General features: G+C 65.8%; 116 protein-coding genes, 1 pseudogene and 1 riboswitch (1 of these 118 running past the window's edge). Of the genes and pseudogenes, 57 read left to right on the plus strand and 60 right to left on the minus strand.

From position 1 onward, the window contains the following. The 11 genes from AB0L63_RS13500 to AB0L63_RS13550 form a co-directional block, all read right to left on the minus strand. Positions 1-281: serine hydrolase domain-containing protein (locus AB0L63_RS13500; RefSeq protein ID WP_364499248.1), on the minus strand; the 281-nt coding region annotated here is incomplete at its 3' end. A 201-nt stretch (positions 282-482) separates the two neighbouring features. Then, positions 483-1235 (minus strand): ABC transporter permease, encoded by a 753-nt coding sequence (locus AB0L63_RS13505; protein WP_364499251.1) that lies wholly within the window; start codon positions 1233-1235, stop codon positions 483-485. Continuing rightward, positions 1235-1957 carry an ABC transporter ATP-binding protein gene (locus AB0L63_RS13510; protein ID WP_364499254.1) on the minus strand — a complete coding sequence of 241 codons (723 nt, stop codon included), beginning with the start codon at positions 1955-1957 and terminating at the stop codon, positions 1235-1237. Before AB0L63_RS13510 ends, AB0L63_RS13505 begins: the two co-directional genes overlap by 1 nt. After that, positions 1957-2526, minus strand: coding sequence for a helix-turn-helix domain-containing protein (locus tag AB0L63_RS13515; protein WP_364499257.1), 570 nt, complete (start codon positions 2524-2526; stop codon positions 1957-1959). The genes AB0L63_RS13510 and AB0L63_RS13515 overlap by 1 nt, the downstream gene beginning before the upstream one ends. Before the next feature lie 148 nt (positions 2527-2674). Next, on the minus strand, positions 2675-3028 hold the full coding sequence (locus AB0L63_RS13520) for a hypothetical protein (RefSeq protein WP_364499260.1): 354 nt from the start codon (positions 3026-3028) through the stop codon (positions 2675-2677). A gap of 236 nt (positions 3029-3264) precedes the next feature. Continuing rightward, positions 3265-4110, minus strand: coding sequence for an ESX secretion-associated protein EspG (locus AB0L63_RS13525; RefSeq protein ID WP_364499263.1), 846 nt, complete (start codon positions 4108-4110; stop codon positions 3265-3267). Between the two features lie 451 nt (positions 4111-4561). Next, positions 4562-5875, minus strand: coding sequence for a hypothetical protein (locus tag AB0L63_RS13530; protein ID WP_364499266.1), 1314 nt, complete (start codon positions 5873-5875; stop codon positions 4562-4564). Next, positions 5872-6249: a hypothetical protein gene (locus tag AB0L63_RS13535; RefSeq protein WP_364499269.1), complete on the minus strand. Its 378-nt coding sequence runs from the start codon at positions 6247-6249 to the stop codon at positions 5872-5874. The genes AB0L63_RS13530 and AB0L63_RS13535 overlap by 4 nt, the downstream gene beginning before the upstream one ends. 10 nt (positions 6250-6259) lie before the next feature. Beyond that, a complete protein-coding gene (locus tag AB0L63_RS13540) occupies positions 6260-6853 on the minus strand; it encodes a DUF3558 domain-containing protein (protein ID WP_364499272.1) in 594 nt (197 codons plus the stop codon). 164 nt (positions 6854-7017) lie between these two features. Continuing rightward, complete coding sequence (locus AB0L63_RS13545) at positions 7018-7236, minus strand: DUF397 domain-containing protein (protein ID WP_364499275.1); 219 nt, start codon at positions 7234-7236, stop codon at positions 7018-7020. Continuing rightward, a complete protein-coding gene (locus AB0L63_RS13550; protein WP_364499278.1) occupies positions 7233-8114 on the minus strand; it encodes a helix-turn-helix transcriptional regulator in 882 nt (293 codons plus the stop codon). Before AB0L63_RS13550 ends, AB0L63_RS13545 begins: the two co-directional genes overlap by 4 nt. A gap of 492 nt (positions 8115-8606) precedes the next feature. Between AB0L63_RS13550 and AB0L63_RS13555 the strand changes: the two genes are divergently transcribed. Then, positions 8607-9038: a DUF4254 domain-containing protein gene (locus AB0L63_RS13555; protein WP_364499281.1), complete on the plus strand. Its 432-nt coding sequence runs from the start codon at positions 8607-8609 to the stop codon at positions 9036-9038. Between the two features lie 343 nt (positions 9039-9381). On the opposite strand, the gene AB0L63_RS13560 is transcribed toward AB0L63_RS13555, so the two are convergent. Together AB0L63_RS13560 and AB0L63_RS13565 are read right to left on the minus strand one after the other, a co-directional pair. Next, positions 9382-9882, minus strand: coding sequence for a DUF6636 domain-containing protein (locus tag AB0L63_RS13560; protein WP_364499284.1), 501 nt, complete (start codon positions 9880-9882; stop codon positions 9382-9384). A 77-nt stretch (positions 9883-9959) separates the two neighbouring features. Beyond that, on the minus strand, positions 9960-11468 hold the full coding sequence (locus tag AB0L63_RS13565; protein WP_364500171.1) for an MFS transporter: 1509 nt from the start codon (positions 11466-11468) through the stop codon (positions 9960-9962). A 162-nt stretch (positions 11469-11630) separates the two neighbouring features. Between AB0L63_RS13565 and AB0L63_RS13570 the strand changes: the two genes are divergently transcribed. Beyond that, positions 11631-12650, plus strand: coding sequence for an AsnC family transcriptional regulator (locus AB0L63_RS13570; protein WP_364499287.1), 1020 nt, complete (start codon positions 11631-11633; stop codon positions 12648-12650). A 283-nt stretch (positions 12651-12933) separates the two neighbouring features. On the opposite strand, the gene AB0L63_RS13575 is transcribed toward AB0L63_RS13570, so the two are convergent. The 3 genes from AB0L63_RS13575 to AB0L63_RS13585 all read right to left on the minus strand — a co-directional run bounded on the left by AB0L63_RS13575 (position 12934) and on the right by AB0L63_RS13585 (position 16556). Beyond that, complete coding sequence (locus AB0L63_RS13575) at positions 12934-13701, minus strand: hypothetical protein (protein WP_364499290.1); 768 nt, start codon at positions 13699-13701, stop codon at positions 12934-12936. Between the two features lie 286 nt (positions 13702-13987). Then, complete coding sequence (locus tag AB0L63_RS13580; protein ID WP_364499292.1) at positions 13988-14686, minus strand: VOC family protein; 699 nt, start codon at positions 14684-14686, stop codon at positions 13988-13990. Positions 14687-14924: 238 nt separating this feature from the next. After that, complete coding sequence (locus AB0L63_RS13585; protein WP_364499295.1) at positions 14925-16556, minus strand: protein kinase; 1632 nt, start codon at positions 16554-16556, stop codon at positions 14925-14927. Between AB0L63_RS13585 and AB0L63_RS13590 the strand changes: the two genes are divergently transcribed. Then, the gene (locus tag AB0L63_RS13590; protein ID WP_364499299.1) at positions 16548-16802 is read left to right on the plus strand and encodes a hypothetical protein; all 255 of its coding nucleotides are present in this window, start codon (positions 16548-16550) and stop codon (positions 16800-16802) included. The genes AB0L63_RS13585 and AB0L63_RS13590 overlap by 9 nt on opposite strands. Before the next feature lie 119 nt (positions 16803-16921). Here the strand turns inward: AB0L63_RS13590 and AB0L63_RS13595 are convergent, their stop codons facing one another. From AB0L63_RS13595 to AB0L63_RS13605, 3 genes are all read right to left on the minus strand, one after another. Beyond that, positions 16922-17080, minus strand: a complete 159-nt coding sequence (locus AB0L63_RS13595; protein WP_364499302.1) for a hypothetical protein — start codon at positions 17078-17080, stop codon at positions 16922-16924. After that, positions 17077-18072 carry a BtrH N-terminal domain-containing protein gene (locus AB0L63_RS13600; protein ID WP_364499305.1) on the minus strand — a complete coding sequence of 332 codons (996 nt, stop codon included), beginning with the start codon at positions 18070-18072 and terminating at the stop codon, positions 17077-17079. Before AB0L63_RS13600 ends, AB0L63_RS13595 begins: the two co-directional genes overlap by 4 nt. Positions 18073-18586: 514 nt before the next feature. Next, complete coding sequence (locus AB0L63_RS13605) at positions 18587-19081, minus strand: hypothetical protein (protein WP_364499308.1); 495 nt, start codon at positions 19079-19081, stop codon at positions 18587-18589. A 383-nt stretch (positions 19082-19464) separates the two neighbouring features. On the opposite strand from AB0L63_RS13605, the gene AB0L63_RS13610 reads away from it, so the two are divergent. Beyond that, entirely contained in the window at positions 19465-19704 is a 240-nt protein-coding gene (locus AB0L63_RS13610) for a hypothetical protein (RefSeq protein WP_364499312.1), read from the plus strand. Between the two features lie 275 nt (positions 19705-19979). Here AB0L63_RS13610 and AB0L63_RS13615 read toward each other — a convergent pair whose 3' ends face one another. The 8 genes from AB0L63_RS13615 to AB0L63_RS13650 all read right to left on the minus strand — a co-directional run bounded on the left by AB0L63_RS13615 (position 19980) and on the right by AB0L63_RS13650 (position 27986). Beyond that, a complete protein-coding gene (locus AB0L63_RS13615) occupies positions 19980-20624 on the minus strand; it encodes a response regulator transcription factor (protein ID WP_364499315.1) in 645 nt (214 codons plus the stop codon). Next, entirely contained in the window at positions 20621-21739 is a 1119-nt protein-coding gene (locus AB0L63_RS13620; RefSeq protein ID WP_364499317.1) for a sensor histidine kinase, read from the minus strand. The genes AB0L63_RS13615 and AB0L63_RS13620 overlap by 4 nt, the downstream gene beginning before the upstream one ends. A 95-nt stretch (positions 21740-21834) precedes the next feature. Beyond that, on the minus strand, positions 21835-24003 hold the full coding sequence (locus AB0L63_RS13625) for an MMPL family transporter (protein WP_364499320.1): 2169 nt from the start codon (positions 24001-24003) through the stop codon (positions 21835-21837). Positions 24004-24211: 208 nt separating this feature from the next. Further along, a complete protein-coding gene (locus AB0L63_RS13630) occupies positions 24212-25015 on the minus strand; it encodes an alpha/beta hydrolase (protein ID WP_364499323.1) in 804 nt (267 codons plus the stop codon). A gap of 26 nt (positions 25016-25041) precedes the next feature. Then, complete coding sequence (locus tag AB0L63_RS13635) at positions 25042-25662, minus strand: dihydrofolate reductase family protein (protein WP_364499326.1); 621 nt, start codon at positions 25660-25662, stop codon at positions 25042-25044. Between the two features lie 98 nt (positions 25663-25760). Then, entirely contained in the window at positions 25761-27275 is a 1515-nt protein-coding gene (locus AB0L63_RS13640; protein ID WP_364499329.1) for a sigma-70 family RNA polymerase sigma factor, read from the minus strand. Then, positions 27272-27610 (minus strand): YciI family protein, encoded by a 339-nt coding sequence (locus AB0L63_RS13645; RefSeq protein ID WP_364499332.1) that lies wholly within the window; start codon positions 27608-27610, stop codon positions 27272-27274. Before AB0L63_RS13645 ends, AB0L63_RS13640 begins: the two co-directional genes overlap by 4 nt. Positions 27611-27617: 7 nt before the next feature. Then, positions 27618-27986, minus strand: a complete 369-nt coding sequence (locus tag AB0L63_RS13650; protein WP_364499335.1) for a YciI family protein — start codon at positions 27984-27986, stop codon at positions 27618-27620. Between the two features lie 178 nt (positions 27987-28164). Between AB0L63_RS13650 and AB0L63_RS13655 the strand changes: the two genes are divergently transcribed. Then, entirely contained in the window at positions 28165-29061 is an 897-nt protein-coding gene (locus AB0L63_RS13655; protein ID WP_364499338.1) for a TIGR03619 family F420-dependent LLM class oxidoreductase, read from the plus strand. A 184-nt stretch (positions 29062-29245) separates the two neighbouring features. Here AB0L63_RS13655 and AB0L63_RS13660 read toward each other — a convergent pair whose 3' ends face one another. Continuing rightward, a complete protein-coding gene (locus tag AB0L63_RS13660; protein WP_364499341.1) occupies positions 29246-29512 on the minus strand; it encodes a hypothetical protein in 267 nt (88 codons plus the stop codon). Between the two features lie 51 nt (positions 29513-29563). On the opposite strand from AB0L63_RS13660, the gene AB0L63_RS13665 reads away from it, so the two are divergent. Further along, positions 29564-29704: an Rv1535 domain-containing protein gene (locus AB0L63_RS13665; protein ID WP_364500174.1), complete on the plus strand. Its 141-nt coding sequence runs from the start codon at positions 29564-29566 to the stop codon at positions 29702-29704. Between the two features lie 50 nt (positions 29705-29754). Here AB0L63_RS13665 and AB0L63_RS13670 read toward each other — a convergent pair. The 3 genes and pseudogenes from AB0L63_RS13670 to AB0L63_RS13680 form a co-directional block, all read right to left on the minus strand. Beyond that, positions 29755-33879 (minus strand): annotated as a pseudogene (locus AB0L63_RS13670) (cation-translocating P-type ATPase); the annotation flags it as partial. 135 nt (positions 33880-34014) lie between these two features. Next, complete coding sequence (locus AB0L63_RS13675) at positions 34015-34443, minus strand: hypothetical protein (RefSeq protein WP_364499343.1); 429 nt, start codon at positions 34441-34443, stop codon at positions 34015-34017. Positions 34444-35098: 655 nt separating this feature from the next. Further along, positions 35099-35590: an inorganic diphosphatase gene (locus tag AB0L63_RS13680; RefSeq protein WP_364499346.1), complete on the minus strand. Its 492-nt coding sequence runs from the start codon at positions 35588-35590 to the stop codon at positions 35099-35101. A 213-nt stretch (positions 35591-35803) separates the two neighbouring features. Here AB0L63_RS13680 and dacB point away from each other — a divergent pair, with 213 nt between their 5' ends. The 5 genes from dacB to AB0L63_RS13705 all read left to right on the plus strand — a co-directional run bounded on the left by dacB (position 35804) and on the right by AB0L63_RS13705 (position 40775). Beyond that, positions 35804-37243, plus strand: a complete 1440-nt coding sequence (gene dacB / locus AB0L63_RS13685; protein WP_364500177.1) for a D-alanyl-D-alanine carboxypeptidase/D-alanyl-D-alanine-endopeptidase — start codon at positions 35804-35806, stop codon at positions 37241-37243. A 13-nt stretch (positions 37244-37256) separates the two neighbouring features. Beyond that, positions 37257-38372 (plus strand): zinc-dependent metalloprotease, encoded by a 1116-nt coding sequence (locus AB0L63_RS13690; RefSeq protein ID WP_364499348.1) that lies wholly within the window; start codon positions 37257-37259, stop codon positions 38370-38372. A gap of 251 nt (positions 38373-38623) precedes the next feature. Then, on the plus strand, positions 38624-39718 hold the full coding sequence (gene tilS, locus AB0L63_RS13695) for a tRNA lysidine(34) synthetase TilS (RefSeq protein WP_364499351.1): 1095 nt from the start codon (positions 38624-38626) through the stop codon (positions 39716-39718). Positions 39719-39773: 55 nt separating this feature from the next. Then, positions 39774-40331 carry a hypoxanthine phosphoribosyltransferase gene (gene hpt, locus AB0L63_RS13700; protein ID WP_364499354.1) on the plus strand — a complete coding sequence of 186 codons (558 nt, stop codon included), beginning with the start codon at positions 39774-39776 and terminating at the stop codon, positions 40329-40331. A gap of 159 nt (positions 40332-40490) precedes the next feature. Next, positions 40491-40775 (plus strand): hypothetical protein, encoded by a 285-nt coding sequence (locus tag AB0L63_RS13705; RefSeq protein WP_364499356.1) that lies wholly within the window; start codon positions 40491-40493, stop codon positions 40773-40775. 54 nt (positions 40776-40829) lie between these two features. Here AB0L63_RS13705 and AB0L63_RS13710 read toward each other — a convergent pair whose 3' ends face one another. The 3 genes from AB0L63_RS13710 to AB0L63_RS13720 all read right to left on the minus strand — a co-directional run bounded on the left by AB0L63_RS13710 (position 40830) and on the right by AB0L63_RS13720 (position 44673). After that, positions 40830-41561 (minus strand): cyclase family protein, encoded by a 732-nt coding sequence (locus AB0L63_RS13710; protein WP_364499359.1) that lies wholly within the window; start codon positions 41559-41561, stop codon positions 40830-40832. Continuing rightward, positions 41558-41857 (minus strand): hypothetical protein, encoded by a 300-nt coding sequence (locus tag AB0L63_RS13715; protein ID WP_364499361.1) that lies wholly within the window; start codon positions 41855-41857, stop codon positions 41558-41560. The genes AB0L63_RS13710 and AB0L63_RS13715 overlap by 4 nt, the downstream gene beginning before the upstream one ends. Positions 41858-42036: 179 nt before the next feature. Next, the gene (locus AB0L63_RS13720; protein WP_364499363.1) at positions 42037-44673 is read right to left on the minus strand and encodes a serine/threonine-protein kinase; all 2637 of its coding nucleotides are present in this window, start codon (positions 44671-44673) and stop codon (positions 42037-42039) included. A gap of 484 nt (positions 44674-45157) precedes the next feature. On the opposite strand from AB0L63_RS13720, the gene AB0L63_RS13725 reads away from it, so the two are divergent. Then, complete coding sequence (locus AB0L63_RS13725) at positions 45158-46516, plus strand: amidase family protein (protein WP_364500180.1); 1359 nt, start codon at positions 45158-45160, stop codon at positions 46514-46516. A gap of 109 nt (positions 46517-46625) precedes the next feature. On the opposite strand, the gene AB0L63_RS13730 is transcribed toward AB0L63_RS13725, so the two are convergent. Together AB0L63_RS13730 and AB0L63_RS13735 are read right to left on the minus strand one after the other, a co-directional pair. Further along, positions 46626-47513 (minus strand): LysR substrate-binding domain-containing protein, encoded by an 888-nt coding sequence (locus tag AB0L63_RS13730; protein WP_364499365.1) that lies wholly within the window; start codon positions 47511-47513, stop codon positions 46626-46628. Positions 47514-48020: 507 nt separating this feature from the next. Further along, a complete protein-coding gene (locus AB0L63_RS13735) occupies positions 48021-49544 on the minus strand; it encodes an aldehyde dehydrogenase family protein (RefSeq protein ID WP_364500183.1) in 1524 nt (507 codons plus the stop codon). A 295-nt stretch (positions 49545-49839) separates the two neighbouring features. On the opposite strand from AB0L63_RS13735, the gene AB0L63_RS13740 reads away from it, so the two are divergent. Then, complete coding sequence (locus AB0L63_RS13740; RefSeq protein ID WP_364499368.1) at positions 49840-51132, plus strand: helix-turn-helix domain-containing protein; 1293 nt, start codon at positions 49840-49842, stop codon at positions 51130-51132. 11 nt (positions 51133-51143) lie between these two features. Here the strand turns inward: AB0L63_RS13740 and AB0L63_RS13745 are convergent, their stop codons facing one another. Beyond that, the gene (locus tag AB0L63_RS13745; protein WP_364499371.1) at positions 51144-51404 is read right to left on the minus strand and encodes a DUF2277 domain-containing protein; all 261 of its coding nucleotides are present in this window, start codon (positions 51402-51404) and stop codon (positions 51144-51146) included. Between the two features lie 372 nt (positions 51405-51776). On the opposite strand from AB0L63_RS13745, the gene AB0L63_RS13750 reads away from it, so the two are divergent. Further along, positions 51777-52610, plus strand: a complete 834-nt coding sequence (locus tag AB0L63_RS13750) for a DUF1266 domain-containing protein (RefSeq protein ID WP_364499374.1) — start codon at positions 51777-51779, stop codon at positions 52608-52610. On the opposite strand, the gene AB0L63_RS13755 is transcribed toward AB0L63_RS13750, so the two are convergent. Further along, entirely contained in the window at positions 52590-53537 is a 948-nt protein-coding gene (locus AB0L63_RS13755; protein WP_364499377.1) for a hypothetical protein, read from the minus strand. The two genes, AB0L63_RS13750 and AB0L63_RS13755, sit on opposite strands and share 21 nt — an antisense overlap. 354 nt (positions 53538-53891) lie before the next feature. Here AB0L63_RS13755 and ftsH point away from each other — a divergent pair, with 354 nt between their 5' ends. The 20 genes from ftsH (at position 53892) to AB0L63_RS13855 (ending at position 74417) form a co-directional block, all read left to right on the plus strand. Next, positions 53892-56273, plus strand: coding sequence for an ATP-dependent zinc metalloprotease FtsH (ftsH, locus tag AB0L63_RS13760; protein WP_364499380.1), 2382 nt, complete (start codon positions 53892-53894; stop codon positions 56271-56273). A 196-nt stretch (positions 56274-56469) separates the two neighbouring features. After that, the gene (folE, locus tag AB0L63_RS13765; protein ID WP_364500186.1) at positions 56470-57060 is read left to right on the plus strand and encodes a GTP cyclohydrolase I FolE; all 591 of its coding nucleotides are present in this window, start codon (positions 56470-56472) and stop codon (positions 57058-57060) included. Between the two features lie 116 nt (positions 57061-57176). Continuing rightward, positions 57177-58004, plus strand: a complete 828-nt coding sequence (gene folP / locus AB0L63_RS13770) for a dihydropteroate synthase (RefSeq protein WP_364500189.1) — start codon at positions 57177-57179, stop codon at positions 58002-58004. Next, positions 58001-58417 (plus strand): dihydroneopterin aldolase, encoded by a 417-nt coding sequence (gene folB / locus AB0L63_RS13775; RefSeq protein WP_364499383.1) that lies wholly within the window; start codon positions 58001-58003, stop codon positions 58415-58417. The genes folP and folB overlap by 4 nt, the downstream gene beginning before the upstream one ends. Then, positions 58414-58947: a 2-amino-4-hydroxy-6-hydroxymethyldihydropteridine diphosphokinase gene (gene folK, locus AB0L63_RS13780; RefSeq protein ID WP_364499386.1), complete on the plus strand. Its 534-nt coding sequence runs from the start codon at positions 58414-58416 to the stop codon at positions 58945-58947. The genes folB and folK overlap by 4 nt, the downstream gene beginning before the upstream one ends. A 2-nt stretch (positions 58948-58949) precedes the next feature. Continuing rightward, positions 58950-59420 (plus strand): DUF3180 domain-containing protein, encoded by a 471-nt coding sequence (locus AB0L63_RS13785; protein ID WP_364500192.1) that lies wholly within the window; start codon positions 58950-58952, stop codon positions 59418-59420. A 127-nt stretch (positions 59421-59547) separates the two neighbouring features. Beyond that, on the plus strand, positions 59548-60546 hold the full coding sequence (locus tag AB0L63_RS13790) for a DUF6779 domain-containing protein (protein ID WP_364499389.1): 999 nt from the start codon (positions 59548-59550) through the stop codon (positions 60544-60546). 294 nt (positions 60547-60840) lie between these two features. Then, positions 60841-61785 carry a DUF2520 domain-containing protein gene (locus AB0L63_RS13795; RefSeq protein ID WP_364499392.1) on the plus strand — a complete coding sequence of 315 codons (945 nt, stop codon included), beginning with the start codon at positions 60841-60843 and terminating at the stop codon, positions 61783-61785. Beyond that, positions 61782-62960, plus strand: a complete 1179-nt coding sequence (gene panC / locus AB0L63_RS13800; RefSeq protein ID WP_364499395.1) for a pantoate--beta-alanine ligase — start codon at positions 61782-61784, stop codon at positions 62958-62960. The genes AB0L63_RS13795 and panC overlap by 4 nt, the downstream gene beginning before the upstream one ends. Before the next feature lie 14 nt (positions 62961-62974). Continuing rightward, complete coding sequence (panD, locus tag AB0L63_RS13805) at positions 62975-63463, plus strand: aspartate 1-decarboxylase (protein WP_364499398.1); 489 nt, start codon at positions 62975-62977, stop codon at positions 63461-63463. A gap of 4 nt (positions 63464-63467) precedes the next feature. Then, the gene (locus tag AB0L63_RS13810) at positions 63468-64262 is read left to right on the plus strand and encodes a type III pantothenate kinase (RefSeq protein WP_364499401.1); all 795 of its coding nucleotides are present in this window, start codon (positions 63468-63470) and stop codon (positions 64260-64262) included. 179 nt (positions 64263-64441) lie between these two features. Then, on the plus strand, positions 64442-65074 hold the full coding sequence (locus tag AB0L63_RS13815; protein WP_364499404.1) for a cysteine dioxygenase family protein: 633 nt from the start codon (positions 64442-64444) through the stop codon (positions 65072-65074). An 8-nt stretch (positions 65075-65082) separates the two neighbouring features. Next, the gene (locus AB0L63_RS13820) at positions 65083-65505 is read left to right on the plus strand and encodes a rhodanese-like domain-containing protein (RefSeq protein ID WP_364500195.1); all 423 of its coding nucleotides are present in this window, start codon (positions 65083-65085) and stop codon (positions 65503-65505) included. A gap of 308 nt (positions 65506-65813) precedes the next feature. Beyond that, entirely contained in the window at positions 65814-67280 is a 1467-nt protein-coding gene (gene lysS, locus AB0L63_RS13825; RefSeq protein ID WP_364500198.1) for a lysine--tRNA ligase, read from the plus strand. A gap of 115 nt (positions 67281-67395) precedes the next feature. Then, positions 67396-67755 (plus strand): Lsr2 family protein, encoded by a 360-nt coding sequence (locus tag AB0L63_RS13830; protein WP_364499407.1) that lies wholly within the window; start codon positions 67396-67398, stop codon positions 67753-67755. 251 nt (positions 67756-68006) lie between these two features. After that, on the plus strand, positions 68007-68567 hold the full coding sequence (locus tag AB0L63_RS13835) for an FHA domain-containing protein (protein ID WP_364500201.1): 561 nt from the start codon (positions 68007-68009) through the stop codon (positions 68565-68567). Positions 68568-68704: 137 nt separating this feature from the next. After that, positions 68705-69373, plus strand: coding sequence for an anthrone oxygenase family protein (locus AB0L63_RS13840; RefSeq protein ID WP_364499410.1), 669 nt, complete (start codon positions 68705-68707; stop codon positions 69371-69373). Positions 69374-69896: 523 nt separating this feature from the next. Beyond that, positions 69897-70835, plus strand: a complete 939-nt coding sequence (locus tag AB0L63_RS13845) for an alpha/beta fold hydrolase (RefSeq protein WP_364500204.1) — start codon at positions 69897-69899, stop codon at positions 70833-70835. Between the two features lie 248 nt (positions 70836-71083). Further along, positions 71084-73642 carry an ATP-dependent Clp protease ATP-binding subunit gene (locus AB0L63_RS13850; RefSeq protein ID WP_364499413.1) on the plus strand — a complete coding sequence of 853 codons (2559 nt, stop codon included), beginning with the start codon at positions 71084-71086 and terminating at the stop codon, positions 73640-73642. Positions 73643-73769: 127 nt separating this feature from the next. Beyond that, on the plus strand, positions 73770-74417 hold the full coding sequence (locus AB0L63_RS13855; RefSeq protein WP_364499415.1) for a vWA domain-containing protein: 648 nt from the start codon (positions 73770-73772) through the stop codon (positions 74415-74417). A 105-nt stretch (positions 74418-74522) separates the two neighbouring features. Here the strand turns inward: AB0L63_RS13855 and AB0L63_RS13860 are convergent, their stop codons facing one another. The 4 genes from AB0L63_RS13860 to AB0L63_RS13875 all read right to left on the minus strand — a co-directional run bounded on the left by AB0L63_RS13860 (position 74523) and on the right by AB0L63_RS13875 (position 77339). Next, a complete protein-coding gene (locus AB0L63_RS13860) occupies positions 74523-74810 on the minus strand; it encodes a hypothetical protein (RefSeq protein ID WP_364499418.1) in 288 nt (95 codons plus the stop codon). 129 nt (positions 74811-74939) lie between these two features. Beyond that, positions 74940-75380, minus strand: coding sequence for an OsmC family peroxiredoxin (locus tag AB0L63_RS13865; RefSeq protein WP_364499421.1), 441 nt, complete (start codon positions 75378-75380; stop codon positions 74940-74942). 196 nt (positions 75381-75576) lie between these two features. After that, positions 75577-76440, minus strand: coding sequence for an ABC transporter permease (locus tag AB0L63_RS13870; protein WP_364499424.1), 864 nt, complete (start codon positions 76438-76440; stop codon positions 75577-75579). Next, entirely contained in the window at positions 76437-77339 is a 903-nt protein-coding gene (locus AB0L63_RS13875) for an ABC transporter ATP-binding protein (RefSeq protein ID WP_364499426.1), read from the minus strand. The genes AB0L63_RS13870 and AB0L63_RS13875 overlap by 4 nt, the downstream gene beginning before the upstream one ends. A 245-nt stretch (positions 77340-77584) precedes the next feature. Here AB0L63_RS13875 and AB0L63_RS13880 point away from each other — a divergent pair, with 245 nt between their 5' ends. Both AB0L63_RS13880 and AB0L63_RS13885 read left to right on the plus strand, forming a co-directional pair. Then, on the plus strand, positions 77585-78886 hold the full coding sequence (locus AB0L63_RS13880) for a histidine kinase (RefSeq protein WP_364499428.1): 1302 nt from the start codon (positions 77585-77587) through the stop codon (positions 78884-78886). Further along, complete coding sequence (locus AB0L63_RS13885; RefSeq protein WP_364499431.1) at positions 78883-79590, plus strand: response regulator transcription factor; 708 nt, start codon at positions 78883-78885, stop codon at positions 79588-79590. Before AB0L63_RS13880 ends, AB0L63_RS13885 begins: the two co-directional genes overlap by 4 nt. Positions 79591-79644: 54 nt before the next feature. Here AB0L63_RS13885 and AB0L63_RS13890 read toward each other — a convergent pair whose 3' ends face one another. The 4 genes from AB0L63_RS13890 to mhuD all read right to left on the minus strand — a co-directional run bounded on the left by AB0L63_RS13890 (position 79645) and on the right by mhuD (position 81689). Then, positions 79645-80118: a hypothetical protein gene (locus tag AB0L63_RS13890; RefSeq protein WP_364499433.1), complete on the minus strand. Its 474-nt coding sequence runs from the start codon at positions 80116-80118 to the stop codon at positions 79645-79647. 36 nt (positions 80119-80154) lie between these two features. Continuing rightward, positions 80155-80943, minus strand: coding sequence for a CbtA family protein (locus AB0L63_RS13895; RefSeq protein WP_364499436.1), 789 nt, complete (start codon positions 80941-80943; stop codon positions 80155-80157). Further along, complete coding sequence (locus AB0L63_RS13900) at positions 80934-81128, minus strand: CbtB-domain containing protein (RefSeq protein ID WP_040686176.1); 195 nt, start codon at positions 81126-81128, stop codon at positions 80934-80936. Before AB0L63_RS13900 ends, AB0L63_RS13895 begins: the two co-directional genes overlap by 10 nt. A 30-nt stretch (positions 81129-81158) precedes the next feature. Continuing rightward, positions 81159-81310, minus strand: a riboswitch (cobalamin riboswitch). Positions 81311-81374: 64 nt separating this feature from the next. Further along, a complete protein-coding gene (mhuD, locus tag AB0L63_RS13905; protein WP_040686177.1) occupies positions 81375-81689 on the minus strand; it encodes a mycobilin-forming heme oxygenase MhuD in 315 nt (104 codons plus the stop codon). 130 nt (positions 81690-81819) lie between these two features. Here mhuD and AB0L63_RS13910 point away from each other — a divergent pair, with 130 nt between their 5' ends. Then, positions 81820-82569, plus strand: coding sequence for an alpha/beta hydrolase (locus AB0L63_RS13910; protein ID WP_364499439.1), 750 nt, complete (start codon positions 81820-81822; stop codon positions 82567-82569). 147 nt (positions 82570-82716) lie between these two features. Here AB0L63_RS13910 and AB0L63_RS13915 read toward each other — a convergent pair whose 3' ends face one another. Next, positions 82717-83580 carry an A/G-specific adenine glycosylase gene (locus AB0L63_RS13915; protein WP_364499441.1) on the minus strand — a complete coding sequence of 288 codons (864 nt, stop codon included), beginning with the start codon at positions 83578-83580 and terminating at the stop codon, positions 82717-82719. A gap of 168 nt (positions 83581-83748) precedes the next feature. On the opposite strand from AB0L63_RS13915, the gene AB0L63_RS13920 reads away from it, so the two are divergent. Then, a complete protein-coding gene (locus AB0L63_RS13920) occupies positions 83749-84372 on the plus strand; it encodes a carbonic anhydrase (protein WP_364499444.1) in 624 nt (207 codons plus the stop codon). Positions 84373-84492: 120 nt separating this feature from the next. Then, a complete protein-coding gene (locus AB0L63_RS13925) occupies positions 84493-85170 on the plus strand; it encodes a hypothetical protein (protein ID WP_364499446.1) in 678 nt (225 codons plus the stop codon). A 199-nt stretch (positions 85171-85369) separates the two neighbouring features. On the opposite strand, the gene radA is transcribed toward AB0L63_RS13925, so the two are convergent. Further along, positions 85370-86776 (minus strand): DNA repair protein RadA, encoded by a 1407-nt coding sequence (gene radA, locus AB0L63_RS13930; protein ID WP_364499449.1) that lies wholly within the window; start codon positions 86774-86776, stop codon positions 85370-85372. Between the two features lie 179 nt (positions 86777-86955). Continuing rightward, positions 86956-87666 (minus strand): hypothetical protein, encoded by a 711-nt coding sequence (locus AB0L63_RS13935; protein WP_364499451.1) that lies wholly within the window; start codon positions 87664-87666, stop codon positions 86956-86958. A 453-nt stretch (positions 87667-88119) separates the two neighbouring features. On the opposite strand from AB0L63_RS13935, the gene carD reads away from it, so the two are divergent. From carD to AB0L63_RS13965, 6 genes are all read left to right on the plus strand, one after another. Then, positions 88120-88608 carry an RNA polymerase-binding transcription factor CarD gene (carD, locus tag AB0L63_RS13940; RefSeq protein WP_011206964.1) on the plus strand — a complete coding sequence of 163 codons (489 nt, stop codon included), beginning with the start codon at positions 88120-88122 and terminating at the stop codon, positions 88606-88608. A 2-nt stretch (positions 88609-88610) separates the two neighbouring features. Next, entirely contained in the window at positions 88611-89315 is a 705-nt protein-coding gene (ispD, locus tag AB0L63_RS13945) for a 2-C-methyl-D-erythritol 4-phosphate cytidylyltransferase (RefSeq protein WP_364499454.1), read from the plus strand. Positions 89316-89397: 82 nt separating this feature from the next. Continuing rightward, positions 89398-89865 carry a 2-C-methyl-D-erythritol 2,4-cyclodiphosphate synthase gene (ispF, locus tag AB0L63_RS13950; RefSeq protein WP_364500207.1) on the plus strand — a complete coding sequence of 156 codons (468 nt, stop codon included), beginning with the start codon at positions 89398-89400 and terminating at the stop codon, positions 89863-89865. 64 nt (positions 89866-89929) lie between these two features. Further along, complete coding sequence (gene cysS, locus AB0L63_RS13955; protein WP_364499456.1) at positions 89930-91357, plus strand: cysteine--tRNA ligase; 1428 nt, start codon at positions 89930-89932, stop codon at positions 91355-91357. Beyond that, the gene (gene rlmB / locus AB0L63_RS13960; RefSeq protein ID WP_364499459.1) at positions 91357-92334 is read left to right on the plus strand and encodes a 23S rRNA (guanosine(2251)-2'-O)-methyltransferase RlmB; all 978 of its coding nucleotides are present in this window, start codon (positions 91357-91359) and stop codon (positions 92332-92334) included. The genes cysS and rlmB overlap by 1 nt, the downstream gene beginning before the upstream one ends. A gap of 146 nt (positions 92335-92480) precedes the next feature. Continuing rightward, positions 92481-92759, plus strand: coding sequence for a DUF4190 domain-containing protein (locus AB0L63_RS13965; RefSeq protein WP_364499462.1), 279 nt, complete (start codon positions 92481-92483; stop codon positions 92757-92759). Between the two features lie 12 nt (positions 92760-92771). Here the strand turns inward: AB0L63_RS13965 and AB0L63_RS13970 are convergent, their stop codons facing one another. From AB0L63_RS13970 to kstR, 7 genes are all read right to left on the minus strand, one after another. After that, on the minus strand, positions 92772-93581 hold the full coding sequence (locus AB0L63_RS13970) for an enoyl-CoA hydratase-related protein (protein ID WP_364499465.1): 810 nt from the start codon (positions 93579-93581) through the stop codon (positions 92772-92774). A 126-nt stretch (positions 93582-93707) separates the two neighbouring features. After that, the gene (locus AB0L63_RS13975) at positions 93708-94880 is read right to left on the minus strand and encodes an acyl-CoA dehydrogenase family protein (protein ID WP_364499467.1); all 1173 of its coding nucleotides are present in this window, start codon (positions 94878-94880) and stop codon (positions 93708-93710) included. 510 nt (positions 94881-95390) lie between these two features. Beyond that, on the minus strand, positions 95391-96260 hold the full coding sequence (locus AB0L63_RS13980; RefSeq protein ID WP_364499469.1) for a metal ABC transporter permease: 870 nt from the start codon (positions 96258-96260) through the stop codon (positions 95391-95393). Next, the gene (locus AB0L63_RS13985) at positions 96257-97159 is read right to left on the minus strand and encodes an ATP-binding cassette domain-containing protein (RefSeq protein WP_364500210.1); all 903 of its coding nucleotides are present in this window, start codon (positions 97157-97159) and stop codon (positions 96257-96259) included. Before AB0L63_RS13985 ends, AB0L63_RS13980 begins: the two co-directional genes overlap by 4 nt. Before the next feature lie 53 nt (positions 97160-97212). Further along, positions 97213-98094: a zinc ABC transporter substrate-binding protein gene (locus tag AB0L63_RS13990; protein WP_364499472.1), complete on the minus strand. Its 882-nt coding sequence runs from the start codon at positions 98092-98094 to the stop codon at positions 97213-97215. A gap of 192 nt (positions 98095-98286) precedes the next feature. Beyond that, entirely contained in the window at positions 98287-100857 is a 2571-nt protein-coding gene (gene otsB / locus AB0L63_RS13995; RefSeq protein ID WP_364499475.1) for a trehalose-phosphatase, read from the minus strand. Between the two features lie 276 nt (positions 100858-101133). Further along, a complete protein-coding gene (kstR, locus tag AB0L63_RS14000; protein WP_364499478.1) occupies positions 101134-101793 on the minus strand; it encodes a cholesterol catabolism transcriptional regulator KstR in 660 nt (219 codons plus the stop codon). A 147-nt stretch (positions 101794-101940) separates the two neighbouring features. Here kstR and AB0L63_RS14005 point away from each other — a divergent pair, with 147 nt between their 5' ends. The 6 genes from AB0L63_RS14005 to AB0L63_RS14030 all read left to right on the plus strand — a co-directional run bounded on the left by AB0L63_RS14005 (position 101941) and on the right by AB0L63_RS14030 (position 109151). Further along, the gene (locus AB0L63_RS14005; protein WP_364499481.1) at positions 101941-104190 is read left to right on the plus strand and encodes an acyl-CoA dehydrogenase; all 2250 of its coding nucleotides are present in this window, start codon (positions 101941-101943) and stop codon (positions 104188-104190) included. Positions 104191-104215: 25 nt separating this feature from the next. Continuing rightward, positions 104216-105280 carry an acyl-CoA dehydrogenase family protein gene (locus AB0L63_RS14010; protein ID WP_364499484.1) on the plus strand — a complete coding sequence of 355 codons (1065 nt, stop codon included), beginning with the start codon at positions 104216-104218 and terminating at the stop codon, positions 105278-105280. Further along, positions 105265-106503 carry an acyl-CoA dehydrogenase family protein gene (locus AB0L63_RS14015; RefSeq protein ID WP_364499486.1) on the plus strand — a complete coding sequence of 413 codons (1239 nt, stop codon included), beginning with the start codon at positions 105265-105267 and terminating at the stop codon, positions 106501-106503. Before AB0L63_RS14010 ends, AB0L63_RS14015 begins: the two co-directional genes overlap by 16 nt. 62 nt (positions 106504-106565) lie before the next feature. Then, on the plus strand, positions 106566-107483 hold the full coding sequence (locus AB0L63_RS14020; protein ID WP_364500214.1) for an OB-fold domain-containing protein: 918 nt from the start codon (positions 106566-106568) through the stop codon (positions 107481-107483). Positions 107484-107556: 73 nt separating this feature from the next. After that, entirely contained in the window at positions 107557-107967 is a 411-nt protein-coding gene (locus AB0L63_RS14025; RefSeq protein ID WP_364499489.1) for a MaoC family dehydratase, read from the plus strand. Then, positions 107967-109151 (plus strand): lipid-transfer protein, encoded by a 1185-nt coding sequence (locus AB0L63_RS14030; RefSeq protein ID WP_364499492.1) that lies wholly within the window; start codon positions 107967-107969, stop codon positions 109149-109151. Before AB0L63_RS14025 ends, AB0L63_RS14030 begins: the two co-directional genes overlap by 1 nt. Before the next feature lie 94 nt (positions 109152-109245). Here the strand turns inward: AB0L63_RS14030 and AB0L63_RS14035 are convergent, their stop codons facing one another. The 3 genes from AB0L63_RS14035 to AB0L63_RS14045 all read right to left on the minus strand — a co-directional run bounded on the left by AB0L63_RS14035 (position 109246) and on the right by AB0L63_RS14045 (position 110358). Next, positions 109246-109683: a PIN domain-containing protein gene (locus AB0L63_RS14035; RefSeq protein ID WP_364499495.1), complete on the minus strand. Its 438-nt coding sequence runs from the start codon at positions 109681-109683 to the stop codon at positions 109246-109248. After that, the gene (locus tag AB0L63_RS14040; protein ID WP_364499498.1) at positions 109680-109892 is read right to left on the minus strand and encodes a hypothetical protein; all 213 of its coding nucleotides are present in this window, start codon (positions 109890-109892) and stop codon (positions 109680-109682) included. Before AB0L63_RS14040 ends, AB0L63_RS14035 begins: the two co-directional genes overlap by 4 nt. A 286-nt stretch (positions 109893-110178) precedes the next feature. Then, positions 110179-110358 carry a hypothetical protein gene (locus tag AB0L63_RS14045; protein ID WP_364499501.1) on the minus strand — a complete coding sequence of 60 codons (180 nt, stop codon included), beginning with the start codon at positions 110356-110358 and terminating at the stop codon, positions 110179-110181. Positions 110359-110519: 161 nt separating this feature from the next. Between AB0L63_RS14045 and AB0L63_RS14050 the strand changes: the two genes are divergently transcribed. Continuing rightward, a complete protein-coding gene (locus AB0L63_RS14050; protein WP_364499504.1) occupies positions 110520-110960 on the plus strand; it encodes an NUDIX domain-containing protein in 441 nt (146 codons plus the stop codon). Between the two features lie 9 nt (positions 110961-110969). Here AB0L63_RS14050 and AB0L63_RS14055 read toward each other — a convergent pair whose 3' ends face one another. After that, positions 110970-111548, minus strand: coding sequence for a TetR family transcriptional regulator (locus AB0L63_RS14055; RefSeq protein ID WP_364499507.1), 579 nt, complete (start codon positions 111546-111548; stop codon positions 110970-110972). A 63-nt stretch (positions 111549-111611) separates the two neighbouring features. On the opposite strand from AB0L63_RS14055, the gene zapE reads away from it, so the two are divergent. From zapE to AB0L63_RS14080, 5 genes are all read left to right on the plus strand, one after another. Further along, positions 111612-112568 carry a cell division protein ZapE gene (gene zapE, locus AB0L63_RS14060; RefSeq protein ID WP_364499509.1) on the plus strand — a complete coding sequence of 319 codons (957 nt, stop codon included), beginning with the start codon at positions 111612-111614 and terminating at the stop codon, positions 112566-112568. Between the two features lie 157 nt (positions 112569-112725). Then, positions 112726-113643 carry a DUF4129 domain-containing protein gene (locus AB0L63_RS14065; protein ID WP_364499512.1) on the plus strand — a complete coding sequence of 306 codons (918 nt, stop codon included), beginning with the start codon at positions 112726-112728 and terminating at the stop codon, positions 113641-113643. Further along, complete coding sequence (locus AB0L63_RS14070; protein ID WP_364499514.1) at positions 113640-114134, plus strand: hypothetical protein; 495 nt, start codon at positions 113640-113642, stop codon at positions 114132-114134. The genes AB0L63_RS14065 and AB0L63_RS14070 overlap by 4 nt, the downstream gene beginning before the upstream one ends. Before the next feature lie 141 nt (positions 114135-114275). Continuing rightward, complete coding sequence (locus AB0L63_RS14075) at positions 114276-115238, plus strand: MoxR family ATPase (RefSeq protein WP_364499517.1); 963 nt, start codon at positions 114276-114278, stop codon at positions 115236-115238. Positions 115239-115254: 16 nt separating this feature from the next. Then, on the plus strand, positions 115255-115343 hold the 5' portion of the coding sequence (locus tag AB0L63_RS14080; RefSeq protein ID WP_364499520.1) for a DUF58 domain-containing protein. Its footprint extends 1294 nt past the window's final position; 89 of the gene's 1383 nt are visible here — the first part of the coding sequence; its start codon is at positions 115255-115257; its stop codon lies off the right edge, out of view.

Genomic DNA, 115343 nt, shown 5'->3' on the forward strand with positions numbered 1-115343 from the left:
CCGTCGGTCGTCTGATCGAGTTGCTGGGGCAGCTTCGGCTCACCGACTTCCGGGGCGAAATCGGCGAGGCCGCTGGTGTGCTGGAGCAGTTGGTGCACGGTGATCCGGTTGCCGTCATTGCCGTTGCCCTGCACCACACCCGGCAGGTACCGCTCGATCGGAGCGTCGAGATCGACGGTGCCCTCCGCGACGAGTCGCAGGACGACCGTGGCGACGAAGGTCTTGGTGATGCTGCCGATTCGAATATGGGCGCGCTCGGCGTAGGGCGCCGCTACCCCCACAGTCGTACCGCCACGGTTTCCGGACGGCCGCACCCGCAGCTTTGACGGACGGGGTGTTCGACGGCATTCAGCTCTTTGCGGCGATCCAGCCCGGTGCCATGACTGACGCGAGGTGTCCTCGCTGCGGCCGGCCGTTCGGACCGGCCCCGCAGACAACGTCGCGTGTTCGGGGCCCTGTTGGGCACGCGACGATCGTTCGATTCAGCGGTCGAGCTGTAGTCGTGCCCAGCTCGCGCAAGTGAGAGCGGCGAAGGTGAGGGCTAGGGCGAGTGTCAGGGCGAGTTGGAGGACGGTGACGGTAGTACCGTTGCTCATTGCCCAGAGCGCGGGGGCGGCCAACGGCATCCAGCCACCGGCTCCGGCCAGTGCCCCGACCTGCGCGACGACGACGAGCCCGATCCCGCAGCCGACACCGGCCAGCAGGGAGCGTGCCGACGTCGCGATCCAGCCGGTCGGTGCGGCGATCGCCCCGGTCAGCACTCCCAGCACGCACTGTCGGCCCAGTCCGGCCCAGGCGTGGGCGTTGGGGATGCCGTAGCCGAGCAGGATTCCCAAGATGAGCACGCCGAGAGCCAGGATGAGGTTCACAGCGATGACCCAGGCCGCATATACGGTGAGTTTGGCGAGTGCGATCCGGCCTCGGCCTACCGGCAGGGCGAACAGCCCGGTGATCGTGCCGTCGGCAAACTCTCGGCCGAATATCCAGGTCAGCACGACGCCGCAGCCGAGGAGCCCGCCCACGGCGGTGACCTGCGCGGCGGAGGAGAGCAGACCGGGCCAGTCCAGGGACGCGGCGCGCCCGGCCTTTGCGATGAGATCGGGATTCCCGCTCCGCAACGCCACGGTGATCCCGCCGAGCACCGCGAGCGTGCCCGCGATCAGCGCAAGACTGGCGATCACTCCGACTCGGGAACGAGTGAGTTTGAGGGCTTCGACATGGATCGCCGCGTTCATCAAACCGGCTCTCCCGCCGCGGCGCGTTGTTCGTCGTCGGCGCGGATCCGTTCGAAAAAGGCGCGCTCGAGGTCGCTGCCGGCCGTGTCGAGCTCACCGATCAGACGACCGGCGTTCGTCAGCAGGATGCGGTCGGCGATCCGGGCCACCTCGTCCAGGTGGTGACTGCTGACCAGGATCGCGGCCCCGTCACGCGCCCGCGCAGTGAGGTCGTCACGCAGCACGATCACCGACGCCGGATCGAGCGAATTGCTGGGCTCATCGAGCACAATCAGCCGCGGGTGATGCTGCAGCGCCGCCGCGAGGCCGGTGCGCTGACGGTTACCGAGGGACAGGTGCCGGACGCGGCGATCCGCGACCGGGGCGAGCTGCCACAGGGCGACGGCTTCCTGGACACACCGCGGATCACTGCCGCGCAGCAGACACGCGATCCGCAGGTTCTGGCGCACCGTCAACTCGGGATACGCCAACGGCACCTCGATGAGCGCCCCGACCTGTGCCCACTGCGCTGAGGGAAGTTCGCGTAGCGGGTGACCGAACAACCGCACGACGCCCTGCTGCGGGCGCAGCATCCCCAGGGCCAGGCGCATCAGCGTCGTCTTACCCGCCCCGTTCAATCCCACCAGAGCCACAATCTCGCCCGCGGCGACCGCAAAGTTGAGGTTGTGGACGCCGGCACCGCCACGGAAGCGCAGGCTGACGTTGTCGAAGGCAAGTACCATCACGCGCCTCCCAGCACGCTTAACGCGCGGTTCAGCGCATCCTCGAGAGCGGTTCGATCCGACCGCGCCCACTCCAGAAGTGCCACGCTCAGACCTGCAATGACGGCGGTCGCGGCAACCCGCGCTTCCTCGACGGCCACACCACGATCTGCCAGCGCATCGGTCAGTGCCGTGATAGTCGCACCGCTGCTGCGCTCCGCCGCGCCGCGCAAGGTCGCGGCCTCGGCGACGATCCGCAACCGGGTACGTAACGCTGCCGTGCCCTGCGCGTCGACTCCACTCCACGTCTGCCGGATGCCCTCGACCAGAGCGCGCATGGCTGGCTCGGCGGTGGGACGTGACCGCACGGCATCTGCGATCAACGGGTCATACGGGTCCGCCAGCAGTAGCGCTTCCTTCGTGGGGAAGTGTCGAAATAAGGTCATTTCACTCACCCCGGCACGCTCGGCGATCTGTGCCGTGGCGGTCGCGTCATAACCCTGCTCAGCGAACAGCTCCAGTGCGGCACGCGTCAGCATGTCATGCGTTCGCTCCCAGCGCCCCATAGCCGTAATGTTAGTAACTAACATTACGGAATTCAAGCGGAGGTGACCAAAGGGCGTCCGCGACCGAACACAGCAGCGCAGACTCGTCGAGGTCGAGGTCGACACGGAATTCGCCCGTCACAGATTGACTGGAATCAGCAGCTCCCACTGCCACTCATCTTTGGTATTCCGATCACGCTGTCCGTTGCCAGTGCAACCGGGCTGTGACGTCGTTACCAGCGGGTGCGCTGAGCGCGAGCTCTGTGCGATCGGCCGAGAGATCGACGTTGCGGGCAAGGATGCTGCCCGCGCCGAATGGCGTGGTGCCGACTCCGACGTGATGGATCACGGTGTCTGCGTCGACGGTGACTGTTCCGGCGTAGGCGCCCGGGAGCAGGCCGTCCGGTTGCTGGTCGGGAACCTGCAGAATTACCCATACCTGACCATCTGCGGTGTAGCGCAGCATTCCGGATACGTTGGGCTGGTCAAGGATTCGAACCCCGGTGGTTCCGGTGATCTCGATCCGGTGCAGGGTCCACGTTCCCACCAAATCAACGAAGCGCACGGCTGGTCCTCTCGGTTGATGAGGTCTATCTGTGAGAAGACTGCCAGGACGGAGAGACCGGGTCGATTACCTCGCAGCTACTCCGGACCGCCCAGTGGTGCGTCCGAGAACTCAGGTGCGCGGGCTCTCGACCGCGATTGTGACGGCTGCTAGTGGCCCACTGACGAGCATCTTCGCCAACTGCTTCTGGACTTCGCCACTCTCTCGATGAGATGAGGTCAGTGGCGGGTGCGGAGGTATTCGTCGTGTTCGCGGTCTTCGTGGTGGTAGCGCTGGGTGAGGGTGGTGAGGCGGTGGATTTCGGCGGCCATGGCATGGGATTCGATGGGTTTGGCGATGATGGGGTCGCCGGTTTTCACGTAGTAGCGGCCGTCGGGGTAGTCCATCCACCAGAAGCCGCGGGTGGGGGTGGGGCGGGCGTCGAGGGCGGGGCCGGGGCAGATGGATATCTCACCGAAGGCGGAGCGGGGGCGCTGGAAGATGCGGTCCAGTTGGTCGATGGGGCCGAAGTCATGGGCGCGACGGATGTGGCGGTCGCGGTCGGCGGTGATTTCCGCGCGGCGGATTTCCAGCGGTGGGTGGGTGCCGGGTCCGCACGTGGGTAACGCGACCACCGCGAACCGGGCGACTTGTTCTGCGGCGCAATAGGTTACGACAACATCGCCGCCGGTGTCCGGATTCTGGCCGGGGAATTGGTGCAGGGCGGCACCGGCCTGAGCACGGACCGCGCCGTGGAACCGGTAGGTCTGCGATAGGTCGGCACCGCCGAAACCCTTCGACTCGACACGGACGTCCGGCTCGAGCAGTACCTCGATCGCACGTTCGAGCTCGGGCGAATACTTGGCGAGCAGGGAACTGACCGCGGCCTCCCGCTGGCGCTTCAGTTCATCGAAGTCGGCGATTTCGGTGCGATGGTGCAGCGGATAGGGCAGCCGGTCGCGACCGTATGCGGCCCAAAGCATTTCGAACTCGAGTCCGCTGAGCCTGTGCCTATCCACTCCATCGTCGCTGCCGATTGCGGTCCCACTGTCCATACCTACTGCGCCGCCTTCACCGATTACCATTTCCTGCGCTTATCCACTCTGTCGGCCCCGCCGACCGTCCTCACTCGGGGTGCTGCCGTGCACCGATTCGGTTGCCGCGCATGTTGCCTGAGTTGGGCTGCTGGTGTGCATTGATTCGCGCGCTACGTGTGTTGTCTCGGTTGGGATGCTGACGCGCACGGACGAACGTGCCGCGCATATTGCCTGAGTTGGGTTGCTGTCTCGCATCGATTCGCGCGCGGCGTGTGTTGCGCCGCGCGGGTTGCTGCCGTGCACGGAATCGCGTGCTGCGCGCGTTGTCTCGCTCGGATTGCTGCCACGCATGGACTCATGCACGGCGCATGTTGTCTCGGTTGGGATGCTGGTGCACATCGATTTGCGCGGCGCGCATGTCATTGCCTCGCGAATTCGTACGTGACGTGCGAATTGGGTTGCTAGGGAGCGACTTTGGGGTAATCGGGTGGGCACGGCGTTAGTAGCCGGTCGCACTGTCGGGGTCGGCGCCGATTACCGGGGGGACGGTCTTGGATCGGGAGTCCAGGCCGGTGAGTTCTTGGCCGTGTTCGGCGGTGATGAGGTAGTCGGGGATGCCCTTCTTGCGTTCGTCGTCGTTGGTCTTGTTCTGGCCGGGGGCACCCATGCCGGACATGCCGGAGCGGGCAGCTGTTCCGGCGCTCTGGCGGGCGGTGTTCGTGGCGGCCGTGGTTGTTGCGGTCCCAGGTGCGCCGGAGATGGTGCGGCCGGGGCTGCCCTGGGTGGTGCCGGGGATGCCGGTGGTTGGGCGGCCGGTGGTAGTCGGGCGGCCGGTGGTGGTTCCGATGCCGGGGCTGTTGAGGCCCGGGGTGGATAGGCCCGGGGTGGACGTGCTCGGCGTCGCGGTGGTGGGGGAAGCGGATTGTGTTGTCGCAGTGGTGCTCTGGGGGGTGGTGCTGGCGGCGGTGGTTGCATCCGGTGACGTCGCCGACGGGTTCGTGGATTGCTCGGTGCCCGTCGGCTGACCCGAACCCTGGTCGCCCGAGCCGCCCGAGCCGCCCGAGCCGTCGCCATCGGGGCCGGAGGTTCCGCCGCCATCCGAACCCGAAAGTCCCTGTGAGCCAACGGAATCACGCCCCGGTGGGACGGAGCCGGGGCCATCGATGATCGTCGGCGCGGTGGGCATGTAGGGGACGCCGGCATCGGTTTGCCCCGCGACCTGGCCGTAGACAGTGCGCAGGATTCTGCGCCCCTCTTGCTCGGCCTCGGTGCTGGTGTATTCGCCGGTCTTCATGATGCCGTCTTTGGGCAGTGTCTTCCCGGCGATATCCGGGCGTTCGGTCAGACCCGGCATCAATGCCTGGGTCTGCTCCAGGCCGGTCTTCATTTCCGCGAGCTTGAGACTGGTCAGCGTGGCCGCCTGTGCCAGCGGAATGGACTTGTCGTAGTAGTTGTTCACCGCTGTCACGGCGGCCTGGGCTGCGGCACCGGTCCATCCGGTGTGGCCGTGCTGGCCGGTGATGGTGCGTTCGAATTCGCGCTGGAAGAGATGGATGGTGCCGGTCAGCTCCAGGCCGATGTTCGCCCACGCGCTGACCGCGTCATCGACGAGTTTCGGCTTCATCGCCGAGACCGCGGTCTGCATTTGTTCGAGGGTGAGATGGTCGTAGCTGTCGGGGGTAGTGATGTGCGCTGGCTGTATCTCGCCGTCGAAACCGTTGTAGCCCGACTCGGTTTTGTAGATCCAGTCGCGGTCCCGGTTCCACTGCTCCTGCGCCTCGATGACCCGGCGCTGGTAGTCCTCGTAAGTCATTGTGGAGTCACCTGCGCAAATTGGGAGGCGTGGTCTTGGTCTTGGGCTACGAAGTTCGCAATCGCCTGCGCCACAACCTGCTTCACTGTTTCGACAGAGTCGATGTGCTGTTTGATCACCGCGTCTAGTGACCGATCGGTCCCGGTAGCGGTTTCAGAGAACTTCTTCTCCAGAATCTTGCCGGAGTTGAACGAGCCGAACCCCGAAATGTCGCCAATGACACCGATCTTGTCGAGCACCGCATTCAGCCGGTCAAGGTGGTCATCGCAGACCTTGTCCAAGCCTTTCCCAACTTCGGGGTCTAGTGATAGCTCGCCTGCGTTAGCCTTATCAAGGAGTTTTGTCCATTCGTAGGGATCTACGCCGTTGATCATTCCCCCTCCTTCAGCGTTGCGGTAGGTAGTCGGTCAAGGCATCGCTCAGGCGGCGAACCTCGCTGCACGGTTCCGTGGCACCGGAACCAGCAGATCCATACCTGTTCTGCACTTTGAAGGTGGCTATGCCATACGGCATCTCGACACTGATGTAGCAAACAAGGTCGCGCACAGCTCCGGTATTGCGATACTGAACAGCCGGGCGGGAACCGACTGTCGTGGACGTGAAATCCACATAGTCAGTGCGTTGCCTGACCTCATCCACTTTGTGCTCCGACGACATGATCGTAAAGCTGTACGTCTTCGGCCCCGACAGCCAGCTGCATACCTTCCAGCCTGCGAAGTCGACTCCAGCGACGGTGTTGTCCTTGCTGGCGGTGTTCAGTCCGAGCGCTGAGATCGCGGAATCGGGTATGTCGCAGGGGTTCCAGATCGCTGCTTCGGGGTCTTTCGACGTCGTGGCGGTTGCCGTCGTACTTGCCGATGCGCTCGTCCTGCTCGGCGTCGGAGCGCTATCGCCTGAGTTGGTATTGCATCCAGCAACTGCCAGCGCAGCGCCGAGGATCAGTGCCGCAGCACGCGGCGTCTTCGCTGTACCGACCATCTGCGAACCCCTTCGCTGCCACCCGTCCCGAGGGTCCACACGCATCCCCCGCTGACCCGCAACCCTACCGGCTAGCGCGGAACACCGGCAATGAGATCCGGGTAATGATCAGACACTGAAAGCCTCCCGCACTCACATCGTGCGGGAGGCTTCGTATCGGTCACTCAGGACTGGTTGAACTGCCCATCGGCGACGGCGGTGGTAAAGGCATCCCACTCACCGCCGCCGAACACCAGCGCCGGGCCGTCCGGATTCTTGGAATCCCGCACACCGACAGTGCCGCAGGAAAGGAATGCGACCTCGACACAGTCCTTTGCAGCCGAGCTGCGGGTGCTCTTGAACCAGCGTGCTTTTGACAGGTCGGTGTCGTGCTTGTCGGTCACGTGGCGTACTCCCTTGCTAGCTGCCGAAGAAGACTTCGGCTCGCTGTCTCATCCAGCGCTGCGCGCCGGATCGCTTCATGAGCCACATGGTAGCGCTCGACGTCGTCCTGCTGTTCCAGATACAAATCGCCAGTGAGGTTTTCGAGATACACAATCGATGGCTCGATTGGTTGTCTCGTTGTGTCCATCCCGAACTCGATTACGGTGAACAGCCCAACCGGGTCGCCCAGCGGGATGCCTGCTGAGAACGGCAGAACCTGGAGTGTGATGTTCGGCAGCGTCGACATGTCGGCAAGGTGTCGCATCTGCGCCGCCATGACTCTACGATTGCCGACCACACGGCGGAGTGCACACTCGAGCAGGACGATTATCAACTCGGTTGGTTTGCGTTTACGAGTGAGGATTCGCTGCCGCCGCTGTTTCAGCTCGACGCGCCGCTCGATTTCTTCGGTCGAAGCCTGTGGGAAACCCCGTCGCAGCATCGCGCGCGAGTAGTCCGGCGCTTGCAGCAACCCCAACACAACACCTGGTGCATATGAAGTCAATCGCCGTGCCGCGGCCTCCAACCCCACATAGACATCGAAGTCTTCCGGGATCAACTTCCCGTACTCATGCCACCAACACTTCCCCGATGCCTGCTGCGCCAACCCCAGCAGCCCTGCCGTAACCACCTCTTCGGCGTCGTATACCGCGCACAGCTGTCGAATATCGAGCAGCCGTATCCGACTCGACTGCCCGGTCTCCAACCGCTGCAAGGTCGTTGTACCGCGTTCGATCAGTTGCGCCGCCGCGGGCATGGTCAGCCCGGCCTGTAAGCGCAGGTCACGCAGATGGCGTCCCAGTTGTCGTCGTGGCACTGTACTTCCAGAGTCCGTCATGGCCCCCTACCTCAGTTTTTCGGAAACGAGTGTGATGAGTACGCGGATGTACCGATCCGCGGACACGGAACTTGTCCTCGCCTTTCGGCGCGATTCGATTGCAGACCCCATGTAGACGCTGACTCCTCCGCCTGTCGCGTGCTGTGCTGTTGCCGCGCCCGGCCGGAGAGCCGTAGGAAACTAGAGAAACCTATTGGATCACAACGGATTGCCGCTTATCCGTAAATTCGGCCGGACGCACCGAATTCATCGACAGAATCGAGGCAATCCGATGGATCACCGGGGATGGCAGTGCATCCCGAGGTTCGGCCGGGCGCATCCGAAGGCACCGAGGCGAATCGGGAATCCCATGGGCCACTTCGCGATCGTCCATGCGATCCGCCCGCGCATTCCGAGATTTGGCCGGGCGCATCAGAGCGCACTGAGGCGAATCGGGAATCTCGTGGCCCATAGCGTGATTGCCGATGTGGTCCGGCCGCGTGCGCACCGAGGATGTCCTTGCTGATCGAACCGTTGCCGACGAAGGGGGAGGTGTTGCGCGCCTGCCGTGGCGTCGAGCACGCCGGGCACCCGCTCCTACACGCCGCCTATGAACTCACCGGCCTGCACGAAAGTCGGCTCGCCGACGGTTGTCGGGTCGATGACATCGATTGCGGGAGAGCGAAATTAGTGCGCCAGATCAATCATTGGGTCCATGCGCACCTGCCGCCCGCGCACGGCAGTGCCTCGGTGCACACCGAAACACTGGGCGCGGTGATCGACCGGCTCGCCCAATACACCGCCACCGCCTACGCCGCCTTGGCGAGCGCGACCGACAACGACCTCGGCGACGCCTGGGAGGCACTGGCCGAATTGGCCATCGGCTACGAGGATTTGGCGGACGAGGTCACCACGGGCCGTCGCCGCCTCCCCGGCGGCCCGTGACCCCGCCACTCCTCCTCGCCGCGCCCCGAAGGGCTTCGGCTGCCGAGGACCGAACAACTACAGGTCACGGCCGAAGAACTGGACCGCCCCCGCCCGCCGGTCCGCGACGAGTGGAAGCCGACCCGCGCGAGGAATTCGAGAAGTTCTGCACCCGCACGATGACCTTGATCGGCCATGTCGGGGTCTACCCAATGGGCAGGCCCGACAACCGTCACACATACGGCCGCAAGGACTTCCAGATCAACGACGTCGAGAAGGACGGCCGCTGCATCGCAGCGCCGACCCCGTTCATCGGTCGGGCCGGTCGCTGGGAGTGCCTGATATCAACGTGTCCAGTGAAACGTCAGAACAGGGACTGGGCGTCCGCGGCGATCATGAAGCCGTGCTTGCCGTTGTCACAGCGGACGCCGGATTCCATTGAGGTGCAAGCCATGGAACGGACGATAATGGTCTGGCCGTGTTCGAGTACTTTGCCGCCGCCAGTGGTGCCGCCGTTCGGCGGTTGGCCGACGAAGACGCCCTGGTTCAGGCAGAGGTAGCGGGCCTCGCCGCTGTAGCCGACATCGGTCGCTACGGCGCGGTCCGGTTGCGAACCGCAGTTGGTCAGTTCGGCGGGTACCACCGAGGCGTGTGCGAGCTGGCAGCCGACGCCGAAGCCATTGGCATTGATGAAGCCGCACATGATATTTCCGTCCGGCGACTGGAAGTAGAACTTGTCGCCCTGTTGGTAGTCGCGCGCGTCGACATTCGCATCGTCGCGGTTCGGTAGCGCGCTTGCCACCGGCATGCCGATCTCGCCGTATCCGGCGAGTGCGCCTGTCACAGCGACCGCCGCGATCGCCACAGCCATTGCCTTAATGAACGTCCTCCCAATTCGATTCACCCACTCCGTCGATGCCCGCCACCCGGTCGTTACTCCAACTAGGCGAGAACGTCTTCCTCGGTCGCGACGATGTTGGCGCCGGGGCCGTTCTCGGCGTCCTCGCCTTTCCTGCGCCGCATCAGCACGAGTGCGAGGCCCGCGCCGAGCAGCCCGACGATGCCGCTGACAGCGAGGGTGCCTTGCACACCCGAGGCCGCCGCAGCGCGAATCCCGTCGTTCAGCGCCGCCCGGAACTCAGGCGCGACCTGCTGCAACAGCACAGCCGACTGACCGCCACCCACCGCCCGTGCTGCCGATCCGGCGTCCGGCACCGAGTGGTCGGCGAGCACGTCTTGCGCGCGAGCGGTGAATACGCTGCCCAGCAAGGCGATCCCGAGTGCGAAGCTGAGCTGCTGTGCGGTGTTCAATGCTCCGGTGGCCATGCCTGCCCGATGCCATGGAACTGTCGCCATCGCAGCAGACCCCAGCGTCGCTGTGGCGAGGCCGACTCCGAGCCCGATTACCAGGAACCCTGGTATCAGTGCGACCCAGCTGGATTCGCCGTGCGTCAGCACCGCGCCGAGCACGCCGCCGACACCGACAGCGCAGAGACCCCAGACGATGATTCGGCCGCGGTTGTCGCCGTGCAGATACCTACCGATTCCGCCGGACACCAGAAATGCCATGACGGACAAGGGAAGACCGACCAGACCTGCCTGGATCGGACTCATGCCGAGCACTGACTGCAGCCAGATCTGGGTGTACATCAGTGCACAGAACGACGCGAAGAAAAGGGCGGCCGCGGCAACCAGCACGCCGGCGAATACGCGATCCCGCAACAGTGCGAGGTCGAGCATCGGTTGCGCCACACTGCGTTCCACCGCGATGAACACGAGCAACGCCGCGACCGCGACCGCGATCAGCCACCACGTGACGGCGTTCGACCAGCCGTGTTCGTTTGCCCGAATCAGCGCGTACGTACCAGATCCCGCGAACACGGTAAAGGCCGTCATGCCCGCCCGATCGACCCGCCCACCATGGCGTTCCCCATCGGTGAGCACCCACCAGCACAGCGCGATGGCCAGCACACTCACCGGCAGGTTGACGAAGAAGATCGATCGCCATGATGCGACATCGGTGAGGATGCCACCGATGATCGGCCCGAGGGCGCTGGAGGCGCCGGCGACGGCACCCCACACCCCGTAAGCCGCAGCACGGTCGCGTCCGTCATACGCGCCGTTCAGCAGCGCGAAAGCGGTACACGACATGGCGGCCGCGCCGACACCCTGCACCACCCGCGCGACGATGAGCACGGCGGAATTCGGCGCCAGCCCACAGACCATCGACGCGGCAGCGAACAGGAACAGTCCTGCGAGGTAGGCGCGCCGATGGCCGATCAGGTCGGCGATCGAGCCTGCGCCGAGCATCAGCGCTGCCATAGCGATGGCGTAGCCGTCGACGACCCATTGCAACGAACTGAATGAAGAGCCCAGGTTGTTTCGGATATCAGGGAGCGCGACGTTCACGATCGTGACGTCGGTGAGCAGCATGAATGTGCCTAGACACACAGTCAATAGGGGCAGCCATTTACGCAAGAACGTTGTCCTCTCGAAATCGGGGTGGAATCGGCGTCGAGTATCGGAGGCGGTAGCGGCGGTGGTCGCGCGCGATCGGTGTCGGCGTAGATTTCCTCCGTCATGAGGCCGTTGGAGATACGCAAAAGTGCGACCTTGGATGAGTTGGATACGCGGATCGTGCACGCGCTCCAGCTCGAGCCCCGGGTTGCGTTCACTCGAGTCGCCGCGGAGTTGGGGGTCGCGGAGCAAACCATCGCCAGGCGCTACCGGCGGATGCGCCGTGATGGCGTGGTCCGGGTCATCGGCGCCGTCGACTCCCGCGCAGTCGGCGAGGACGACTGGATCATCCGGGTACGTTGCCGCCCTGACGGCGCGTTACAGGTGGCCGAAGCGCTGGCACGCCGTGACGACGCGGCATGGGTCAGTATCGCCGCGGCGGGGGCCGAGGTCACCTTTTCCTTGCATCCACGCAGCCAGCGGGATCGAGACGACCTGCTGGTGCGGCGATTGCAACGCAGCGCGCCAGTGCACGATGTCACTGCGGCGATGGTCCTGCACCGGTTCGTCGGTCCCGACGTCATCGATTGGCGCGGTCGACAATTCGCGGCACTTGGTAGCGATAACAGTGAAAGTTCCACTGCCCTGGTCGAACTCGAAGATAGCCAACCGCACCTGCGTGACGACGATCGTCGGCTGCTCGAGTTGCTCGCCAAGGACGGGCGCACCAGTTACGCGGTGCTGGCGCGGTCCACCGGCATGAGTGTCGGTCGTGTGATGCGTCGGATCGCCGACCTGCAAGCGGCAGGCGTTCTGTATTTCGATCTCGATATCGCACCGGCCGTAGTGGTACCGAGAATGGCGGCTTTCCTCTGGCTCCGTGTCACGCCCACGCGACTCGATGCCGTGGGACGCGCGGTCGCCGAGCATGGCGAAACAAGCTATGCCGCAGCTGTTACCGGACCATTCAACATCTTCGCGGTGCTGGCGGCCGGAAGTTCTGAGGAGCTATATCGGTACGTGACCACCAAGATGGCCACGCTCGACGGTGTGCACAGCTTCGAGCTCACGCCGGTGTTACAACGGCTCAAACAGGCGGTAGCTCGCACAGCCGACGGCAGGCTGATCCACCCGGAACCGGCAACCAACAGAGCCAGCGCACCACGCCGCCGTTGACCGCTGATGATCGCCCAATGCACGCCTCATACGTTGCCACGAGTGGCCGATGCATCCGGTCCGGCGGTCAGGAGCTGGTGCTGATACCGATCCGCGGATACGAAACTTGTCCTCGCCTTTCGGCGCGATTCGATTGCAGACCCCATATAGACGCTGACTCCTCCGCCTGTCGCGTGCTGTGCTGTTGCCGCGCCCGGCCGGAGAGCCGTAGGAAACTAGAGAAACCTATTGGATCACAACGGATTGCCGCTTATTCTGACAACAGTCGTTGAGTTCCTCGCTGTCAGCACCAGGGCAGGCGCAGCGCTTCGAGATCCGGTGCCGCCTGGAGCGCATCGATCAGCTCGGTCGGGCCAGCCACCTTCGTGCCGCAAAGGTCCCAATCGGACCACGTGATCCAAGATCGGTCGGCGGCCCACATATTCGAGGGTGAGCCAACGCCGCTGGGGTGGTTGTAGAGGTCCGCGGCGCCGCCGAGGGGGCCTGAGACAGTGACGCCGGTGTCGAACTCACCGCTGACCGCCGGGCCGAAGTAGGCGACGCACGGGGTATCCGCACCGGTCGGGGACCACGCGATCAGAACATTGATGAGCGTGTGCCACGACTCCCGATCGAGGGAGCCCTCGGCGGGCGGACGGATACTCACCGGCCAGCTCTTGTTTGGGTGCGCGCCGGACAGACTGCGGTAACTGGGGTATTCGCCCTTGGCGACCGCCGGCTCGTCCAGCCGAGTCGCGAGCTCGGTCCAGCGCAGCCTTTTCCAGCCCGGTCCGGGGTGCTCGGAGCGGCCCAGTTCGTTTCCGATCAAGACCGACTCGGCCTCGAGGTCGAGGCCGGGGACTATCGTCGGCTCCTCGAGTCCGGCGGCCAGTCGCTGCTGCCTCTGTTCGTGGTAGGTGAGCTCTGTTGCGCCCGAGTCATGCTCGTACATCGCATGCAGCAACCACGCCGCGTCGGGCCGCGAGTCGATCTTGTACCCGCACCACCCGAGATCGGTTTCGGGCGTACCGAGCCACGAAACGAGGTCCCGATCGGCGATAGTCCAGTTCACAGCAGGTGAGCGTACCCAGCGTGAATCACCAATTCTCTGTCGCAGTGATGGCCGATGAAACCGAGACATTGGCCAGATTGATTGAGACTCTCAACTCCACTGTGTCTCAGTATTTCTCGCCAGCGAAGAATACTGTCCGGGATTGGACTGCGTGCTGGCAGGCGCGTCGGACCGAGTCGTTCTCATCAGCCTGCGGACAGGTAATCGAGTCGTGGCCTCCGTCGCGTGTGTGGTGGGATCTGTGGCGTGAATCCGCCGGTACTGCTATTTCTCGGTGAGGAGCACCTCACAGGCCGGCTTCGAGCTCCGCGGCCCGCCGCAGGTCGTCAGCCAGTTCCGGACAGCTGACCCCCGCTGCCTTGGCGCGGGCCAGCAGTTCCTGGGCGAGGTCCGACTCACCTTGGCGGACCGCCACGTCGGCCCGCAGCACCAGCAGCTTCACGAGCTGGACCGCGGTCGGCTCCTCGTCGGTCCGATGCAGCGCCCGGTCCAGGACCTTGACCGCCAGCTTCAGGTCCTGCTTGGCATCAGCGAACAGCGAGCCCATGTGGATCGCCCGGTCGAACGTCCCCTGCGGCAACGGACGGTGCCGCTGGTCCTCGCTGATGGGCTGGGCGACCTGAATGGTGTTGCCACCGGGATCGGTCAGCAGGAACTGTCGGACCCCGTAGCTCATGTCCTTCAACGAACCTACCCGCGGAACTCCCTGGGTGGGCACCGACCCGAAGGCCTCCTGCAGCCCCTCGGTGAAGACCGCATACAGGTAATCGACGTCATCGGTGTCGATCAGGCAGCCATGCGCGCTGGATACCGGATCGAACTCCTTGTCTCCGTAGAAGTTCAGCTCGATACCCTCGCGCTGCACGCTCAGAAACTGGTACGGCGTCGTCTGCCGGAACGTGATCTCGAACCCCAATGCGGTGTAGAAGTCGGCCACCGGCTCGACCGACCGGGCCATCAGCCTGGGAATCGCTTTCTCAGTCATGCCCTCCGACGGTAGAGATCGACTTCTCCGCACGCACATGAAAGTGAGAACCCCGACTTTCCCTGGTCATCCGCTGGTCAGTGCTATCTGTGGGCATCCAATGCGGTCGACATGACGTTTCATCGGGCGGCAACAAGATCATCGGTGACGCGTTCTGCTCCAAGATCCCCTAAGGGGCCGCGTGTGGTTCCCTCAACTCAACAGCGAACTGCGCGAACGCCTTCGGGACTGACGCGCGTCACTTACCGAGCGGCATGGACTTCAAGAAGGACAGCTTCTGATCGTCGTTGGAGCGGGTGTTGTACCGGATGTCCACCGTGAACCGGTTGCGGTCGGAATCCATGCCGAATCCGGCGTAGATCTCGCTGCGGTATTCGTCGGCGTCGGAGAAAACCAGCTTCATCGGTTCGGGAAGGTCGGGGTGGATTTCGGTGCGCAGCTGTTCGTGCGTGTACAGCGCGTTGCCGCCTGGGAGCCGGATATCCTGGTCCGCGGCCTCGGCAGTGTCGAAATAGCGCAGAGTGAGGGAGAAATCCTCGTTCGCGCTGACGCAGTCGATGATTGCCTTCTGACTTTTGTCGTAGTTCTTCTTGCAGGTGGTGTCGTGCCAGCCGGGCTGTTTCGGCTTGCCGGGCACCAGCTTCGGGAAGGCAGCGGCGATACGTTGCTCGTCACTGCTCCAACGGGGACTCATCGAATCGTAGGCGACGTACCCCACAAACAGCGTAACCGTCACAATGGTTACCAGTTCGATGATTAGAGCGCGGCGACCGCGGGCCTTGCGCGGGGGTGTCGCTGGGAACGGGGCGCCGGGGATCTCAGTGGACGGAATTGCTTCTGCCGGAAGTGATCCGGGTGGAGTCAGCGTCGAAGGCATGGCCGCGGCAGGGGTTTGCGCAACCATAGGTGACCCGGCGCCGACTATCGTGGGCGGTGCCGTGAAATGCTTCGCCGTCGTGGCTTGCTGCGATGCGGTCGGATACCCCTGCACCACAATGGTTTCCGTCGTGCGCGTAGTTTCTGCCGGCGTCCGGCCCTGCAACGCATCTTGCACGGCCGCAGCGAATTCCACGCAGCTGCCGAACCGCTGCTCGCGCTCCTTGGCCATGCCCTGGGCCAGCACCTGATCCAGCGCGGGCGGTAGGTCGGGGCGGAATCGGCTCAGTGGCGGTGCCGGCATGCTCAGGTGTCCGGCGATGACCTGCGCGGGATGTTCGGCATCGAAGGGCGTGCGGTGGGCCAGCAGCGTGAAAAGCGTGCAGGCCAAGGAATATTGGTCGGTGCGATGGTCTACTTCGGAGCTGGCCAGCTGTTCGGGCGCGGCGAAAGCGAGGGTGGCCGTGACAGTTCCAGTCGCGGTGACCTGGGAGGTGGCGCCCAGTACCCGCGCGATCCCGAAATCGGTGAGCACCGGGCGTTCCTCGAGCCCGGTCTCCGGGGCGGCGAGCAGAATGTTCGCCGGTTTGATGTCGCGGTGCAGCACTGAGCGCGAGTGCGCGTAGTCGAGCGCGGCGGCGCAGCCGGTGAGGATCCGCAGCACTCGCTCGATGGTCAGTTGATCCGGTGACAGTTGCGCGGCATCGGTCCCGTGGATGTACTGCATGGCGATCCACAGCTGTTCGTCGTGGATTCCGCGATCGTAGATCCCCACGATTCCCGGATGTTCCATGCGGGCAACGACACTGGCTTCCTGCTCGAAGCGGCGGCGCATCTCCGGGTCGGCACAGACCTCCCGATTGAGCAGCTTGAGCGCGAGCTGCCGCGGCAGCCGCGGATGCCGGGCCAGATACACCGAGCCCATGCCGCCTCGGCCCAAAACCCCCTCGATAGCGAAGTCAGCGAAGGTCGATCCGATGTCAAGTTGAGCCATCAGCTCCCCCTTCCTACACGCAGTGCGTCGCGAGCATATCCGAATGCGGTCCTGCCAAGTGCCCCGGTTGAGCCTGTCCGCGATCGGCTTGCCCAATACACCGCCACCGCCGACGCCGCCCTGGCGAGCGCGACGGACAACGACCTCGGCGACATCTGGGAGGCGCTGGCCGAATTGGCCATCGGCTACAAGGATTTGGCGGATGAACTCGCCGCAGGCCGTCGCCGCCTCCCCGGCGGCCCATGAACCCGCCACTGCGGTTGCCACGCCTTGACGGGCTTCGGCGGTCGCAGAACATGATCCACCGCTCTGAACACCGCACCCTGATGAGGTTCGGCTGTCGAGGGTCGCGCCCGGATCAACGGCTACTCGATCGTGCCCGATCCGCACCACCTTGGCTCGATGCCGACCACCCCGTGCACGAGATCGAGGATCTCGTGCAGGAGTTCGCCAGCGCTGTCAGCGATGGTCAGGTAGCGCGCACCGGCACCGCCGAAACTGTCAGTGCCACCGCGTATTATCACTCACCGAGGCTGAGGCAGCTCAGCGTCTGCATGGCCTCGCGCTCTATGCGTGAAAGATCACCGAGGATGCTGCCTGCCTGTACGAGGCACTGCGTATCGCCTGATTCCCCGGCCTTTGTGATCAGTGCTGCTACTCCGGTCCATAGGGTGGCTGCTTCGGTATACAGCCTGTGGCCGGTGCGCAGGTGGTGGTTGTCGAGTAGTCGGGTGCATTCGGCGAGGAAGTCGCGGTAAAAGTTGCGGAACAGGGCGCCGCCGGTGCCTGCCCTCTCCATCAAGAGGGCAGCCTGCGGTAGGTCCCGCTGCGGGTTGTCGGTCCGCTGGAGCCAGGTGTGCACCAGCTTGCCGGCCTTCTCGATGCCTCGGTGGCCGAGGTTGGCGATGGGTGGGTTGAGGAAGGCGTCGGCGCAGGTGGTGATGGCCGGAATGATCAGCTCCCGTAGCGAGGGCAGGCCCTTCGGAGCGGTAAGGGTGAAGGACCGGTGCTTGGCGGTCATCGGGCCGCGCGCGGCCCTGGCCTGGGCGAGGCTGGTCAGGCTGGTGACTACTGTTCCGCCCTGCTGGTCGGTGTCCACCAGGTAGGCGTCGTGGTCGTCGTAGCCGTACATGGCCACGACGTGACCGCCGAAGTGCACCTTCGATGTGAAGTAATCGAGGTGGTAGCTGTCGAGCTGTAGGCCGATAGGGCGTCCGGCGTCGATGGGGGCGGCCACGTTCTCCCAAGCCCTGCGGGCGGAGGTGGTCTCCTGGACGAGTAGCTCCAGCCCGAGTCTGGTGGCGAGGTTTCTGGTGAGGTCGAAGGGCTTGACTCGTCCCCCGAGGAAGGGGAAGCCCATGCTCTTGCTGTCCCAGTAGATGAAGGACAGGCCGGAGCCGAGGCCGAAGAGCATGGGCTCGGGCAGATCGATTCCCTGGTGCCGCAGCAGCACTGCCAAAGCTGTCGTCTCGCAATGCTGTGTACCGGGGGCATCAATGTGAATCACTCGGGTCATGCCATGCCTTTCTGGACAGCGATCATCTGCTCTTCTCGTGGGGCGTCCCTGCCTATCTGGTGAGACTGCCTACCCGGCGAGAATGCCTACCCGACGAGTCGAGCCGCACGGGCCGGCGCTTGCTGGGTGAGTCCGCATCCGTGGATGGTGACCAACGAGCGTTGCGATCATGGTGGGCCCTCCCGTGGCGGGAGAGTCCAGTGCCGTATCCATTCGCCTCGGGGCCGGCCTCGCGAGAAAGGCTCGCCCAATTCGGGGAGATTCGGTTCTCAGTGCCCTACCGACACCAAGGTGTTTACCCCGACATCGAAGGGCATGACCGGCGCGTTGGCGCGGGCGCGTGCTTCCGCACCCGATTCCAGGTGTACGTGCATCTCCAGCAGCATCCGGTCGGCGTGAAGCATCCGGTCGGCGCGATCCAGCTCTACCGGCTGCGCCGCATCGACAACACGCTGTGACCTACCGCGCCCGGCCAGCCGGGGTTTGTTGTTGATGCGTCTGGGGTGGTGGTCACTCAGCCGAGATTGACCGTCACCTTGCCCGCGATATGCTCCAGATCATTGCGTTGGGGATAACTTTCGTCGGTCGGGTCGATCGAAACCTCGACCCGACCAGGTCCCGGCCCCATACCCATGCCGGTGATCACACCATCCGGCTGCTCGAGGACACCGTTCTCATCGACACGGTCCGACTGTCCGCCGGTGCTCCCGGAATCCAGGTTCCGCCACCGCACGGCGATACGAAAGGCTCCGCAGGACTCGCCGGTGCGGGTGATCGACACCTTGACGGCGAACTCACCCGACCTCGGCTGGGGCGTGGTCGAGGCATTGATGATCGCGGCGCAGTTCGTGCCGGGAATCCGCGTCACGGTCGGGGTGAACGGGACGGAAGGGTCCCCGGTACCGGCCGCGGCGGGCCCGGTCAATCCGATGACCGCGCCGACCGTCGCCGCCGCGATCACCCAGGTCCGAACCGAAAACCGATTAACAAGAACTCTTTTCAGGCTCATGCCCAGATAGTCGGCTTCATCGCGAAACACGTTAGCGGCCACATCGGTAGAGATTCGGTAACGATAACCCGAGAGTTGTTCCAGCACAGCATAGTTCGATAGGCAAGCCCCGAGATATCCGGTCACGCCGACGTGCATCCCGATCGACAGCCGGATAGCGTGCACCTTGACCTCGGGTCAAGGTCAAGCGTGCGAACTCCGCGGTTCGCTGCCCGCCATCCACCGATCCCCGACCCCCAATCGGACAGTTCATTCCCTAGCGGCTATCCACGTCACAGGATCTCGGTCCTGTAACGAACCGAAGTTGTTTTTCGACAGTATCTCGGTCGGTCCGATCGGGCTGCCAGATCCACAGTTACCTTGATCCAGTGAGGAACCCACACATGAGATATCGCTTGTCGCGCAACTCGATTCGCATCACCCTCGGCACTGTTGCGGTCGGCGTCGCCCTCGTCGCCAGCGGCGCTACCGCCTCGGCGGATCCCTTATCCCTCGACCCCGCACCCACGCCCGCCGCGGCGTCTCCGGTCGGGTCCGGTGGCACCGGCTCGGCCGGCAGCGGGTCCGCCGGCGGATCGATCCTCTGCTGGCTGGTTAACCCCAGCCCAACCTGCCAGCTCTGAGCGGACTGTGTAGAAACTGATCGTTTGAGCTGGTGAGTGGCGAAATCGGCTTTTCCCGTGCGAGGGAGGGGTTATGGCGATTCCGTCACTTCCAGGACTGTTTCCGCCAGCCCGCGAGCCACGAACGCGGTCGCCTTGCTGGTCGAGCATTCCCAGCCCAGGATCCGCTCGGCGTACTGAGCAGTGGCGTAGGGCAGCGGTTCGCCCGCCAGGTTGAGACGGTGTACACGAGGGCTTGAACTGGTTTGCCCATGGAGCCCGATCGACGGGCACGGTCAGCCGGTGCTGTCGCGGATGAGTAGGCCACGTTCGAGGGCGACGACGACGGCGTGGGTGCGGTCACTGACATCGAGTTTGGCGAAAATGCGGAGCAGATGGGTTTTTACGGTGGCTTCGGCGATAACGAGTCGTTTGCCTATTTCGAAATTGGACAGGCCGTCGGCCACCGCGTTGAGGACATCTGTTTCCCGTGCGGTGAGTGCGGGCTGTGTGGGTTGGCGCAGGCGAGCCATCAGGCGTTGGGCGACCCGCGGTGAGAGTACGGTTTCGCCGCGGGCGGCAGCATGGATGGCGGCGACCAGCTGTTCGCGGGAGGTGTCCTTGAGCAGGTAGCCGATGGCGCCAGCCTCGACCGCCCGTTCGATTTCCGCGTCGGTATCGAAGGTGGTGAGAATCAGTACCCTGGTGCGGCCACGCCGGGCGATTTCGGCGGTGGCGGCCACACCATCCAGCACCGGCATGCGCAGATCCAGCAGTGCCACATCGGGTTCGAGCCGATCGACGAGTTCGACCGCGCCGCGGCCGTCATCCGCCTCACCGATAATGCTGATGCTCGGTTCCGCGGCGAGCAGGGCGATTACGCCGGCGCGCATCACCGTGTGATCGTCGGCAATGATTATCCGCGTTGGCCTTTCGGTCATTTCGAGAGTTCCTCGGGTGCGGGGGCGGAGGCCATGATCCGGGTGCCCGCGCCGGGTGCACTGGTGACGGTGAGTTGCCCGCCGAGTTCGGCCAGGCGTTGGCGCATACCGTGCAGGCCGAACCCGTGCGCCTCGGCCGGGCTGAAACCGCTTCCATCATCGGTGATTTCGAGCTCGATGCCGTGCGGCGAACGGGTCAGTACCACACCCACTGTGCTTGCCGCGGCATGCTTGCGCACATTGGCCAGCGTTTCCTGGGTGCAGCGCAGCAGGGCGATCCGGGTCGGCTGGTCGCAGTCCACGTCGTCGAGTTCGGCGTGGACGGTGAGCCCGGTGTCCTCCCGGAAGCGGTCGACCGTGCGGCGCAGCAACTCCGCGAGAGCAGCGGCGGCAACCCCGGCGTGTGGCTCGGCGCTCACCAGAATGCGTGCCTCGGTGAGGTTTTCGCGGGCGGTGCGTTCGATGGAGCGCAGTTGCTCGGCCGCCCGGTCCGGTGCGGTGTCGAGCCCCTCGCGTGCCGCCTGCGCCAGCACGACGATAGAGGCCAAGCCCTGGGCGAGGGTATCGTGGATTTCCCTGGCGATTCGCGCGCGTTCCTCGGTGGCACCCTGGCGTTGATGTGCCTCGGCCAGCCGGGCCCGTGTCTGCGCGAGCTCTGCGCTCAACCGGCGGGCCCGCTCGTCACTGTGCCGGACAACCCGGTACATCCACAGCCCGATCAGCAGGCCGCCCACACAGCCGAGGAACGTGAAGGCGACATTGCCGGTGACGAAGTCCTGCCTGATCACGGCACCGGCCAAGCTGGCAACGCCACCGGCGACGGTGTAGGCCGCCGCCGGTCGCGGGCCCGAGGTATGGATCCAGAACATCGGCAGCGACACGATGTAGAACGCCGCGCCGCCCTCCAACAGACAGGACAGCACGCCGAGCGCCACGATGAGCAAAGCCAGGAAGGTGCCTTGGTGCACCAGCGGATTGCGGGGCAGTAACGTCAGCGCTGAGTAAGCGGCGGCCAGCGCACTCACCAACGCGATCGTGCCGACCTCCGTCGCGACGCCGCGGTCCAGTACCGCGACCACCGGCGGGCACAGACCGAATACCACCCACGTCGCCACATACCATCGGAGCAGCGCGCGCGTCCGCTGGGGGATGGCAGGAGGCGGAGCCGACGGGGTAGGTGAATGCAGCGGTGGCAGTTGGTCCATTTCCTTCAGCCTACGGTTGCGTGTGCGCGATCGGCTGGGCTGTCGGCGGCGGTTACCGGACGTTTCGGCCACCAGCAGCGATCACCGAGCACCAGCAGCAGTGCGGGCAGGATCAGCATCCTGATCACGAACGCATCGAGTAGCACCGCCACCGCCAGCGCGAACCCCATCTGCTTCATCTCGATGATGTGCAGTGGGATGAAGGCCGCGAAGACCGTCACCATCACCATGGCGGCGCTGCTGACCACACTCGCCGAACCACCGATACCGTCGAGCACCGCCCGGCGGGTGGGCATTCCCGCGCGCACCGCCTCGGCGATCCGGCTGATCACGAACACCTGGTAGTCCATCGACAGCCCGAACAGGATCACGAACAGCAGTAGCGGCACGCGCGAGCCGATGGTGCCGGTCGAGGTGAAATCGAGCAGGCCCTCGGCACAAGTGTGCTGGAAGGTCAGGGTCAGCAGGCCGAGCGCGGCGGCGGCGGAGAGCAGGTTGAGCACCACGCCGATCAGGCCGAGCACCACCGACCGGAAAGCCCATATCGTCAGTAGAAAGGTCACCAGCAGGAGAGCGCCGATGACCAGTGGCAGTTGCTGCTTCTGATGCTCGGGGTAATCGGCGGAGCGGGCGATATCGCCGGTCACCGCCGACTCGGCATCGGACAGTGCGCCGACGGTTTCCGGGACGTATGTACCGCGCAGTCGTTCCAGCGACTTCTTTGCCGCGTCCTCGCTGACATAGTGCGGCACCGCCAGTTCGAGCAGGCTGACCCGCTGGTCCGGTGAGGTGCGCAGGTCGGCTGTGCCCGCGAGTGCCGGGTCCGCCTGTGCGCGGCGGGCCAGTTCGAGCAGCGCGCCGGTCACCTCGCCCGCCCGATCGGGCTCGGCGACCACCACCACCTGGTGCATCGACTTCAGTTGCGGGAAGGACTGATTCAGCCGGTCGTAGGTTTGCATGGCCGGGATGACGCGCGGATGGGTCTCCCGGCCCATATCGGTCAGCTCGAGGCCGAGCAGTGGCGCGCCCGCGGCGAGCATGGCGAGTACCGCGACCACCAGGGTGGCGACCGGATGCCGGGTGGCCGGGCGCAGCATGGCCGCGCTGATCCGGCCCGGTCGGGGATTCGGTGTCCTGTGGTGCCTATGGGCGGCCCGGCGGTCGGCCCTGGTGCCGAGCACGGTCAGCAGAGCAGGCAGCACGGTCAGCGAGCTGAGCACTGCGACCAGGGTGACCAGGATGGTGGCGGTGCCGATGGAAGAGAAGATCACATCATCGGCGAGGTACATGGTGGCGCTGGAGGCCGCGACCGCCAGCCCCGACACCACCACCGCACGGCCCGAGGTGGCCGCCGCCAGGGATACCAGCGCCGTCGCATCGAGCCGTCCGTTCCGCGCTCGCTCCTCACGTTCGCGTTTCAGGAAAAACAGCGTGTAATCGACGCCGACCGCCATACCGATCAGCAGAATGATATTTGTCCCGATGCCATTGTCGGGCACCAGGTGTGATGCCGGTAGCGACAGACCGATAGCCGCGACGATCGCCGAAATCGCCAGCGCCAGTGGCACCAGAGCCAGCGCCACCGATCGGAACACCAGTAGCAGCGTGAGCAACGTGATCGGTATCGCGATCAGCTCGGTTCGCGACAGATCCTTTCCGCGCAGCTCATCCACCCCGTGACTGATCGAGGGGCCGCCGGTCTCCTCCACCCGAAGAGCCGGGAATTCGTTCTGCACCGCATCGGTCTGCGCCCGCAATCGCTCGACATGCTTACTGCCGTCGAGCTCGCCGCCGCGCATCGTGATGTCCACGCGCAGCGCCTGGCCGTCTTCCGAATATACCGGCGCAGCAACGGATTCCACCTCGGGCAGGGCCCGCATGCGATCGGTGATCGCGCGCGCCGCATACTGCGCGGCAGCCGGATCGAGCTGGTCGGTGCCCGGCCCGGCGGTGATCAGCACCCGTTCCAGCGGATGCTGCTGCAGGCCCCCTTCAGTGGCCATCGCCTCACCCCGGCCCGCCTCACCGATCCAGAAATCCTTGGTGGTCGCGGAATTCCCGCCGACTGCCACCCCGATGGCGATGCACAGCAACACAAACAACAGCCACCCACCCACTGCCTGCCATGGGTGCCGAATACTCCAGCGGGCCAAACCGGTCGGACGTCTCTGCATACTCGAATACTCGTCGCCGCCACCCCGCGGGCAGCAGGCTCGACCGATGGAACTCGGTGTCCACCGATCGGTGGACACCGCGGTGGCAGACTCCAGGCAGGTGGATGGAGTTCGCCCGGCTCGAGCATCCCGTTTGGCAGCGCGCAGCGGTTCGGGAACGGAATGTGCGGGAAATCGTCACGCAGGTATATGAGTACCGCGCGCCTGCTCAGCCGAAGAAGTCGAGCAGCAATGGCTCGAGCAGTTCGGGCTGGCCGAGGATTTCGTGATCGGCACCGGGCACGACTACCCGGCGTGCGCCCGGGATGGCGGCGGCCAAGGCCTGGTTCGCGGTCTGGATCCAGGGCCAGGTCTGATCGCCGTTGACGACCAGCGCCGGGATGGTGATCGTGGCGTAGCGGTCGGATTGCAGACGCATCTGAGGACCGGATACGGCGAGGTCGTAGGGCAAGCTGTTGGCCTGGGCGCGTAGGAATTCCCACACCGGTGCCTTACGCATATCGGCAACGATCGGCGCGGGCACCTCGACTTGCTCGGTGAGGAACAGTTCGGCCGCGCCGTCGTAGTCACCGGAAGCAATTCGGGCGACGAGCCGATCGAAGACGTCGGCCGGCGGCGCCGCGCGATTGCCGTCGACCACCGCGGGCATCTCGTACACGGCGACCTTGTCGATCGGCAGCCCGCGTAGCACGCCTTCCAAAGCCAGAGCGGCACCGGTCGAATGACCGAACACGTGCGCGGCGCCGCCCACATGCTCGATCACGGCTGCTAGATCGTCGATTTCGGATTGGACGGCAAAGTCGCCGCGGACATCGGTGCTACCGCCACGGCCGCGGCGGTCGTAGCTGACCGCGGTGACGTGCGGGGCCAGGGTCGAGGCGAGCGCGGCAACGGTCGAGCGATCGTTGAACGCGCCGCCGATGAGGATCACCGGTGTGCCGGAGCCGATGGTTTCGACGGCGATCGTGCTGCCGTCGGGGGAATGGACGGCGGTCAGGGCGGGACTGGTCATGGACTCGTGCCTTTCGATGGTTGCGGTCAGGCGGCGGGGAACCGGAAACCGAGGTGGGTGACGGCGGGTGAATCGAGGACATGGAATCGGTCCAGTTCGATCATGGTGTCGGGCAGTTGCTCGAACAGCCGGGTGCCCTGCCCGAGCAAGACCGGTGCAATGTGCACGTGCATCTCGTTGAGCAGCCCCTCGGCGATCGCCTGCTGCACGATCGTCGCGCCGCCGCTGATATGCACATTCCGCTCACCACAGGCGGCCTTCGCGCGCTTGATCGCGCCCGCCACGCCGTCGGTGACGAAATGGAAAGTCGTGCCGCCCTTACGGATCAGCGGTTCCCGCTCGCGATGGGTGACGACGAACACGGGTGCATGGAACGGTGGGGACTCGCCCCACGGCTCCTCCCCGGAATCGAACATCCTCCGACCCATCACATACGCGCCGGCCTGCTCGAACATCTCCTTCAGCAGTGCGTCGTCGGCGCCTTGCAATCCGCCGTCGAACCCCGCGCGTTCACGCCACGCCTGGTGCACGACAGCCCATTCGGTGATCCGAAAGAACCCCTTGTCCAGGTAGGGAGGCTGCTGCGCGGCGAGCCCACAGATGTAGCCATCCAATGAGACCGTCATATCGGTGCGAACGTTGGGCATGTCATCTCCTCGATGTCTTCCGGGATGCCGCTCGAGTACTCCTCGAACGGGCTGCGGAGGTTTCGACATCGGGACCGACCCAGGCAGCGAATTGTGACTCAGCTCATATCAGTTCGGTCGCTGTTCGGGTCATCGGCAGCGGCCAGCACGTCGTTGCGGCCGTGGCTCCATGGGCGTGGCCGTCCGCCAGTTCCGGGATACTGCTCCTCACTGTGTCCGGTGGCGATCGAGCGGTCGGCCATCGTCTTGATCAACTTCGGAAGCTCGGCGTTCACGCCTACCACCTCGCTCTCCTCGATCAGATGTGCCATCGCCCGCGCGTCGGTCTCGAAGGCCGACACCTCGGCCGAGGGATATCGACTCGGACGCTGTCGGTCCAACTCGCCCGCCCTGTCCCGAAGGTGGCGCTGTTCGGGGATGCTCGTGGTGCGCCGGGCCGCTAGCCGGTAATTCGCTAGAGCGGCAGCGTGGTCGCCGGTCAGCTCCTGCAAATGGGCGCGAACGGCGTAGAGGCGATGGTGGCCGGCGAGCCGGGAATCGCTGTCCAGTGTTTCCAGCAGTTCGAGTCCGGCCCGGGGGCCGCGGGTCATCGCGACCGCGACGGCGTAATTCAGCGTGACCATCGGGTTCGGCGCGATCCGGCGGAGAATTCCGTACAGGATGCAGATCTGTTCCCAGTCGGTGTCCTCGGCCCGCGACGCCTGGACGTGCAGTGCGGCGATTGCCGCCTGAAGCTGGTAGGGGCCGAGAGGCGAGGCGGACATGGCGGCGGTGACCAGCGCGGTGCCCTCCTCGATCATGGCGGCATCCCACCGGTTCCGGTCCTGCTCGGCCAGCGGTATGAGGGCGCCGTCTCGGCCGGTGCGGGCCGAACCGCGGGCGTCGGTCAGCAGCATCAGCGCCAGCAGCCCGGCGACTTCACCGTCATCCGGCAAGAACCGGTGCAGCATGCGGGTGAGCCGGATCGCTTCAGTGGTGAGTTCGGCGCGGTGCAGGTCGGGCCCGGAACTGGCGGTGTAGCCCTCGTTGAAGATCAGGTAGAGCACGTGCAGGACGGCGTCCAGCCGTTCGGCCCATTCCTGGGCGCTCGGCATCGCAAACGGCGCTCTGGCGGCCCTTATCCGCTGCTTGGCGCGGCTGATCCGCGGCGCCATGGTGGCCTCGGGCACCAGGAAGGCCCGCGCGACCTCGGCGGTGCTGAGCCCGCCAACGACACGTAGCGTGAGGGCAACCTGAGAGGCGGGCGTCAGTACCGGAAGACAGCACAGGAAGAACAACGCGAGCGTGTCGTCCTGGTCGCCGGTACTTTCGTCGCCGGGCGGCGGCGCGAGGTCGGTGTCCGGTGTCTGCCGCACCGCTGCGGTGACCTCCCGGCGGCGGCGGGACTGCTCGCTGCGTACCTGATCGACCAGGCGCCGGGCGGCAACGGTGACCAGCCAGGACCGCGGGTTCTCCGGGATGCCGTCGGCGGGCCACTGCGTCGCGGCGGCGAGCAACGCCTCCTGGACCGCGTCCTCGCATTCCTCGAACCCGCCATAGCGGCGCAGGAGCACGCCGAGGACCTGCGGCACCAATTCGCGCAGCAGGTCCTCGAGGCGTTCGGACGTGCTCACATCTCCATCCCGGCCGAGTCCATCAACGGTCGCACCTCCACACCACCGGTTCGACCGCCCGGTATCAGGGCGGCCAGTTCCAGGGCGCGCTCGCGGCTCTCGCAGTCGACCAGGTACTGGCCGGCGACATGATCCGGGCTCTGCAGATATGGACCGTCGGTCACCGTCATCACGCCGTGTCGAAACCGTACGACGGCGCTGATGGACGGATCGGCGAACACGTGACCGCTGATCAGCTCTCCTGCCTGTTCGGCTGCGGCGAGGAACTGCTCGTGATCGAATCCGTCTTCCGGTAGGGCCGCGGCGCTCTGATAGAGATTCAGCAGGAACTTCATCGCGGGCTCAGTCGGCGGCCGTTCCCGCGAAGATCACCGGTCGCACCTCGATGCCGAGGCCCTCGACGCCGGCGTCCGGGATAAGCGCGGCAAGCTCCAGCGCACGGTCCCGACTATCGCATTCCACCAGGTAGTAACCGCCGAGGTACTCTTTGGCCTCGAGATAGGGCCCGTCCGTTACCGCCGGGACGCCGCCTCGGACCCTGACCACAGCGCTCTGCGACGGGTCGGCCAGCGCGGTGGTGCTGATCAGCTCCTCGGACTTCGTGACTGTCTCCATGAACGCGCCGTGGCCGCTCATCACCTCGTTGCGCTCATCCTCGGTCAGCGCGTCCCAGATCTGTGGGTTGCTGTGCATGATCAACAAGAACTTCATGGCGTCTCCCTTCGATGGTTGGACAGCGCCCCCTTAGGCGCCGTTCACCACACAGTCGGAGCCGGTGGCGCATTCTTGCGCTGCCGGACCGCAAGAATCTTCCGCCAGCTCCGACCCTCTCCCGAGGAACGCCTCACCTGGGCGTTCCGTACCCAACGGCGATCACCGGAGTATAGGAATGAACCTGCCACGCATCGGCGTCAACCTCCCGTATCTCGACCCGTACGCCGGCCCCGACGCCGTCGTCGCAGTGGCCCAGGCGACGGAGCGGCTCGGATTCCACGCGGTATCCGCCAGCGATCGGCTGCTCATCCCCACCGGACCGCACTGGAACAACGATGCGGGCCTGCCCGAGTCCCACGCCTGGGACTCGTTGGAGATGCTGACCTGGGCGGCCGCGCACACCAGGCGGATCCGCGTGACCACAGGCATCCTGAACTCGATCTTCCAGCCGCCGATCATCCTGGCCCGCAGACTGGCCACACTCGACCGGCTGTCCGGTGGGCGGCTGGATGTCGGCATCGGCCAGGGCGGCGGCACGCGGCTGCCACCGTTCTACATCCCCGAGGAGTTCATCGCCGCGGGCGTGCCGGCCAGCCGCAGAGGAGCGGGATTTGTCGAGCACATCGCCGCGATGCGGGCCTGCTGGGCCGCCGACCCCGTGGAGTTCGCTGGCGAGCACTACCGGATTCCGCTGTCCATGGTCGGCCCGAAGCCGTGCGCAGGCACCATCCCCCTGTTCATCGGCGCAATAACCCGCCACACCATCGAACGGGCAGCCCGCATCGGAGACGGCTTCATCACCACCGCGGTCGACTGGGACGCCATCCGTGTGCACCTGCGCTGGTACCGAGCGGCCGGCGGCACCGGCACCGTCGTGGTGAACGTGATCCCGGCGCGTCATCCACTCTCTCCCACCGCCTTCACCGAGGCTGTGCTGAGGGAGCTCGACCGCGCCGCGGCGGTCGGTGTCGACGAGGTGCACATCGCGCTCCAGCTGCTGTCCTCCCCTCCGGAGCAGCAGGTCGAGCTGCTGGAAGCGCTTGCGACCGAACTCGACCTGCCAACGCCGTAGAACCGGTCCAGCGCCCAATCGCGCGACGGTTCGCCGGCTCGTCCGGTTCGGATCTGCACACCTCCCGGAATGGTCCGGTCAGCCCACCGAGCGGAAGTACGCAGCGGCCTGCGACGGATGCCGTCGCAGGCATCCGGGGTCGAGGCGCCCGCTGTGAATGCACTGGGCACCGGCCCCCGTTCGGTTAAGCCTCTTCGAGGGCTTCGCCGAGCTGGTGGGCGAAGCGATTGTGCTGATTCTGCGCCAGACAATGACCAGCCGCGAGGATCAGCACAACGGGCCATTCGATGATTTCTACCGCGGCCAGCACGCCGAGTGCACCGTAGTAAGCCAATTGCTCGGGCGGGGGCATGCGCACCCGACCGACCACAGGCAGGTCCACCGCGAAACCCTGCGCGGCCATCACCCGATCGACGGCGTTTCGGTGGCTCGTACTCGATTTTTCGGCCATCTGTTGCCTCCCGGTCATGGAGTGTTCGAGAGTTCGACGCCTGACTTGCGCATGGTGTCCGGCGTGAAGACAAGAGGTGTAGGAGTCGGCCCGGATCCGTTGACCGGTGCGCTCACGGAGGTATTGACCGTGCCATTGCGCGAGTTGTACGCGGTGTTGTGGCGCCTTGGGGTCATCGAGATCGTCGACTGATCTTCGCGCTGTTGATCCTGCGCGGTGAACAGACGCGGAGCGATGGCGGCGATGGCGGTCGCGACGGCGGCCGTCGACAACGCCTGCCACCAGCCGACCGGACCCAGCGGCGTGCTGCCGAGCAGTTGGCTCACTCCCGGCGTACTGATCAGCGCGCCGAGCACCAACAGTGAGCCGGCCGCGGTGCAGACCACCAGCGGGCTGTGCGAGTCGATGAGCGTCTGCCCCAACTGCGTCGCGACCAACGCCACCAGCGCGACCGTCGAGGCCCGCCGCCGCCGGCCGGTCAACCTCGCCAACACCCACGCGACCGTCGCGGCGGAGGCGGTCGTCGCACCGCGCACCGCCACCGTCCGCCACAATGCGGCTCGGTCGGGCCCCCGGCCGGTATAACGCAGCTCGGCACTGGGCGGGCTGATGGCAAGTGCCGCGGCCGGCAGCGCATCGGTGAGGATGTTGACCAGCAGCAATTGGCGGGTATTCAGCGGCGTCAGGCCGGTGAGCGCGGTGCCGACGACCGCGAAGGCCACCTCGCCCGCGTTACCGCCGAGCAGCACGGCCACCGCCGACTGCACCCGCCGCCACAGTTGCCGGCCTTCGTCGAGAGCGTCCAGCAGCGAGCGGATCCGCCCGTCGAGCAGCATGACGTCCGCCGCGATGCGGGCCGGGTCGCTGCCGTGCGCGACCACGCCGATGCCGACGGTTGCGGTGCGGATGGCCGCCGCGTCGTTGGCGCCGTCGCCGACCATGGCACACACGTGACCCAGTCGCTGGATCGTCTCGACGATCTGCACCTTGTGTTCGGGTGACATCCGTGCGAACACCCGCCGGTTCTGCACCGCCAGTTCCTGATTGCGCCGGGACAGCGCCTCCCATTCGGGACCGCTGATCACCTGATCGTCGTCGACGGGCATGCCCACCGCGGCGGCGATCGCGGTGGCCGTCACCGGGTGGTCACCGGTGATCACACGCACCCCGATACCCCGGTCGGCCAACTCGGCCAGCACCTCGGTCGCGTCTGCGCGCGGTGTATCCGACAGGCCGAGCAATCCGGCGAACCGCAATCGGTCACCGCACAATTCGGCGAAGACGTCGGCGTCGTCACGTACCGATTGCGCCTGCGACGCCGAAAGCTGCCGGGTGGCGACGGCAATCACCCGCAGCCCCTCGGCGGCCATCTTGCGCACCTGCCGCTGCACCTCCTCGTCGGCGTCCGCGCACGCCGCGAGCACCACCTCCGGCGCACCCTTGATCGACAACATCGCACCGCCCACGGATGCCGAGAACGGGCGACCCGACCGGAACGGCAGATGCACCGTCGACCCGCCGCGGTCCAGGTGTCGCCCGGCCTCGGCAACCGCGCGATCGGTGGCATGTTCGTGACGCTCGCCGTTGGCGCGCGGCGTGGCCCGGACGGCGTGGATGAGCACATCATCGTCGGACAATCCGTTCCCGGCGTATACCGTGCTCACCCGCAGCCGGTTCTCGCTGAGCGTCCCGGTCTTGTCGAAGCACACCACGTCGACCCGGCCGAGCGCCTCGACCGATCGCGGACTGCGCACCAGTGCGCCCGCGCGGGTCAATCGCCGCGCCGACGCCTGCTGAGCCAGCGTCGCGACCAACGGCAGCCCCTCCGGAACGGCGGCCACGCTGACGGCCACACCGCTGCTGATGGCCTGCCGCAGACCGGTGTGCCGCAGCAGCCCGAGCGCGGTGACCAGTCCGCCGCCGGCAAGGCTGAGCGGCCACGCCTTGTTCGTCAGATCCTTGAGCTGGGTCTGCAGGCCGGTTGCCGGGCCGTCCGCGGGCGGAGTCGCGGCAGTTCGGCGCCCCTGCGTCTGCTCACCGATGCCGGTCACGATCGCGACCGCGGTGCCCGCGACCGCGGTCGTGGTGGCGAAAAGCATGCAAGCCCGCTCCGCGACGGGCGCGGCTGGCGTGGCCTCGACTTGCTTGGCCACCGGCAGCGACTCCCCGGTCAATGACGACTCGTCGACTTCCACATCGAGCGCATGGGTGAGCCGCGCGTCAGCGGGCACCACTTCGCCGGGCCGCACCTCGATGACGTCTCCAGGGCGCAGGTCGGCGGCATGGACCGTCGCGTAGCGATCGGCGCCCACCAGCTTGCGAGCCGGTGGGTCCTGCGCGGTCAGCAGTCGCCGCAGCAGCCGTTCGGCCCGGATCCGCTGGGCCGCCGCCAGGGCTGCGTTACCTGCGAGCACCGACCCGACCAGGATCGCGTCGACGGGTGAGCCGAGCAGCGCGCTGGCGGCCGATCCCACCGCGAGCACCGGGATCAATGGGTCGGACAGCTCGTCGCGCATCGCGCCGGCAAAATCCCCTACTGCCCGGCGTACCGGATCGATGAGCGAGTGCGCGGGGCGGGCGGCGTCGGCCAGCCGCGAGCGCTTATGCGCCTGGGCGGGGTGCGGCGGCAGCGCACGACGCACCTGTTCGACGGACATGGCGTGCCACTCGTGCACGCTCGCGGCCGGCGGCGGTGGCGCCGTGAGCACTCCGCGGGCGAGCCGGTATCCCGTCCATGTGCCGGCGGCGGCCCCGGCGGTGACCGGACCCGAGCCGCGGCCACGTACCCCGGGAATCATCAGCAACGCACCCAAAAGCGAAGCACCGGTAGCGATTTCGACGCCATGTTCACTGGCTCGACGGGCCGCGGGCAGCGCGTGCACGATCCGCCACACGCTGTCCAGGTCGTCGACGAGCACGTCGGCGTGCCACGGCGGCGGCCCGTGCGCGGCGATACCGATCGAGACGTCGGCGTCGGCCAGCGCCTGTGCCGCAGCACGCGACACCATCGCCACTGTTCGACCCTCCCGCTGCAACCGGTGCACGGTGTCGGCGAGCGCCGCGTCGAGGGACCCGTTCATCGGATCGAGGTCGTCGAAGGACGAGCGCAGGTCACCGAGTGTGTCGACGTCGACCGACACCAGCGCGACGCCGCTGCGGCGCACTTCGCCGAGTACCGCCGACGCCAGTGGATGATGGGCGTAGCGCACCAGCACCGTGCTGCGCCCGCCATTGCCGGATACCGACCGTGCCACCGGATGCCACCCGGGTTGCAGTGCGCCGCGGTCCAATTGGTCCTGTGCCCACTGCCATACCAGCACCTGTTCGTGCTCGGGCACGTCGCGGATGCGCGCAACCCGCAGTTCGTCACAGCACAATGCCCGAGGGTCGAGCACAATGGCGTCGATCCGGTCGAGGCGCCGGAACACCTGCGGTCGCAAGGGCAGCACGCCGTGCCGGTCGGCCAGTCCGCGGGCGAGTGTCGCGGCGAACGACTCGCGGCTGGTGCGGACCGCCTTGGGCGCGGCGACCATGACGGCGGTAGCGGCGGTGGCGAGGTCGGCGGAGAGAATGCCGATCGCCGGTGCGGCCGCCTGCGCCAGTCCGCTACGGTCCCCGTGGCGCTCAATGGGTCCCGGTGGCAGCGGCTCTGGTCGGTCATCGGGCCGGACGCCGTCGACACACGTCGCGTGCGCCGCGAGCCAGGGTTCGCGGCGTTGCCAGATGATGGCCGCGGCGCGGGTCTCGGCGGCTTTCGCGAGGTGGATAACCATGTCGACGCCCAGTGACGCCGGTTCTTGGGTGACGGTGTTCGCGGCGGCCGTGGCGAGCGCGATCGCGGTATCCGCGGTGTTGCTGCCGAGGCGCTGTTCGACGGCGCGACGCAGCCGAGGCTGGTAATCGACGAGCGCGACAACGGCGTTGAGCCCTGCCGGCAGCCGCCGCAAACCGACCACCCGGCCGACCAGCGCGACACTCAGCCCGACGGCATTCACCGCCGCCGAGACCAAGTTGCCAGCCAGCACGATGCCGTCGGCGGGCAGGTCGATCGGTGTGTGCGCGAATTCAGGGTGCCGATTTTCGGCAGCCGCCACTACGTCGCACAGCTCGTCTACGGTCGCCGTGTCGTCCACCTCGGCGATGACGCGCGACAGCGGATAGTTGAGGGTCGCCGAGATCACACCAGGGTGGGCGCGCACGGCAGCGAGTACCGCGGGACCCGCATCGTGGTCCGGCTCGTGCTCGGAGAGGCCGCGTACTTCGATCCAGCAGCGGTCCGCGCCGCGCCAACGGCGCCGTGCCGGCTGACCGCCGAGCAATTCCGACGTGACAGCGGTGATCGCCTCGACAACCCAGCCGGCGGGCATCGTGCGCACCGGCAAGGTCGCGAGGTCCACGCCCGCCGCGGTGAGAACCGCAGCGGACCGCACACCTGTCTCGAGGGCGCGCACGGACAGTGACCCGGAGGTCCGTAGCAGTCGGCTCAGGTCCACCGGGGACGGCTAACGCGCACTCGGCGAGCGTCGCGGCCGGGGCGCCGCCTTTTGCGCGGTAGTCCCATCTTCGTCGCCTCGGCGGGGCGTTCGGTCGCCTTCCGAGACCGGCTCGAGGCGTGCGGGACGACCGCCGCCGTCGGGCGACGGGCGGCTGCTCGACCGCTGATTGATCTGGTGGACCACCAGTGCGGCGCCACCGACGCTCAGCAGCACCGGCCATTCCACCAAACCCGCGGCGCCGATTGCCGCCACGGTCAGCGCGGCCGCAGGTGCCGAGTGGCTACCGCTGCTCAGCCCGCTCTTCACGCCATCCGCGACACCCTGTATGCCGCCGATCACGCCATTGACGGCGGCGCCGCCCACGGCCCCGGCCACGGCCGTCGTCGCGTCGGCTGTCCAGGTAATCATGTCCACCACGCCATCGGAAATGTTCATCGTCACTCCATCGCGTTGACTATTCGGACACCACCGAGCAAACCGGAGTTTACCCGGAATGGAGTCAAAACGATCGGATTGCCGAACAAGTGCCCGCTAGCTGCCGACCTTCCTCTCTGGCATCGCTACGCAGGGCTTTGTCGCACAAATCTAGATATGGTGCGACATGATCACGACCCCGAGCTGCCGCTGGATGGAGCAGTTCGTGATCCGCTGCGTCGATGATGCGAGTCTGATGGGCCAATTTCCGGCAATCGTCTAGGCGGGAGCGCAGGATGGTCGCGGGGACATGGTCGCGGGCGACGACCCGGTATCCCATGTGCGCCCGAGTGGTCGCGTCCGTGCCCACGCCGTAGCCGATGTCCAACCGGATACACCGCGTTCCCGAATCGAGATTGCGACAGCGCACTGCCACCCGATGGGCCCCGCAGAACTGCCCGGTGTTCGTGATCTTCACCCGGACATCGAACTGACCGGACTGTGCCTGCGGCACGGTCTCGCCATGGATGATCGCGGCGCAGTTGCCACCGGGTGTCGTCCGATGTCATCGAAACGGCGGTACCGCGCCGCAATAAAAAAGCGGGAAGTCCGAACACGCCGGACTTCCCGCCTTTTGTTGGGAAATGGGCCGAATCACCCACCGCCCCAACGCGACTCAGTGGCCGCCCTTCTCCTTTAGCCGCTCGAGCGAGGCCACCACCTCGGCCTCGGCCTCGGTACGGCCGACCCACTCCGAGCCCTTGACGTACTTGCCCGGCTCCAGGTCCTTGTAGCGCTCGAAGAAGTGCTTGATCGCGGCCAGATCGAATTCCGGCACATCGGCCAGGTCCTGGATGTGGTCCCAGCGCTTATCGCCCGCGGGCACGCACAGTACTTTGTCGTCGCCGCCGGCCTCATCGACCATCTTGTACATCGCGACCGGACGCACCGCGATCAGGCAGCCCGGAAATACCGGCTCGGGCAGCAGGACCAGTGCGTCCAGTGGGTCGCCGTCCTCGCCGAGGGTGTTCTCGATGTAGCCGTAGTCGGCGGGGTAGACCATGGACGTGTAGAGGAAGCGGTCGAGTCGGACCCGACCGGTCTCGTGATCGACCTCGTACTTGTTCCGAGAACCCTTGGGGATCTCGATGGTGACGTCGAACTCCACGCCATCTCCTTACTGGTGCTTCTGTCGGACTGTCGTGTTGTGGTCGTCGGAACGCCGACTCGACAGGTGTTCGGGGGAACGGTGCCGGAACGAGGATAGTGTGGTCCGCGGGCACTTGGGTGCGGTAGGTGGGTGGACCCGGCGACGGTGCGACGGTCGGGCGGTACTAGACGGAGAGACGGCGGGCACGTGGTGGGTGGCAGCAAGAGGAGAATCGGTGGCTTGGCCGCCAAGCGACGCCGCAATATCTGGATCGGCGTCGCGTTCGTACTGGCCCTGCTGCTCGGTGTCGCGGCAGGCGTGGTGATCGCGCTGAAGCCGTGGACCGAGGAATTTCGGCACGGCGGGCTCACGATTGCCGCACCGCCCGCGCCGGTCAAACCTTCTCCGCAGGTCGAGCCCGCGCGCTCGAATGCGTCGGCGCCGACTCCGGCCGGTGTCGTCGCCGCGCTCGCACAGGTGGTCGCCAATCCCGACCTCGGCGCGTTCGCCGGTGAGGTCACCGATGCGGATTCCGCGACCGTGCTGTGGAGCGCCGAATCCGATAAGCCGATGATTCCGTCGTCCACCGCCAAGATCCTCACCACCGCGGCCGCCCTGTTCACCCTGCCCGATGATCATCGGGTGACCACCCGCGTCGTCACCGGTTCCGCACCCAATGAACTGGTGCTGGTCGGCGGCGGCGATCCGACGTTGACCGCGCAGCCCGATGGCAAGGGGTACTACCCGAACGGGCCGCGGCTGTCGGATCTGGTGTCGCAGATCAAGGCGTCCGGGCATGTCGTCGACACCATCGTGGTCGACACCTCGTTGTATTCCGGCTCGCCCATGGCCCCCGGCTGGGATCCGGTCGATATCGGCGAGGGTTCGATCGCGCCGATGGATCCGGTGATGCTCGACGGTGGCCGGCTCGATCCGCTGGTGGAATATTCGCCGCGCACCGCGACTCCGGCGCTGGCGACCGGGCAGCGCCTGGCCACCGAACTCGGACTCGATCCCGCCAAGGTGCGGATCGGCAATGCCGCCGCCGATGCGACGGAGGTGGCCGGCGTGCAATCCGCGCCGCTGCGGGACCGGCTGCGCGACACCATGGTCCACTCCGACAATGTGCTCGCCGAGGCCATCGGCCGCGAGATCGCGATCGCGACCGGTAATGAAGCATCGTTCACCGGGGCCGTCGCCGCCCTCGAAACCGCGCTCGGCAAGGCGGGATTCGATCTCACCGGACTTTCGATGCGCGATAACAGCGGCCTGTCGACCGAGGACCGGGTGCCCCCACGGCTGCTCGACAAAATCATCGCGACCGCGGCGAAGCCGAGTGGCGCGAATGCTGTGCAGCCGAGCAATACCAAGGCCAAACCGGAAACCGATCGCATCGCGACCACCCTGGCGCCGTTGCTCGATGATCTGCCGGTCGGAGGTGCGACGGGGTCGCTGAGCAGCCGTTATGTCATGCAGAACCGGGGCGGCGCGGGATGGGTGCGGGCCAAGACAGGAACTCTGTCGGTGGCGAGCACGTTGGTCGGTTATGTGCTGGATAGCGAAGGGCGAGTATTGACCTTCGCTTTGATGTCGAACGATCGGCCACCGGAGCTCAGTCGGCCCGCATTGGACGCCATCGCCGGCACGCTGCGCAACTGTGGATGCTCGTGACGGGTGGTTGACCATGTTCGGAGGCACTGATAAATCGGGCGCTGTGCCCGCCGTGAATTCGGGTGCGGACGCTGCGGCCGAGCGGCGACGCTCCGGATTTTCCGGTGCCGTCGATTGGCGGCTGGCCGCGCGCACCGGCGCCGCGCTGGTGCCGTCCGGGCCACGTACCTCGCGGTATTCGGCCGAACAGGTGGTCGGTGAGCTGGCCGAAGCCTCGGTGCGGGCGGAGGGGCCGGTTCGTGCGGTGAGCGGTCTGCTCGACGATCAACCGGTGCCTTCGGCCCGGATCGTCGACCGGCCGGGCTGGATCACTGCGGCCGCGGATTCCATGGCCCAGCTGACCGGCACCGGGCAGGCCTTGGACAAGGGCATGCTCGCCGGGAAACCCGCGGGTGTGCAGGCGGGTGCGATGCTGGCCTTCCTGTCCACCGCGATCCTCGGTCAGTACGACCCGTTCACCGGACCGGATGGGACGCTGCTGCTGGTCGCGCCGAACATCATGGCCGTCGAGCGCGCACTCGGCGTCTCGCCGACCGACTTCCGCCTCTGGGTGTGCCTGCACGAGGTGACGCACCGGGTGCAGTTCTCCTCGGCGCCGTGGCTGGCCGAATATATGCGCGCCAATGTCGATGTCCTTGGCGAGGTCGGCGACGAACCGCTCGCCGATATGCTCTCCCGTCTCGTCGACGAGTTACGCGACCGTCGCCGCGGCATCGTTTCCGAGGACCCGAATGCCCGCGGCGTCGTCGGTCTATTTCGCGCCACTCAAGCTCCACCGCAACGCGAGGCCCTGGACCGCCTGCTGATGCTCGGCACCCTGCTGGAAGGCCACGCCGACCACGTCATGGACGCCGTCGGCCCCGCCGTCGTCCCCACTGTCGAACAAATCCGCGCCGCCTTCGACAAACGCCGCAAACAGCCGACCAACCCCCTGCAACGCCTCCTGCGCGCCCTGCTCGGCGTGGACGCCAAGGTCGCCCAATACGTCCGCGGCAAGAAATTCGTGGACGCCGTAGTGGCCCAGGTCGGTATGACCCAGTTCAACACCGTCTGGACCAATCCCGAAACCTTGCCTCTCCCAGCGGAAATCGAAGATCCGCAACGCTGGATCACCCGCGTCCTCGGGTAGCCGTGGGACCTGTCCGACCACGCGGCGGCGATCAAGATCAGGTGGAACTAGTGGCGGGGCTTCTCGCGGTTTGCCGCCGTGGTTTCCACGTGAACATTTGTCCAGATCGAGGCACAACCCGGCGGGGCGTACGAGGAGTGCGCGGTAGCGGGCCGTGTCTGGGGGCCCGTCGCGAAGATCGCAGCGTGGGGCTGACGGGCGGCTCCGGCTCGGCGACGAGGTCGGCGTGCAGCACTCGGTAGTCTCCGGGTATGAGCCGTACGACGGGAGCGAGGCCCGGGAATCCGCGGCGGCTGCCCGAGACCGAGGCGGTGCTCGAGGTGCGGCGGGCGGTGCGGGGGTGGCTCGCCGATTACGCGACGGGCGCGACTAGCGATGTGGCGGTCGCATTGTCCGGGGGTGCGGATTCGCTGGCATTGACGGCCGCTGCTGTGGTCGAGGCAGGTCAGGTCGACGCCCTGGTCGTCGACCATCAGTTGCAGAGGGGATCGGACAAGGTGGCGGCTGAGGCGGCGGCCGCGGCCTTGGCGCTCGGGTGTCGGTCGGCGCATGTTCTGGCGGTTGACGTCGGTGCGGATGGCGGGATGGAAGCGGCGGCGCGGGTGGCTCGGTACACGGCGCTATACGGGGCGCGAGGTGGGTTGCCGGTGCTACTCGGGCACACGCTCGATGATCAGGCCGAGACTGTGCTGTTGGGGTTGGGGCGGGGGTCGGGTGGGCGGTCGATCCAGGGCATGGCGGCGTTCGCGGATCCGTGGGGGCGGCCGCTGTTGAGTGTGCGGCGGGCGGTGACCAGGCAGTTGTGTGCCGATATCGGGTTGACGCCGTTCGAGGATCCGCATAATTCGGCGGCGAAGTTCACCAGGGTGCGGTTGCGTAATGAGGTGCTGCCGCTGTTGGAGGAGGTGCTCGGGGGTGGGGTCGCGGAGGCGCTGGCGCGCACGGCCGAGCAGTTGCGCGATGACGGTGCGGTATTGGATGCGCTGGCCGATGAGTTATTGCGGGCCGCGAGCGGTCCAGTGAGTAATGGCCCAACCCTCGCGATCGAGACCCTCGCCACTGCCCCCGCCGCCTTGCGCCGCCGCGCGATCCGTGCATGGTTGCTGGCCGGTGGCGCTAAAGCCCTGACCAACAAGCATTTCCAGGCGGTTGACGAATTGATTACCGCCTGGCGCGGGCAGGGCGGCGTCGCGGTGGGCGGTGGAGCGCCGGGACGCAGGTTGGTCGTCGCGCGTGAACGTGGCAGGCTGACTTTGCGTCTTCAAGGGAGCCAGGGAAACATAATGGACGGCCGGGGAGACACCCGCGGCGCGAGCGACGGGCCCGAAGGCGGTAGCGAAGCGTGACCCGAAGGGCCCCGGGAGCGCCGCAGATACAACACCGGAAGGGAAACCAACTGACGTGTACGAGGGCGACATCGCGTCGGTGTTGATCACCGAGGAACAGATCGCGGCCAAAACTCAGGAGCTGGCCGAGCTGATCGCCAAGCGTTATCCGGCCGACGCCCCGGAGGGGGATCTGCTGCTGGTCGGCGTGCTCAAGGGCGCGATCTTCTTCATGACCGACCTCGCCAAGGCGCTGCCGATTCCCACCCAGTTGGAATTCATGGCCGTCTCCTCCTACGGCTCGTCCACCTCGTCCTCCGGTGTCGTGCGCATCATGAAGGATCTGGACAAGGACATCGCGGGCCGCAATGTGCTGATCGTCGAGGACATCATCGATTCCGGTCTCACGCTGTCCTGGCTCAAGCGCAATCTGTCCACCCGCAATCCGGCCTCGCTCGAGGTCGTCACCTTGCTGCGCAAGCCGGACGCGCTACGCACTCATGTGGAAGTCGCGCACGTCGGCTTCGATATCCCGAATGAATTCGTCGTCGGCTACGGCCTCGACTATGCCGAGCGCTACCGCGATCTGCCCTACATCGGCACCCTGGACCCCAAGGTCTACGGCGGCGCGTGATCAGGGCATGAGCTGACCGGAACCGAAGCCCACCCTGGTGGGACCGAACCACTTCGAGGGTGCATTGCCGTGCACTCTGGGTGTCCTTTCGGCGCGGTCCGTTGTCGATGAGGCTGGACAGCGTCACCGTCCTGCCACACGACTACGAAGGAGACTCACATGACCACCAACCAGCGCTCGACCCGTCGGTTCGCCCGCGCCCTGGCGATCGCCGCGGCACCCGCCCTGCTGAGTGTGGGCCTGGTGACGGCCGGCGTGGCCCAGGCCGGTCAGGACCCCAACCTGCCGACCTGCTCCTGGCCCAACCTGGTGTGCGGCCCGCAGACCAATCTGACCCCTGGCGGCCAGAGCAACCTGACTCCCGGCGGCCAGAGCAACCTGACTCCCGGCGGCCAGAGCAACCTGACCCCCGGCGGCCGGACCAACCTGACCCCTGGCCGCTGATCACGGTGCTGGCGTACGGCCCGGCGGCACTGGCGGGGCCGCATCGAAGTCCGGTCACCGCGCCGGTGCATTGATCGGCATGACCGCGAATATCGTTGCGGGCGAACCGGACCCGCCGCTATAGAGTGCACCGCCGACCAACACCCAGGCGCCGGTCGCGGGCAGTTCGGCGAGATTCGCCAGACATTCCAAGCTGATTCGATGCTCGCGATACAGCAGCTTCGACACCGCATAGGTGTCGTCGATTCCCAGATCGGGTCCGAACGTATCGATGCCGAGCGCCCCACGCCGCCCCAGCCGCCCGGTCCGCAATAGCCATGTGACCGTCTCGACCGCGAATCCTGGTTGATGCTCGGCACTTTCGCCGGTTCCGATGAATTCCGGCATCCCCCATTTCTCGTCCCATCCGGTCCAGGCCACCACCGCCGACCCATCGGGTATCCGCCCGTGCCGATTCTCCCACTCCCGCAGATCATCGATATCGATCGCGTAATCCCGATCACGCGCACACTGCTCGCGCACGTCGATCTTCACCGCGGGCAGCAGGAGATCGTCGAGGTCCAATTCATCCGCGGCCAGCCCGCCGGGCTGGAAGTGGATCGGTGCGCCCCAATGGGTTCCGGTGTGCTCGCCCTGCTGGATAGAGCGCAGGTAGTAACCGTCGTTCGCGACGGTGGCGACAGTATCGGTCCGGAATTCGGGATCACCGGGGAACAGCGGCGTCGTCGCCGGATCGTGGATATGGGAAAGGCTGACCAGCCGTCCGAACGGCCGCGGGCTGGTCATCGCTTCCGTTGCGGAATCGCGCGCGCCAAGGCCAGCAGATCGGCCTCGAGCATCCGGAACAACCGATAGGTGAGCACGAAGGCCAGGATGCCACCCACACTGAGCACCCGCGCCGAAACGATCACCAAATCCAGATCGGCGGCGTCGACGAAGGTTGCGCTGGCCACGCCGAGCAGCGGAACCGATGCCGCGACGCCGAGATAGAAGTTCGTGCGCTTGGCGAGTTTGCGCAGTTGCTCCTCGTCCTCGGCGCCGATACCGCCGCGCACAAGCAGCTGTGGATAAATCGAGCGCACTGGCGCAGATCGATGCGGACCAGATCGGTGAGCACCGCCAAACGCACCTGAGTGCCGTCGGGGATGTACTCCGCGATCGGGGGTGGTTCATTCCGATCGCCACGCAGGCAGCATTGCCAATCTTCGGTAAAACTCGTTTATGGGGTCGGTCTCGCCTTGATCCGCGAAATCGGCAGCTGTCACGATCGCGGCTCCGGTACGGCGCGCCCGTCTTGCTCTGGCTCCACCGAAATCCGTTCGCGGTCAAGGGAATCCACCGATGCAACCACCCGCTCCAGTGCCCGCAGATCGGCCTCCAGAGCCCGGAAGAGCAGGTACGAGCCGATGAACGCGATGATCCCGCCCACACAGAGCACGCGCACCGCGCCGATCACCCTCGAAATATCGTCGGGTGGTAGGAAGGTCACCCCGGCGACGGCGAGCAGCGGCACCGAGGCCGCGATGGCCAGATAGCCGTTGGCGCGGCGGTCCAGACCGCGCAGCCACACCGCGTCCTCGGTGCTGATTTCCCCGTGCCGCAGGAAAAGCGGATAGATGCAGCGGACCATGTAGAAGGACACCAGGAAGAACGGATACGCCACCGCGATCGCGCCGCACACCACGATCGAGGTGAGGAAATGCACCAGCGCGCGTCCCGGCACATCCCCAGCCGCCAGTTGCAGCGCGATCGGGAAGGTGAAGCCGGCGAGCACCCAGAGCGAGAAGACCACCATGACCGCTCGATCTCCGAACAGCAGGGAATCCGCCCTGGCCAGCCGCAGTGTCTCCGCGTCATACCGGCGGTGGCGGCGCAGCCCGTACGGCACCGTGAGCATTCTTCGGGACATGTAGAGAATCAGCGCCGCGCCGAGCGGGAAGAAGATTGCGTTCACCACGGTGGTGATGATTACGAAGGTGCGCCCGGCATCCTCGGGCAGGCGGTCCACGATCAGATGTAGGTTGTGCTGGATGTTGTATGTCGAGGCAAGGATATTCGGGATGCCGATGGCCAGCGCGACGATCATCAGTCGCCACGCTCGCAGCCGCCGCCGCCAACTACCGGGCGGCGGGTCTACCAGGTCCCGGGCCCTGGCATCCAGGCACAGATCCAACTGCTTGGCAAGCATCGCGCCATTGGACCAGCGCCGCGTCCGATCCGATTCCAGACAGGTCAGCAACACCCGCCGCAGCGCTGCCGGACAGTCCGCCGGAACTCGTTGCAGCGCAGCGGTATCCACTCCAGCACTGCGGCGTTCCAGCATGCCCTCCAGCGCCGTATCGTCGCCTTGGTCGGTCACGCTCGCGGTGGAATCGTCGAACGGTTTCGCGCCGGTGAGCAACTCCCACAGCACCACGCCGAGGGAATAGATATCGGACCGGGTATCCAGATCCTCGGCCGTCCGTTCGCAGCCGGGATAGCAAGCCTCCAACTGCTCGGGCGACATATACGCCAGTGAGCCGCCGAAATAGGCCACCGGACTGGTGCCCGCCACATTGCGGCTGAAGCTGATATTGAAATCGGCCAGTTTCGGCACCGCCTCGGCGGTGAGCAGGATATTGGCCGGTTTCACGTCGCGGTGCAGCACGCCGTGCGCGGAGGCGTACTCCAGCGCCTCGGCCAATCTGCGGCCCAGCCAGGCCACGGTTTCCGGCCAGCTCAGTCCGGCGATCTCGGTGCGCACGCTGGAATCGGTCGGGCGGATTTCGCCCTTCTCCTCCATGGCCGCGTCGACCGCGTCGAGCAGCAGTTGTCCGCTGCGTTCGGTGGGTGGAGTCCGGCGCACCCAGCGCAGTACCCCCAGCAGTGTGCCGCCGGGCAGGAACTGCATATACAGCAGCCGGAGTCGGCGCATGGCCGGATCGTGGGCGTCCTCCGAGCCGAGCAGCCGCTGGTCGAAGACGCGCACGATGTAGTCGTGGTCGAGCTGGGCCAGGGTCTGCGGTTCGGTGCCGTGATCGTCGGAGATTTTCACCGCGACCAACCGCTGCAATGATCGCTGCCTGGCCAGGAATACCCGGGCGAAGGCGCCGCTGCCGAGGCCGGTGAGTAGGTCGAAATCGTCGATGGACTGACCGATCTCGATGCGATCGAGCGCGTTGAATTGCCCCGGACCGGTTCCGATCGTGGTCGGAATGGCGGTCGCCGTCTCGATGGAATCGACGGTGGCTCGAGTCACGTCGGTATTACGAACGGACCCCTGGGTTTGGTTCAGCCCGACGGTTTGGTCGGCCTGCACGGTTCGGTTCAGTTCGGCCGCCGCGCGCGTATTGGCGAACTCGGTCAGCACCGAATCCTCGAGCTTCGCCCGGCGGGTGCTCTGGTCGATATCGTCGGCATTGAGCAGCCTGTGCAATTCTGCCGCTTGATCGGGATATTCCCGTAGACAATCCTTCGGATCGACACGGTCACCGCTGTACCTGCGGATGACGAACTCTTCGTACACCAAACCGGCCGGAATGTTGCCCGGTTCGAGTTCCGGAAACTCGGCGCAGTAGTCGAAAAGCCGTTTGCGCGGCATCGGCGCGGTATTGGATTGGCGGCGCTCTCGGGCCGCTTCGTCGTCACGCTCCGCTACCGCCTCCGTGCCCGCCGCAGGGGCACGATGGATCCAACGATGTCGCAGGTCGACGCGGATCAATTCGATCAGCGCCGCCAGGCGCAGGGATTCGGCATCGGGGAGAAAGTCGGCGATCTCCGGTGGTCGACGCGACGATTCCCATGCGGTCGAGAAGGCATCGACCGCGTTGTTCTCGGCATGCGACAACGGTCCGCCCCAGGCTCTGGTCGGAGCGGCCTCGAGACCTGATCGGTGCGAATTTTCGCGTTGAGCACTCATTTTTCGGACCTAGCTGCTGAGCGGATCTCGAGTATCGGCCGTAGATGTGCCGGTGAATTTCCGCCACACCCGACGACATCGCCCGCTGAGCAGTAATCGAAATGATAACTTGCGCCTCAACAGCGGATCACCCGATTTCGACAACCGTGCGACTGGGGAGAACCAGCAGATGAACAACACAGCGGCGCGAGCGACGGGCGCTGAGGCGATAGCGGAGCGCGACCATGTAGCACCACGGGAGCGCCGCAAATCAGATACAGCGGCGCGCGCGGCGGTCGCTGAAATAGCCGAGCGCGACCACGGAACGACCCGGGAGCAGCGCCGTAAATCGAATTTCGCGACGGCCGCGGCGGATGACGGCACGGCGACGGATTCGACCGCGACGGATTCGACCGCTCCGGAGATCGAGGCCCCGGAGGGGCAGATCGCCCGTGGGGTCGCGGTGGGCGGGACCGACGCGGTACATGCTTCGATGGATTCCAGCATGCCACGCGAATCGGGCCTGTCACGCGGTCCGGCGGCGGCAATCGCGGCGAGTGTGCGCGACGGCTCGCTGACGCCGACCGAAACCGTCGATGCCGCCCTGGATCTGATCGCCGCCGGGAACCGAAAGACGAATGCGTTCACAGTCGTTCGCTCCGCCGAGGCGCGGGCCGAGGCACTCGCACTCGAACAGCGTTCCGATCTGGACCTGCTGCCGCTGGCGGGTGTGCCGATCGCGATCAAAAACAACATCGCGGTCGAGGGTGAATCGACACTCGCCGGTTCTACCGCGACCGATACCAGCCCGGAAACCGCCGACCATCCGGTGGTGCGCAGGCTGCGGGCCGCGGGCGCGGTGGTGGTCGGGCTGACCGCGGTCCCCGAGCTGGGACTGTGGGGTACGACTGAGAATGAGGGCCGCATCAGCCGCAACCCGTGGAATTCCGCGCGCAGTTGCGGCGGCTCGTCCGGCGGTTCGGCCGCGGCTGTCGCGGCCGGCTTGGTACCGGTGGCGCACGGTAATGACGGACTCGGTTCGGTGCGCATTCCCGCGGCCTGCTGCGGGGTGTTCGGGATCAAGCCGGGGCGGCATACCGTGCCCGCCGAGGTAGGTTTCGATTCCTGGTCCGGGATGGTCGAAAACGGTGTGCTCGCAACGACAGTCGGTGATGCCGCACTCGCGCTGTCGGTGCTGGCAGCACGCCCGGACCTAGCCGAGTTGGAGCTACCGGGCCGACTACGTATCGGGCTGGCCGTGGCGCCACCGTCCCGGTTGTTCCGGGTCGATCGGCACTGGACCGCGGCGGCTCGCACCGCTGCTTCGGCCGCCGCTGCGGCCGGACACCTCGTGGAATCCGCCACGCTGCCCTATGGCGAATCGCTCATCTCGGTCGGCCTGCGCTGGTTGGCATTCGGCGCGCGGGAGGGCGCGAATCTCGTCCACCCCGAACGGTTGCAGCGGCGCACCCGCCGCCACCTCGCACTCGGCCGGCTCGTCCAGCGGTTGCGGCTGGTGCGCCCGGCCCAGGTGGACCGGGTCGAGGCGCGACTGCTGGAATTCTTCGAGCGTTACGACGTGGTGATCACCCCGACGCTCGCCGCGCCACCGCCGCGGGCCAGGGCCTGGCACACCCTGGGTTGGCTCGCGAATGTTGTTATCGGCGCCCGGTATTCACCGTTCACACCACTGTGGAATCTGGTCGGATGGCCCGCAGCATCGATCCCGATGGGCATGCACCCGAGATCCGGAACGCCGGTCGCCGCGCAACTCGCCGGCCCGCCCGGCAGTGAATCGACCCTGCTGCGCCTCGCGGCTCAATTGGAAGCTATCCAGCCGTGGCGACGAATCGCTGGGACCTGACCACGACGGAACGAGTGTGACGAGCGACGTTCGCGCCCGTCTCGCGGCCGAGCGGCCGAAGCGCACGCGGCGTAGTCGCGAGCCTCGGCCGCGAGACAGCAGGGGGCTGCTAACTGGACGCAGGTTGACGCTGCACCGCGAAACCACCCTGCACCGCGCGTGCGGCGAATTCGAGGATGGTGGGCCGGTTGTCGTCGGCGCGCCAGGCCACCGCCAGTTCGCACGGGGCGAGGCCGGCGAGTGGGCGGGCGGTCAGACCCGGCCAGCGGTACATCGGCACATTGTTCTCGGCGAGCAGGCAGACGCCGAGGCCCAGGCTCACGGCCTCCAGCTTGTCCTCCGCGGTCGCCGCCTCGGCGCCGATCTTGGGCTGACGGCCATTGCGGGCATCGTTGCCGAGCCAGAAATCGCGCACCGCACCGGCCTCGGTGGGCAGTGCGATGAACGGCTCGTCCAGTAGATCGGCGAAGTCGACGGTCTCGTTCTCGGCCAGCGGGTGGTTCTCCGGCAACAGCACCCAGCGCGGCTCGGTGCGCAGCACCTGCCAGCGGTAGCGGTTCGGATCGGGTAGCGGCAGCCAGACCAGGGCGAGGTCAGCTTGCCGACCGGCCAGACCGCTGGACGGGTCGGTCCAGGAGGCGGCGTGCAGTGCGAGGCGGTGCCCGCTCGCGCTCTCCAGATCATTGAGCAGCCCTCGGCCGAGCGCGGACTGGATGCCGACGCGCAGTACCTCACCCGCCTCCTGGAGGGTGACGTTGGTGACCTCCCACAGCTCCAGGATCTTGCGGGCGCCTTCGAGCAGCTCCTTACCCGCGACGGTCAGCGCGACGCTGCGCTGGTTGCGGTCGAACAGGACCACGTCGAGCTGGCGTTCCAGCTGACGAATCTGACGCGACAGGGTGGGTTGAGCGATGTGCAGCCGCTGAGCGGCGTTAGTGAAGTGCAGTTCCTCAGCGACGGCGACGAAATACCGCAGGTCGCGCAAATGCGGGTCCATAGCCCCTTGCTATCAGAATCGGTCCTGAATTTCCAGCCTTTTGAGGCCGGAAAGTCTGGATATGGCAGCCGAAACAGTCGGCAGGTTTGTTAGACCCACAGCATATGGCTTGTCGTGGTCGTTTGCATCATCGACCCGGCGAATCTCTGGCACCCATGACCTGCGTTGCCGCACTCAAGTTAACTGGGCGTATGACCAGCAACAATGCGGCGGAGGTGGGTTCAAGGGGTGTGTCGGATCGGTGCCGAAGTGTGGTCGGTCACTGTCGAGAAACCGGCCCGCAATGAGGGTGACCAGTTTTTGTGATGTTAGTCACAATTACGTTTGCCGCCTCGCTCGAAAGGTCCGTTACTGCCGCCGTGTGGGCCCGCGAACGCGCGAAGGCGCCGTGGTCGATGACACGACCACGGCGCCTTCGTATCTCGGTTCAGAGGCTGCGCGCCCGATCCTTGTGCCCTCCGTGGTGACGCTGCGCTACCGCCTGCGCGCCCGTCGCTCGCTCCGCGGTTACTTCTTGTCTCCCTTGAGTTTCAGGACCGCCGCAATGTCGATGCGCCGCAGTCCGCGCGCCCCAGCGGCACGCATCGCGCCGAGCCCGAACAGCACCTTCGGCATCTGGTACGGGAACCAGAGCAGTTCCTTCTGCTGGGTCGGCAGGATCGGCGTGGTGATCGCCTTCTGCCTGCAGTACTTGCGTACTCCGTTCGGACCGCCCCAGCGCGCGCCGACACCGGACTGTCCCCAGCCGCCCATCGGCAGCGCGAAGCTGAACAGGTTGACGAAGACGTCGTTGATATTCACCGCGCCTGCGTTCAGGGCGCGGGCCACACGTTCGCCGCGCTCCTTGTCGGCGGTCCACACCGAGGCGGACAGACCGTAGATCGAATCATTGGCCAGCCGAACGGCTTCGGCTTCGTCGGCGACCTTGATCACCGGCAGGGTCGGGCCGAAGGTTTCCTCGGTAATGCAGGACATGGTGTGGTCGACATCGACGAGCACGGTCGGTTCGAACAGGGTGCCGACACCAGTGCGCTTACCGCCGGTAGTCACCTTGGCGCCAGCCGCGACGGCCTCGTCGACATGCCGCTGCACGATCTGAACCTGATTCTCATTGGCCAGCGCGCCCACATCGTGGTTGGGCTCGCGACCGTCGAGACCCTGGCGCAGATTCTTGACGGCATCGGTGAGCTTGCCGACGAATTCGTCGTAGACCGGAGCCTCGACATACACCCGCTCCACCGAAATGCAGACCTGGCCCGAGTTGAACATGCCGCCGAAGGTGATGCCGTGCGCGGCCCGATCCAGATCGGCGTCGGCCAGCACGATCGCCGGATCCTTACCACCCAATTCCAGGCTGTAGGGAATCATCCGCTCAACACAGGCGGCGGCGATTTTGCGTCCGGTTGCGGTCGAACCGGTGAACTGGATGTAGTCGGCATTCTCGACCACCGCGGCACCGGTCGCACCGGCGCCGGTGACCACGGCGAAGACCGGCGGCGCACCGATTTCGGCCCAGCCCCTTGCCAATTCGAGCGCCGAAAGCGGCGTCACCTCCGACGGCTTGAGGATCACCGCGGCGCCGGCGGCCAGCGCCGGGATCACATCGATGACCGGCATGGCCAGCGGGAAGTTCCACGGCGTGATCACGCCGACCACCGGATACGGTTCGTACACCGTGGTCAACTTCTTGACCCGGGCCAGCGGGCTATGCGGCGAGGGATGGTCGTCGGCGAGGAATTTGGCGGCCCGGCGCGCGTAGTAGCCGATCAGATCGGTGGAGAAGGCCGGGTCGATCAGCGCGTCCACCCGTGGTTTGCCCGTCTCGGCTTGCATCACATCGGCCAGCTGCTCGGTGTTGTCGATGATCCAGTCCTGCAGCTTCAGCAGCCATTCCTTGCGCCCGTCGGGGCCGATGGCCTCCCATTCCGGCTGGTACAGGCGCAGTTCGCGGATCTTGGCCGCGACCGCGTCGGCGCTCTCGTTCGGCACGGTGCCGACCACCGCGCCGGTGCCCGGATTGCGCACCTCGATCAGTGCCGCAGCGGTGTCCGATTCGCGGCGCTCCCGGGTCGCTGCGTGGTCACGCTCCGCCACCGCCTCCGCGCCCGTCGCTCGCGCGGTGGGCGCTGGTGTCTTTCGTGTGGTTTGCTTCTCGGCCGCGCCCGGCACTGTATCGCTCACGCTGTTCTCCCACTGACGTTGTGCTGTGCACTGTGGTGAATCAGTGCGCTGACTATGATCGTGGCACAAGATTGCAACACTTTCTTGGCCTGATTTGTCAACGAACTCGGGAATTTTTGGTCTTGAAGCACAATTCGGAGGATCAATGACCACCGGCCACCCGGCGGCGATCAGCACCGACAGCGCGGTGGTCCGCGACTGGCTCGCCGAATACGTCTACGAGACCATGCGCACCCAGGCCCTCGAACAGGTCGTCGACCGCCTCGACAACGCGGTCATTGCGCACATTCCGGAATTCACCGATCGAGATATACGCCGTGACCTGGCCGCGAGTACCCGCGCCCACGCCAGGGTCGTGCTCGCCAACCTCACCAGCGACACCATCGAATTCGCCCTGCCGGAAGAGGCGCACGCCTTCGCCAGAACCCTCGCCCGGCGCGGTTATGACCTGCGGCTGCTACTGCGGACCTACCACATCGGGCAGGAGGCGGTACTCGACTACATGACCGAAGCCGTCGACGAACGGCGGCCACCGCCCGAAATCGAGCGGGCGGTGATGCTGCGACTGTTCGAGCGTTCCACCAAATGGGTCAGCATGTCGGTGGAGACGCTCACCGACACCTACATGGAGGAACGCGAGCGCGTCATGCGTGCGGCGCTCAACCGGCGCACCGAAATCGTGCGCACCCTGCTCGCCGGTGCCGAACTCGATGTCGACCAGGCCTCGGTCCGGCTCGGTTATCGACTTACCAAGCAGCACTTGGCATTTGTGCTGTGGACCGATGGAATCACCGGTGAGCCGGACGGCGAGTCGAGCGGGCTGCTGGATCGGGTGGCGACGCGATTGGGCACGGCGCTCGGCAGTAGCCAGGTGCTCACTGTCACCTCGGGCGCGAGCGGCATATGGGCTTGGGCTGGTTTGGACGATGACGCGCATGCCGCCGAATTGGCGGTGCGAGGGGCGATCGAGCGGATCGTGCTCGGTCAGGTCGAGCCGCCGGTGCGGGTCGCGTTCGGGGTGCCCGCGCCGCAGGCCGCCGGGTTCCGGCAGAGCCATCACGAGGCCGTCGCGGCCAGGCAGGTCGCCGAGCGTGGTCCGGCGGATCGAGCGCGGGTCACCGCATATCGCGAGGTGGAGATCGCCTATCTGGCGGGCGCCGACGACGCGGCCATGCGCGGTCTGATCGGGCGCGAATTGCGCGCGCTCGCGGGCCGTGATGTCACTGCCACCCGCCTACGCGAAACACTGCACGCATATCTGAAAAGCCATCGCAGCCCGGAGGCCACGGCGAAATTACTCGGTGTGCACAAGAACACGGTCCGCTATCGGATCCAACGGATCGAGGAACTGCTCGGCCATCCGATCGGAGCGCGTAGTCTGCCGCTGGAGATCGCACTGGCCTGCGTCGCCACTTACGGCGCAGACGCCCTACCTTGAAACGCTACGAACTACTCCGCCTCCGCGACCTCGCGATCGTGGCGCAGCGGTGGTTCGGTGACCGGTGCGACCCGCACATCCGGTAAATCCGCGAGCAATTGCGTGGTCGCTGCCGCGATGACGTTCACCGCCTTGTCGACAGCTGCCTTGGTTGTGGTGCTCAGGCCGGACACGCCACCGACCGTACGCACGTACTGCACTGCGGCAGCATAGATTTCCTGCTCGGTAGGCGCAGGATCCAACCCACGAAGGAGGGTGATGTTGCTACTCATGCGAGCACATTAGCGGTGTTTGCGCTCTGTTGTCGGCCGCACGAGCGCGGCTCTGTTATCGGCCGCGCGGGCGCGGCGTGTTCGCGGCCCCCTTCAGCCTCGCGACTGACCCTTTCGAGCGACCTGCATGCAGTCGCTAGCGGCGCCGTCGAGACTCGCGACTTCGTCGCATGCGCTTCGACGACTCGGCTGTGTTCGATGACCGCGCCTACGGCGCGGACGCGAGACGGGCCGCGAACTCCTCGCTCGTAAGACTCGCTCCATGGTGGCCGGCAGTGCGGATGGGGTCGGTCGCACACCGAGTAATCGATACCCGCGAATTCGGTTCCGATTACACAGGTTCATCCAAGATCGATGGGGAACAATCGGGGTATGCCTGGCCGCGGTGTACCTACCTTGACGACATTCCCCTATGCCGAGCTCGACAAGCGGGAAGAGGACCATTGGTCCGGCGCGGCGGTATCGGAGGACGAGCTGCGCGCGCTCGCACTCGGTGGCTTCTATTCGGCGCGCTGGGATGCCTTCCACGATGCGCTGCTGCTCGGCCCCGAGCGCGACCATCCGCTGGGTGACCGGCGCGAACTCGCTATCGATACACTCACCGGCGCGTGGGGCATCACCGACGGCACCGAGGCGCGAGCCTCCATGGAGCAACTGCTGGAAGGGATGCACGCGCCGTTATACGCGATGGTGCATCCGTTGGTGATGGCATCGATCAATGCCAGTGAACGCGACCGGTTCGGTGAGCGGGCCGATCGGCATCGGGCCTTCCTGCGTCAGGTCGGCTCGTTCCGGGGGATGGACAATCCCGAGGCGCTGGTCCGCGATTACGACATCTGGTCGCAGGCGATCAAAATCGGTTTCACCGATCATTTGGCCCGCCCGCTGCCGAGCGATATCCATGCCTGGGATCTGGCCCGGGTGGTCGCGGTGGCGCGAATGGCCTTCACCGCCGGCTATCTCGATGCCGAGGTGGCCTGGGACTATCTGATGCGCGCACTGCCGCTGGCCCAGCGCAAATACCAGAATTGGCGCCAATTCGGCGATGCCTACCTGACCGGCTGGACCTACTGGCAGGCCTGTGAGGATCTGGCCGAACTCAAGAAGGGCGGCGTGGATCGGCGCATGGAACTATTGCGCCTGTGGTTGCGTCCGACCAGCCCGTGGCGACGGATCACGCTGCAATCAGTGCCCGTCGGGGAGTGAGCGCAGAATTCCGCGGCCGTAGCGCTGGAACTGTCCGTCATCGACCATGCCCAGGGAATGCCGCTCCACCAGCAACTCCCATTCGGAATAGAGCTGGGCGACACCAGGATCGGCCGGCCCCGCCGCGCTGTCGGCCGAATCGCGCCGGACGGCGAAATTCACCGCGCAGGTGACGCGCTCGGAATCGGCCCGATCGGTACCGGTGAAGTGCAGTGTGACGTTTCCGTCGTGCACATCGATACCGGTCTCGCCGCGCACCGAGCCGATCTCACCGGGCGTCGACATGGCGCCATCGGTCGTACGTGCCCACATGACTACCGGGATGGGGAGTTCGTGCGCATACCGTTCGCCGGGGCCGATGGAGATGAACAGCAGCCGTCCGGTGGTCGCGGCCAGCAGGCCGGGGCCGGTGCCCGCGGGTGACTGCGCCACGACGATGGCGGTCTCCAGCACGTATTCATCGACGGTGACGTATCGATGCAGAGCGGCTATTGCCGCCTTGGCTTCGTGTTTCGTTGCCATCCGCCGCACGGCTCGATCCACATCGGCTCGGGTGGGCCCGCTCGTACCCCACTGCGGGGCCGGCGGCTGTAGATCGGGTGCGGCCACATCGATGCGCTGGCTGGCCAGGATCTGATCGTTGATGCGTTCGACGATTTCGGCGGCCGCTGGGAAATCGTGTTCGGCGATCAGTACCGGCAACGGGGTGCGGTCGGCGGGCACACCCGTGAGGACGGGCGTCGGATAACGCAGATAGATCTCGATGACGACCGCATCGTCGGCGCGCCGGTTCAGCCGAACCTTGAGCAGATCGGTGACCGGCACATCCAGTACGCACTCGCCATCGCTGCCCGGGCGTAGAACGATCAGTCGTCCACGGCCGTGCCGCAGTATCGCTGTGGGTGTCCGTAGCTCAACTATGTCCATACCCCCTGCGCTCTGTTTGATCCGCGGTGCTCCCGGGGCCCTACGTGGTTACGCAAGCTACCGCCTTCGGGCCCGCCGCTCGCTCTGCGGCTATGTGTCGTCGCTCACGATAGGCCGAACATGACATGATTGTGACCACTTGGCGTAACCCGACCGGAGACTTCGGGAACCACGGACGTTCCCCGACCGTTTACCTGTCGAACTACACCAGCTGCCGAACTGCGCGATGTATCGACTAGACCGTACGCGGTAACGTGGCATGTCCGCATCCGGACCACCGGACGGGACGCGCCCAACGCCACGCTAGGCATGCACCGGAGACACCGGAAAGGACTGGCCGCCCGGCCTCGCTCTATGAACCGCAAGACTGTGTTTCGCACCCTGGCCATAGTCTCGGGCATCTTGCTCGTGATCTATGCGTTCAGCTATTTCGGCAATGACACGCGCGGCTGGAAGAGTGTCGATACCTCGGTGGCGTTGAGTCAACTAAACGACAAGAGCAACGTCAAGAACGTCCAGATCGACGATCGCGATCAGCAGCTGCGCATCGAGCTGAACAACGGGAACGACGCCACTTCCGGCTCGAAGAAGATCCTTGCCAAGTATCCGGGCGGCAGTGAGACCTCCAATCAGGTGTTCGATGCCGTGCAGAAGTCCGGCGCGCCATTCAACACCGTGGTCAAGCAGGACAGCTGGTTCACCCAGATCCTGCTGCTCGTGCTGCCGATGGTGATCTTGTTGGGCCTGTTCATCTTTGTGATGTCGCGCATGCAGGGCGGTGGTCGCGGCGGCATGATGGGCTTCGGTAAGTCGAAGGCCAAACAGCTGTCCAAGGACATGCCCAAGACCACCTTCGCGGATGTGGCCGGCGCCGACGAGGCCGTCGAAGAGCTCTACGAGATCAAGGATTTCCTGCAGAACCCGGTTCGCTACCAGGCGCTGGGCGCGAAGATCCCGAAGGGCGTGCTGCTCTACGGCCCGCCCGGTACCGGTAAGACCCTGCTGGCGCGTGCCGTCGCGGGTGAGGCCGGGGTGCCGTTCTTCACCATCTCCGGTTCGGACTTCGTCGAAATGTTCGTCGGTGTCGGCGCTTCCCGCGTGCGCGACCTGTTCGAACAGGCCAAGCAGAACAGCCCGTGCATCATCTTCGTCGACGAGATCGACGCGGTCGGCCGCCAGCGAGGCGCCGGTCTCGGCGGTGGTCACGATGAGCGCGAGCAGACCCTGAACCAGTTGCTGGTCGAGATGGACGGCTTCGGCGATCGCACCGGCATCATCCTGATCGCCGCGACCAACCGCCCCGACATCCTCGATCCGGCACTGCTGCGGCCGGGCCGCTTCGACCGGCAGATCCCGGTCAGCAATCCGGATCTGGCCGGGCGGCGGGCCATCCTGCGGGTGCATTCGCAGGGCAAGCCGATCTCGCCCGAGGCCGATCTCGACGGGCTGGCCAAGCGCACCGTCGGCATGTCCGGCGCGGATCTGGCCAATGTCGTCAACGAGGCCGCCCTGCTCACCGCCCGGGAGAACGGCGCGGTGATCACCGGCGAGCAGCTCGAGGAATCGGTGGATCGCGTCATCGGTGGTCCGCGCCGCAAGAGCCGCATCATCAGCGAGCACGAGAAGAAGATCACCGCCTACCACGAGGGCGGCCACACCCTGGCCGCTTGGGCGATGCCGGATATCGAGCCGGTCTATAAGGTGACCATCCTGGCCCGCGGCCGCACCGGCGGCCACGCCATGACGGTGCCCGAGGACGACAAGGGCCTGATGACCCGCTCGGAGATGATCGCCCGCCTGGTCATGGCGATGGGCGGCCGCGCCGCCGAGGAACTGGTGTTCCACGAGCCGACCACCGGCGCGTCCTCGGATATCGACCAGGCCACCAAGATCGCGCGCGCGATGGTCACCGAATACGGCATGAGCGCACGTCTGGGTGCGGTGCGCTACGGCCAGGAGCAGGGCGACCCGTTCCTCGGTCGTTCGATGGGCATGGGTTCGGACTATTCGCATGAGGTCGCCGGCGCCATCGACGAGGAGGTGCGCAACCTGATCGAGGCCGCGCACACCGAGGCGTGGGCCATCCTCAACGAGTATCGCGATGTGCTCGATGTGCTCGCCACGGCGCTGCTGGAGCGGGAGACCTTGCACCGCAAGGATCTCGAGGAGATCCTTGCCGCGGTGGACAAGCGGCCGCGCATCACGGCGTTCAACGATTTCGGCGAGCGCGTGCCCTCGGATAAGCCGCCGGTGAAGACCCCGGGCGAACTGGCCGCCGAACGCGGCGAGCCGTGGCCACCGCAGGAGCCGGCGCGGCCGAAGCTGCCACAGCGGGAACCCGCCGCCGCGGCGAATGGCTATCCGGACGGCGGTTACCAGGAACCGCGCTACGGCGGCTACGCCGAGCCACCGGCGACCGGTTACCCGTTGCCGCAGGCGCCGCCTCCGGCCTACCCGCGTCAGGGCGCGACGCACGGTTCGCGACCGGATTACGGTGCCCCGGCCGGTTGGTCGGCGCCGGGTTGGCCGCCGCGCGACGAGTCGCAGCAGCAGTCGGGTCAGTCCGGCTATGGCGGCTGGCCAGCCGAGCCGCAAACGCGTCACGGCTATTCGCAGCCGCAGCAGCCATGGGAGCAGCCGGGCCACGGCAACGACGCCTATGACGAACCCACCAATGGCACCGGGAATAACGAGGGCGAGAACCACCATTGGGATGGACCGAACGGTCGGCGCTGACACAGGCCGATTAGGCTCGACCATTTGGGTGCGGGGTGATGCCTCGCACCCGAGATTTTGGAGGTGTCCTCGATTGTCGGCCAACAATCACGTAGGTGGCTCAACGTATGTGAGCGGCGGTGCCATTGCGAACGCCAGCGCTCTCGATGAAGCGGATAGGGCCGGGTACAACGGAGCAGGACCGGCCGGGCCGGAATTGATCGCACTGGAGACCGGCCGCCCCTTCGATCAAGCCCGCGCCGAGGCCGCGGTTCGAGAGTTGCTGATCGCGGTCGGCGAGAATCCGGACCGGCCCGGCCTGATCGATACGCCCGCACGGGTCGCCCGCGCCTATCGGGAGACGTTCGCCGGGCTCTATCTGGAGCCGGATTCGGTCCTGAACACCACCTTCGACGAGGGGCACCAGGAGTTGGTGCTGGTTCGCGATATCCCGCTGTACTCGACCTGTGAACACCACCTGGTGTCCTTCCACGGCGTCGCGCATGTCGGTTACATTCCCGGCCCGCACGGCCGGGTGACCGGACTGTCCAAACTGGCCAGGCTGGTCGATCTGTACGCCAAGCGACCGCAGGTGCAGGAGCGGCTGACCAGCCAGATCGTCGATGCCATCATGCGCAAGCTGGATCCGCGCGGTGCCATTGTCGTGGTCGAGGCCGAGCACCTGTGCATGGCCATGCGCGGTATCCGCAAGCCCGGTGCCAGCACCACCACCTCCGCCGTGCGCGGTCTGCTGCAGTCCAACGCCGCCTCGCGGGCCGAGGCCCTCGATCTGATCCTGCGGAAGTGAGGCACCGCGCGGTGTCGTCCCACGCCCCCGATCCCCTCCGGAGCAGCGTCGCGCCGCGCGGTGTTGTTTCGAGCGACCTGCAAGCAATCGCTAGCGGTGAGCGCTCCTGCGTGGTCATGGGCGTGGTGAACGTCACCAGCGATTCGTTCTCCGATGGCGGCCGCTATCTGGATCCGAGCCTGGCCATCGCACACGGCATCGAGCTGTACGAGGCGGGCGCCGACATTATCGATATCGGTGGCGAATCGACCCGGCCCGGTGCGGTGCGGGTCGACCCGGAAACCGAGGCCGCACGAGTGGTTCCGGTCATTCGCGGCCTGGTAGCAGCCGGTGTGCCGACCAGCGTGGACACCATGCGGGCCAGTGTCGCCGCGGCGGCGATCGCGGCCGGAGTTTCGGTCGTCAACGATGTCTCCGGTGGCCGCGCCGACCTCGATATGGTGAAAGTAGTTGCGGCGGCAGAGGTTCCGTGGATTCTCATGCACTGGCGGGCGGGCGCGGATTATCGACACACCGGTCCGGCCGACCACTACGACGATGTGGTCGCCGAGGTGCTCGCCGAATTGACCGCGCAGGTGGAACTGGCCGTTGCGGCCGGTGTGGACCGGTCCCGGCTGGTACTCGATCCCGGCCTCGGATTTGCCAAGAACGCCGAACACAATTGGGCGCTGCTCGGTGCGCTGCCCGAATTGGTCGGCCACGGGCTGCCGATACTCATCGGCGCCTCCCGGAAACGTTTCCTCGGTGCCCTGCTCGCCGACGCCGCGGGTCCGCGCCCACCCGACGGCCGGGAAATCGCCACCGCGACGGTGTCGGCGCTGGCCGCCCTGCACGGGGCCTGGGGTGTGCGCGTCCACGATGTGCGGGCCTCGCTGGATGCCATTGCTGTGACCGACGCCTGGCAGCGCGCCGCCCGAAACAGCACCCGAGGAGTCGCGCTATGACGGCAGCATCGCGCGGCGATTCGTCGCGAGGCGATGGCCGGGCGATGGACCGGATCGAGTTGCGCGGCCTGCGCGCCTACGGCTATCACGGCTGTTTCGACTATGAACGCCGCGACGGCCAGGAATTCCTGGTCGATCTGACGGTGTGGGTCGATTTCGCCACGGCCGCGGCCACCGACGACCTCGCGAACACCATCGACTACGGCGCCCTCGCCGAGCGCGCCGTGCGGATCATCCAGGGTCCGCCGCGCAATCTCATCGAAAAGGTGGTCGCCGAGATCGCCGACGATGTGATGACCGATCCCCGCATCGAGGCGGTCGAGGTCGTCGTGCACAAACCATCGGCGCCGATTCCGCATACCTTCGCCGATGTCCGCGTGGTCACTTCGCGGCAGCGGGGAGGGGTGGCATGAGTAGCGCCGTTTTGTCGATCGGCTCGAATCTGGGCGATCGGCTCGCGCATCTGCGCAGTGTTGTCGAAGGGCTCGGGCCGCGGGTCGTCGCGGTTTCGCCGGTGTACTCGACCGCGCCGTGGGGCGGTGTCGAACAGGACGACTATCTCAATGCCATTGTGCTGGTTGATGATCCGGAGTTCGGCGCGCACGATTGGCTGCGCTTCGGCCAGCAGTTGGAACAGGCCGCCGGGCGGATACGCGACGTGCGTTGGGGTGCGCGCACTGTCGATGTCGATGTGGTGTGGTGTGCCGAGGACGGCGTGGTCTGCCGCAGCGACGATCCGGTATTGACCCTGCCGCATCCGCAGGCGCACAACCGGGCGTTTGTACTCATCCCGTGGCTGGATGTGCAGCCGGACGCGGAACTCGAGGTCGATGGAACCGTGCGGCCGGTGCGCGACCGGCTCGCCGAACTCGACGCGGCCGAACGTGCGGGTGTCCGGCCGACCGAATTCTTGCTGTCGGGAGCCGCGGAGGGATCGGTGTGAAACTGAGGCCGACCCGGATCCTCGATCTCATCGGAAATGTCGTTGTCGCGGCCCTTATCGCCTGGGTGCTCACCCGGATGGCCTATGGCAGTTTCCCGCCGATTTCGATTTACGCGGGCGCATCGCTTTATCCGGTGGCCGCGATCGAAGCGGCGCTCGGCTTCGTAATCCGGGCACGGGTCAATGAACATCAGATCGGTGACGGCATCCATCAGCTGCATCCGATCACCGCGGCCCGCGCGGTCGCATTGGCCAAGGCGTCCGCGCAGGTCGGCTCGCTTGCTGCTGGTGTCTGGCTGGGTTTCCTTTTCTGGGTCTTTCCACAGCGCGACACCTTGAATGCGGCGGGTGCGGATAGTCCCGGCGCCATTGTCGGGATGCTGGCGGGGGTGGCTTTGGTAGCTGCGGCACTATGGCTCGAGTATTGCTGCCGGGCTCCCGAGGACCCTTCAGATGATCCGGCAACTACATAGCAAATAATCCCGCCGGAATCACCGTGTGAGAATCTGGGCGCGGCTGGCTGATCAAGCTACCCTTGCGTGCATGGTTTCCCCCTCGCGTAGCAGCACCTCTCGTCGACGGCGGGACGAAGCGGGAAAATTGTTCATCGGCGTATTGATTCTGCTCGGTCTGGTTGCCAGCGTTTTCCTGGTTTTCAGTGACCGTCTGCAGTTCGTCCGGATCGGCTTGGTGGCGGCGCTGTGGGCGGCCGTCATCGGCGCTTTGGCCGCGACGCGGTACCGCAAGGAAGCCACGATCGATAAGGCCAAGGTTCGTGACCTGCAGACCGTGTACGAGCTCCAGTTGGAACGCGAGGTGACCGCCCGCCGCGAATACGAGCTCGGCGTCGAGGCGCGGGTGCGCGCGGAGGTGGGTGCTGATGCGGCCGAAATGGCCGCCCTGCGCGCTGAACTCACTGTGCTCCGGCAGAGCCTGCAGCGGCTGTTCGACGGTGATCTGCCGATGGATCGTCCCGCGTTGCGCGCCGATGCGACCCGGATTCACGAGTTGCCGATCGCATTCGGAAATTCGTCCGACAGTAGCTCGGCGAATGCCGACAGCTGGCTGGACATGGCGTTTCAGCAATCTCGTAGCACCTTCACCCCGGTCTTCGAAACGGATCATCCGGAGGCCCCGCAGTTCGCCAGCCCCTTCGACGATCCGGTGACCGCGGAGACCGCGGTCGTCTCCGTCGACGATGACGCCGAGATCGCCGACGCCGAAGTCGACTATGGCCGCGATACCGACCAGCTCGGCGCCACTACCGGCTGGGCCGATGCGTTCACCGAGGACCCGGAGAAGACCGGTGTCGCGCCACGCCTGCAGCCGCTGGAGTACACCGTACCGCCGCGCTTGTCGCCGGATCCGAACTCGTCCGAGGTCGAGTCGCACGACTTCTCGACACCGGAGCAGTACACACCGCCCCGACAGCCCGAGCCCGCCCCGCGACCGACGACCGCGGTCCCGCCAATGGGCACCAGTACCTCCCGTCGCCGTCGCCGCGTCGATCCGGACGCCGACTCCGGCAACTCCTCGCGCCGACTTTCGGTGGCCGAGATCATGGCGAACCTGCAGTCGGAGGAAAATGGACGCAAGTAACCCGTTCCCGTAGCCAGAGCGTGAGTTCGGCCACTTAGGCAACCGCGGCGAAGCGAGTCTTACGAACGACCCGTTCGCGGCCCGTCTCGCGTCCGCGCGCAGACGCGGCAGGTCAGGCACCGCCGAGCGGTCGAAGTGCACATGACGAAGTCGTATGTCTCGGCCCGTCGGACGCCAGACACCAGGGGGCCGCGAACACGCCGCGTCCGCGCGGCCAAAAATACTGCGATATTCTCGGTGCGCAACGTCTGGTACCTGGCTGTCCGGGACTGGAACGATATCGAGAGGACAACGTTGACCTCGAGAAGCGTCAACCCTGACAACGCTACTGCGAGTGACCTCGCGCCGGCACGCTTGACGGTGGGAATCATCTCGGCGGGACGCGTCGGCTCCGCACTCGGCGCGGCGCTCGAGCGCGCCGGACACGTGGTGTTCGGCGTGGCAGCCATATCCGATGCCTCGGTGCACCGGGCCCGTACTCGACTACCCGACTCCGAGATCCTGCCGGTCGAGGATGTGGCCGCACGCAGCGAACTGCTATTGCTGGCAGTACCCGATACCGAACTACCCGGGCTGGTGCGCGGGCTCGCATCCGCGGGTGTGGTTAGGCCCGGCACCATCGTCGCGCACACCTCCGGCGCCAACGGCGTCGGTGTACTTGCCCCGCTGGCCGAGCGCGGCGCACTGCCGCTGGCCATCCATCCGGCAATGACCTTCACCGGACACGATGAGGATGCCGCCCGCCTCGGTAATGCCTGCTTCGGCATTACCGCCGCCGACGAAATCGGTTTCGCCATCGCGCAATCGTTGGTGATCGAAATGGGCGGCGAGCCGGTTCGGGTTCAGGAAGAAAATCGCCAGCTCTATCACGCCGCACTCGCGCACGGCAGTAATCACCTGGTCACGGTGGTCCTGGACGCGGTCGACGCACTGCGCGCCGCACTGGCGGGCCCCGGCCTGCTCGGCCAGCAGCTCGTCGACGATCAACCCAACGGTCTGGCCGAGCGTCTGCTCGCCCCCTTGGCCTCCGCCGCCCTCGACAATGCCCTGCGTCGCGGCCAGTCCGCGCTGACCGGCCCGGTGGCGCGCGGCGACGCGAATGCCGTCGCCGCCCATCTGACCGCCCTGGAAGGGGTCGATGCCCGGCTGGCCGCGAACTATCGCGCCATGTCGCTGCGTACGGCCGAGCGCGCCAAGACCAATCCGGCGCTGATCGAGCTGCTGGAGGGAGGTCGATGATGGATCCGACATTGCCCGCCGCGAGTGACGGGCCAGGAGGAGGCAGCTCGGGTAACCACACCGCGGCGCGAGCGACGCACCCGGAGGCGGCAGCGGAGCGTAACCACGGAGAGGGCCGGGAGCGCCGCAAATCAGACACCGAGCCCCGCGAGCGGCGCATCGGACCCAGCGCGTACCGCCGCGGCGAGCTGACTGTGCACCACGATCCTGAGGCGATCGCCGCGGTCGCCAGGGCCCTGCGCGGTGTCGGCCGTACTGTCGGGCTGGTGCCCACCATGGGCGCACTGCACGAGGGTCACCTCGAGATCGTGCGCCGGGCCAAGCGGACCAATCAGGTGGTCATCGTCTCGATCTTCGTGAATCCGCTGCAGTTCGGCGCGAACGAGGATCTGGACAAATATCCGCGCACTCTCGATGCCGATGTCGAATTGCTGCGCAACGAAGGCGTGGAGTTGGTCTTCGCGCCGAGTGCGTCGGATATGTACCCGGACGGCCCACGTACCACCGTGCATCCTGGCCCGATCGGCGCCGAGCTCGAAGGCGCCAGTCGCCCGACGCATTTCGCGGGCATGCTGACCGTGGTCGCCAAGCTGCTGAATATCGCACGCCCGAGCGAGGCGTTCTTCGGCGAGAAGGACTATCAGCAGCTCACGCTGATCCGGCAGATGGTGCGCGATCTGAATATGGACGTCAAGATCGTGCCGCTGCCGACGGTTCGCGAACCCGACGGCCTCGCGCTCTCCTCCCGCAATCGGTATCTCGATGCGGCACAGCGGGAATCGGCGCTGGCCCTGTCGGCGGCACTGACTGCCGGTCGGCATGCGGGTGCGCTCGGCGCGGATGCCGTGCTGGCGGCTGCCCGCGCGGTGCTCGACGCGACCCCCGGTGTCGATGTGGACTATCTCGAATTGCGGTCGTCGACGCTCGGCCCGGCCCCCGTGAACGGCAATGCGCGACTGCTCATCGCCGCCAAGGTCGGCTCGACCCGCCTGATCGACAACATCGCTGTTGCGCTTGGCGCACCCGTCGACGGCGCTGTTTCGAGCGACCTGCGAGCAGTCGCTAGCGGCGTTGTTTCGAGCGACCTGCAAGCAGTCGCTAGCGGCGGCCACCCCACACTTCCCGATGCGCGCACCGCCGCGATCGACTCCCAGCCTGACCAGGCCAGCATTTAGGAAGGGCGACAACGATGTTGCGCACCATGATGAAGTCGAAGATCCACCGTGCCACGGTGACTCACGCCGATCTGCACTATGTCGGCTCGGTGACCATCGACCAGGATCTGCTCGACGCCGCCGACCTGCTCGAGGGTGAACAGGTCTGCATAGTCGATATCGATAACGGCGCCCGCCTGGAGACCTATGTGATCGCGGGTGAGCGCGGCTCCGGCGTTATCGGAATCAATGGCGCCGCCGCCCATCTCGTACATCCCGGCGATCTGGTCATCCTGATCGCCTACGGCATGATGGACGAGACCGAGCTGAAGGAATACGCCCCGAAGGTCGTCTTCGTCGACGAGCACAATCGTGCGACCGATCTCGGCTCCGATCCGGCGCATGCCCCGGAGGGTTCCGGTCTGGTCACGCCCCGCTCACTGACCGCTGTGCCCGATGCGGCGTTCCCGGGGCCCTCAGTGGTTTCGCAGGCTGCCGCCTCCGTGTCCATCGCGCACGCCTGAGCCGATGCTGCTGACCATCGATGTCCGGAATACGAGCATCGAGCTCGGATTATTCTCGGGCAGTGGTAATCATGCGAAGTTGGTGCGGCACTGGCGGATGCATACCAATCCACTGCTGACCGCGGACGAATTCGCCATGCAGGTGCGCGGATTGGTCGGTGCGCAGGTGGCGGAGATCGTCGGAGTTTCGGCGCTGTCCACCGTGCCGCCGGTGCTGCGCGAGATCAGATCGATGCTCACTCGCTATTGGGATCACGTGCCGCATGTGGTGGTGGAACCCGGTGTGCGAACCGGTATTCCGCTGCTCGTCGACAATCCCAAGGAAATCGGCGCGGACCGGATCGTGAACACCCTTGCCGCACATCATCGTTTCGGCACGGCCGCGATCGTCGTGGATTTCGGCACGGCCACCACGGTCGATCTGGTGTCGGCCAAGGGCGAGTTTCTCGGCGGTGTGCTGGCACCGGGGGTGGAGATCTCCAGCGAGGCGCTCATCGAGCGTGCCGCATTGCGCCGGGTCGAGTTGGCCCGGCCGCGTTCGGTGGTCGGCAAGAACACTGTCGAGGCCATCCAATCCGGTGCGATATTCGGCTTCGCCGGTTTGGTTGACGGCGTGATCGATCGGATTCGCGATGAGTTCGACGCATTCGCCGGTGACGATGTCGCGGTGGTCGCGACCGGCCATACGGCGCCGTTGATCGTGCCGGAATCGGAGACCATCGACCACCACGAGCCGCATCTCACATTGACCGGATTACGCCTGGTCTACGAGCGCAATCAGCGGCGTAAGGGTGGCTGATATGCCCATCCGGGGTGCTCGCGCATAACTGGGCGCTTTGCCGGCGGTTTCCGCACTGCTACACTCGCACCCGTGTATTCCCGCGTGAGCACCCAGGAGTGTTGTCGAGGCTGACCTGCCTCGACCGATCGAGGCTGAGCAAGTCCCTCGACCGTTGACATACTCCTGGAGATTCGCTGATGCGTTCTTCTGTTCTTTCCCTCGATTCCGCACGTAATGCGCCGTCGGCCACTCCGCCGCTGGATCGTGTTGTCTCCTCGGCATTACCCACCCGCCTGCGTCCCGCAGATCTGCTCCGGCTGACCGACGAGGGCGCCGAAGACGTACTCGCCGGGCGCTACGATCATCTGTTGCCCGCCAATGGAATTTGGCCGACCGATGAGCGCTGGGCTACCCGGCTGCTTTCCGACGACGAGGTCGATGTCTGGCTGATCAGCTGGACTCCCGGCAAATCCACCGAATTGCACGACCACGCCGGCTCACTCGGAGCATTGACCGTGCTGAGCGGTGCGTTATCGGAATTCCGCTGGAACGGAACGGAACTGCGCCGTCGCACCCTGACCGCGGGCGATCAGGCCTCGTTCCCGATCGGCTGGGTGCACGATGTGATGCGCGCACCGGCGGCCGCTAGTGATTGCTTGCCGGACGCGCGAAACGGCACAGCGGAATCGGCGGGGCCGCTCGATCCAACGCTCAGCGTGCACGCTTATTCACCGCCGCTCACCGCCATGTCCTATTACGAGGTGACCGGCCACGGCACCCTGCGGCGCTCCCGAACTGTCCTCACCGACCAGCCCGAAGGTGATATGTGATGACTCGTTTGACCATCGATCAGATGCTCGAGAACGCGCGGGCTCGCCTGAATCGGATCTATGCCTTCGAAACGCCGCAGGCGGTTGATCGGGGCGCGATTCTGGTCGATATCCGGCCGCAGGCGCAGCGCGCCCGTGAGGGCGCACTGCCGGGCGCGTTGGTGATCGAACGCAATGTCCTGGAATGGCGCCTCGATCCGTCGAGTTCGGCCCGGCTGGCGCTGGCGACCGATCACGATATGGAATGGATCATCGTGTGCTCGGAGGGCTATACCTCCAGTCTCGCCGCGGTCGCGCTGCAGGAACTCGGTCTGCATCGGGCCACCGATGTGATCGGTGGCTATCAGGCATTGAAGGCGGCCAGCCTGCTCAGTGTCGGGGTCCGGGCGCCGCACTTCGCCCGCGAGGTCGAGGCGCTGGCAGCACTGTAAATCGGGCCGAACCACTTCCATCTCGAAACATGCGGGTACGCAATGGCTTTCGCATGATTGCCGGAGCATGCCCGCTATTCGGCGTGCCAGGGAAGGCCGCTAATCCACGCAGTACGGACCGTTCCGACGGCCGCCGATTCGTTCCCGGTCGGTCGTGCCCGGGCGGCCCGCAAATCGATTTCCGGTGCCCGCTAGTGTTGTTGAACGTGAGCAACCCGAACACGCCTTCATCCGGTCGCTCCGCGGGTTCGGTTCCTGCGGGGCAAGCCAACAGTCCCGCGCCCGTCGCGGACGACGTTCCGGAGCAGATGCGGATTCGGCGCGAGAAGCGCGAGCGGTTGATCGCCGATGGTGGTGAGGCCTATCCGGTGGTCGTGCCGCGTACCCATACTCTCGGCGAAATTCGGGCCGCCTATCCGGAGCTCGAGCCCGACACCCAGACCGGTCAGCAGGTAGGTATCGTCGGGCGCGTCATTTTCCTGCGTAATACCGGCAAGCTGTGTTTCGCGACGCTGCAGGAGGGGGATGGAACCAAACTGCAGGCGATGATCAGCCTCAACGGTGTCGGAGCCGACGCCCTGGCGGCCTGGAAGGCCGATGTGGACCTCGGCGACTTCGTATTCGTGCACGGCGAGGTGATCTCCTCGCGGACCGGTGAATTGAGCGTCATGGCCGATTCCTGGGCCATGTCGGCCAAAGCCCTGCGGCCGCTGCCGGTGGCGCACAAGGAGATGAACGAGGAGGCGCGGGTACGGCAGCGCTATGTCGATCTGATCGTGCGCCCCGAGGCCAGGGAAATGGCCAGGACCAGGGTCGCGGTGGTGCGCGCAATGCGCAATGCGCTCGAGCGCCGGGGCTTCCTCGAGGTGGAGACGCCGATGCTGCAGACGCTGCACGGTGGTGCGGCGGCGCGGCCGTTCGTCACCCATTCCAATGCCCTCGATATCGATCTCTACCTGCGAATTGCGCCGGAACTGTTCCTCAAGCGATGCGTGGTCGGCGGCCTTGAACAGGTCTTCGAGATCAACCGGAACTTCCGTAACGAGGGGTCGGACTCCACCCATTCGCCGGAGTTCGCAATGTTGGAAACGTATCAGGCATACGGCACCTATGACGACTCCGCGCGGATGGTTCGGGAATTGGTGCAGGAAGTTGCCGAGGAGGTCTTCGGCACGCAAGTGGTAACTCTTACCGATGGCACCGAATATGATCTCCGCGGGGAGTGGGCGACCGTCGAGATGTACCCGTCGCTGTCGGATGCACTGGGTGTATTGGTGACTCCGGAAACATCGATCGAGGAATTGCATGCACTCGCCGATCGGGTCGGACTGGAAATTCCCGAGGACAAGGGCTATGGCCACGGCAAACTGGTCGAAGAACTATGGGAGCACCAGTACGGTGACAAGCTCTACGCCCCGACTTTCGTGCGCGACTTCCCGGTGGAGACATCACCACTGACCAGACAGCATCGCAGCAAACCTGGAGTTACTGAAAAGTGGGACCTCTATGTCCGCGGCTTCGAGTTGGCAACTGGCTATTCGGAGTTGGTTGATCCGGTGATCCAGCGCGAGCGGTTCATGGATCAAGCGCGGCTTGCCGCACAGGGTGATGACGAGGCGATGGCACTCGACGAGGAGTTCCTCGCGGCGATGGAGCACGGGATGCCTCCGACAACGGGTACCGGTATGGGAATCGATCGCTTGTTGATGGCACTCACGGGATTGGGAATCCGGGAAACGATACTGTTCCCAATTGTGCGTCCAGTCGCTCGCTGACGATCGGATTGCATAGTTCGGCCCTCGTCTTGGAATTTTTCGAATTCGGGGTATTCTTGCCTCGGGTAATCGGCCTAGTATGCGGGTCGCACGATTTCGAGAGGACGTTCATCTCATGGCAAAGAAGGTCACCGTTAGCCTGATCGACGATGTCGATGGTGAGTCCATCGCGGACGAGACCATTGAGTTTGCGATCGACGGTGTGTCGTACGAGATCGACCTGTCGTCGGCAAATGCGGCGAAGCTGCGCGACGGTTTGGAAGAGTGGGTTTCGAGTGCTCGGCGCGTGAGTGGCCGGCGGCGGGTCAAGGCCGCGGCTGCCGCTCCCGGTGGTCCGAAGAGCCGAGTATCGATCGATCGTGAACAAAGTGCGGCAATTCGCGAATGGGCGCGCCGGAATGGACACAAGGTGTCCGCGCGGGGGCGTATCTCGGCCGACATCACCGAGGCTTACAACAAGGCCGCGAAGGGCTGAGTTCTTATTTAATTGGGCCGCCGCCCGGGCGAATCGTGCGACGCCTGGGCGGCGGCTCCTTTGTGATACGCCTTCGATATGAGGAAGGTCAGGAGTCGACTCGATCTTGCTCGCAGTACCAGGAAGCGGCACCATGGAACTGTGCGAAGGGCGTCACTGGCGGTATGGACAGATGAGGAATCGGCGCAGTGACTGGTTTCGTCGGATCGCTGTTGCGATTCACTGATGACTCGGGTCGGCAGCAGGAGTTCATGCTCACCCCGGACCAGCAGCGCGTCACTATCGGGCGTTCCCCGCAGGCCGATTTGGCGCTGCGCTGGGACGCGGAGGTCTCGCGGGTGCATGCGGCGGTCGAATATCTCGGCGCGCACTGGACGATCATCGATGACGGCCTGTCCCGCAACGGCACCTTCGTCAACGGGGAACGGCTGGTCGGGCGGCGGCGGCTGATGGCGGGCGATCGGATCCGGGTCGGCACCTCGCTGGTCTCGTTCCACGATTTCGGTGGAGTTGTCGATGATGCGACCCGAACCTCGACCGGCTCTATTCCCACGCTGCGCTCGCTGACCGACACCCAACGCTCGGTGCTGATCGCGCTGTGCCGTCCATATAAGAACGGCGCGGGTTTCGCGACTCCGGCTTCGAATCAACAGATCGCCGAGGAATTGTTCCTGAGCGTCGATGCGATCAAGACACATCTGCGGACCCTGTTCGCCAAGTTCGGTGTGGAAAATCTGCCGCAGAATCAGAAGAGAGTCCGACTGGCCGGTTTGGCCATGCAGAGTGGGTTGATCTCCGACCGCGACTTGTGATCCCGGGCAGGCGTGGACGCTCGCTTAGGTGGCCGAGCTCTTCAACCATGGAAGATCGCGATGGCTGGTGGTGTGCTGGAATCATCGCCGGATCGAGTAAATCGGACGAGGTCCGGGCTTCGAGGTAGGAGAAATTCATGTTCGCGCTACGACTCGCCGCGCTGGTTGCGGCCACGCTTGCAACCGGCTTGATCGCGGGCGTTTTCTACGCTTACGCGATATCGGTGATGCCGGCGCTGAACCGCACCGATGATCGCGCGATGATCGATGTGATGCAGAAGATCAATGTGGTCATTATCAACCCATGGTTCATGATCGGGTTCATGGGCACTGTCGGCTTCACTCTCCTCGCGGCGGCGCTGCATCTGGGCAAGGAACATCGCACCACTTTGATCTGGCTCGGTGTGGCCTTGGCGCTCAATGTGATTGCCTTCGTGGTCACCTCCGGACTGAATGTTCCACTGAACGATCAACTGGCTGCCGCGGGTGATCCGGCACAGATCGGTGACCTGGCACAGGTACGGGCCGATTACGAATCCGCTTGGGTCCGTTGGAATACCCTCCGCGCGATCCTGCATACACTGGCCTTCCTGGTGCTGGCCGGCGCGCTGTTCGTGGCCGGAATCCAGCACGGCCGCACCCAGGCCGCAGGTTCGGTTGGCGCGCAGCAGGTTTCGCAGGCGCAGCCGGTGCCGAGCGTCGGTCCACAGACCGTCGGTCAGCCGTACCGGGCGCCGATCACTGCCCAGCAGTACGGATTCGGGCCGTCCGGTTCGCAGCCGACGGGTGCGCGTTTTCTCGCCTAGGACCCAACCACAACACCACTAGTTCTCTGCCGTCGGCGGGTCGATCAGCGATCGACCCGCCGACGGCGGTTTTGGTATATGAACTCCGAATCCGACAGGGCGGAGCACATTCTCGCGGACGGTTACACCGCAGGCACGTCGGATTCCGCAGTGCGGGTCATCGCCTAGAGACGAGTACTCCAAGATGAGTGCCCCAAGATGAGTGCCCCAAGAATGAGTGTGTCAGCGCGGCGGGGACGGGCCCGACAGGCCGTCTGCGGGCCGAAAACGGTGTGTTTCCGTACCGGACCGCTCGCAACGGCCCGTCGCGCTTCAATCGTGCCTCTTTCGGCGCTGGCCCGACGGTGCTGGCGCACCCGATGACGTGGTCAGTGGCTCTTCGGCCGAGGGGCCAATGGAATCGGCTGCCCAGGCGGTGAGCATCGGGAGGGAACGAGATTTGCGCGCGGACTTGCGCGAACTCGCCGCCGGGGGCGACAAGTTGCGCTACGTTCTGGAACACATTCCAGATGTGGAGGTCTCCATGCGGCGTGTTCCCGGGTCTGCACTCGTCATCGCCGTGCTTGCCGTGCTGTGGGTCGGGGCGAGTGGTAATGCGCAGGCCGAGTATCCGGTCGACTACAACTTCTTTGCGGGGATCCCGAATGAGCTGGTGAATCATGGTGGCTCACTGCCGGGATCGAATGATTGGGGCTGTCGGCCCAGTGCGGCGCATCCGAATCCGGTGGTGCTCGCGCACGGCACCGGTGGTGGGGCACAGACGAATTGGGGTCTCTATGCGCCGCTGCTCGTGAACGAAGGTTACTGCGTATTCGCGCTGACTTATGGTGCACACGAGCTGCCGTGGCCCATCTCTGCGGTGGGTGGCATGCTGCCGATCGAACAGAGTGCGGTTCAGTTCGGCGCGTTCGTGGATCGGGTGCTTGCGGCGACCGGGGCGAGCAAGGTGGATGTGGTGGGGCATTCGCAGGGCACAATAATGCCGAACTACTACGCCAAGCGGCTCGGTGGCGCGGACAAGATCGATAGATATGTATCGATCGCACCGACCTGGCGCGGTACCAACGCGGGCGGCGCCGCGGATGCGGCCGCCTTCGCCGACCAGCTCGGCGCAGGGCCCTACTTCCGGGCGGCGGTGGGTTCGCTGTGTGCGGCATGCACCGAGCTACTCCGTGACTCGCCCTTCCTGCGGGATCTGAACAGCGACGGCGTTTACGTTCCCGGCATCACCTACACCAACATCATGGCCGGTCTCGACGAGATCGTCGTCCCGTACGACTCGGGCTTCGTGCCCGGTCCGAATACGACCAATATCCTGGTTCAGGACGGCTGCGCGTCGGACTTCTCCGAACATCTGGCGATCGCGGGCAGTCCGCGCACCGCTCGGTTCGTCCTGAATGCCCTCGATCCAGCGCATGCGCGCGAGGTGCCGTGCGAGTTCGTCCCGCCGTTCACCGGGTAACACCACCGCTGGGAAGCGGAGACCGGCGATTTCGCTGAGGGCAAAACCCCAGCGGAAACGTATCCCGCAACGAGCACGTTATGAGTGAATGACCGTGCTGTCGCCGGTCCCCAATAGGGTGGACTGGAGGCGGCGTAATCCCCTGCCAACTAGAGTGGAGGCCGGGGCCGCAACCCCCGGGCTTCATGGCAGCTGACGCCAACGAAGCGTCGGACGCCAGATTGTCGGAGCAGGAGAGTGAGGGAGCGATGTTCGAGAGGTTCACCGACCGCGCGAGGCGCGTCGTTGTCTTGGCCCAAGAAGAGGCCAGGATGCTCAACCACAACTACATCGGCACCGAGCACATCCTGCTTGGGTTGATCCACGAGGGCGAGGGCGTAGCGGCGAAGTCGCTGGAATCCCTTGGTATTTCGCTGGAGGGTGTGCGTAGCCAGGTGGAGGAGATCATCGGCCAGGGCCAGCAGGCCCCGTCCGGTCACATCCCGTTCACCCCACGGGCCAAGAAGGTGCTGGAGCTGAGTCTGCGCGAGGCGCTGCAGCTCGGCCACAACTACATCGGCACCGAGCACATCCTGCTCGGCCTGATCCGTGAAGGTGAGGGTGTCGCGGCGCAGGTGCTGGTGAAGCTGGGTGCGGATCTCAACCGGGTGCGCCAGCAGGTCATCCAGCTGCTGTCCGGATACCAGGGCAAGGAGCCGGTGGAATCCGGCTCGCGCGGCGAGGCCGGGACCCCGTCCACCTCGCTGGTGCTCGACCAGTTCGGTCGTAACCTGACCCAGGCCGCCCTCGAGGGCAAGCTCGACCCGGTCATCGGCCGCTCGAAGGAGATCGAGCGCGTCATGCAGGTGCTGAGCCGCCGCACCAAGAACAACCCGGTCCTCATCGGTGAGCCCGGTGTCGGTAAGACCGCAGTGGTCGAGGGTCTGGCGCAGGCCATCGTCAACGGTGAGGTGCCGGAGACGCTGAAGGATAAGCAGCTCTACACCCTCGACCTGGGTTCCCTGGTCGCCGGTAGCCGCTACCGCGGTGACTTCGAAGAGCGCCTGAAGAAGGTGCTCAAGGAGATCAACACCCGCGGCGACATCATCCTGTTCATCGACGAGCTGCACACGCTCGTCGGCGCGGGTGCCGCCGAGGGCGCGATCGACGCCGCATCGATCCTGAAGCCGAAGCTGGCCCGCGGTGAGCTGCAGACCATCGGTGCGACCACCCTCGACGAGTACCGCAAGTACATCGAGAAGGATGCCGCCCTGGAACGCCGGTTCCAGCCGGTGCAGGTCGGCGAGCCAACGGTCGAGCACACCATCAATATCCTCAAGGGCTTGCGTGACCGCTACGAGGCACACCACCGGGTCTCCATCACCGATGGCGCGCTGGTTGCCGCCGCGACGCTGGCCGACCGCTACATCAACGACCGGTTCCTACCGGACAAGGCGATCGACCTGATCGACGAGGCCGGTGCGCGCATGCGCATCCGTCGCATGACGGCTCCGCCGGACCTGCGCGAATTCGACGACAAGATCGCCGATGCGCGCCGGGAGAAGGAAAGCGCCATCGACGCGCAGGACTTCGAGAAGGCAGCGCGGCTGCGCGATAAGGAAAAGCAGCTGGTCGCCAAGCGTGCCGAGCGCGAAAAGCAGTGGCGCTCCGGTGATCTTGATGTGGTGGCCGAGGTCGACGACGAGCAGATCGCCGAGGTGCTGGCCAACTGGACCGGTATTCCGGTGTTCAAGCTCACCGAGGAGGAGACCACCCGTCTGCTCCGCATGGAGGACGAGCTGCACAAGCGGATCATCGGCCAGGAGGACGCGGTCAAGGCCGTGTCGAAGGCGATCCGTCGCACCCGCGCCGGTCTGAAGGATCCGAAGCGTCCCTCGGGCTCGTTCATCTTCGCCGGTCCGTCCGGTGTCGGTAAGACCGAGCTGTCCAAGGCGCTGGCGAACTTCCTGTTCGGCGACGACGATGCGCTCATCCAGATCGATATGGGTGAGTTCCACGACCGTTTCACCGCATCGCGGCTCTTCGGTGCCCCGCCCGGGTACGTGGGCTACGAAGAGGGCGGCCAGCTCACCGAGAAGGTGCGCCGCAAGCCGTTCTCGGTCGTTTTGTTCGACGAGATCGAAAAGGCACATCAGGAGATCTACAACACCCTGTTGCAGGTCCTCGAGGACGGTCGTCTCACCGACGGCCAGGGTCGTACGGTCGACTTCAAGAACACCGTGCTGATCTTCACCTCGAACCTGGGTACCTCGGATATCTCCAAGGCCGTCGGCCTGGGCTTCACCCAGTCCAATGCCGAGGGTTCGAACTACGAGCGGATGAAGCTCAAGGTCAACGATGAGCTGAAGAAGCACTTCCGGCCCGAGTTCCTCAACCGTATCGACGATGTGATCGTCTTCCACCAGCTCACCACGGAGCAGATCGTGGAGATGGTGGATCTGATGATCGGTCGCGTCGCCACGCAGCTGCGGAACAAGGACATGGAGATCGAGCTGTCCGAGCGGGGCAAGGCCCTGCTGGCCAAGCGTGGCTTCGATCCGGTGCTCGGTGCTCGGCCGCTGCGTCGAACCATCCAGCGCGAGATCGAGGACCAGCTGTCGGAGAAGATCCTCTTCGGCGAGATCGGTCCGGGACAGACCATCGTGGTCGATGTCGAGGGCTGGGACGGCGAAGGCTCCGGCGAGGATGCCAAGTTCACCTTCACCGGCAAGGCGAAGCTGACCAAGAAGCCAGCGACCGAGGAGAAGCCGGAGGTCGTGCTTACGGGTGCGGGCGAAGGCACCGTCGCCGAGGCCGCCGGCGAGTAAGTCGCATTGGCTGGAAATGCCGCCCACCGGTTTCTCCGGTGGGCGGCATTTTTTTCTGGAATTCGCATGCTCGAGCAGCGGCGTACCGTGGGGAGCGGTCATTCCACAACTACCACGGGGGTGCCAGGTGACAAATTCAGATCTGACATTGATCGCGGTGCTGCTGGATCGGTCGGGTTCCATGCAGGCGATCAAGACCGATACCGAGGGCGGCTTCGATGCCTATATCGAAGAGCAGCGCAAGGTGCCGAAGACGACGCTGGTGACGCTGGCTCAGTTCGATACCGAATACGAACTGGTCTATGCGAATCGGCCGATCGCCGAGGTGCCGCCGCTGAGTCTGGCGCCGCGCGGCGGTACCGCGCTCTACGACGCGGTTGGGCGGCTGGTCACCGATGTCGGGCGGGAACTCGCGGGTCGACCGGAGCACGACCGGCCGGGCACGGTAATCGTCGTTGTCCTCACCGATGGGCACGAGAATTCCAGTCGGGAGTGGACGCATGCCGCAGTGCGGGCGCTGATTACGCAGCAACAGGAGGTGTACACCTGGGATTTCGTATTCCTCGGCGCGAATATGGATGCGGTGGCGGTGGGGTCCGAGTTGGGATTCGATCCGCGGCGCTCGCTCACCTACGGTGCTACCCCGGCGGGAGCGGCCGGGGCTTTCGCATCGGCCGCGGCGTATTCGGCGCGGCGCAGTATGGCCGCGCCCGGACAGACGGTGGATGGATTCACCGATGCCGAACGGCGGGCGGCTGATCCCGACGGGACGTAGTTTCGCAGGCGAGTCGGGCGTGCACTGGCGGCCGATACTTCGCGGGCAAACATTCGTCGCGGTGCCCGCCGCTTTCGGGGCGGCGGGCATGACAATGCTTGTGGCTCAGGTGGTTGGAGTTTCGCCTCCGCGCGGCCTGCTACCGCGTTCGCGTAAGACCGCAAGTCGACTCCGGTATTGATCCTCGGTGATCTCGCCACGCGCGAATGCGGTGCGCAGCGCGCCGATTCCGCTCTGGTGTGCCCAGAACCGCCGCCGGGCGAATACGAAGACGACAATGATGGTGGCCCAGAACAGTAATGGGAAGATCCAGAAGAACGGCCAGGGATGCCACCCGCCGTCATAGTGATCGGCCGAAAAGGTCATGGCCCCAGGGTGCGTGAGAATGTTCATGCGTCAACCCTGCTCCTGACCGCCCCGCCCGGACATCGGCCTGCCGACGATATCTGCCCTACGCCGCGCGTACGCGTCGCTCGCATGACCACTGGGCTCCTCGCACCCGCTGTGCGAGGAGCCGGGAAGTCAGGCGAGAGCGGCGTCGAGGGTGATGTTGTCCACTCCGGCGAGGGCCTTGCTGACCGGGCAGCCCGCCTTGGCGGCGGCCGCCGCGGCGGCGAAGCCGTCGGCGTCCATACCGGAGACCCGGCCGCGGACGGTGAGTTTGATGGCGCTGATGCGGAAGCCGCCGTCCGGATCCGGGCCGAGGGTCACATCGGCGGTGACGTCCAGGCTTTCCGGCGTGCCACCAGCATTGCCGATCTGGGCCGAGAGGGCCATGGCGAAGCAGGAGGAGTGCGCCGCCGCGATCAGTTCCTCGGGGCTGGTGGTGCCTGCGGCATCGTCGGCGGTCCGTTTGGGGAAGGAGACGTCGTACTTGCCGACACCGGAGCTGGCCAGCTCGACCTGGCCGGAGCCGTCCTGGAGACCACCGGTCCAAGCGGTGCGCGCGGTACGTGTGGGCATCACGGTCCTTTCGAAGATGTGTGAATCACAATTCGCAGTCGAACCTACCCCCGCCGCCTGTGCGCCGCGTGCGAAGGCGGTAGCCAGCATCGTGTGCCGCGACGGGCAACGGGTCGAGCGGGTTCGGCGGTGCGCCGATCGAGCACCGGAAGCGCTGACGAACTGTTGTCCGCCAACGGCTTCGGTGTCCGAGGGGTTAGACCATATCGCGCTGCCGCACCAGCCACATCGTGGCCGCCGCGAAGAGGGCCGCATACACCACCAATGCGATGAGCGACTGAGTCCGCGACAGGATGTCGAGTACACCTGGCGTCGTCGGCCCGTCGACGGTCCGCATCGCACCGGCCATCGAACCGGCCGCCGTACCGGGCAGATGATCGGTGAGCACCTTGATCGGGCTGAAGATCGCCGCAACACCGCGTAGCAAATTCTCCACCACCAGCACCCACACCAACCCGAGCCCGACGGCCAGCGCCGGACCGCGTGCGATCGCCCCGATCAGTGCGCCCGCCAGCGTCCACATCCCGAGAATCGCTGTGCCGGTGACGATTCCGTTCACTGCCTGGCCGAGGCCGGGCAATGCGAGCGACTGCGCGCGACTCGTCGCGATAATCGAGGCGACCCCGATATCCACCACGAATGCGACGCACACCAGCCCGATAACCGTGACCGCCAAGCCGATCAGCGCACCGCCGATGGCATTGGCTCGCGACGGGCCCTGGGTGAGCACGGTTTTCCAAGTGCCCCAGCCGTATCCGCTACCGATGGTCAGTGCACCCAGAATGAGCATCAGCGCACCACCGAACATGGCCATGCCCTGGGTGAAGACCTCTGGGACCGCGGCGGGCAACATCTGGTGCAGCAGAACGTCTTTGGGTACGCCGTTCGACATTGTCTTCATATCGCCGGAGGAGTAGGCGAGGTAGTTGAACAGGTAGGCGAAGGTGAGATTCAGCAGAATCCAGGTGCCGAGAATGATCCAGAATGCGGGCCATTTCCGCAGTCGCAGCATTTCCGCTTTCGTGCTCGCCATCAGGTCATTCATGGTCTCTGCGTTCATTTCACCGGCTCCAATTGGGTCATTTCGAAGAACACTTCCTCCAGGGACTTTTCATCGGTCCGCAGTTCCAGCAGATCCGCGCCCGATTCGACGACCGCACGCGCGACCATCGGGGCGCTGCCCGCACCGGCCTCGATTCGAATTCCCCCCGCGGTCAACATGGCCGAATGCTCACCGACCACCCGGCGCACCGCCGGAAATGCCACCTCCAGCGGTTCGGCTCGCAGCAAAAGCGAAGACGCGCCACGTAATTCGGCGACCGTGGATTCGGTGAGCAGCTTCCCACCGGAGATCACTCCGACTCGGTCGCAGATCTCCTGCACCTCGCTGAGCATGTGGCTGGACAGCAGCACGGTATGACCGTCACCGGCGAGAGTCGTAATGAGCTCACGCATTTCGGCCATGCCCTGCGGGTCGAGGCCATTGGTCGGCTCGTCCAGGATCAGCAGATCAGGACGACCGAGCAGGGCCGCGCCGACGCCGAGGCGCTGCTTCATCCCGAGGGAATACGTGCGGAATTTATCGTCGGCGCGCTTGGCGAGGCCGACGCGGTCGAGTGCGTCGGCCACGTCGGCGTGCTCGAGGCCACGGTATTTCGCGAGGACCCGCAGGTTGTCGCGGCCGGTGAGGTACGGATAGAAGCCGGGCCCCTCGATGAGGACGCCGATGCGGCGGACCACGGCCGGATCGCCCGGGGTATGTCCGAGCACGATGGCGGTGCCCGAGGTAGGACGGATCAAACCGACCAGCATTCGCAGCGTGGTCGTCTTACCCGCGCCGTTCGGGCCGAGGAAGCCGTAGATCTCGCCCGGCGCGACATTCATACGCACGCCGTCGACGGCGGTGTGGGTGCCGTAGCGTTTGGTCAGCCCCGCGGTGACCACGATGGAATCTGTCATGCACCGAGAATCCACCCGCGACCTGGGGTGACACATCCGTCGCGCGGCGATGCTCGACGTACGTACCTAGGCCTAGATCACTGTTTTGACAGACGTCACGCCTTATTTCGTGCGAACATGGGTAACTCGCCGGGTACGCCCAAGACTTCGCTGAAAACTCGACCGCCGGCCCGCGACGTGGGTTTCGACGTACTTACGACCGGCAAAAGATTCGGGGAGGCGGGGGAGCCTAATAGGCTGCAAGTGTGACAGCGCCAGCGGAATCGAAACGTGGCCCAGTGGTTCAGGACTGGGCGCTCGCGTTCGTCGTCGCGGTGATCCAGGTCGGCGCGGGACGCAATGCCAACCTGCGCCAGACCGGGGTGCACTCGCTCGACGCGTTCGGCTACGTGCTGTTGCTCATCGGACCGGTGGCGCTCTTGCTCCGCCGTTCCCGCCCGCTGCCCGCGCTGCTCGTGACAATCGCGTCCTGCGCGGTGTACCTACTGTGCGGCTATGGCTACGGCCCGATTTTCGTCGCGCTGGTGATCGCATTCATCAGCGCCGCGATCGTCGGATCACGCTGGTGGACCTATCCGCTCGCGCCGATCGGCTACCTCGCGCTGGTCTGGCCGCTGCCCGCGATGGTCGGGCATCCGGCCGACCCGTGGCTGGCCTTCGGAATGATCGCCTGGCTGGGTGTGCTGGTCGCGATCGCGGAGGGGATTCGCCAGCGCAAGGCGGTGTTGGTGGCGCGCAGGCAGCGGGCCGAGGCGGCCCGTCGTGACGAGGAGGCCCAGCGGGAGCGGCGGGCCAGTGAGCAGCGCCTCGCCATCGCCCGCGAGCTGCACGATGTACTGGCACATAGTCTTTCGCTGATCAATGTGCAGTCCTCGGTGGCGCTGGAGCTTTTCCAGAAGAAGCCGGAACAGGCCGAATCGGCGCTCGCGGCGATCAAAACGGCGAGTAAGGATGCGCTGGTCGAGGTGCATACGTTGCTGCACGCGATCCGCAGCGGCAGCCCGACGGCCGAAGGGCGTGACTCGGCGGCCGAGCCGGGACCCGAATCCGTGTCTGCACGCGGCGAATCCGAAGGGGTCCAAGGTAATTCGGTTGTCCGCGGCGTCGAGGCCTGCCCGCCTGCGCCGCGCAGCCCGGCCCCGAGCATCGAGGACCTGGACGCACTGCTGCAGCGCACCCGCGCGGCCGGTCTCCCCGTCGACACCCGCATTATCGGCACCGCACACAAACTGCCCAGCGTCGTCGATGTGGCCGCGGCCCGCATCATCCAGGAATCACTGACCAATGTGGTCCGCCACGCGCCCGGCGCGCCAGCCGCGGTGACCATCCGCTATGCCGCCAATTCGGTCGAGATCACCATCGACAATGCCCGCGTCACCGGCGCGCAATCGAAGTCCGGACCGAGCGGCGGCAATGGCATTCTCGGCATGCGCGAGCGCGCACACGCCCTCGGTGGCCAGCTCATCGCGGGCCCGCGACCCAGCGGCGGCTACCGCGTGGTGGCTCGGCTACCGTCGGAGGTAGGGGCTCCGGAGGAGGCGCGATGAACGCAGGATTCGGCGATTCGATTGCCGGCCGGGACCCGGGCCGGCCCGTTCGAGTGCTGGTTGCCGACGATCAGGCCCTGGTGCGCGGCGGTTTCGTCGCGCTGCTCGACGCGCAGGACGGCATCGAGGTCGTCGGTGAGGCCGATAACGGCGAACAGGCCGTCCGCATGACCCGCAACCTGACCCCCGACGTGGTCCTGATGGATATCAGGATGCCCGTCCTGGACGGCCTTGCCGCGACCAGAATGATCGCCGAGGATTCGAAACTCGCCGATGTGAAGGTGGTCGTGCTGACCACCTTCGAACTAGACGAATACGTCTTCGAAGCAATGCGCGCGGGCGCGACTGGATTCCTGGTCAAACACACCGAGCCCGCCGATCTCGTTCGCGCCGTCCGTGTCGTCGCCGCGGGTGACGCCCTGCTTTCGCCCGGCGTCACCCGCCGCCTCATCGCCGAATTCTCGGCTCACGCCAAACAACCGCCGCCGGCCGCCTTCACCGAACTCACCGATCGCGAGCGCGAGGTGATGACCCTGGTGGCCGAGGGCCTCACCAATGCCGAAATAGGCGAACGCCTCTTCGTGAGCCCCGCCACCGCCCGCACCCACGTCAGCCGGATCCTCACGAAACTGGACGCCAGGGATCGCACCCAACTCGTGGTGATGGCCTACGAATCCGGCCTGGTCCGCCCCGGCTGGCACTAACTCTGTCACACAGACGAAATAGCCTGTGCGAGAGTGCCACTACCTGTGCGACAACTATTTTGTGCGCCGGAAGTAGCGGCGGGCGGTTGGGTGGTACATGGCCGGGATGGCGACGAGGACGGCCAGGACGTGGGCGGTGCGGAAAGTGCCGTTGATCACTGCGGACGCGGTGAGGTTGTCGAAGAGGTCGCCGATTTGCTTGGCGGACAATGTGGCTGCCAGTGGTTCGATGATCAGCGAGGCCAGGCCGATTACGCCGATGCCGAAGGTGAGCGCCATTCTGGCCCAGCGGGCGCCGCGCGCCATTCGGACGGCAACGCCGAGCACCACCAGGTAGATGCCGGCGCGAATGGCCAGACCTGTTGCGAGCGAGCCGATATCGGCGTCCGGGCGGTCCAATTGCACGGCGGTGTGGGTAATGGCCTCGCCGACACCGCAAAGCAGTGCGATGACGAGTGCGGTGAAGGCCACGGAAACCGAGCGTGGTGCGTCGGTTCGTGGCTGTACGGAAAAGGCAGTGCCGGTCATAGCACCGACACTGCCTTTCGCGACCCGAATTCCGGATCAGCCTGCGGTAGTGGCCGATTCTCGTACGGGAGTGCTATCGCGCGTGGCGAATTCGGTGAGTGCCGCGAAACCGAGGCCGAGGCAGGCCCACAGGGTGGCGGTCTCGCCGAGCGATGTCGCACGGAACTGCCACAGCAGCACGGCCGGGAAGTCGTCCTTCACCTCGTTGACGCCGGGCAACAGAATGTACCCGAGCACGACCATGAACACGAAGGCCGCGACCCCGGCGATCAGCCGGACCATACCGAGTTGCGCGGCAAGCAGTTTGTAGACGTACAGCCCGATACCGACGGCAGCCAGTCCGAGCAGCACCGCAGCCAGCCACAGCAGGGTGCGCTGGTTGATGGTGTCCGGCTCACCGACGGCGGGCGGGTTGGCCGGGTACTTGAAGAACGGCACCGCCACGATTGCGGTCCAACCCGCCAATGCCAATCCGAGCGCGAGCTTCGGTCCGGACAAGGTGGTGTACCGGCGTGCGAAATACGCGACCGACGCGAAGATCGCCCCGAGCGCGAGTCCGGTGAGTCCGAGCGCCAGGAACTGCCCGAACTTCTGCCCGGACCGACTGACCAGCGCTTCTTCCTCGTCACCGTGCGTATGCCCGGCCGGTTCATGGGCGTGCCCGGTGGCCTGTCCCTTGGCGGTATTTGCTTCTTCGATGGAGATGGCGGCGGCGATCTTGGGCTCGCCGACGAAATAGCCCACTGTCGCGGCCAGCAGACCGGCGATGAGACCGGCCAGCAGGCCACGAAGCAGCAGGGCCCCGAGCGATCCGATCAATGGCACGGCACACCGAGCAGGTGACGTCCGTCGTGCATGAGCTCGTGCAGGTACATCCCGCTGCGCGAGATGACGCCCTGATCGAAGCCGACCAGGTACAGCGTGAGCAGTGCGAGAAGAACGACGCCTACTGCGATGAGCAGTGTGCCGAGTGAATCAGTTGCCCGACTCGGTGAATGCGCGATAGCCATTCGAGTCCTCCTAGGGATGCGCGTCCCGTGAGTTGTTCGGTACGAAGGTGCCGGTGTCTGGCTTCCGGCACCAAGGACTCGGTGCACGAACACAGTGGCGCGACCGCTTCGGAATCTCACCGAATTACCGCGTCACCCTCGCGTTTATCATTCGAACTGTGACATCCGGTCGCACGCGCCGTCAATACGGCGGGCGACTTCCCAGGCCGGGATGGGCGAGTCGCCCGCCGTGTCTGTGCAGCGGTTTCAGGAAGCGGACTTGGCCGCGACGTCCAGTACGACCTCGAACTCCAGCAGTGAGGCACCCGTAGAAACCGGCTTCTGGCGCTCACCCGCATGCGCCTCCCGCGCGGGCCCGTCCCGCCACGCGGCGAACGACTCCTCCGAATCCCACTGGGTGACAACGAAGTACCGGTTCTCCCCGGCCACCGGCCGCAGCAACTGGAAGCCGAGGAAGCCCGGCGAGCCCTCGACCGCGTGCGCGCGATGGGCGAATCGCTTCTCCAACTCGGGGCCCGCGCCCTCCGGAACCTCGATCGCATTTATCTTCACAACAGCCATGGTTCCGACGATACGTCTGCGTGCACCGGGCACTGCGCAGTGCATGCGACATCCTCCATCGAAGGCGAGTTGTTCGCGAGACAGCAGGGGCCGCGAACACGCCGCGCCGCACGCGCGGCAAAATGACACAGTGTTGTACGACGAAGGCGGAGCGGGGGTTCCGATCCTGCTGTTGCACGGACTGATGGGCAGTGCCCGCACCTGGCACGATCAGCTGGGCTGGCTGCGGGAGTTCGGCCATGTCTACACCTTCGACGCCGCCGGTCACGGTCGTCCCACGCCCGCGGAACTGACCACCGAGGCATTCATCGACGACCTCGCCGCGGCAACGGCCGCAATTTCCGAACCCATGGTCGTCATCGGACATTCGATGGGCGGCCTGCACGGCTGGGTATTCGCGGCGCAGTTTCCGGAGCGGGTGCGCGCACTGGTGGTCGAGGATATCGCGCCCGACTTCCGTGGCCGCACCGCCGCGAACTGGGCGGCCATGATCGAGGCCTGGCCGCCGTTTCCGGACGCGGACGCGGTGCTGGATTTCTTCGGCCCGGTCGCCGGGCGGTACTTCCTCGACTCCTTGGACCACGGCCCCGAGGGCTACCGCTTGCACGGTTCGGTCGCGACCTTCCGCGATATCTCCGAGGAGTGGGGCACCCGTGACTTCTGGCCGCAATGGCACGCGGTCGAAGCGCCCGCGCTCTTGATCGAGGGCGAATTCACCATCACACCCGAGGGCCAGATGCGGCAGATGGCCATCGTCCATCCCGATGCCGCCTACGTCCGCATCCCGAACTCGGGCCACCTGGTGCACGACGACCAGCCCGAGCGCTACCGCGCCGAGGTCGAAGCCTTCCTCCGCAGGGTTCTCGACCACCCCGAGTGAGACAGTTCGCGCCCTCGCCGGCCAGAGGTGACAGGCCACTGGGGTTGGTTCGATACGACGTCGATGTTCTGGATGACATTGTTCAGCGTTCGCCGAGGCCATCGGGTTTTGTTCGATGTGACCTCGACGCCCCCGGGGGAGACCGGTTCAGCCTTCGCCTGCCAGCGCGAATAGCCCGTCGGGGGTTTGTTCGATGAGGCCGTCGACGAGCAGGGAGTCCAAGGCGCGGTCGCGTTGGCCGGGATCGCGAGTCCAGGCCAGGTCCAAGCGGATTCGTTCGACCGGACCGGTTGCATCGCGCAACACATCGAGCAACCGACCGCGCGCCTGCCGGTCGGTGCCCTCGTACTTCTGCGTCTTGCGAACCACATCGGAGATCGGCCTGCCCGCGGCCACCCACGCACATTCCGGGAGCGGGCACCGCGCGCAATCCGGTGCGCGGGCTGTGCACACCGTCGCGCCGAGTTCCATCAGCGCGGCGGAAAACATTGCGGCACGGTCGATTCGGCTCGGCAGCAGTGCTTCGGTCTCGGGCAGATCGCGCGCGGACGGATTACCGGCCGCCGCCCGCCCGTGCACCGCCCGCGCCACTACCCGGCGAACATTGGTGTCCACCACCGGAACTCGCTGTCCGTAGGCGAAACAGACCACCGCCCGCGCGGTATACGCGCCGATACCCGGCAGACCGAGTAGCACATCGACATCGGTCGGTACCTCGTCGCCGTGTTCCTCGGCGAGCACCTTGGCGCATTCGTGCAGCCGCAACGCCCGCCGCGGATAGCCGAGCTTGCCCCAGGCGCGCAGCACCTCGGCCTGCGATGAAGCCGCCATGGCGGAGGGGACCGGCCAGCGCGCGACCCACTCCCGCCAGATCGGTTCCACCCGCACCACCGGCGTCTGCTGCAGCATGATTTCGCTCATCAGGATCTGCCAGGCGGTGACGTCCTTGCGCCGCCACGGCAGATCCCGCGCGGTCGCCCGGTACCAGTCCAGCAACGATTCGGCATCCACTCGGTTGGTCCCCGTCGTAATCTTGGGTTTTCCACTTGCACGCTGTTGCGCTGCGCCGCCCTCCGACACTGTCCTCACCGTTCCTACAGTCCCGCGGTCGGTCGATATTTGCCGAGTCGTAACGAAACAGACTCGCTGGTAACCACTGCCATGTGCACAATGGTCGGTATGCCGCATTCCAACCCGATCAGTGCCTGGAAATCCCTTCGCGAGGGCAATGAGCGCTTTGTGAACGGCACGCTGTTGCATCCTAGTCAGGGCGCGGTCGACCGGGCCAAGCTCGTCGGCGGCCAGTACCCGCACACGATCCTGTTCGGCTGCGGTGACTCCAGGGTGGCGGCCGAGCTGATCTTCGACCAAGGCCTCGGCGATATGTTCGTGGTGCGCACGGCGGGCCACGTGGTGGACAGTTCGGTGCTCGGCTCGATCGAGTACGGGGTGCAGGTATTGAATGTGCCGCTGATCGTGGTGCTCGGACACGACAGCTGCGGTGCGGTGAAGGCCACCATCGACGCGCTCGACGGCGGCGAGGTGCCCGGCGGATTCATCCGCAGTGTGGTCGAGCGGGTCACGCCGTCGATTCTGGTCGGGCGCAGGGAGGGACTGTCCACCGTCGATGAGATGGAGGCCAGGCATGTGGTGGAGACCAGCCGCTTGCTCATGCAGCGCTCGATGATCATTTCGCAGCGCGTGGCGACGGGTGAGTGCGCGATCGCCTGTGTCACATACAAACTCGCCGAGGGCGAGGTGAAGTTGCAGCGGGTCGTCGGCAATATCGGTGAGCTGGCCTGAAACGGCCGATCCGAGATATCTGGCGCGGCAGCGGAATTTACCTGCCCCGCGTGCCTTTTCCGATCCGACACGCCGGGGTCCTGAGTCGCTGCACCGGATCGTGCCCTTACCGTTGACTCCGTGCTGGAACCGAATGGACCGCTGCCTCCGGAGATCTATTGGCGACGCCGCGCGCTCGCCATCGGCATCCTGGTCGTGGCGCTCGCACTGGTGATCTGGTTGGTATTGACAGTGACGCGTGGCGGCGATTCGCCTGGTACGACAAAGGCGGCCGCGACGAGTTCCGCGTCGGCGACGAGTAAGCCGGCGGGCGCGTCCTCCTCGCCGCCGCCGACCACCGGCGAATCCAGTGCGAAGCCCTCCGGCAGTACCACCGCGGCGGCGAGCGCCAGTCAGGTCGCCGCGGGCACCTGCCCGGATCAGTCGCTCGCGGTCAAGGTGACCGTCGAGCAGCCGACCTACAAGACAGGTGAGAATCCGGTATTCGGCATCGTGATCACCAATATCTCGTCCATGGCCTGTTCCCGCGATGTCGGTTCCGGACTCCAGCAGGTTTCGGTGACCACGCTCGACGGCCAGCGCCGCCTGTGGTCGAGCACCGACTGCTACCCGGACGGCGCCCCTGACGTCCGCACCCTGAACCGCGGTGAACAGGCCGCCTTCATGGTCACCTGGTCCGGCTCGACCTCCCAACCCAACTGCGCAGGTGACCGCGTCCAGGTCCCTCCCGGCGCCTACGCCGTGGTAGCCCAACTCGGCTCCCTACGCAGCGCCGCCGAACCCTTCAACATCGCCTGACCCCGACGCTGCGGTATATGCGTATATGGGCAGTCGAGGGGAAATCATGCCCACCGCTAGGTGATGCGATGCTCCGCAGCGACGGCGGTGTGACGGCATGATCGCGCGCTCAGAGTATTTGGTATCAGGCGCTGTGGCTTGTGTGGGATAGCCATGGGCTGTGCGTGATCACTCGGGTTGTGCGACAGCCGATGTCGGGTCAGAAGTCGGGAGCGGGGTCGGTGGGTGGGGTGCGCTGTTTGCGGAGACCAGCGAGGCGGATGGCCGACTTGACGTCGGTCACCTCGTGAATCTTCATGCCGCTCTTGGTGCGTGCCAGACCGGGTGGCACCAGGGCGGTGGTGAAGCCGAGGCGTTCGGCCTCGGCGAGTCTGCGCTCCAGGCCGGTGACCCGACGCACCTCACCCGCCAGCCCGACCTCACCGAGGATGACCCAGCCGACGGGCAGCGCCTGATCGCGCTCGGCACTCGCAATGGCAAGTGCCACAGCGAGATCCGCGGCGGGCTCCAGCAGGCGCATGCCACCGACAGTCGCCGCGTACACGTCGTGCTTGCCGAGGAATACCCGCCCGCGGCTCTGTAGTACGGCAAGCACCATCGCGACCCGGTTGTAGTCCAGCCCGCTCACCGCCCGCCGCGGATTCGGGATCTCGGTGTGCACCGTCAGTCCCTGCACCTCGGCGACCAGCGGCCGCTTACCGTCCATCGCCACCGTGACCGCGGTACCCGATACCGAATCGGTGCGATGGTGCAGAAACAGCCCGGACGGATCGGTGACGCAGGAGATCCCGTCGTCGTGCAATTCGAAGCAGCCAACCTCATCGGAGCTGCCGAAGCGGTTCTTGATGCCGCGCACCATGCGCAGTGTGGAGTTCTTATCGCCCTCGAACTGCAGCACCACGTCCACCAGGTGCTCGAGCGTGCGCGGGCCCGCGACATTGCCGTCCTTTGTGACATGCCCGACCAGCAGCACCGCGATCCCACTCGCCTTGGCCAGTGACGTGAGTGCCGCCGCCACCGCGCGCACCTGGGTGACGCCGCCGATGGTGCCGTCCACCTCCGGGACGAGCATGGTCTGCACCGAGTCGACTACCAGCAGTGTCGGGCGGACCTGTTCGACATGGCCGAGCACGACCGACAGATCGGATTCCGCTGCGAGATAGACCCTTTCGTGCACCGCATTGGTCCGGTCAGCGCGCAGCCGAACCTGTCCGGCCGATTCCTCCGCGGTGACATACAGCGACTTCTCGTCGCGCTGGGCGGCCCACCGATGGGCTACCTCCAAGAGCAGCGTCGACTTGCCGACGCCGGGTTCGCCGGAGAGCAGTACGACCGATCCGGGCACGATGCCCCCACCGAGCACCCGATCGAGTTCCTCGACACCGGTCGGCCTGGCCTTGGTGACCTTCGAATCGATATGCGAGATGGGCGCGGCGGCGGTGCTCGGCAGCATGGCCTTGCGCCCGACCGGTGATGCCGCGGTCGCCGCGGCTCCGGCTACCTCGTCGACTGTGCCCCATGCGCCGCAGTCCGGGCATTTGCCCACCCACTTGGCGACCTCGTACCGGCATTCGGAGCATCGGAATATCGACTTGGTCTTGGCCACAGCCGCGCTCCCCCGCCTCTTCGAGTCTTTTGCCGGTCGTGCATGCCTCGAACGTCACGAACCGGGCCGGCGGTCGGGCATTCGAACAGTATTGCGCGTGCCCGACGAGTTATCGACGTCTTTACGAGATCAGTTGTTACCCGGGCAATCCTACTGTTCGGTCTCGCCCGGAGATCTGATCAGTGTCCGCCCTTGTGCTCGCCCGCGGTCGCGGCGGCCTGGCCCTCGTGCCGTTCGGTCATCGCACCGGCATCGACCGGGACCTGCACGGTCACGGTGCCGTTCTGCTTGAAGTTGAACGTCACCGGATAGGCGAGGCCGGGGGTGATGTCCTTGGTCAGGCCGGTGATCTCGATCAGGCCCGGCTTCTTCTCCGGATTGACGGTGGCCTTGTCGCCGGCCGGCGCGGCGGTGGTGGTGGACGGCGCGGTGGTAGTGGACGGCGCCGCACCGTGCTCGTCGGACTTGGCGGCGGTGACGTCGGTGGACGAGGTCGCCGCGACGACGGTCTGCTGCGGGGCGATCCGGAAGGTCGGGTCACCCGCGGGCGGGGTGATCTTCACCGTACCGAGGTCGGTCGAGATACTGGTCAGCTCTTCGGTGACGGTCTCGCCATTGTTGATGACCGACAGCGCGATGATCGCCTTGCCACCCTTGGCATTGGTGTACTCGGTGCCCGCTGCCGGGAAGACGATGTGCACATTGCGCAGCGAGATCCGATCGATATCGGCGTGGTTGCCGTTGACCGCGGCGACCTGGGTCGCGGTCTGCGAGATCTGGCCTGCACCGCAGCCGGACAGCACGAGCGCCGCTCCGGCGGCGAGCGCGGCAACCGAAACCATGCGACGACGCGCCCCCGTCGAGGCGGTCACAGCTTTCAGGGCAGTCACGGGTTGTCCTCCATGTCGACCGGGCTCACTCCGCTGGGGAGAGTAATAACTAGGCAGCGTAGTAGTAGCCTCCGCGGACCGGACGCCGGGGCTGTGTTGGATTTGCCGCGCCTGCGGCGCGGCGGGTTCGCGGACGCGAGACTGGCCGTGAACTTCTCGCTCGCCAGGTGGTGGTCCCGTCGAGTCGGAAGGTCCGGACACCCCCATGTGCGGCATCCGTTGGGTAACGGTTTTCCGGGGAGGCGGCGGAGTTGCGGACACGCCGTTGCGGTCGCGGACCGTCCGGTGTGCTATTCACGTCGGTCGATAACCTGTTCTGGCACAACGTAATGCACACCGCGCCGGTTCTGTCAACCCCGGCGGTCGGCTCGTTGTGGCCCTGACCTGCACAGTTGATCGCGCCGTTACCGAGTCGCATGTTAAACTGTGAACATCGAAAGGGGCACGGGACACATGATTTTTAAGGTCGGAGACACCGTCGTTTACCCCCACCACGGAGCGGCGCTGATCGAAGCAATCGAGACTCGCACCATCAAGGGTGAGCAAAAAGAGTATCTGGTCCTCAAGGTCGCCCAAGGTGACCTGACTGTTCGCGTTCCCGCAGAAAACGCCGAATACGTCGGCGTGCGCGACGTTGTCGGCCAGGAGGGTCTCGACCGAGTCTTCCAGGTGCTGCGTGCGCCGCACACCGAAGAACCGACTAACTGGTCTCGCCGCTACAAGGCCAACCTGGAGAAGCTCGCCTCCGGCGATGTGAACAAGGTGGCCGAGGTTGTTCGTGACCTGTGGCGTCGAGAGCAGGACCGCGGTCTGTCCGCGGGTGAGAAGCGGATGTTGGCCAAGGCCCGACAGATTCTCGTCGGTGAGCTCGCGCTCGCCGAGGGGACCGATGACGGCAAGGCCGAGACGCTCCTCGATGAGGTTCTCGCCGCGGCTTCCTGACCGTGAACGTTTCTCACAGCGACGGATCCGTCGTTGCGTTGGTGCCTGCCGCCGGTCGTGGCGTTCGTCTGGGTGAATCGACACCCAAGGCGTTCGTCACGGTCGGCGGCACACCTATGGTCCGGCTGGCCGTCGACGGCCTGATCGCCTCCGGGGCGGTCGACCGGATCATCGTGATGGTCCCCACCGAACTCGTCGAGAGCGCCGTTGCCCTGTTGCCGCCCTCGGAGTCGGTGCGCGTGGTCATCGGCGGCGCCGAGCGCACCGATTCGGTGCGCTGCGGTATCGCCGCCGCCCCCGATGCCGCCCACTTCCTCGTGCACGATGCCGCCCGCGCATTGACCCCGCCCGAGCTGATCGCCCGGGTCGTCGCGGAACTGCGTGCGGGTGCCGAGGCCGTCGTGCCCGTATTGCCGGTGGTCGACACCATCAAATCCGTCGACGCGCGCGGCGAGGTCACCGGCACACCCGACCGCGCCGGTCTGCGCGCCATCCAGACTCCGCAGGGTTTCGCCGCCGACTTATTGCGTGCCGCCTACGCCGATGAGCGCCTGCAGGCCACCGACGACGCCGGTCTGGTCGAATTGCTCGGCACCCGGGTGCGCACCATTGCGGGCGACCCCTTGGCTTTCAAGATCACCACCCGGCTCGATCTGCAGCTGGCAAATGCCGTGCTCGACGGTGCATGGACGGCGGGTCCGCCATGAGTGAGCGCAGCGAGCGAACATTAAACGCAGCCATGTACATGGTCATGCCGGAGCCGAGCGCTAGCGAGGCGCTGGCATGACCATGCGCGTTGGCATCGGCAGCGATGTTCATCCGATCGAAGTCGGCAGGCCGTGCTGGATGGCGGGTCTGCGCTTCGACGGCGCAGACGGCTGCGCCGGACATTCCGACGGCGATGTCGCCGCGCACGCGCTGTGCGATGCGCTGCTTTCCGCGGCCGGACTCGGCGATGTCGGCGCGGTCTTCGGCACCGGACGGCCGGAATGGGCGGGCGTTTCCGGCGCGGCCATGCTCAAAGAAGTGCGAAGGCTCCTTGACGAGGCGAACTTCGAAATCGTCAATGCGGCGGTCCAGGTGATCGGCAATCGGCCGAAGATCGGACCGCGGCGCGCCGAGGCTCAAGAGGTGCTCGGCGAACTGCTCGGCGCCCCGGTCTCGGTGTCGGGCACCACAACCGACGGCCTCGGGCTCACCGGCCGCGGCGAGGGCATTGCGGCAGTGGCTACCGCCCTGCTACAAGAGTGTCGCTGATCTAGCTCCCGCCGACCTGATCCGCTCCGTGAGCGGCCTTCTCTACCAGCTAGGATCGACTTCCGTGACTCTGCGCCTTTTCGACACCGACACGCGGACCATGCGCGACTTCGCGCCACTGGTCCCCGGCCGTGCCTCGGTGTACCTCTGTGGCGCCACTGTGCAGGGGGAACCGCATATCGGCCATTTGCGTAGCGGAGTCGCATTCGACGTGCTGCGGCGCTGGCTGCTCGCACACGACTACGACGTGTGGTTCATTCGCAATGTCACCGATATCGAGGACAAGATCCTGATCAAGGCCGCCGAAGCGGGGCGGCCCTGGTGGGAATGGGCATCCACCTACGAGCGCGCCTTCGACAAGGCCTATCAAACCCTCGGCGTACTGCCGCCCTCGGTGGAACCCCGCGCGACCGGCCACATGACCCAGATGATCGATCTGATGCAGCGGTTGATCGACCGCGGGCACGCCTATGCCTCGGCGGGCAATGTCTACTTCGATGTCCTCAGCTATCCGGAATACGGCAGCCTGTCCGGGCACAAAATCGAAGACGTTGCCCAGGGCGAGAGCGCCGGCGAGGGCAAGCGCGATCCGCGGGACTTCACGCTGTGGAAGGCCGCCAAGCCCGGCGAGCCGACCTGGCCGTCGCCGTGGGGGCCCGGTCGGCCCGGCTGGCATCTCGAATGCTCCGCTATGGCCGAGTTCTATCTCGGCTCTGAATTCGATATCCATTGCGGCGGAATGGATCTGGTCTTCCCGCATCACGAGAACGAGATCGCCCAGTCCAAGGCCGCCGGTGACGGCTTCGCGCAGTACTGGCTGCACAACGGCTGGGTGACCATGGGCGGCGAGAAGATGTCCAAGTCGCTCGGCAACGTGCTCGCGGTGCCGAATGTGCTGAAAAAGGTTCGGGCCGTTGAACTTCGGTTCTACCTGGGCAGTGCGCACTACCGCTCGATGCTGGAGTACTCCGATAAGGCACTCTTCGACGCCGCGGCCTCGTATCAGCGCATCGAGGCCTTCGTGCACCGAGTGGCCGAGCGGGCCGGGGAGATCGCGGTCGGCAAATGGACCGATGCCTTCGCCGAGGCGCTCGACGACGATCTGGCGATTCCGCGGGCCCTGGCCGAGCTGCATCGGGTTGTGCACGAGGGCAATAAGGCGCTGGAATCGGGCGCGCTCGATGAGGCGGTCGAGCTGGCCGGACAGGTCCGGGCCATGTTGAATATCCTCGGGGTCTGCCCGTTCGACCCGCAGTGGTACACCCCACAGGACAATTCGGTCGCGCTGGACGCATTGGATGTCCTGGTGCGCGCCGAACTCGACCGCCGCCAGCAGGCGCGCGTCGCGAAGGACTGGGCGAGCGCCGATGCGGCGCGCGACCGGTTGCAGGCCGCCGGAATTGAAGTGACCGATACCCCGCAGGGGCCGGAATGGTCGCTGGGCGCGGCACAGCATTCTCCGGGCGCGGTACAGCGTGGAAAGGCGAACTGATGGCAGGCAATTCACAGCGCCGCGGCGCGATTCGTAAGGGCGGCACCAAAAAGGGCGCGGTCGTCGGTTCCGGTGGGCAGCGTCGGCGCGGTCTGGAGCCCCGTGGGGCGACCCCGCCCGCCGAGGCGCGCACCAAACATCCAGCCGCCAAGCGTGCGGCCGCCAAGGCGAAGGCCGCAGCCCAGGGTAGGCCGGGCCCGCGCGGTACCGGTCGGCCGTCCGGACGCAAGAGCGACGACGGTCCGGAGATGGTGCTCGGCCGCAATCCGGTCGTCGAATGTCTGCGCGCCGGGGTGCCCGCGAGCGCGCTGTATGTCGCGGTTGGCACCGAGAACGACGACCGGCTGACCGAAAGTGTGAAGATTGCCGCAGATGCGGGCATTTCGATCCTCGAGGTGCCGCGCACCGATCTGGATCGGTTGAGCGCCAACGGACTGCACCAGGGTGTGGCGCTGCAGGTGCCGCCGTATCGGTATGCCCATCCGGATGATTTGGTTGCGCGGGTCCAGGATTCGGTCGAACCCGCATTGCTGGTCGCGCTGGACAATATTTCCGATCCGCGCAATCTCGGTGCCGTCATCCGCTCGGTGGCCGCCTTCGGTGGGCAGGGTGTGCTGATTCCGCAGCGGCGCAGTGCCAGCGTCACCGCGGTGGCCTGGCGGACCAGTGCCGGTGCCGCGGCCCGGCTTCCGGTCGCCCGCGCGACGAATCTCACTCGTACGCTGAAGGATTGGGCGTCGCAGGGGTTCCAGATCATCGGACTCGACGCCGGTGGTGACGCCACCCTTGATGATTTCGACGGCCGCATCCCCACCGTGATCGTGGTCGGTTCGGAGGGTAAGGGCCTGTCCCGGCTGGTTCGCGAGACCTGTGATTCGATCCTCAGCATTCCGATGGCCGGGCCGGTGGAATCGTTGAACGCGTCTGTCGCGGCGGGCGTTGTGCTCTCGGAGATCGCGCGCCAGCGTCGAGTCTGAGCACGGAAAGCCGTATCGCCGGCTGGTCAACCGAGCTGCGTTCGAACCATAACGGGCGGACCGCACATCGGCGATCGCCGTCGACGGGGTAAATCTGTCGCCGCAGTTGAACCGCAAATCGACTCCGGCACCGTAGAATTCGACTCGTGACCATCCCGAATCAGGCTCCTAAGGAGACGATCGAGCATCCGCATGCGACGGCGGTGCTGGCGATCGGTGCGGCGAGTCTGTTCTGCTGCGGTGCGTTGGGGCCGGTGGCCTGGGCGCTCGGCAGACGCGCGCTCAACCAGATCGAGGAATCCCACGGTGGTTACGGTGGGCGCGCGCAGGTGTTGGTCGGCTACGTCCTCGGCGTTGTCGGCACAATCCTCATGGTCTGCATGGCGATCATTTTCCTGCTCATCCTGATGGGCGGCCGCGCGTAATAGCGGACCGCGTCAATCCAGGCTGGGCCGTTGGTTCTCGCCGGTGCTGTCCCAGGCCGGCCATTCCTCGCTGATGCTGCCGGTCCAGTTGGGTTGGCGGCGATCTCGGAAGGCCGCCATGGCCTCACCGCCGTCGATGCTCTTGGTGACGTGCGCGTTCAGATCGGTCTCCAGCTGTCCAACCATGGCCGGGCTCATAGCGAGGCTCTCCCATAGCAGCCGCTTCGACAGTCCCACCGGCAGCGGTGCCGTCCCGTTCGCGATGTCATGGGCGATGGCGAGCGCCGTCGGCAATACCTCGCCCGCGGGCAGGCAGGCATTGGCCAGGCCCATGGCCTTGGCCTCTTCGCCGTCGAAGGTGCGACCGGTCAGCATGATGTCGGCGGCATTGGCCATGCCGACCAGCCGTGGCAGTGTCCAGTGCGCGTAGCCGTCGGCGAGTACACCGCGACGCACCTGATTGAGTCCGTACACCGCGTCGCGTGCCATATACCGCAGATCGCATTGCAGGGCCAGCGCGAGTCCGATGCCGACCGCATGCCCGTTCACCGCCGCGATCACCGGCTTGCGCACCCGCCACGGCGCCGGTTCGATGGTCGCGCTGACCTCGCCAACCCGGTTGGACAGATCGGCACCCGCGCAGAACGCGGGCCCCGTACCGGTAATGACCACCGCGCGAATCGCATCCTCGATATCACAACGCTGTAAGGCCGCGCTCAATTCGGCGGCCATGGCTGGGGTGACGGCATTCTGCTGTGCGGGTCGATTGAGGGTGAGGACGGCGATGCCCGCGGAGACATCGACGAGCAATTCCGAACTCATGCCATTGGATGTTAGTCGGGTTGTCGGCGGCGCGAGACGGGCCGCGAACGGGTCGCTGGTAAGACTCGCTCCGCGGTGGTCCGGTATCGCCGTACGCGACTGTTCGATTGCGATGTGCCCGCCCGCTCAGGCCCGCAGTACATGGCGGCCGATGGCGTACTTGTGCACCTCGGTCGGGCCGTCGTAGAGGCGGAAGGCGCGCATGTCGCGGAAGATCATTTCGACGACCGTCTCATCGCTGATGCCGATGCCGCCGAGCACCTGCACGCAGCGATCGGCGACCTTGAACAGTTCCTCGGAGACGTATGCCTTTGCGATCGAGCTCTCGTGCCTGGCCTTCGCACCCTGGTCCATCAGCCAGCAGGCGTGCCAGATGGTGAGGCGGCACTGGTGCAGTGCGATCTCGTTATCGGCCAGCATGAACGAAACGCCCTCGTGGTCGCCGATCGGCTTGCCGAAGGCGGTACGGGTCTTGGCGTATTCGACCGCGACCGACTGCGCGCGTTCGGCCGCGCCGAGCCAGCGCATGCAGTGGGTGAGCCGGGCCGGGGCCAGTCGTAGTTGGGCGTAGCGCAGCGCCTGACCAGTCTCGCCGAGCAGCGCATCCTTGGGCAGTACCAGATTCTCGAAGCGCACCACGCCGTGACCGCCGACGTAGTTGCGGTCCATGGTGTTCATGGTGCGTTCGATAATGATGCCGGGCTGGTCGCCCTCGGTGAGGAACAGCGTCGGGCCCTCGGGCACGTGCGGGTTCGGTGCGACGCGCGCCATGATGATCCAGGTCTTCGCGCCGTCCGCGCCGGTGATCAGCCATTTGCGGCCGTTGATGGTGAAGTTCTCGCCGTCGAAGACGGCTTCGGTCGCCAGCTGATTCGGATCCGAACCCGCGCCGCCCGGTTCGGTCATGGCGAAGACGGTGCGGCGGTATCCGGCGACCGCGGGGGCGAGGTGGCGCTCGATCTGCTCCGGGTTGGCGATCTTGGAGAGCAGGAACATATTGCCCTCATCCGGTGCGGCGCAGTTCATGGCTACCGGACCGAGGGTGGACCAGCCCGCCGCCTCGTAGATCACGGCCTGTTCGATATGGGTGAGGCCGCGGCCACCGAGGGCCTTCGGGGCCTGCACGGTCAGCAGTTCTTCCGCGCGGGCCAGCTCGACGAGTTCCTGGCGCAGTTCGTCGCTGGGGCCGTGCGAGGTGAGTCGCGGGTCGCGCTCGAAGGGGACGATCTTATCGATGACGAACTGTCGGACCCGGTCGCGTTCGGCGGCGAGTTCGGCGGGAATCGTGAAGTCGATCATGGGTCACCATTCTTCCGATGGGGCGCGTGGGTCGAGCATACGAAACTCGGGTGTTCGACTGAAGGCGACTGCCATCAAACGTGGGGTGTCAACGGCTGGAGCCCGGCCGACCACGCGGCCGTTCGCGCCGATGATGTCGCTGCTGATCGAGCCGGACAAACGCACCGACTACCTGGACTGTTTCACCCACGCCGGCGGGAAGCGGTCCCGCACGACGATTGTGTCGATCCAGAAGACGGTGCAGGACTTTATGCAGAGCGGGCGCTACGTGGATTTCGATCCACTGTCAGTCGGCGGCCGAGCGGCATACCAATACCGTGCGGCCCAAGACACGAACAAAATTGGGTGCTACATCGGCATTACGGTGCCGGGCGGCCTCGTCGCATTCGTCACGCGGGATCTACAGCCCGATGCGCCCCAAACTGTGTGTTGCGGCGCGTCGTCTCAGTGCTGCTCTGGTCGGGTATCTGCCCTGAGCGCCCCGGAGCCGAATAATCGACGGGGTGGGATTCAGTGGGTGCGGGCGGCTTGGCGGCGCCGGGGGCCGAGGAGGCGGCAGAGCAGGTAGATCAGGAAGGAGATGGTGGTGACGAAGGTAGAGACTGGGACGCCGGGGGCGAGGGATAACAGGATGCCGCCTACCGCGGCGGTTTCTGCGAATAAGACTGCGAGCACCGTGGCGCGCACTGGATTCGCGGTCAGCTGTGCTGCCGCTGCGGCGGGGGTGATGAGCAGTGCGAGGACCAGTAGCGCGCCGACGATCTGTACACCGAAGGCGGCGGTTATGCCGAGCATGACTGCGAATACCACCGAAAGCGCGCGTACCGGAACCCCGCGTGCGAGTGCGACTTCGGGGTCCGAACTTGCGAAAAGCAGCGGGCGGTAGACCACCGCGAGCACGGCGAGTACCAATACGGTGCAGGTCAGCAGGGTGGCGAGGCCGTTATAGCCGACGCTGACCACCTGACCGGTCAGCAGCGAGAATTTCGAACCGGCGCGTTCGGGGCCGAGCCATAGGAACAGCACCGACAGGCCGAGTCCGAAGGACAGCACTACCGCGATTACCGAATCGCGTTCTCTGGCTTTGGTGCCGAGCAGACCGAACAGCACCGCCGCCACCACCGAGCCGACGATCGCGCCGAGCCCGACACCGATTCCGGCGAGCAGTGCGGCGGCGGCACCGGTCAGCGAGAGCTCGCTGGTGCCGTGCACCGCGAACGACATCTGCCTGCTGATGATCAATGGCCCGATCACACCGGCCATCAGTCCGAGCAGCGCGGCCGCGAGCACCGCCTGCTGGACGAAGGAATAGGAGAGCAGGTCCGCGGTGGTGGTGAAGTCGAACATCTTCGATCCGACATCGGACAGCTTATCGATCACGAACGGACCCCACTCGATTCGGGCAGCTCATCGGAAAGCGTTGCGCCGTGACAGTGTTGGGCTCCGGCCGCACCGAGGGCGTCCATGGTGTCACCGGTGCCGACGACGACGAGCCGCCCGCGCACCCGCAGCACATCGACCTCGGTCTGGTACAGCTCCGAGAGCACCGCCGAGGTCATCACCTCGTCGGGCGTGCCGATCCGGAACTTCCCGTCGACCAGATACAGCACCCGATCCACCAGCGGCAGAATGGGATTGATCTCATGCGTCACGAAAAGCACTGCGGTGTCATGGGTTCGCCTGCGTCGATCGATCAGCTCCGACACCAGCCGCTGATTGGCCAGATCGAGGCTCAACAGCGGTTCATCGCAGAGCAGCACCTTGGGATCGCCGACCAGCGCCTGCGCGACCCGAAGCCGCTGCTGTTCGCCGCCGGACATGGATTCCAGTGGGGCGTAAGCGAATTTCTCGGCGCCCACATCGGCAATGGCGGCGCGGACCTTGCGCTTGCGCTCGGCGCGGTGCCGCAGGCCGAGGCCCCAGCGGTGCCCGTCGACGCCGAGTCCGACGAGATCGACCCCGCGCAACTGCACACCGGCATCGATCGTCTTCTGTTGCGGCACATAGCCGATATCGGGATTGCCGGCCCGTGCGGGCCCGCCCGCGATATCGGCGGTGCCGGAGCTGAGCGCGAGCTGACCGAGCAGCACCCGCAGCAGCGAAGTCTTACCGGATCCGTTCGGCCCGAGCACCGCGACGAATTCACCGGGCGCGATCTCGAGATCCAGCCCCTGCCAGAGCGTGCGTTCGGCGAATGCCAGGCTGGCGGAGTCGAGCTTCACGGCGGCGGAGCGTGTCTCGCAGCGCCGCTCGACCTCGTCGGTGAGTCCGGCTCCCATGGTCTCACCCGGCACCCGGCTACCACTCCTCATCGAATCGTCTCATCACGCGATCAAGCCAGCGCCGCGGCCAGCGCCTGGGCGTTCTTGGTCTGCCACTGAATGTAATCGACACCGCTGGGCAGCGTTTCGGTTACCTCGACGATAGATACGCCATTCGACTGCGCGAGCGTCCGTAAATCCTTGGTGATCTTGTCCTCGGTCTGGATGTTGTAGATCAGTGCGCGGACCTTTTTGCTGGTCAGCAGATCCTGGGTGGCGGCGACGGCGGCGGGAGCCGGATCGGTCTCCTGCTCGATCGCCTCCTGGAATTCGTGCGGGGTCAGATCCTGAGTGCCTGCGGCGACCAGCAGGTAGTGCGCCAGCGGTTCGGTCTGCAGCACCGGGGTCTTGGGGTGCGCACCGGCGATCTTGGTGGTGATGTCGGTGATAGTGGCCAGTTGACTCTTGAATGCGGCGGCGCGGTCGGTGTAGGCGGCGGCGTGCGCGGAGTCGATTTCGCCGAGTGCGCTCGCGATCCGATCGGCGACCGTGCTCACTGTGGCAATGTCGTAGAAGACGTGCTCGTTGTCATCGCTCTTGTCGGTGCGGGATTCGAATGCGTCGACGGTGCGCTTGTCCTTGCCCTGGATCGCCTTCTCGATGAACTCGTCGTAGCCGCCGCCATTGAAGACGACCAGATCGGCGTCGCTGATCTTCGCCGACTCCACCGCCGAAGTCTCATGCGAATGTGGATCGGCGGCGGGATCGGCGATCAGCGCGGTCACCGTGGCATCCGGGCCCGCGATGGTTGCGGCGATATTGCCCCAGACACTGGTGGCAGCGACGACGTTCGGCTTATCCGAATCCTTGGAACCACCGCAAGCTGTGAGAGCCACAGCGGTGGCCACCCCCACGGCGATACCGGCGAATCTGATGGCAATCCGTGTGCTCACGCGCGGGGTACTCCTGGTAATGCGGCAGATCTGAGCGTGCTCTAGATCATAATGGAAATCGTTACCATTTGAACTGTAGCAGGAGCCCTTGCTCAGCACGAGTCGATGGTTGCCGCATCACCTCGACGCCGGATACGGACCAGGCCCGCGAACCGATCGGTGCGCGGGCCCGGAGCTCCGGTGGCGGTCGGCTCAGACGAGCGCTTCCACCGGCTTACCCAACAGCTGTGCACAGCGCAGCAGGCCGAGATGGCTGTAGGCCTGCGGATGATTGCCGAGCGAGCGTTCGGCGACCGGGTCGTACTCCTCGCTGAGCAGACCTGTCGGTCCGGCGACATCGATCAACTGCGAGAACAGCGCCTCGGCGTCCGAGCGCTTACCGATCAGCAGATACGCCTCGACCAACCAGGCCGCGCACAGGTGGAAGCCGCCCTCGCCACCGGGCAGGCCGTCGTCGTGGTGGTACCGGTACACCGTCGAGCCGCTGCGTAGCTCCGCCTCGGTGGCGACGACCGTCGCAGCGAACCGCGGATCCGACGGTTCGATCAGTCCGCTGAGGCCGATGTGCAGCGTGGCCGCATCCAGATCGGTGCCGTCGTAGGCGGCGGTGTAGGACTGGACGTCATCGTTCCAGCCCTTGGTCCTCACCTCGTCGGCGATGGTGTCGCGCAACGTGATCCAGGTCGGATCGATCTGACGCTGGAACCGCTGCGCCAAGGTGATCGCCCGGTCCACGGTCAGCCAGCCCATCACCTTCGAGTACACGTGGTGGCGCGGGTTGCCGCGGATTTCCCAGATGCCGTGGTCGGGTTCGTGCCAGCGCCGCTGCACCGCGGCGACCATGGCGTGCACCAGTTCCCAGTCGGCGTCCGGCAGCGCCTTGGCCGGATCGGTCAGTCCCTTCGCCTCGCGGCCGTGCGCCAGCGATGCGATCAGATCGACGATCGGGCCGAAAACATCGAGCTGCACTTGCATATTCGCAGCGTTGCCGACGCGGACCGGCCGCGAACCCGCATAGCCAGGCAGCTGATCGATCGATGCCTCCGGCGGCAGGGTTTCGCCGTAGAGCGTGTACAGCGGGTGCAGTCGCTCCGGGCCGGGCAGCGTCTCCAGAACCCGATGCACCCAGCCGAGGAACTCCTCGGCCTCGGTCAGCGAGCCGAGCGAAACCAATGCCTGTGCGGTCAGCGAGGCATCCCGCAGCCAGCAATAGCGGTAGTCCCAGTTACGTACGCCGCCGATATCTTCCGGCAGCGACGTGGTGGCGGCGGCCAGGATGGAACCCGACGGCGCGTGCACCAACCCGCGCAGCGTGAGTGCCGAACGCTTCATCAGATCCGGCTTCAGCGGCGGCAGGTCCAATTTGGCCGCCCACTTCGACCAGTAGTCCTCGGCATCCCGGCGTCGCTCCGGCTCGCTGTTCATGGCGGGCGCGAGATCCTGAGTGCCGCAGCGCATTTCCAGCACGATCGGGCCACGGGACGGATCGATGACGGCGCGCGCGGAGCTGTGCATACCGTCGGACTGGATCTCCCAGTGCACACCGGGGGAGCGCAGCACCATCGGATCGTTGGTGCCGAGCACGCGCAACCCGGCCGGTTCGCATTCGATGCTGACCGGTACCTGGCCGAATTCCGGTCGGGGCGCGAAGGTTACGACCGCCTTCGCATCGCCGGTGATGACCCGGGTCAGGTCGGTGCGGTTCGGGGCCACATCGTGCGGCAGGTAATCCATCACTTGCAAACTGGCCCAGCGGGTTTCGACGGTCATGGTGCCGTCGACATAGCGTTGTGAGAGCGGCAGGCCGGGACGTTCCGGTTGGATGGTGAAATGGCCGGCCTGCGGTCCGCCGAGCAGATGGGCGAACACCGCGGCCGAATCCGGCTCGGGATGGCAGAACCAGGTGACGGTCGCGTCGGGGGTGAGCAGTGCCACCGAACGCGGACTGGCCAGCATGCTCAGCCGCTCGATGCGCGGGGCGCTCGCGCCGGCCAACCAGGTGCGTCGCTCCTCGAGCAGGTAGGCCAACGCCCAGGACACGGCCTCGGTGCTGGTCACCCGGTATTTGGCCAGGCTCTCCCCCTCGCCGACCTTGATGCCGACATCGGGGCCGGACAGCATGCGGAAGGCCTTCTCATCGGTGACATCGTCGCCGAAGAACACCGCGGCCGACGCGCCCTCCTGATGCCGGACGGTATTGAGCGCGACGCCCTTGTCGGTCTGGATCACCGCGAGTTCGATCACCGATTTACCCTCGGTCACCTGTACGCCGACCCAGCAGGCCGGACCCTGCCGCACCGCCATCAGTGCGCGCAGCCCGATTTCCGGACTCGCATTGCGTACATGCAGCGCGACGCTGGCCGGTTTGATCTCGACGCTGGCGCCAGGGTTTTCCGCGGCGATCTGTGACAGAGTCGTCTGCACTTCGACCAGCAGGTGTTTGGCGTCATTGTCGATGGCGTGCACGAAACCCACATCGAATTCCGAACCATGACTACCGATGAGTTGCACTTCGACCGGAAGTCGCGACAATGCCGCGAGATCTCGCAGGGCACGGCCGGAGATCACGGCGGCCGTCGTTCCGGTGAGACCGGCGAGCGCTCGTAGCGCGCTAACCGATTCTCGATGTGGAAAAGCTTTCGTCGGGTCGGACACGATGGGGGCGATTGTCCCGTCGTAGTCCGATGCGACCAAAAGTCGTGGCACGCGCGCGACCGTCGACAGTGCACGGCGAAGTTCCAGTGGCAGATCCTGTGCGCTCACGCATCCAACCTCGTGATCGGAGGAGTTTTTTTCAGGGGCACGCGTGACAATACTTTGTTGAATTTGCCGCACCGCAGTGCGCCGTGTCGCACGCGAATGATTGCGGACGCGTCCAGCCGCCCGCTGCCGGATCTGCCCAGTTGACGCATCCTTGATCTGACCGCCGACGTGTGCAGGCTCACGTCGGCGGATCCGATCGACGCGCTCCGACGGGCCCGGCTGACCTGCTGGGTATGAGCTGGCCGGTGGCATCCGCCGACCTTTTCGAACGACCCGCTAGCTGCCACTGCCGCCGAGCAGTAGATCCACGGTGAGTTCCAGTCGCTCGGTCACATCGGTGGCCGAGGCGCGCCTGGTCAGCCAGGCCACCAGATTCGATAACCAGACATCGCTGATTACCCGCGCGATCGCCAACTGGTGTTCGGTGGGCTCGCCGTCGTTCATGGCCCTGGCGAACACCCGGTCCATCACCTTGCCGACCCGGTCGACCTCGGCAGCGGCCGAGGCGTCGGCGAACATGAACGCGCGTGTCATCGCCTCGGTGAGCAAGGGGTCGCGTTGCATCATCCGGGTGATCTGGGTCAGCAGCAGATGCATGCGCTCGTTCGGCGTCTGGCCGGCAAGCGGTTTGCGTTTGCCCTCGATCTGCTCGAATTCCCGCGACAGCGCGGAAACGAGCAGATGCACCTTGGACGGGAAATACCGGTAGAGCGTGCCGACCGCGACATCGGCGCGTTCGGCGACCGCGCGCATTTGCACGGCGTCGTAACCGCCCTTGGAGGCCAGTGCGAGCGTCGCGTCCAGAATTCGCTTACGCCGTTCCCGCTGCGCGGCCGAGCTGAGCTCGTCCTCGCTCAGTGTCGTGACCGTCGCAGTGGCCGATGCTCGCCCGGCCGCATTCGAATCGGCTGGCTGCGATCGGGAGGGACTGGCCATTGATGAGAGTCCTTTCCTGCACTAACGGGTTTCGCGTCGGCTGCGTGCGCATTCCGACGGGCATCCGTCGTCTCTTGACTTCCGCCCAGCTAGGATATTAGAACATGTTCTAGGTGTGGGAGTCACGCCGGAAAGGCGGTATGGACTGTGACCATCGCCACCACTGACGAGCATAAAGCCGTTCAGGAGTCGATGCGCGGGTGGGCTGGATCGGTACGTCCGATTGCAACAATGCGGGACGAACCGACGGACTTCTGGCGCGCATATTGGCCGGCCTTGGCGGACTTCGGAATTTTCCGGGTCGCGATTGCCGAAGCCGCCGGTGGCCACGGCGGATCGGTCGCCGACCTCGCGGTATTGGTCGAGCAGGCGGCACACGATCTGGTGGGTGGGCCGGTGTTGTCCACCGCATTGGCGAACCTGGTCACCGCGGGCGCGCTCGCCGAGGATATGCCGTGCGGTGTCGCGCTCGACTTCGTTGTCGGTGAAGCCGAGCGCCAGCGCGGCGAAGGAGAGAGCCTGCCGGGCGCACCCGAAGAGTTGTTGCTCACGGGTGTCTGGGAATCGGTACTCGGCGCGGCGCCGGGGACCTCGGTGCTGTTGCCGGTGCGGACGTCGGATGGGTTGCGCTGGTGCGTAATCGGACCCGATGCCGAAGGTCTGCGCATCGAGGCGCTGGCATCCGCCGACCCGAGCACGCCGCTGGCGCGGGTGTGCTGCGCCGAGGTGCGGGTGCCCGCGGAGCGGGTGTTCGAGTCGCCGCACGCGGTGGAAGATCTTCTCGTGGTGTTGGCTTCGGCCGAACTCGCCGGGGTGGCCGGTTGGTGTCTGGAGACCGCCGTCGAATATGCCAAGGTACGTGAGCAATTCGGCCGCAAGATCGGCTCCTTCCAAGCCCTCAAACACATTTGCGCGTGGATGCTCTGCCGGACGGAGTTGATCCGTTCCGTCGCGGCCGATGCCGCGGCCGCCGTCGACGAGGGCGGTGCGGAACTGCCCATCGCGGCCGCCATCGCCGCCGCCATATCGCTGGATGCCGCGGTCGAGACCGCCAAGGACTGCATTCAGGTGCTCGGTGGCATCGGTTTCACCTGGGAGCACGATGCGCACTTCTATCTGCGCCGGGCCACCACACTGCGGCAACTGCTGGGGGGATCGGCGCGCTGGCGAGCCAGGGTTACCGAGCTGACCAGGGCCGGGCAGCGGCGGACCACCGGTGCGGACCGGGTCTTCGCTTCCGCGGCGCGAGCGACGGTCCCGGAGGCGGTAGCGGAGCGGGCCCATGGCGGGGCCGGTGAGCGTCGCCAATCGGACACGGCCGGTGTCGAGGCCGACGACAGCAAGGTAAACGAACTGGCCGCCGAGGTGGCCGCGATCGCCGCGCTGCCGGTCGATCAGCGGCGCAATGCATTGGTTGACGCCGGGCTCGCCATGCCGCATTGGCCCGCACCGTACGGGCGCGGCGCGAACCCCATGACGGGCCTGGTGATTTCGGAGGAACTGCGCCGCGCGGGCCTCAAGTTGCCGGATCTGGCGATCGGCGGCTGGGCCATCCCGACCCTGCTGCAGCACGGCACGCAGCAGCAAATCGATCGGTTTGCGTGGCCGACGCTGCGCGGTGAGGTTGTTTGGTGCCAGCTGTTCAGTGAGCCGGAGGCCGGTTCGGATCTGGCCGCGCTGCGCACCACCGCGAAGAAGGTCGACGGCGGCTGGGTGCTGTGCGGACAGAAGGTGTGGACGTCGCTGGGTGATACCGCGAATTGGGCGATCTGCCTGGCCCGCACCGATCCGGACGCACCGAAACATCGCGGCATCAGCTACTTCCTCGTCGATATGCGCAGTGCCGGACTCGAAGTGCGTCCGCTGGTGCAGATCACCGGGGAGGCGCACTTCAGCGAGGTCTTCCTCGACGATGTCTTCGTACCCGACGACTGTCTGGTCGGCGCGCTGAACAACGGCTGGAAGATCGCCCGCTCGACCCTGTCGACCGAACGCGTCGCCATGGGCGGCAACGGAATCGGGCCGGTACTGGAGGAGCTCATCGCCAAACTGCCCGCCACCGGGCCCGGCGCGGAGCTTGTGAACGATCGGCTCGGCGGCTTCATTGCCGATGCGATCGCTGGACTGTTGCTGGAACAGCGTGCCGCGATTCGGATGCTGGCGGGCGGTGATCCGGGGGCGCAGAGCAGTGTGCGCAAGCTCGTCGGTGTCCGGCACCGCCAGGCGGTTGCCGAATTCGCCGTGGAGATGGCAGGCCCTGCCGGTGCGCAGGACTCGGAAGTGATAAAAGAATTCCTGCTTACGCGCTGTTTGTCGATTGCTGGTGGAACCGAACAGATTTTGTTGACCGTGGCCGGTGAGCGAATTCTCGGACTGCCTCGCGACGCCGACAGCTAGTCGAAGAACCAACTGGGAGTAAAGCGTGGACTTCACCCGGGACGAGGGCCAGGATGCCGTGGCCGAAGTCGTTGTGAGTTTGCTGGAGCGTGAACCGGCACGCGATATCGAGCTGTGGCCGAGTCTGGTCGAGACCGGACTGCTGTCGCTGGCGCTGCCGGAGCGGTTCGGCGGTGACGGCATGGGGCTGCCGGAGGTTTCGGTTCTGCTGACCGAATTGGCTACTGATGCGGTGGCGGTGCCCGCCCTGCCGACCCTCGGCTTTGGGCTGCTGCCGCTGCTGCCCGCATTGCCGGACAGTGTCGCCGAGCGGGTCTATCCGGAGGTCGCCAAGGGTGCGGTGCTCTCCGCCGCGCTCAGCGAGCGGGCGAATCCGTTCGTGGTCAAGCCGGAGACCACCGTGGTTTCCGACGGCGACACCGTGCGCATCACCGGTCACAAGGTGGCGGTGCCTTATGCGGAGCAGGCGCGCTGGTTATTGATTCCGACGAATTCCGGTATCGCACTGGTGGATTCGGATTCGGCCGGGCTCACCCTGACGCCGTCACCGGCCTCCGGCGGGATTCCGGAATATACGGTGCGCCTGGATCAGGTCGAGATTCCGGCCGAGCAACTGTTGCCCGGTGGCATCGGTGAACTGCATCGGTTGGCCATCGCCTCGATCGGCGCGACCGCGGACGGACTGCTCAAAGGTGCGCTTGTGCTCACGGCCGAGCATCTGCGGACCCGCCGTCAGTTCAATCGGCCGCTCGCCGAATTCCAGGCCGTCGCACAGCAGATCGCCGATGTGTACGTCGTTTCACGGACCCTGCACGCGGCCGCAGTTTCGGCGAATTGGGCACTGGCACAGTCTGATTCGGCGCCGACGCATCAGGAGCGCATCGATGACGACCTCGATGTGCTCGCCTACACCGTGGCATCGGAACTGCCCGCCGCCATGCAGAAGTGCCATCACCTGCACGGTGGCCTCGGGGTCGATGTGACCCATCCGATGCACCGCTACTACTCACAGGCCAAGGACATCGCCCGCTGGCTCGGCGGCGAATCGTTCCGACTTGATCGATTGGGGGCCAGATGTTCATCGATCTGACCGCGGAGCAGCGCAAGCTGCGCGATGAATTGCGTACCTACTTCGCCGATCTCGTGACTCCCGAAGAGGAGGCCGAGATGGCGATCAACCGGCACGGTGACGCCTATCGCGCGGTGGTGCGCCGGATGGGCGCAGACGGTTGGCTCGGGGTCGGTTGGCCGAAGGAGTTCGGCGGCCAGGGATTCGGGCCGATGGAGCAGCAGATCTTCTTCAATGAGGCGGTGCGCGCGGATGTTCCGCTGCCGCTGGTGACCTTGTTGACGGTCGGCCCGACACTGCAGAGCTTCGGCACCGAAGAGCAGAAGGCGAAATTCCTGCCCGGAATCCTTTCCGGCAATATCCATTTCGCGATCGGCTACTCCGAACCCGAGGCTGGCACCGATCTCGCGGCGCTGCGCACGAGTGCGGTGCGCGACGCATCCGGGGACTGGATCGTCAACGGGCAGAAGATCTTCACCACCGGTGCGCACGAGGCCGACTATGTCTGGCTGGCCTGCCGTACGGGCTCGGTCGAATCGCGGCACCGGGGCATCACGATCCTGATCGTGGACACCAAGGATCCCGGCTACTCCTGGACCCCGATCATCACCTGCGATGGTGCGCATCACACCAATGCCACCTATTTCGACAATGTCCGGGTGCCCGCGAACATGCTGGTGGGCGAGGAGAACAAGGGGTGGCGGCTGATCACCACCCAGCTCAATCACGAGCGGGTGAGCCTCGGCCCGTCCGGCAAGATCGAACAGCTCTACGACCGGGTGCGCGAATGGGCCCAGGCGTGGGGTGTGCTCGCCGAGGCCGACGTGCGCCGCGCACTCGGCCGCATGCACGCCATGGTTCGGCTCAACGAATTATTGAACTGGCAGGTAGCCGCAGCATCTGATTTGCGGCGTTCCCGGGGCCCTGCGGGGTCACGCTCCGCTACCGCCTCCGGGCCCGTCGCTCACGCCGCGACCGTGGATGGTGACCAGGCCTCCGTGATCGCCGATGCCTCGGCCACCAAGGTGTACTCCACCGAATCGCTCCAAGAGGCCGGTCGGCTGGCCGAGGAGATCGTCGGGCATTACGGCGATCCGGCCGATCCGGACACCGCCGAACTGCTGATCTGGCTGGACCGCAGAACCAAACAGAATCTGGCGGTGACCTTCGGCGGCGGCGTCAATGAGGTGATGCGCGAACTGGTCGCCTCCTCCGGGCTGAAACTGCCTCGGGTACCTCGATGAATCCCGCGATACGCCACGACCACAAGGAGCCGCGCGTGCCGGAAACCATGACTCCGGAAGCGATTACCGACGCCGCCGAGAAGATCATCGCGGCGGGTGATTGCGCGCCACGCCTCGGGCGTGATCCGGTGAACCAGCCGATGATCAACAACTGGGTGGAGGCGCTCGGGGACCGCAATCCGATCTACGTCGACGAGGATGCCGCCCGCGCCGCCGGACATCCCGGCACCGTGGCCCCACCGGCCATGGCGCAGGTGTGGACCATGTTCGGGCTCAATGGTTCGCGTCCGGACGATGATCCGATGGCGCAGGTCACCGAACTGCTCGACAGCGCGGGCTACACCTCTGTGGTCGCCACCGACTGTCAGCAGACCTATCACCGGTATGTGAATGTCGGCGAGCAGATCTCGGTGACGAGCAGGCTGTCCGAGATTCGTGGCCCGAAGAAGACCGCGCTCGGTGAGGGTTGGTTCGTCACCTTCCAGACCAGCTGGCACGTCGGTGACGAGATCGTCGCCGAAATGCTGTTCCGGCTGCTGAAATTCGCACCTGGGACAGGCACCGGCACCGCACCGAAGGTGCCCGCGGGGGAACGGGTCAAACCGCTTGTCTCCTGGGATACCGAATTCTTCTGGGAGGGCACCAAGGTCGGGGAGTTGCGGATCCAGCGGCTGCCCGACGGCACGCTGCGGCATCCGCCGATTCCGGCGCTGTGGCAGGACAAGTCGGTGCAGACCGACTACGTCATCGCCTCCGGGCGGGGTGAGGTATTCAGTTACGTCGTGCATCACGCGCCGAAAGTGCCTGGACGGCAGCTGCCTTTCGTGGTCGCGCTGGTCGAATTGGAAGAGGGTGTGCGGATGCTCGGGGAACTGCGTGGCATCGATCCGGCCGAGGTGAAGATCGGCCTGCCGGTGCAGGTGGAGTTCGAGAAACTCGATGACGAGGCCGTACTGCCGGTCTGGCGGGTGACCGCATGACCGAGTCAGGGCCCGGAGGCGGCAGCCTGCGTAACCACGGAGGGTCCCTCGGGCATGCAAAGGAGGACATCGCATGACCTACGTCGAACCGGCCACGATCGAGGTCGGCACCGCACTGCCCGAGCTGGTCATTACCGCCGATCCCACCTTCGTGATCAGTACTGCCCTGGCCACCAGGGACTTTCAGGATGTGCACCACGACAGGGACAAGGCGGTCGCCCGCGGTTCCAAGGACATCTTCGTCAATATCCTCACCGATACCGGGCTGGTGCAGCGCTTCGTCACCGACTGGGCCGGACCGCGCGCCATCGTCAAATCGGTCGCGCTGCGCTTGGGTGTGCCGCTGTATGCCGGTGACACCCTGACCCTTTCCGGCACCGTCGCCGCGATCGAGGGCGATGACATCCATATTGATATCGTCGGCCGCGACAGCCTCGGTGACCACATCACGGCGAAAGCCGTTATCGCACTGCGGAGGCCATGATGAGCGCTGACAGCAACACCGGGCTTTCCGGCCGCGCCGCCATTGTCGGCATCGGCGCCACCGACTTCTCCAAGGACTCCGGCCGCAGTGAATTGCGTTTGGCCGCCGAGGCGGTCACCGCGGCGCTCGCCGACGCGGGCCTCACCCCGGCCGATGTCGATGGCCTGACCACCTTCACCATGGATACCAACACCCAAGCGGCCGTGGCGCGGGCCGTCGGTATCCCGCAGCTGAAGTTCTTCAGCCACATCGGATATGGCGGCGGCGCGGCCTGCGCCACCATCCAGCAGGCCGCCATGGCGGTCGCCACCGGCGTGGCCGATGTCGTTGTCGCCTACCGTGCCTTCAACGAACGTTCGGTCTCCCGCTTCGGCCAGTTCTCCACGGCGTTGGCCACCGCGCCCACCTCATCGGGCATCGATGCGGGCTGGTCCTATCCACAGGGGTTGGGGACACCGGCCGCGCAGGTGGCCATGGTGGCCCGCAGGTATATGCACGTCTACGGCGCGACGAGTGCGGACTTCGGTCGCGTCGCCGTCGCCGACCGCAAACATGCCGCGGTGAATCCGGCCGCCTTCTTCTACGGCAAGCCGATCACTCTGGAAGACCATCAGAATTCGCGCTGGATAGCCGAACCGCTGCATTTGCTCGACTGCTGCCAGGAATCCGACGGTGGTGTCGCGATCGTGGTCACCAGTGTCGAGCGGGCCCGGGATCTGCCGCAGCGTCCGGCGGTAATCGCCGCCGCCGCACAGGGTTCCGGTGCGGACCAATATGTCATGACGAGCTACTACCGCGATGCCCTCACCGGTTTGCCGGAAATGGGGCTGGTCGGCGATCAGCTCTGGGAACAGAGTGGTTTGCGACCAGAGGATATGCAGGCCGCCATCCTCTACGACCACTTCACCCCGTTCGTCCTCATGCAATTGGAGGAACTCGGTTTCTGCGGCCGCGGCGAGGCCAAGGATTTCATTGCCGACGGCGCCATCGAAATCGGTGGCCGCCTGCCGCTCAACACCCACGGCGGCCAGCTCGGCGAGGCCTATATCCACGGTATGAACGGGATCGCCGAGGCGGTCCGGCAGATCCGCGGCAGCTCCGTCAACCCGGTGGACAATGTAGAGAATATCGTGGTCACGGCAGGCACTGGTGTCCCAACGTCGGGCCTGGTGTTAAGCCGCTGAGTGCCACGCTGGTTGACTGGATGGGGATAGCGTCGTTCTGGTGGAGGTCCTGCTCAGCGCCAACCGATTTCAGTCGCCGCCGTGCGGAGTCCGATTATTCGGTGTCGTAGGGCAGCAAAGTGAAATGGTCTGCACCCCACAACGGACGGAGTTGGCGGAAGTGGCGTTGGTCCAAGGTCACCATCACCGTGGTGCGGTATCGGTCGGCGAGTACGACGTTCGACGCGTCGGCGATGCCGATGTAATCCTTCGGCCCGTCGAACTTGCTGGTAATGGCCGCCGCCACGGCGTGGTCTTCCGCGCTCCACTCGGCAAGTTCGTAGGCGCCTGTCACGACATCCTGACCGAAGGAGCGCGCCGCATCGGCTCCGAGCCGCGATGACAACATGTAGTCGGCTTCAGCGACGATGAACGGCGAGACAACCAGCAGGTCATCGGCCTCCCCCAGAATGCGCGCGATCGCGGAATGTTCGGGATGTACCTCGTCGAACACGGCCAGAATGGCGCTTGTGTCGACGATGAGCGCGGTCACTCGCCGAAGCCTCGGGCCAGTTCCTCATCGATCTCTTCGGCGCTGAGCGGCCGGTCGCTACGGTAGCCGCCGATCGTCGGGCGCGGTTTCACCGCACTCTCGTCGATCAGTCGGTCGATTTGCTGGGCCAGCGTCAGCCCGTGGGCGGCCGCCAGCCGGTGCAGCCTGTCACGCGTTGCCTTCGGCACCTTTATGGTTGTGGCAGTCATACTCTGGAGTATACCGGTTGCTTCTGCAGGTTGGAGCGGCGCAGGAACGGCGAGGAGTCATCGGCCTCAGCTACCACCGCTAAAGTGAACTGGAGCAGGAGGAAGACGGTACCTGGGGTGCTCACACCGTCGTCCCCAACGGCGGCGCGCATGGGGTCGGTCAGACCCCGGATGAGGCGGTTGCCGACCTACACGAAGCCGTCACGCTAGGCCTCGAGGAGATCGGACTTCCGTCGGTTCTGACGATCGTCCAGGATGTTGCCTGATGCCGCCGCTTCCAGTGGTATCAGGGGACTTCGGGCCAACCGTCATCGGCTAGTTGGAATATTCCGGTATCGCTGTGGAATAGCGGATGGCTGCGCATTGGAGCGAGGTGCAGTTTCTGCTGGGTGTCGGTGTGGAAGATCTCGAGTAGTTCCGATACCGAGGGGTCTATCTCGTTGCGCTGTCGATGAATTTCGGACATTACGGCCTACCATCGGTGTTCAGTAGTGCGGGCCAGAGGTCGTCTCTTACTGCGTTCCACAGGTCCTCATGCTTGGGGAACCACTCGTGCGGCCCTGCTCCGGTCGTGTCTCGGACTAGGGCCGTTGCCGTTCGCAGCGCTGCCGCTGAGGGAGGAACTGGATGGTCGACCGGCATCTTGTCGATGTTCATATCTTGCTTGTGCGTGGTGGTGAGCTGTTGCTCAGCAGGCGGCGCAGTGCGGACGAGTTCGACGGGTTGTGGCATCTGCCCGCGGGCAAGCTGGAGACTGGCGAGTCCGCCACTGCTGCTGCGGCACGCGAGACGGCCGAGGAAATCGGGGTTGTCATCGATCCCACGGATCTGCGACTGATTCATACCGCACACGTGATCGGGTCCGGGCGGGAAGCCCGGCTCGGACTGTTCTTCCACGCGCTGCGTTGGGCGGGTGAGCCGGTGAATCGGGAGCCGGGTAAGAGCTATGGGCTGCACTGGTTTTCGCTCGATACGCTGCCGGAAGAGTCGCTGATTCGCTATTCCGCGACCGGAATCCGCGGGTTCACGATGGGCACGCCCTACAGTGAGTGGGGCTGGGCGAACTGACCCCGGGGTCTACAGGGTCAGATAGCGGGACAGCACAGCCGCGAGCTGGTCGACGCTGTCCCGGGTCCCTGCCGGAACATGTGCCCGTGCGCCCGCGAATCTATCGAAGACGACGCCCTCGAGCACCGCGACGAAGTCCGCGGCGGTTGCCTCCGGTTCAGGAAAACCCAAGGCGTGGAAGAGGTCTCGTGCCCGCTCGGTTGAGAACAGGCTGTGTGCCAGCCGCCGGTGCAATTCGGGGTCGCAGAGCGGATCGATGATCAGCGCATGCCGGACGATGAGGTGATTACGCCGGTCGACGAGTAGCCGGTCGAGCCAGCTGGCGATGGCCTGCGCAGTGGCTTCGGGGTCGATGGATACCGAGGGGACGAGCTCGGCGGCGGTGAAGTCATCGCGGGAGCGGGTGATGATCCGGTCCGCGATCGCCTCGATGAGCGCGCGTTTGGTGCGGAAGTAGTAGGAGGCCGACCCGCCGGGTAGGTCGAGGGCGGTATCGAGGGCGCGGTGCGTGAGCGCTCGAATGCCCTGGGTGGCAATCACATCGATGGCAGCGTCCACGAGTGCCGCGCGTCGATCGGGTGTGGACATCATCACCTTTCTGGCGACCGCATCTCCTGATCCTCTACAACTGTAGAGGATCAGGAGGGTGTCATGAAAGACGACGTCACGCTGGATGCCGACCAACTACGGGCTCGCGCACGCCTGCTCGAATTGCTCGACCGGCACGGCAGGCCGATAATAAAGCGGCAGCGCGGCATCTACCTGCACGGCCGACCCGGTCGCGGCAAAACGATGTTGATGGACGACTTCTTCGCGGGCCTGGCGTCGAACCGCAAGCGCCGCTTCCACTTCCACGGTTTCTTCGCCCAATTGCATACCGTGGCACATGAGTCGGGCTCCATCGACAAGGCCATCGACCACCTGCTCGGCCGGGCCGAACTGGTCTGCTTCGACGAATTCCACGTGCACGATATCGGCGACGCCATGCTGATCGCCCGCATGCTCGACGCGCTGCTCACCCGCCGCATCGTGCTGGTGGTGACCTCGAACTACCCGCCGGAGCAGTTGCTGCCGAACCCGCTGTTCCATGACCGCTTCCTCCCGACCATCGCGCGCATCCGCACGCATCTGGAAATCGTGGCGGTCGACGGCGCACTCGACTACCGCACCCGCGCCGCGCACGGCGGCACCGGCTTCGCCGCCGGGTGTTACCGCATCGACGACGTGAGCGACGTCGACACCGCGGAGGTTGTTCTCGCGGGCACCCGCGAGATCCAGGCCAGCGCCGTCGACGGCTCCGCGATCACCTTCGACTTCGCCGCCCTGTGCGGCACCGCCACCGCCGCCGCGGACTACGTCGAACTCGCCCGCCGCTTTCGCCGCTGGACCGTGCGCAACGTCCCACCCCTGCGGGAGGTCCCACCCGACTGGGCCATGCGCTTGGTCAATCTGATCGATGTGCTGTACGACGCCGATCTCGAACTCACCCTCGCGGCCCGCACTGCACTATCCGACCTGGTGGCCGATGTCCCCGCCATCCCCGACCTGGCCCGGACCGCTAGCCGCCTGAGCGAACTCCGTCAGCCCGAATCCGCCGTGCTCCGCTAGCTGCGCACCGCCTGAATACTGGTCGGTAAGAGGAGGCGAGCCGAAGTATTCGATTTCATCCCGAGCGGGCCACTCGGCATGCAACTATGTGCCTGTTCAGAGCTGTACTCGGATGTGGTGGTAACAGGTGGCCAGGGCGGGAGCGCCGATATCGCGCGTGATAGTGCTGATCACGCTGCTGGTGTGTGCCGCGATCGCGCTGCGCGGCCACATTCCCGGGGCCGGTGATTCCGGCGATCACCGCACCGTGCCATCGGCGATTTCGGTGGTGCTGATGCCGGTGCTACTCACCGTATCGATGGTGATCCTGATCGCGGGGGTGATAGCCAGCCAACATCGACTGCCGCTGGCCATGCCGGAGGTGGATCGTGACGCTGAGCGCGGGCCGGGACTGCTCGGCCGCACCGGCCTGCTGGTGCTGGGCGCGCTGGCGGTCGTTTCGTTGATCATCGCGGCGGCATCGGCGATCTTCTTCGTCGGGTTCGGCGGCAGGGGTGCACCAGCGCCGTCGGCGGCGCCACACGAAACCACCATCCACACCTCGCACGCGGCCGTCACCGGCCCGGCGACTCCCGACAGCGCACCCACACCGCATCTCACCGGTACCGCGCTGCTGGTGGCCGGCCTCGCCGCCATCGCGTTGGTCGGCGCGGCATTGGTTGGGCTGATCGTGGTCGCGGTGGCCGGACAGCGCAAGCCGCGTACCGTGCCGGTCCCGGTGCCTCCGGCCGCGCCGACGGTCGTTGGCTCGCTGGCCAGAGCGGCCGAGATGGGCCTGGCCGCCATGAATATGCCCGGCCAGGATCCGCGCGAGGCCATCATCGCGTGCTACGTCGCGATGGAACGTGGGTTGTCCTTCGATCGCGCGGCCGCACCACTGGCTTCGGATACCCCGATGGAGGTGCTGGCCAGAGCTTTCGAGCGCGGCGCGCTGCACGACGCGTCGGCCCGAGAGTTGGTCGCGCTGTTCGAGGAGGCCAGGTTCAGTCCGCATTCGATGCTGGAATGGCAGCGGATGCGGGCCGAACAACTGCTGCGTATTGTGCTCGCCGATCTGCAAGGGGAGATGATTTGAACCGCGCGATCGTGATCGGTGCGCTGATCCTCGTCGTGCTGATCGAGCTCGTCACCCTCGGCGAGGCCCGCGACGCACTGCTCATCGCCGCCGGAGTTCCGGTGGCGCTGGCCATGATTCCGCTCATCTGGTCGTTGACCGGCCGGTCGGCCATGCGAACCGATGCCGGATCGGACGAAATCGACAACGGCCCCGCGGAGATGCTGCGGCACTGGCATGCCAGAGCGGAGATATTGGCCGATCGCGCGGACGGCACCAGAGCCGACTGGGATCGGCATCTGCGTCCGCTGCTGGCCAAGGAGTTCGAGTTGTCCACCGGCCTGCGAGTCGCCAAGAACCGCAAGGCGACCGAGGCCGCCGGAATATTGCAATTCGGCCCGGAGCTGTGGCGCTGGGTCGATCCGGCCAACTCGGCACTGCGGGATCAGACGACTCCCGCACCCGGGCGGGCGGCGCTGGACGAGATCCTGCGCCGCCTACAGAAGATGTGACCCGGACGCTCATGCCACATCGAATCCGGCATGAGTGGTCAGGCCCGGAGGAGGCAGCTTGCGTAACCACGTAGGGCTCCGCTCATGCCACATCGAATGCAGTCTCGAGAGAATGGGTTTCAGGCAAGTGCGAGTAGACATATGACGATTCCGATGGACACGACCATCCAGCGCAGCGACGCGGTGCTCCGGGAGCTATCCCGGGTAATCGTCGGCAAGCGCGATGAGTTGCAGCTGATCATGATCGCCGTACTCTCCGGCGGTCACATCCTGATCGAGGATCTGCCCGGACTCGGCAAGACGCTCATCGCCAGGTCTTTCGCCGCCGCGCTCGGTCTGGAATTCACCCGCGTGCAATTCACGCCCGACCTGCTCCCCGCCGACCTGCTCGGCTCCACCATCTACGACATGTCCTCGGGCCGCTTCAATTTCCGGCGCGGACCGGTCTTCACCAACGTGCTGCTGGCCGACGAGATCAACCGCACCCCGCCGAAGACCCAGGCGGCGCTGCTGGAGGCGATGGCCGAGGGCCAGGTCAGCATCGACGGCGAAACCTTCCAGCTGCCACAGCCTTTCATCGTGCTCGCGACCGATAACCCGATCGAATACGAGGGCACCTATCCGCTGCCGGAGGCGCAGCTGGACCGGTTCGCGATGCAGCTGCGGCTGGGCTATCTGTCGGAGGACGACGAACGTCAGATGATCCGCCGCCGCTTGGAGCGCGGTTCGGCGACACCGCAGGTGGGGCAGGTGGTGGACGCGAACGGCCTGCTGGAGATGCGCCAGTCCGTCGAATTCGTCACGGTGCATCCGGATGTGGTCAGCTATGTGGTCACGCTGGCCGGTGCGACGCGTGCGCATCCGCAGGTGGAGGTGGGTGCGAGTCCGCGCGCCGAACTCGATCTGGTGCAGATGTCGCGGGCGCGGGCGCTGCTGCTCGGGCGCGACTATGTGATCCCCGAAGACGTCAAGGCGCTCGCGGTTCCGGCCATGGCACACCGCATTACCCTGCGTCCCGAGATGTGGGTGCGCCGGATCCGCGGCGAGGACGTGATCACCGAATTGCTGCGCCGTCTGCCGGTGCCGCGCGCGTCGGTGACATGACCCGGTGGGACAGGCCATGACCGCGCCGGATACCACAGATTCCGCTCCCGCCATCCAGGGGATCGCGGCGGCCGATGCCGCGGCGGCGCGACCGCCGACCCGGGA

It is taken from the genome of Nocardia sp. NPDC051990 (genome assembly GCF_040680755.1).
Classification (GTDB): domain Bacteria; phylum Actinomycetota; class Actinomycetes; order Mycobacteriales; family Mycobacteriaceae; genus Nocardia.

Coding starts and splice junctions, on each gene's coding strand:
- AB0L63_RS13505 (WP_364499251.1), bottom strand. CDS start 1,235: ATGAACGCGGCGATCCATGTCGAAGCCCTCAAACTCACTCGTTCCCGA.
- AB0L63_RS13510 (WP_364499254.1), bottom strand. CDS start 1,957: ATGGTACTTGCCTTCGACAACGTCAGCCTGCGCTTCCGTGGCGGTGCC.
- AB0L63_RS13515 (WP_364499257.1), bottom strand. CDS start 2,526: ATGTTAGTTACTAACATTACGGCTATGGGGCGCTGGGAGCGAACGCAT.
- AB0L63_RS13525 (WP_364499263.1), bottom strand. CDS start 4,110: ATGGTAATCGGTGAAGGCGGCGCAGTAGGTATGGACAGTGGGACCGCA.
- AB0L63_RS13530 (WP_364499266.1), bottom strand. CDS start 5,875: ATGACTTACGAGGACTACCAGCGCCGGGTCATCGAGGCGCAGGAGCAG.
- AB0L63_RS13535 (WP_364499269.1), bottom strand. CDS start 6,249: ATGATCAACGGCGTAGATCCCTACGAATGGACAAAACTCCTTGATAAG.
- AB0L63_RS13540 (WP_364499272.1), bottom strand. CDS start 6,853: ATGGTCGGTACAGCGAAGACGCCGCGTGCTGCGGCACTGATCCTCGGC.
- AB0L63_RS13550 (WP_364499278.1), bottom strand. CDS start 8,114: ATGACGGACTCTGGAAGTACAGTGCCACGACGACAACTGGGACGCCAT.
- AB0L63_RS13555 (WP_364499281.1), top strand. CDS start 8,607: ATGTCCTTGCTGATCGAACCGTTGCCGACGAAGGGGGAGGTGTTGCGC.
- AB0L63_RS13580 (WP_364499292.1), bottom strand. CDS start 14,686: ATGACTGAGAAAGCGATTCCCAGGCTGATGGCCCGGTCGGTCGAGCCG.
- AB0L63_RS13585 (WP_364499295.1), bottom strand. CDS start 16,556: ATGGCTCAACTTGACATCGGATCGACCTTCGCTGACTTCGCTATCGAG.
- AB0L63_RS13600 (WP_364499305.1), bottom strand. CDS start 18,072: ATGACCCGAGTGATTCACATTGATGCCCCCGGTACACAGCATTGCGAG.
- AB0L63_RS13605 (WP_364499308.1), bottom strand. CDS start 19,081: ATGAGCCTGAAAAGAGTTCTTGTTAATCGGTTTTCGGTTCGGACCTGG.
- AB0L63_RS13610 (WP_364499312.1), top strand. CDS start 19,465: ATGAGATATCGCTTGTCGCGCAACTCGATTCGCATCACCCTCGGCACT.
- AB0L63_RS13615 (WP_364499315.1), bottom strand. CDS start 20,624: ATGACCGAAAGGCCAACGCGGATAATCATTGCCGACGATCACACGGTG.
- AB0L63_RS13625 (WP_364499320.1), bottom strand. CDS start 24,003: ATGCAGAGACGTCCGACCGGTTTGGCCCGCTGGAGTATTCGGCACCCA.
- AB0L63_RS13630 (WP_364499323.1), bottom strand. CDS start 25,015: ATGACCAGTCCCGCCCTGACCGCCGTCCATTCCCCCGACGGCAGCACG.
- AB0L63_RS13635 (WP_364499326.1), bottom strand. CDS start 25,662: ATGCCCAACGTTCGCACCGATATGACGGTCTCATTGGATGGCTACATC.
- AB0L63_RS13645 (WP_364499332.1), bottom strand. CDS start 27,610: ATGAAGTTCCTGCTGAATCTCTATCAGAGCGCCGCGGCCCTACCGGAA.
- AB0L63_RS13650 (WP_364499335.1), bottom strand. CDS start 27,986: ATGAAGTTCTTGTTGATCATGCACAGCAACCCACAGATCTGGGACGCG.
- AB0L63_RS13655 (WP_364499338.1), top strand. CDS start 28,165: ATGAACCTGCCACGCATCGGCGTCAACCTCCCGTATCTCGACCCGTAC.
- AB0L63_RS13660 (WP_364499341.1), bottom strand. CDS start 29,512: ATGGCCGAAAAATCGAGTACGAGCCACCGAAACGCCGTCGATCGGGTG.
- AB0L63_RS13665 (WP_364500174.1), top strand. CDS start 29,564: ATGGTGTCCGGCGTGAAGACAAGAGGTGTAGGAGTCGGCCCGGATCCG.
- AB0L63_RS13675 (WP_364499343.1), bottom strand. CDS start 34,443: ATGAACATTTCCGATGGCGTGGTGGACATGATTACCTGGACAGCCGAC.
- AB0L63_RS13690 (WP_364499348.1), top strand. CDS start 37,257: ATGTTCGGAGGCACTGATAAATCGGGCGCTGTGCCCGCCGTGAATTCG.
- tilS (WP_364499351.1), top strand. CDS start 38,624: ATGAGCCGTACGACGGGAGCGAGGCCCGGGAATCCGCGGCGGCTGCCC.
- AB0L63_RS13705 (WP_364499356.1), top strand. CDS start 40,491: ATGACCACCAACCAGCGCTCGACCCGTCGGTTCGCCCGCGCCCTGGCG.
- AB0L63_RS13710 (WP_364499359.1), bottom strand. CDS start 41,561: ATGACCAGCCCGCGGCCGTTCGGACGGCTGGTCAGCCTTTCCCATATC.
- AB0L63_RS13720 (WP_364499363.1), bottom strand. CDS start 44,673: ATGAGTGCTCAACGCGAAAATTCGCACCGATCAGGTCTCGAGGCCGCT.
- AB0L63_RS13725 (WP_364500180.1), top strand. CDS start 45,158: ATGCCACGCGAATCGGGCCTGTCACGCGGTCCGGCGGCGGCAATCGCG.
- AB0L63_RS13730 (WP_364499365.1), bottom strand. CDS start 47,513: ATGGACCCGCATTTGCGCGACCTGCGGTATTTCGTCGCCGTCGCTGAG.
- AB0L63_RS13740 (WP_364499368.1), top strand. CDS start 49,840: ATGACCACCGGCCACCCGGCGGCGATCAGCACCGACAGCGCGGTGGTC.
- AB0L63_RS13745 (WP_364499371.1), bottom strand. CDS start 51,404: ATGAGTAGCAACATCACCCTCCTTCGTGGGTTGGATCCTGCGCCTACC.
- AB0L63_RS13750 (WP_364499374.1), top strand. CDS start 51,777: ATGCCTGGCCGCGGTGTACCTACCTTGACGACATTCCCCTATGCCGAG.
- AB0L63_RS13755 (WP_364499377.1), bottom strand. CDS start 53,537: ATGGACATAGTTGAGCTACGGACACCCACAGCGATACTGCGGCACGGC.
- ftsH (WP_364499380.1), top strand. CDS start 53,892: ATGAACCGCAAGACTGTGTTTCGCACCCTGGCCATAGTCTCGGGCATC.
- folP (WP_364500189.1), top strand. CDS start 57,177: ATGGGCGTGGTGAACGTCACCAGCGATTCGTTCTCCGATGGCGGCCGC.
- folB (WP_364499383.1), top strand. CDS start 58,001: ATGACGGCAGCATCGCGCGGCGATTCGTCGCGAGGCGATGGCCGGGCG.
- folK (WP_364499386.1), top strand. CDS start 58,414: ATGAGTAGCGCCGTTTTGTCGATCGGCTCGAATCTGGGCGATCGGCTC.
- panC (WP_364499395.1), top strand. CDS start 61,782: ATGATGGATCCGACATTGCCCGCCGCGAGTGACGGGCCAGGAGGAGGC.
- panD (WP_364499398.1), top strand. CDS start 62,975: ATGTTGCGCACCATGATGAAGTCGAAGATCCACCGTGCCACGGTGACT.
- AB0L63_RS13810 (WP_364499401.1), top strand. CDS start 63,468: ATGCTGCTGACCATCGATGTCCGGAATACGAGCATCGAGCTCGGATTA.
- AB0L63_RS13815 (WP_364499404.1), top strand. CDS start 64,442: ATGCGTTCTTCTGTTCTTTCCCTCGATTCCGCACGTAATGCGCCGTCG.
- lysS (WP_364500198.1), top strand. CDS start 65,814: ATGCGGATTCGGCGCGAGAAGCGCGAGCGGTTGATCGCCGATGGTGGT.
- AB0L63_RS13830 (WP_364499407.1), top strand. CDS start 67,396: ATGGCAAAGAAGGTCACCGTTAGCCTGATCGACGATGTCGATGGTGAG.
- AB0L63_RS13835 (WP_364500201.1), top strand. CDS start 68,007: ATGCTCACCCCGGACCAGCAGCGCGTCACTATCGGGCGTTCCCCGCAG.
- AB0L63_RS13840 (WP_364499410.1), top strand. CDS start 68,705: ATGTTCGCGCTACGACTCGCCGCGCTGGTTGCGGCCACGCTTGCAACC.
- AB0L63_RS13845 (WP_364500204.1), top strand. CDS start 69,897: ATGCGGCGTGTTCCCGGGTCTGCACTCGTCATCGCCGTGCTTGCCGTG.
- AB0L63_RS13850 (WP_364499413.1), top strand. CDS start 71,084: ATGTTCGAGAGGTTCACCGACCGCGCGAGGCGCGTCGTTGTCTTGGCC.
- AB0L63_RS13860 (WP_364499418.1), bottom strand. CDS start 74,810: ATGAACATTCTCACGCACCCTGGGGCCATGACCTTTTCGGCCGATCAC.
- AB0L63_RS13865 (WP_364499421.1), bottom strand. CDS start 75,380: ATGCCCACACGTACCGCGCGCACCGCTTGGACCGGTGGTCTCCAGGAC.
- AB0L63_RS13870 (WP_364499424.1), bottom strand. CDS start 76,440: ATGAACGCAGAGACCATGAATGACCTGATGGCGAGCACGAAAGCGGAA.
- AB0L63_RS13875 (WP_364499426.1), bottom strand. CDS start 77,339: ATGACAGATTCCATCGTGGTCACCGCGGGGCTGACCAAACGCTACGGC.
- AB0L63_RS13885 (WP_364499431.1), top strand. CDS start 78,883: ATGAACGCAGGATTCGGCGATTCGATTGCCGGCCGGGACCCGGGCCGG.
- AB0L63_RS13890 (WP_364499433.1), bottom strand. CDS start 80,118: ATGACCGGCACTGCCTTTTCCGTACAGCCACGAACCGACGCACCACGC.
- AB0L63_RS13900 (WP_040686176.1), bottom strand. CDS start 81,128: ATGGCTATCGCGCATTCACCGAGTCGGGCAACTGATTCACTCGGCACA.
- mhuD (WP_040686177.1), bottom strand. CDS start 81,689: ATGGCTGTTGTGAAGATAAATGCGATCGAGGTTCCGGAGGGCGCGGGC.
- AB0L63_RS13920 (WP_364499444.1), top strand. CDS start 83,749: ATGCCGCATTCCAACCCGATCAGTGCCTGGAAATCCCTTCGCGAGGGC.
- carD (WP_011206964.1), top strand. CDS start 88,120: ATGATTTTTAAGGTCGGAGACACCGTCGTTTACCCCCACCACGGAGCG.
- ispF (WP_364500207.1), top strand. CDS start 89,398: ATGCGCGTTGGCATCGGCAGCGATGTTCATCCGATCGAAGTCGGCAGG.
- rlmB (WP_364499459.1), top strand. CDS start 91,357: ATGGCAGGCAATTCACAGCGCCGCGGCGCGATTCGTAAGGGCGGCACC.
- AB0L63_RS13970 (WP_364499465.1), bottom strand. CDS start 93,581: ATGAGTTCGGAATTGCTCGTCGATGTCTCCGCGGGCATCGCCGTCCTC.
- AB0L63_RS13975 (WP_364499467.1), bottom strand. CDS start 94,880: ATGATCGACTTCACGATTCCCGCCGAACTCGCCGCCGAACGCGACCGG.
- AB0L63_RS13985 (WP_364500210.1), bottom strand. CDS start 97,159: ATGGGAGCCGGACTCACCGACGAGGTCGAGCGGCGCTGCGAGACACGC.
- kstR (WP_364499478.1), bottom strand. CDS start 101,793: ATGGCCAGTCCCTCCCGATCGCAGCCAGCCGATTCGAATGCGGCCGGG.
- AB0L63_RS14015 (WP_364499486.1), top strand. CDS start 105,265: ATGTTCATCGATCTGACCGCGGAGCAGCGCAAGCTGCGCGATGAATTG.
- AB0L63_RS14025 (WP_364499489.1), top strand. CDS start 107,557: ATGACCTACGTCGAACCGGCCACGATCGAGGTCGGCACCGCACTGCCC.
- AB0L63_RS14030 (WP_364499492.1), top strand. CDS start 107,967: ATGAGCGCTGACAGCAACACCGGGCTTTCCGGCCGCGCCGCCATTGTC.
- AB0L63_RS14040 (WP_364499498.1), bottom strand. CDS start 109,892: ATGACTGCCACAACCATAAAGGTGCCGAAGGCAACGCGTGACAGGCTG.
- AB0L63_RS14045 (WP_364499501.1), bottom strand. CDS start 110,358: ATGTCCGAAATTCATCGACAGCGCAACGAGATAGACCCCTCGGTATCG.
- AB0L63_RS14050 (WP_364499504.1), top strand. CDS start 110,520: ATGGTCGACCGGCATCTTGTCGATGTTCATATCTTGCTTGTGCGTGGT.
- AB0L63_RS14055 (WP_364499507.1), bottom strand. CDS start 111,548: ATGTCCACACCCGATCGACGCGCGGCACTCGTGGACGCTGCCATCGAT.
- zapE (WP_364499509.1), top strand. CDS start 111,612: ATGAAAGACGACGTCACGCTGGATGCCGACCAACTACGGGCTCGCGCA.
- AB0L63_RS14075 (WP_364499517.1), top strand. CDS start 114,276: ATGACGATTCCGATGGACACGACCATCCAGCGCAGCGACGCGGTGCTC.